This window comes from Deltaproteobacteria bacterium HGW-Deltaproteobacteria-6, from assembly GCA_002840435.1.
Lineage (GTDB): Bacteria > Desulfobacterota > Syntrophia > Syntrophales > Smithellaceae > UBA8904.
Window position 1 is genome coordinate 346030 of the sequence record PHAT01000002.1, and the last position, 115343, is coordinate 461372.

The 115343-nt window shown below is 49.8% G+C and carries 102 protein-coding genes, 1 tRNA gene, 1 other RNA gene, 1 pseudogene and 1 riboswitch (1 of these 106 running past the window's edge); of the genes and pseudogenes, 71 read left to right on the plus strand and 34 right to left on the minus strand.

Annotated features, from left to right (window positions below):
• Positions 1 to 6 precede the first annotated feature (6 nt).
• Both CVU71_05960 and CVU71_05965 read left to right on the plus strand, forming a co-directional pair.
• Positions 7 to 186 (plus strand): hypothetical protein, encoded by a 180-nt coding sequence (locus tag CVU71_05960; GenBank protein PKN19910.1) that lies wholly within the window; start codon positions 7 to 9, stop codon positions 184 to 186.
• A gap of 9 nt (positions 187 to 195) precedes the next feature.
• Complete coding sequence (locus tag CVU71_05965; protein PKN19911.1) at positions 196 to 1017, plus strand: enoyl-CoA hydratase; 822 nt, start codon at positions 196 to 198, stop codon at positions 1015 to 1017.
• A gap of 48 nt (positions 1018 to 1065) precedes the next feature.
• Here CVU71_05965 and CVU71_05970 read toward each other — a convergent pair whose 3' ends face one another.
• Together CVU71_05970 and CVU71_05975 are read right to left on the minus strand one after the other, a co-directional pair.
• Positions 1066 to 5484 (minus strand): hypothetical protein, encoded by a 4419-nt coding sequence (locus tag CVU71_05970; protein PKN19912.1) that lies wholly within the window; start codon positions 5482 to 5484, stop codon positions 1066 to 1068.
• A gap of 11 nt (positions 5485 to 5495) precedes the next feature.
• Positions 5496 to 6326 (minus strand): AAA family ATPase, encoded by an 831-nt coding sequence (locus CVU71_05975; GenBank protein ID PKN19913.1) that lies wholly within the window; start codon positions 6324 to 6326, stop codon positions 5496 to 5498.
• A 630-nt stretch (positions 6327 to 6956) separates the two neighbouring features.
• On the opposite strand from CVU71_05975, the gene CVU71_05980 reads away from it, so the two are divergent.
• The 5 genes from CVU71_05980 to CVU71_06000 all read left to right on the plus strand — a co-directional run bounded on the left by CVU71_05980 (position 6957) and on the right by CVU71_06000 (position 10688).
• On the plus strand, positions 6957 to 7613 hold the full coding sequence (locus tag CVU71_05980) for a nitroreductase (protein PKN20091.1): 657 nt from the start codon (positions 6957 to 6959) through the stop codon (positions 7611 to 7613).
• A gap of 33 nt (positions 7614 to 7646) precedes the next feature.
• Positions 7647 to 8804, plus strand: a complete 1158-nt coding sequence (locus tag CVU71_05985) for an NADH-dependent alcohol dehydrogenase (protein ID PKN19914.1) — start codon at positions 7647 to 7649, stop codon at positions 8802 to 8804.
• Positions 8805 to 8836: 32 nt separating this feature from the next.
• Entirely contained in the window at positions 8837 to 9670 is an 834-nt protein-coding gene (locus CVU71_05990) for a short-chain dehydrogenase (GenBank protein ID PKN19915.1), read from the plus strand.
• A gap of 26 nt (positions 9671 to 9696) precedes the next feature.
• The gene (locus CVU71_05995) at positions 9697 to 10068 is read left to right on the plus strand and encodes a lactoylglutathione lyase (protein ID PKN19916.1); all 372 of its coding nucleotides are present in this window, start codon (positions 9697 to 9699) and stop codon (positions 10066 to 10068) included.
• Between the two features lie 77 nt (positions 10069 to 10145).
• Positions 10146 to 10688 (plus strand): hypothetical protein, encoded by a 543-nt coding sequence (locus CVU71_06000; GenBank protein ID PKN19917.1) that lies wholly within the window; start codon positions 10146 to 10148, stop codon positions 10686 to 10688.
• A gap of 93 nt (positions 10689 to 10781) precedes the next feature.
• Here CVU71_06000 and CVU71_06005 read toward each other — a convergent pair whose 3' ends face one another.
• From CVU71_06005 to CVU71_06035, 7 genes are all read right to left on the minus strand, one after another.
• Positions 10782 to 12083, minus strand: a complete 1302-nt coding sequence (locus CVU71_06005) for a phenylacetate--CoA ligase (GenBank protein ID PKN19918.1) — start codon at positions 12081 to 12083, stop codon at positions 10782 to 10784.
• Between the two features lie 52 nt (positions 12084 to 12135).
• Positions 12136 to 12879 carry a branched-chain amino acid ABC transporter ATP-binding protein gene (gene livF / locus CVU71_06010; GenBank protein ID PKN19919.1) on the minus strand — a complete coding sequence of 248 codons (744 nt, stop codon included), beginning with the start codon at positions 12877 to 12879 and terminating at the stop codon, positions 12136 to 12138.
• 3 nt (positions 12880 to 12882) lie between these two features.
• Positions 12883 to 13635 carry a high-affinity branched-chain amino acid ABC transporter ATP-binding protein LivG gene (livG, locus tag CVU71_06015; GenBank protein PKN19920.1) on the minus strand — a complete coding sequence of 251 codons (753 nt, stop codon included), beginning with the start codon at positions 13633 to 13635 and terminating at the stop codon, positions 12883 to 12885.
• Positions 13622 to 14593, minus strand: a complete 972-nt coding sequence (locus tag CVU71_06020) for a branched-chain amino acid ABC transporter permease (GenBank protein ID PKN19921.1) — start codon at positions 14591 to 14593, stop codon at positions 13622 to 13624. Before CVU71_06020 ends, livG begins: the two co-directional genes overlap by 14 nt.
• A 34-nt stretch (positions 14594 to 14627) precedes the next feature.
• Positions 14628 to 15512, minus strand: coding sequence for a branched-chain amino acid ABC transporter permease (locus CVU71_06025; GenBank protein PKN19922.1), 885 nt, complete (start codon positions 15510 to 15512; stop codon positions 14628 to 14630).
• Between the two features lie 92 nt (positions 15513 to 15604).
• Complete coding sequence (locus CVU71_06030; protein ID PKN20092.1) at positions 15605 to 16714, minus strand: ABC transporter substrate-binding protein; 1110 nt, start codon at positions 16712 to 16714, stop codon at positions 15605 to 15607.
• A 327-nt stretch (positions 16715 to 17041) separates the two neighbouring features.
• Positions 17042 to 17338 (minus strand): hypothetical protein, encoded by a 297-nt coding sequence (locus CVU71_06035; protein ID PKN19923.1) that lies wholly within the window; start codon positions 17336 to 17338, stop codon positions 17042 to 17044.
• A gap of 196 nt (positions 17339 to 17534) precedes the next feature.
• On the opposite strand from CVU71_06035, the gene CVU71_06040 reads away from it, so the two are divergent.
• The 13 genes from CVU71_06040 (at position 17535) to rnpB (ending at position 27611) form a co-directional block, all read left to right on the plus strand.
• Positions 17535 to 17909: a phosphoribosyl-AMP cyclohydrolase gene (locus CVU71_06040; protein PKN19924.1), complete on the plus strand. Its 375-nt coding sequence runs from the start codon at positions 17535 to 17537 to the stop codon at positions 17907 to 17909.
• Positions 17906 to 18778 carry an ATP phosphoribosyltransferase gene (locus CVU71_06045; GenBank protein PKN19925.1) on the plus strand — a complete coding sequence of 291 codons (873 nt, stop codon included), beginning with the start codon at positions 17906 to 17908 and terminating at the stop codon, positions 18776 to 18778. Before CVU71_06040 ends, CVU71_06045 begins: the two co-directional genes overlap by 4 nt.
• A 14-nt stretch (positions 18779 to 18792) precedes the next feature.
• Positions 18793 to 19380, plus strand: a complete 588-nt coding sequence (locus CVU71_06050; GenBank protein ID PKN19926.1) for an imidazoleglycerol-phosphate dehydratase HisB — start codon at positions 18793 to 18795, stop codon at positions 19378 to 19380.
• A 21-nt stretch (positions 19381 to 19401) separates the two neighbouring features.
• Positions 19402 to 20085, plus strand: coding sequence for a hypothetical protein (locus CVU71_06055; GenBank protein PKN19927.1), 684 nt, complete (start codon positions 19402 to 19404; stop codon positions 20083 to 20085).
• Between the two features lie 76 nt (positions 20086 to 20161).
• Positions 20162 to 20893 (plus strand): 1-(5-phosphoribosyl)-5-[(5-phosphoribosylamino)methylideneamino]imidazole-4-carboxamide isomerase, encoded by a 732-nt coding sequence (hisA, locus tag CVU71_06060; protein ID PKN19928.1) that lies wholly within the window; start codon positions 20162 to 20164, stop codon positions 20891 to 20893.
• Positions 20894 to 20911: 18 nt separating this feature from the next.
• Positions 20912 to 21253 (plus strand): histidine triad nucleotide-binding protein, encoded by a 342-nt coding sequence (locus tag CVU71_06065; GenBank protein ID PKN19929.1) that lies wholly within the window; start codon positions 20912 to 20914, stop codon positions 21251 to 21253.
• Between the two features lie 16 nt (positions 21254 to 21269).
• Complete coding sequence (locus CVU71_06070; protein PKN19930.1) at positions 21270 to 21716, plus strand: glutamyl-tRNA amidotransferase; 447 nt, start codon at positions 21270 to 21272, stop codon at positions 21714 to 21716.
• A gap of 55 nt (positions 21717 to 21771) precedes the next feature.
• Positions 21772 to 23535: a DNA primase gene (locus CVU71_06075; protein ID PKN19931.1), complete on the plus strand. Its 1764-nt coding sequence runs from the start codon at positions 21772 to 21774 to the stop codon at positions 23533 to 23535.
• A gap of 35 nt (positions 23536 to 23570) precedes the next feature.
• Positions 23571 to 25319 (plus strand): RNA polymerase sigma factor RpoD, encoded by a 1749-nt coding sequence (locus tag CVU71_06080; protein PKN20093.1) that lies wholly within the window; start codon positions 23571 to 23573, stop codon positions 25317 to 25319.
• A 79-nt stretch (positions 25320 to 25398) separates the two neighbouring features.
• Positions 25399 to 25474 (plus strand) — tRNA-Met (locus tag CVU71_06085).
• A gap of 540 nt (positions 25475 to 26014) precedes the next feature.
• Entirely contained in the window at positions 26015 to 26734 is a 720-nt protein-coding gene (locus CVU71_06090) for a hypothetical protein (protein PKN19932.1), read from the plus strand.
• Positions 26735 to 26740: 6 nt separating this feature from the next.
• The gene (locus CVU71_06095) at positions 26741 to 27151 is read left to right on the plus strand and encodes a ribonuclease H (GenBank protein ID PKN19933.1); all 411 of its coding nucleotides are present in this window, start codon (positions 26741 to 26743) and stop codon (positions 27149 to 27151) included.
• Positions 27152 to 27276: 125 nt separating this feature from the next.
• An RNA gene (gene rnpB / locus CVU71_06100) (RNase P RNA component class A) lies at positions 27277 to 27611 on the plus strand.
• Between the two features lie 17 nt (positions 27612 to 27628).
• Here the strand turns inward: rnpB and CVU71_06105 are convergent.
• The 4 genes from CVU71_06105 to atpE all read right to left on the minus strand — a co-directional run bounded on the left by CVU71_06105 (position 27629) and on the right by atpE (position 30030).
• The gene (locus CVU71_06105) at positions 27629 to 27886 is read right to left on the minus strand and encodes a hypothetical protein (GenBank protein ID PKN19934.1); all 258 of its coding nucleotides are present in this window, start codon (positions 27884 to 27886) and stop codon (positions 27629 to 27631) included.
• Between the two features lie 83 nt (positions 27887 to 27969).
• Positions 27970 to 28173 carry a hypothetical protein gene (locus CVU71_06110; GenBank protein ID PKN19935.1) on the minus strand — a complete coding sequence of 68 codons (204 nt, stop codon included), beginning with the start codon at positions 28171 to 28173 and terminating at the stop codon, positions 27970 to 27972.
• Between the two features lie 121 nt (positions 28174 to 28294).
• On the minus strand, positions 28295 to 29602 hold the full coding sequence (locus tag CVU71_06115) for a hypothetical protein (protein ID PKN19936.1): 1308 nt from the start codon (positions 29600 to 29602) through the stop codon (positions 28295 to 28297).
• A gap of 50 nt (positions 29603 to 29652) precedes the next feature.
• Positions 29653 to 30030, minus strand: coding sequence for an ATP synthase F0 subunit C (atpE, locus tag CVU71_06120; GenBank protein PKN19937.1), 378 nt, complete (start codon positions 30028 to 30030; stop codon positions 29653 to 29655).
• A gap of 505 nt (positions 30031 to 30535) precedes the next feature.
• On the opposite strand from atpE, the gene CVU71_06125 reads away from it, so the two are divergent.
• The 19 genes and pseudogenes from CVU71_06125 (at position 30536) to CVU71_06215 (ending at position 55006) form a co-directional block, all read left to right on the plus strand.
• Positions 30536 to 30715, plus strand: coding sequence for a hypothetical protein (locus CVU71_06125; protein PKN19938.1), 180 nt, complete (start codon positions 30536 to 30538; stop codon positions 30713 to 30715).
• Positions 30716 to 33310, plus strand: a complete 2595-nt coding sequence (locus CVU71_06130; protein ID PKN19939.1) for a hypothetical protein — start codon at positions 30716 to 30718, stop codon at positions 33308 to 33310.
• 56 nt (positions 33311 to 33366) lie between these two features.
• Entirely contained in the window at positions 33367 to 34752 is a 1386-nt protein-coding gene (locus CVU71_06135; GenBank protein PKN19940.1) for a Fis family transcriptional regulator, read from the plus strand.
• Between the two features lie 39 nt (positions 34753 to 34791).
• Entirely contained in the window at positions 34792 to 35391 is a 600-nt protein-coding gene (locus CVU71_06140; protein ID PKN19941.1) for a YihA family ribosome biogenesis GTP-binding protein, read from the plus strand.
• Positions 35392 to 35738: 347 nt separating this feature from the next.
• Positions 35739 to 40133 carry a 4Fe-4S ferredoxin gene (locus tag CVU71_06145; protein ID PKN20094.1) on the plus strand — a complete coding sequence of 1465 codons (4395 nt, stop codon included), beginning with the start codon at positions 35739 to 35741 and terminating at the stop codon, positions 40131 to 40133.
• Positions 40134 to 40178: 45 nt separating this feature from the next.
• Positions 40179 to 40619, plus strand: a pseudogene (locus CVU71_06150) (hydrogenase iron-sulfur subunit).
• 121 nt (positions 40620 to 40740) lie between these two features.
• Positions 40741 to 41547 carry a 4Fe-4S ferredoxin gene (locus CVU71_06155; protein PKN19942.1) on the plus strand — a complete coding sequence of 269 codons (807 nt, stop codon included), beginning with the start codon at positions 40741 to 40743 and terminating at the stop codon, positions 41545 to 41547.
• A gap of 24 nt (positions 41548 to 41571) precedes the next feature.
• Positions 41572 to 42099: a heterodisulfide reductase gene (locus tag CVU71_06160; GenBank protein ID PKN19943.1), complete on the plus strand. Its 528-nt coding sequence runs from the start codon at positions 41572 to 41574 to the stop codon at positions 42097 to 42099.
• A gap of 74 nt (positions 42100 to 42173) precedes the next feature.
• Complete coding sequence (locus tag CVU71_06165; GenBank protein ID PKN19944.1) at positions 42174 to 43022, plus strand: heterodisulfide reductase subunit B; 849 nt, start codon at positions 42174 to 42176, stop codon at positions 43020 to 43022.
• 74 nt (positions 43023 to 43096) lie between these two features.
• Entirely contained in the window at positions 43097 to 44119 is a 1023-nt protein-coding gene (locus tag CVU71_06170; protein ID PKN19945.1) for a 4Fe-4S ferredoxin, read from the plus strand.
• Between the two features lie 14 nt (positions 44120 to 44133).
• Positions 44134 to 44973: a heterodisulfide reductase subunit F gene (locus CVU71_06175; GenBank protein ID PKN19946.1), complete on the plus strand. Its 840-nt coding sequence runs from the start codon at positions 44134 to 44136 to the stop codon at positions 44971 to 44973.
• Between the two features lie 187 nt (positions 44974 to 45160).
• Complete coding sequence (locus CVU71_06180; GenBank protein ID PKN19947.1) at positions 45161 to 46354, plus strand: cyclic nucleotide-binding protein; 1194 nt, start codon at positions 45161 to 45163, stop codon at positions 46352 to 46354.
• Positions 46355 to 46493: 139 nt separating this feature from the next.
• Positions 46494 to 48443, plus strand: a complete 1950-nt coding sequence (locus CVU71_06185; protein PKN19948.1) for a disulfide reductase — start codon at positions 46494 to 46496, stop codon at positions 48441 to 48443.
• Between the two features lie 161 nt (positions 48444 to 48604).
• Entirely contained in the window at positions 48605 to 49021 is a 417-nt protein-coding gene (locus tag CVU71_06190) for a hydrogenase iron-sulfur subunit (protein ID PKN19949.1), read from the plus strand.
• 14 nt (positions 49022 to 49035) lie between these two features.
• The gene (locus CVU71_06195; protein ID PKN19950.1) at positions 49036 to 49902 is read left to right on the plus strand and encodes a hypothetical protein; all 867 of its coding nucleotides are present in this window, start codon (positions 49036 to 49038) and stop codon (positions 49900 to 49902) included.
• A gap of 166 nt (positions 49903 to 50068) precedes the next feature.
• Positions 50069 to 51124 carry a hypothetical protein gene (locus tag CVU71_06200; protein ID PKN19951.1) on the plus strand — a complete coding sequence of 352 codons (1056 nt, stop codon included), beginning with the start codon at positions 50069 to 50071 and terminating at the stop codon, positions 51122 to 51124.
• A gap of 62 nt (positions 51125 to 51186) precedes the next feature.
• Positions 51187 to 52047, plus strand: coding sequence for a heterodisulfide reductase subunit F (locus tag CVU71_06205; GenBank protein ID PKN19952.1), 861 nt, complete (start codon positions 51187 to 51189; stop codon positions 52045 to 52047).
• Between the two features lie 216 nt (positions 52048 to 52263).
• Positions 52264 to 52671, plus strand: a complete 408-nt coding sequence (locus CVU71_06210; GenBank protein PKN19953.1) for a hypothetical protein — start codon at positions 52264 to 52266, stop codon at positions 52669 to 52671.
• A gap of 448 nt (positions 52672 to 53119) precedes the next feature.
• Positions 53120 to 55006, plus strand: coding sequence for a hypothetical protein (locus CVU71_06215; GenBank protein ID PKN19954.1), 1887 nt, complete (start codon positions 53120 to 53122; stop codon positions 55004 to 55006).
• Positions 55007 to 55038: 32 nt separating this feature from the next.
• On the opposite strand, the gene CVU71_06220 is transcribed toward CVU71_06215, so the two are convergent.
• The 3 genes from CVU71_06220 to CVU71_06230 form a co-directional block, all read right to left on the minus strand.
• A complete protein-coding gene (locus CVU71_06220) occupies positions 55039 to 55428 on the minus strand; it encodes a hypothetical protein (protein ID PKN19955.1) in 390 nt (129 codons plus the stop codon).
• Between the two features lie 19 nt (positions 55429 to 55447).
• Positions 55448 to 55798 (minus strand): hypothetical protein, encoded by a 351-nt coding sequence (locus CVU71_06225; GenBank protein PKN19956.1) that lies wholly within the window; start codon positions 55796 to 55798, stop codon positions 55448 to 55450.
• Between the two features lie 351 nt (positions 55799 to 56149).
• A complete protein-coding gene (locus CVU71_06230) occupies positions 56150 to 57808 on the minus strand; it encodes a long-chain fatty acid--CoA ligase (GenBank protein ID PKN19957.1) in 1659 nt (552 codons plus the stop codon).
• A 287-nt stretch (positions 57809 to 58095) separates the two neighbouring features.
• Between CVU71_06230 and CVU71_06235 the strand changes: the two genes are divergently transcribed.
• The 8 genes from CVU71_06235 to CVU71_06270 all read left to right on the plus strand — a co-directional run bounded on the left by CVU71_06235 (position 58096) and on the right by CVU71_06270 (position 70648).
• Positions 58096 to 60120 (plus strand): sigma-54-dependent Fis family transcriptional regulator, encoded by a 2025-nt coding sequence (locus CVU71_06235; GenBank protein PKN19958.1) that lies wholly within the window; start codon positions 58096 to 58098, stop codon positions 60118 to 60120.
• Between the two features lie 157 nt (positions 60121 to 60277).
• Positions 60278 to 62101, plus strand: a complete 1824-nt coding sequence (locus tag CVU71_06240) for a TIGR03768 family metallophosphoesterase (GenBank protein PKN19959.1) — start codon at positions 60278 to 60280, stop codon at positions 62099 to 62101.
• A gap of 210 nt (positions 62102 to 62311) precedes the next feature.
• Entirely contained in the window at positions 62312 to 63679 is a 1368-nt protein-coding gene (locus tag CVU71_06245; GenBank protein PKN19960.1) for a hypothetical protein, read from the plus strand.
• A gap of 150 nt (positions 63680 to 63829) precedes the next feature.
• Positions 63830 to 65656 carry a hypothetical protein gene (locus CVU71_06250; GenBank protein ID PKN19961.1) on the plus strand — a complete coding sequence of 609 codons (1827 nt, stop codon included), beginning with the start codon at positions 63830 to 63832 and terminating at the stop codon, positions 65654 to 65656.
• 145 nt (positions 65657 to 65801) lie between these two features.
• Complete coding sequence (locus CVU71_06255) at positions 65802 to 66473, plus strand: hypothetical protein (protein ID PKN19962.1); 672 nt, start codon at positions 65802 to 65804, stop codon at positions 66471 to 66473.
• 236 nt (positions 66474 to 66709) lie between these two features.
• Positions 66710 to 69244, plus strand: a complete 2535-nt coding sequence (locus CVU71_06260) for a hypothetical protein (GenBank protein PKN19963.1) — start codon at positions 66710 to 66712, stop codon at positions 69242 to 69244.
• Positions 69245 to 69597: 353 nt separating this feature from the next.
• Positions 69598 to 70038, plus strand: coding sequence for a hypothetical protein (locus CVU71_06265; protein ID PKN19964.1), 441 nt, complete (start codon positions 69598 to 69600; stop codon positions 70036 to 70038).
• A 196-nt stretch (positions 70039 to 70234) separates the two neighbouring features.
• The gene (locus CVU71_06270) at positions 70235 to 70648 is read left to right on the plus strand and encodes a hypothetical protein (protein PKN19965.1); all 414 of its coding nucleotides are present in this window, start codon (positions 70235 to 70237) and stop codon (positions 70646 to 70648) included.
• Between the two features lie 13 nt (positions 70649 to 70661).
• On the opposite strand, the gene CVU71_06275 is transcribed toward CVU71_06270, so the two are convergent.
• The 9 genes from CVU71_06275 to CVU71_06315 form a co-directional block, all read right to left on the minus strand.
• A complete protein-coding gene (locus tag CVU71_06275) occupies positions 70662 to 71318 on the minus strand; it encodes a hypothetical protein (protein ID PKN19966.1) in 657 nt (218 codons plus the stop codon).
• Positions 71299 to 71898 carry a hypothetical protein gene (locus CVU71_06280; protein PKN19967.1) on the minus strand — a complete coding sequence of 200 codons (600 nt, stop codon included), beginning with the start codon at positions 71896 to 71898 and terminating at the stop codon, positions 71299 to 71301. The genes CVU71_06275 and CVU71_06280 overlap by 20 nt, the downstream gene beginning before the upstream one ends.
• Before the next feature lie 102 nt (positions 71899 to 72000).
• Positions 72001 to 72573, minus strand: a complete 573-nt coding sequence (locus CVU71_06285) for a flavodoxin family protein (protein PKN19968.1) — start codon at positions 72571 to 72573, stop codon at positions 72001 to 72003.
• Positions 72574 to 72684: 111 nt separating this feature from the next.
• Positions 72685 to 73476 carry a thioesterase family protein gene (locus tag CVU71_06290; protein ID PKN19969.1) on the minus strand — a complete coding sequence of 264 codons (792 nt, stop codon included), beginning with the start codon at positions 73474 to 73476 and terminating at the stop codon, positions 72685 to 72687.
• Between the two features lie 34 nt (positions 73477 to 73510).
• Positions 73511 to 74314, minus strand: coding sequence for an enoyl-CoA hydratase (locus CVU71_06295; protein PKN19970.1), 804 nt, complete (start codon positions 74312 to 74314; stop codon positions 73511 to 73513).
• A gap of 501 nt (positions 74315 to 74815) precedes the next feature.
• Positions 74816 to 77050: a molybdopterin dinucleotide-binding protein gene (locus tag CVU71_06300; GenBank protein PKN19971.1), complete on the minus strand. Its 2235-nt coding sequence runs from the start codon at positions 77048 to 77050 to the stop codon at positions 74816 to 74818.
• A gap of 135 nt (positions 77051 to 77185) precedes the next feature.
• Entirely contained in the window at positions 77186 to 77788 is a 603-nt protein-coding gene (locus CVU71_06305; GenBank protein ID PKN19972.1) for a TetR family transcriptional regulator, read from the minus strand.
• A gap of 15 nt (positions 77789 to 77803) precedes the next feature.
• Complete coding sequence (locus tag CVU71_06310) at positions 77804 to 78886, minus strand: hypothetical protein (GenBank protein PKN19973.1); 1083 nt, start codon at positions 78884 to 78886, stop codon at positions 77804 to 77806.
• 171 nt (positions 78887 to 79057) lie between these two features.
• Complete coding sequence (locus CVU71_06315; GenBank protein PKN19974.1) at positions 79058 to 79987, minus strand: carbohydrate kinase; 930 nt, start codon at positions 79985 to 79987, stop codon at positions 79058 to 79060.
• 132 nt (positions 79988 to 80119) lie between these two features.
• On the opposite strand from CVU71_06315, the gene CVU71_06320 reads away from it, so the two are divergent.
• The 4 genes from CVU71_06320 (at position 80120) to thiE (ending at position 85084) form a co-directional block, all read left to right on the plus strand.
• Positions 80120 to 83029 carry a restriction endonuclease subunit M gene (locus tag CVU71_06320; protein PKN19975.1) on the plus strand — a complete coding sequence of 970 codons (2910 nt, stop codon included), beginning with the start codon at positions 80120 to 80122 and terminating at the stop codon, positions 83027 to 83029.
• A 41-nt stretch (positions 83030 to 83070) separates the two neighbouring features.
• On the plus strand, positions 83071 to 83310 hold the full coding sequence (locus CVU71_06325; GenBank protein ID PKN19976.1) for a hypothetical protein: 240 nt from the start codon (positions 83071 to 83073) through the stop codon (positions 83308 to 83310).
• Between the two features lie 171 nt (positions 83311 to 83481).
• A riboswitch (TPP riboswitch) is annotated at positions 83482 to 83582 on the plus strand.
• A 63-nt stretch (positions 83583 to 83645) separates the two neighbouring features.
• Positions 83646 to 84449, plus strand: a complete 804-nt coding sequence (locus tag CVU71_06330) for a hydroxyethylthiazole kinase (GenBank protein PKN19977.1) — start codon at positions 83646 to 83648, stop codon at positions 84447 to 84449.
• Between the two features lie 2 nt (positions 84450 to 84451).
• The gene (thiE, locus tag CVU71_06335) at positions 84452 to 85084 is read left to right on the plus strand and encodes a thiamine phosphate synthase (protein PKN19978.1); all 633 of its coding nucleotides are present in this window, start codon (positions 84452 to 84454) and stop codon (positions 85082 to 85084) included.
• 165 nt (positions 85085 to 85249) lie between these two features.
• On the opposite strand, the gene CVU71_06340 is transcribed toward thiE, so the two are convergent.
• A complete protein-coding gene (locus tag CVU71_06340) occupies positions 85250 to 85678 on the minus strand; it encodes a hypothetical protein (GenBank protein ID PKN19979.1) in 429 nt (142 codons plus the stop codon).
• A gap of 33 nt (positions 85679 to 85711) precedes the next feature.
• On the opposite strand from CVU71_06340, the gene CVU71_06345 reads away from it, so the two are divergent.
• The 11 genes from CVU71_06345 (at position 85712) to CVU71_06395 (ending at position 100098) form a co-directional block, all read left to right on the plus strand.
• Positions 85712 to 86941, plus strand: coding sequence for a hypothetical protein (locus CVU71_06345; GenBank protein PKN19980.1), 1230 nt, complete (start codon positions 85712 to 85714; stop codon positions 86939 to 86941).
• Entirely contained in the window at positions 86938 to 88182 is a 1245-nt protein-coding gene (locus CVU71_06350; protein ID PKN19981.1) for an efflux RND transporter periplasmic adaptor subunit, read from the plus strand. The genes CVU71_06345 and CVU71_06350 overlap by 4 nt, the downstream gene beginning before the upstream one ends.
• Positions 88182 to 91286: a CusA/CzcA family heavy metal efflux RND transporter gene (locus tag CVU71_06355; GenBank protein PKN19982.1), complete on the plus strand. Its 3105-nt coding sequence runs from the start codon at positions 88182 to 88184 to the stop codon at positions 91284 to 91286. Before CVU71_06350 ends, CVU71_06355 begins: the two co-directional genes overlap by 1 nt.
• 383 nt (positions 91287 to 91669) lie before the next feature.
• Positions 91670 to 92680, plus strand: coding sequence for a 3-deoxy-7-phosphoheptulonate synthase (aroF, locus tag CVU71_06360; GenBank protein PKN19983.1), 1011 nt, complete (start codon positions 91670 to 91672; stop codon positions 92678 to 92680).
• A gap of 15 nt (positions 92681 to 92695) precedes the next feature.
• The gene (gene aroB / locus CVU71_06365; GenBank protein ID PKN19984.1) at positions 92696 to 93790 is read left to right on the plus strand and encodes a 3-dehydroquinate synthase; all 1095 of its coding nucleotides are present in this window, start codon (positions 92696 to 92698) and stop codon (positions 93788 to 93790) included.
• Complete coding sequence (locus CVU71_06370; GenBank protein PKN19985.1) at positions 93787 to 94866, plus strand: prephenate dehydratase; 1080 nt, start codon at positions 93787 to 93789, stop codon at positions 94864 to 94866. The genes aroB and CVU71_06370 overlap by 4 nt, the downstream gene beginning before the upstream one ends.
• Positions 94863 to 96428 carry a hypothetical protein gene (locus tag CVU71_06375; GenBank protein ID PKN19986.1) on the plus strand — a complete coding sequence of 522 codons (1566 nt, stop codon included), beginning with the start codon at positions 94863 to 94865 and terminating at the stop codon, positions 96426 to 96428. The genes CVU71_06370 and CVU71_06375 overlap by 4 nt, the downstream gene beginning before the upstream one ends.
• Positions 96418 to 97674: a 3-phosphoshikimate 1-carboxyvinyltransferase gene (gene aroA, locus CVU71_06380; protein PKN19987.1), complete on the plus strand. Its 1257-nt coding sequence runs from the start codon at positions 96418 to 96420 to the stop codon at positions 97672 to 97674. Before CVU71_06375 ends, aroA begins: the two co-directional genes overlap by 11 nt.
• The gene (locus CVU71_06385; GenBank protein PKN19988.1) at positions 97671 to 98240 is read left to right on the plus strand and encodes a shikimate kinase; all 570 of its coding nucleotides are present in this window, start codon (positions 97671 to 97673) and stop codon (positions 98238 to 98240) included. Before aroA ends, CVU71_06385 begins: the two co-directional genes overlap by 4 nt.
• Positions 98241 to 98251: 11 nt before the next feature.
• Positions 98252 to 99328 carry a chorismate synthase gene (locus CVU71_06390; protein ID PKN19989.1) on the plus strand — a complete coding sequence of 359 codons (1077 nt, stop codon included), beginning with the start codon at positions 98252 to 98254 and terminating at the stop codon, positions 99326 to 99328.
• A complete protein-coding gene (locus CVU71_06395; GenBank protein PKN19990.1) occupies positions 99325 to 100098 on the plus strand; it encodes a prephenate dehydrogenase/arogenate dehydrogenase family protein in 774 nt (257 codons plus the stop codon). Before CVU71_06390 ends, CVU71_06395 begins: the two co-directional genes overlap by 4 nt.
• A 205-nt stretch (positions 100099 to 100303) precedes the next feature.
• Here CVU71_06395 and CVU71_06400 read toward each other — a convergent pair whose 3' ends face one another.
• The 3 genes from CVU71_06400 to CVU71_06410 are packed head-to-tail and all read right to left on the minus strand — an operon-like array spanning position 100304 to position 103427.
• Complete coding sequence (locus CVU71_06400) at positions 100304 to 101218, minus strand: hypothetical protein (protein ID PKN19991.1); 915 nt, start codon at positions 101216 to 101218, stop codon at positions 100304 to 100306.
• Positions 101219 to 101259: 41 nt separating this feature from the next.
• The gene (locus CVU71_06405; protein PKN19992.1) at positions 101260 to 103236 is read right to left on the minus strand and encodes an amino acid transporter; all 1977 of its coding nucleotides are present in this window, start codon (positions 103234 to 103236) and stop codon (positions 101260 to 101262) included.
• A gap of 2 nt (positions 103237 to 103238) precedes the next feature.
• Positions 103239 to 103427 carry a hypothetical protein gene (locus CVU71_06410; protein PKN19993.1) on the minus strand — a complete coding sequence of 63 codons (189 nt, stop codon included), beginning with the start codon at positions 103425 to 103427 and terminating at the stop codon, positions 103239 to 103241.
• A 454-nt stretch (positions 103428 to 103881) separates the two neighbouring features.
• Between CVU71_06410 and CVU71_06415 the strand changes: the two genes are divergently transcribed.
• From CVU71_06415 to CVU71_06430, 4 genes are all read left to right on the plus strand, one after another.
• Positions 103882 to 104646, plus strand: a complete 765-nt coding sequence (locus tag CVU71_06415) for a sigma factor regulator FecR (GenBank protein PKN20095.1) — start codon at positions 103882 to 103884, stop codon at positions 104644 to 104646.
• Positions 104647 to 104786: 140 nt separating this feature from the next.
• The gene (locus tag CVU71_06420) at positions 104787 to 105563 is read left to right on the plus strand and encodes a hypothetical protein (GenBank protein PKN19994.1); all 777 of its coding nucleotides are present in this window, start codon (positions 104787 to 104789) and stop codon (positions 105561 to 105563) included.
• Positions 105560 to 105997: an NUDIX hydrolase gene (locus tag CVU71_06425; GenBank protein PKN19995.1), complete on the plus strand. Its 438-nt coding sequence runs from the start codon at positions 105560 to 105562 to the stop codon at positions 105995 to 105997. The genes CVU71_06420 and CVU71_06425 overlap by 4 nt, the downstream gene beginning before the upstream one ends.
• 117 nt (positions 105998 to 106114) lie before the next feature.
• Positions 106115 to 106858, plus strand: a complete 744-nt coding sequence (locus CVU71_06430) for an acetylpolyamine aminohydrolase (GenBank protein ID PKN19996.1) — start codon at positions 106115 to 106117, stop codon at positions 106856 to 106858.
• 82 nt (positions 106859 to 106940) lie between these two features.
• Here the strand turns inward: CVU71_06430 and CVU71_06435 are convergent, their stop codons facing one another.
• The 4 genes from CVU71_06435 to CVU71_06450 all read right to left on the minus strand — a co-directional run bounded on the left by CVU71_06435 (position 106941) and on the right by CVU71_06450 (position 110602).
• Positions 106941 to 107357, minus strand: coding sequence for a hypothetical protein (locus CVU71_06435; GenBank protein ID PKN19997.1), 417 nt, complete (start codon positions 107355 to 107357; stop codon positions 106941 to 106943).
• A gap of 83 nt (positions 107358 to 107440) precedes the next feature.
• Entirely contained in the window at positions 107441 to 107839 is a 399-nt protein-coding gene (locus tag CVU71_06440) for a competence protein TfoX (protein ID PKN19998.1), read from the minus strand.
• Positions 107840 to 107857: 18 nt separating this feature from the next.
• Positions 107858 to 109057, minus strand: a complete 1200-nt coding sequence (locus CVU71_06445; GenBank protein ID PKN20096.1) for an aminopeptidase — start codon at positions 109055 to 109057, stop codon at positions 107858 to 107860.
• A gap of 78 nt (positions 109058 to 109135) precedes the next feature.
• Positions 109136 to 110602: a CoA-binding protein gene (locus tag CVU71_06450; protein PKN19999.1), complete on the minus strand. Its 1467-nt coding sequence runs from the start codon at positions 110600 to 110602 to the stop codon at positions 109136 to 109138.
• 335 nt (positions 110603 to 110937) lie between these two features.
• On the opposite strand from CVU71_06450, the gene CVU71_06455 reads away from it, so the two are divergent.
• Complete coding sequence (locus CVU71_06455) at positions 110938 to 111618, plus strand: carboxylate--amine ligase (protein ID PKN20000.1); 681 nt, start codon at positions 110938 to 110940, stop codon at positions 111616 to 111618.
• An 80-nt stretch (positions 111619 to 111698) separates the two neighbouring features.
• Complete coding sequence (locus tag CVU71_06460; GenBank protein PKN20001.1) at positions 111699 to 112028, plus strand: hypothetical protein; 330 nt, start codon at positions 111699 to 111701, stop codon at positions 112026 to 112028.
• A gap of 143 nt (positions 112029 to 112171) precedes the next feature.
• On the opposite strand, the gene CVU71_06465 is transcribed toward CVU71_06460, so the two are convergent.
• Positions 112172 to 112963 (minus strand): acid phosphatase, encoded by a 792-nt coding sequence (locus CVU71_06465; GenBank protein ID PKN20097.1) that lies wholly within the window; start codon positions 112961 to 112963, stop codon positions 112172 to 112174.
• A 332-nt stretch (positions 112964 to 113295) separates the two neighbouring features.
• Between CVU71_06465 and CVU71_06470 the strand changes: the two genes are divergently transcribed.
• The 3 genes from CVU71_06470 to CVU71_06480 form a co-directional block, all read left to right on the plus strand.
• On the plus strand, positions 113296 to 114405 hold the full coding sequence (locus tag CVU71_06470; GenBank protein ID PKN20002.1) for a hypothetical protein: 1110 nt from the start codon (positions 113296 to 113298) through the stop codon (positions 114403 to 114405).
• Positions 114406 to 114522: 117 nt separating this feature from the next.
• Positions 114523 to 114885, plus strand: coding sequence for a Rho termination protein (locus CVU71_06475; protein PKN20003.1), 363 nt, complete (start codon positions 114523 to 114525; stop codon positions 114883 to 114885).
• A 275-nt stretch (positions 114886 to 115160) separates the two neighbouring features.
• Positions 115161 to 115343 carry the beginning of a cyclase gene (locus tag CVU71_06480; protein PKN20098.1) on the plus strand. It continues 618 nt past the right edge of the window, so only the first 183 of its 801 coding nucleotides appear in the window; its start codon is at positions 115161 to 115163; its stop codon lies beyond the right edge, outside the window.

The window sequence follows — 115343 nt, forward strand, 5'->3', positions numbered from 1 at the left end:
ATTCCGGTGATTCGGAATCGAAAGCACATCATCCGCAAGGCAGCTTGTTATTCCGTCGTTTGTGAAACCGTCATGACAAAAAAAAGTGGGCTGTTGACGGGTGAAGACCCGGACAAAAAAGGGAAAAAAGTTGCTGGCTTTGAGAAAGTTGATGATGTAGTGAATGGTTGCGGTTATGATCTGTAAAAAGATACTATGAATTTGGAGGTTACAATGGATTACAAGTTGATTGAAGTAAGCACCGAGAATCATGTTGCAACAGTCAGTCTGAACAGGGTGAAGGGCCTCAATGCCTTAAGCTATGAGCTGGCGACGGAGATTACGGAAGTTTTTCAGGAACTTTCCGGAATAGATGATGTTTGGGCGATCATTCTCAAAAGCAATGCCCGGATCTTCTGCGCCGGTCTTGACCTGAAGGATGCCATGTCACGGGGCATCGTCGGAAAAGCGAAGAACATGCTGGATATTCCCAGACATGAAAAAAATATTTTCGAATGCTGCCATGCCATCGAGGACTGCAAAAAGCCGGTCATCGCCGCGGTGCACGGCATGTGCGTGGGCGCGGGGCTCGACATCATTGCCTCCTGCGATCTGCGCCTCTGCACGGAAGATGCGACTTTTTCGCTCAGAGAAGCGCAGATCGGCATCGTAGCCGATATGGGCGTGCTCCAGCGGCTGCCGTTCATCATCGGCCATATGTACACCAAGCAGATGGCCTATACGGGGCGCTTTTTCAGCGCCGCCGAAGCAGGCAGGATGGGATTGGTTATCGATGTTTATCCGGACCAGGAAAGTCTTCTGGCCGCTGCTCTGAAACTTGCGGAAGAAATCAAAGAATGCGCGCCGCTGGCGGTCCAGAATACCAAAGAGGTTATAAACTACGGGCGCTTTGCCTCGGTTCGTGACGGGATCTCTCTGTCCGTACACAAGAACATGCTGCTGCTTTCCTCCGAGGATTGCATGGAAGCCATGGTCGCCTTTATGGAGAAGCGGAAACCCAATTTCAAGGGAGCCTGATTTTATCCGGATGTCAGGCGCCGATCTTGAAGGCGAAACGCATTGGTATCAGGCCGTCAGCATCCGGTAGATCCGCGTAATCTTTTCCGGTAATTTGACCACGTCGTCGATGACTGTCCAGCTGCTGTGGCTGTACATGCGGGGCAGGTATTCGGCGGCGGCCCGGTCCACCGTGATGCAGAAGGTCTTGATTCCGAAATGCTGGGCCTCTTTCAGGGCCATGCGTGTATCTTCAATGGCGTAGGTTCCCGAGTACTCCTTGTCCACAGGCTTGCCGTCGCTCAAAAGAATGATCAGCTTCGTTCGTTCCTGCCGCTTTCTCAGTTTGCTCAACGTGTGGCGGATGGCTGTGCCATCCCGGTTTTCAAAATGGTCCTCGATGGCGGAAATTCTTTTCTTGGTTTTGTCGTCATAGGGATCGTCGAAATCCTTGATGCGGTAGTAATCGACATTGTCGCGGTTGTCCCCGGAAAATCCGTAAATGGCGAAGGCATCGCCCACCTCATACAGGGCCTCCGACATGATGATCAGGGATTCCTTTTCGCGTTCGATCGTCGCGCCCCTGGTGCTGCGGCTCATGTCGATAAGAAAGGCCACGGCAATGTCGCGCCTTCTTTTTTGAATAAGGGTGTAGTTCTTTTCGGAAGGGGAGATCCCCGCTTTGCGATCCACCATAAACTCCACCACGGCGTCCAGGTCAATATCATCGCCGTCATACTGGTGTTTGAGCCTGGTGAAGCCTTCCGGTTTGAGCATCTGGAATTCGCGCCGGATCTTTTTCAGAAGCCCCGCGTACCGGTCTGTTGTTTCCCGATAAAAATCAAGAGACGTTCCCGGGTAGGTCTGCTCGCGGATTCTGGTCCAGTTGCTGCGGTAATCGTGCAGATCCTCCCCCCATTCGTCATAAAGAGATGTCCCCTGTTCACTCTGGAGTTCCGTCTTTTTATCCAGTGACGCCTCGATGCTGCGCAGAAAAAGAAAAACATCATTCGGACTTGACGCCTCCAGGCGCCGTTCTATTTCTTTGGGCGTTATCCCTTTCTCCTGATAAATGGCTCGAAGCAGCCGCTCGATTTTTTCCGGCGCGTCAAATTTCATGGAGGGATCCGTGCTGCCTGCTTCCTCCTTGTGCTGATCGGCGCGTCCCGCTTCCTGTTTGCCGCCGTGAGACTCGCCGCGAAAACTTTGCTGGTCCTGACCGGTCCGGTGGGGTCTTTGTGCCACATGGTCTGTGGCAGGTCTTGTCTGAGTGGGCGTTGTGTCGCTTTCCGGATTGCTTTGCGATTCCACCTGCGAACCGGACTGTCTGCGTTGTGCCGATTGGCGGCCCTGCAGCCGGTCCCGAATTTGCTGTGATGTTTTGCCAAAGCTCCCGATATTCTGGGACACCATATCCTGATCCAGCGGTTTGGACAGGGGTTTCACCGCCCGGTAAGGTTCCCTGAAGGCCCTGTCGATCATGAAATATACGCGGGCGGCCAAACGCGCAGCCATGTGGACGTCCACTTCCGGCTTTTGCAGCGTCAGGGAGAGATCCAGCGCGCTTCGGAGAATCGGAATGGCCGGATCACTGGTATTGTCGAACGCTTTCTGGGCCATCAGGCTCTGGGCGAGCATCTCCACTGTCCGCTGTTTGGGATTGGTGATCTTTTGCGGTGATCGGCGCTTGGCTGTCATATGGCGATTCATGGCTAAAATATCTTTACCCAGGGCCGGATATTCCCGCTTGAGGATGCTTTCAATCCGGAAGTCTTCCAACAGGTTAAATAGATTATGCGCCAGATCCGGTTCCGGAAACAGGTGGGTAAAACGGTCAATGTCGCTTTGCTCTTCATCTTCTTTGCGGGTTCCGTAGCGGGCGGCAATGTCCTCGCTGATGTCGGCCAGCCGGGAGATATTGAATTCAAAACTTCCATATTCCAGATGGGCCTCCTGATGGGTGGCGGAGACCTTGTAAAGTTTGAAGTTGTCTTCCTTGTCCTGAAAATCCTTGATCCGTTTGGGAAGATAGATTTTCCGGCCGTCCGTATAGACCGTTTCCGCCTCGGCGATTTCCACGCGGCGTCCCAGCAGGGCCCGCAGATAGGTGGACAGGAAATGCTTGATGGTTTTGAGCTCCAGTCCCTTGGGGATGCCTTCCATGAAATCGCTGAAAGCGGGAGAATTTCCGGTCAGAAATGACAACGCCTTTTCTTCGTCGTCTTTGGCCGTGCTTTCGGCAAACGACGCAATCATGCCGAAGCCGTCCAATCCCACCCAGTTGATGAATTCGGGGCTTTTTTCGAGAAGCGCTACGGCGAGGGCGGGGCTTGTGCGCGCCACCATGGCGGCAATCCAATAGACGCCCGGAGCGATGGCCTTGTCACCGATATGATCCAGTCTGCTGATGAGTCCGGGGCTCTTCTCGACCACGTCAATTGCGGCCTGCCAGTCTTTTCCCGCGATGCCTGATGCGCATGCCACCAGAATTTCCAATCCTTCAAATCCCATTTTATCAATGACGGCGGGGCTGACGTCAAGCAGGCGTTTCGCGATTTTCCCGCTGTTGCGGACTGTCCTGATCATCAGGGCAAACAATTTCACCAGCTCTTCGGCGCCGATCCGGTCTCGCAGCGCCGGGCTTTCTTCCAGGAGCGTCGTGGCGAGCCGCCAATCGGAGGCGGCCGCATCAGCCGCAAATTCATAGACGCGGAGGGGCAGTGACTTGTCTCCATGGGCCAAAAGACGGTCGATCAGATCGGGACTCTTTTCCAGAAGGCTCACGGCGCCATAGTTGTTCTGGCGGGCGACCAGGCGGGCCACGTGGGCTATCTGAATCAAACCGTCATATCCCAACCGATCGATGATGCGCGGGCTTACTTCCAGCAGGCTGACGGCGGTGGTCCAGCTTTCGACGCCCGTCTGGTGCGCCAAATCTTCCAGTTTTTCCAAGCCGTCCAGTCCGATCAATCGAATAATTTCGGGGCTGCGATCCAGGAAGCTCACGGCCATCCGGGCGTTGTATTGTACAATGCGCGATCCAAGATGACAGACTTTTACAATGAGGGAGGTATCGCCCAGTTTCAAGAGCCCGTCAATGATGGCGGGGCATTTATCCAGGAGTGAGGCGGCGGCAGACCAGCTTTCCCGGGCCAGCGTTGACGCGAAATCACCGATCAGCGCAAGCCCGGCGATGCCGATGCGGTCGATCAGATCGGGGCTTTTTAAAAGCAGTCTGGATGCGGTCTCCCAGCTTCCCCTTGCGATGTCCGTACCCAGGGCGCTGATTTTGGTCAACCCTACCATACCGGTCCTGTCCAGAAGAATCGGGGCAACATCCAGAAAGGAAATGGCTGCAGGACAGCTCACACGAGCCATTGTGCCTGCCATCTCCGCAATCTCCCTCAGGCCGGCCATATCCAGCCTGTCGGCCAGGTCAACGCTTGCAAAAATGAATCTCAGGGCAGCCTGTGAACTGATTGTGGAGAGCTCCCGCCCCAGGTGATAGATATTTCCTGTTTGTTCAATATTAAATCGGGTTTGCAGACGATCAATGATCTCCGGGCTTTTCATTAACAAGACAGTGGCATTTTCAGGATTATCGGCGGCCATGGCGAGAGCGCATTGCCAAACCGGCTCCAATCCGTCTTGCCCCAGGCGGTCAATCAGGTCGGGGGCCGTGTCGAAAAAAGTGTAAGCCATCCTGGCGCCAAAAGGTGTTGTCTTTACCGCGTGGTCGTAAAGTACGGGCGGCAGGTCTTTCCTGCCGCCGGCTGTTATTCGCCTGGTAATGTCCGGAATTTTTTCAACGAGTTCCATGGCGATGTTCCAGTTGTCCTCGGCCATCAGGGTTGCGAAATGATAAACCTTCAGCGCTGAAGATATATCCGCGCCGGCTTTCATCATGCTGTCTACCCGGCCCGGGCTTTCTTCAATGACCCTGATTGAATGAGCCCAGCTATGGCGGGCAATCGCGGCGCCGAAAGCAGCGATTCTGCGCAGGCCTTCAAAGCCGGTCCTGCGGATAATCGCCGGGCTTTCCGTAAGGGCGCACATTGCCGTCCGGATGTCGACTTGGGCGATGCTGCAAGCGAGTGCGGCGGTTTGGGTCAATGTTTCAAAATTGCTTTCAGAAATCAGTGCCGGACTGATTTCGAGAAAGCGTGCCGCGAGGGGAGCGCCGAAGGGGACCACCTGATTTGCCAGGCCAAAGACACTGATGACCATTTCCTCTCCTGCGGGGAGAAGCCGGGAAACAATGTCCGGCGTCCGCTCCAGAACGACAAGGGCTGTCTGGCGATCATTTTCGGCGATTCGGATGATCGGTGACAGGATGGAATCAATGCCTTCCTCGCCGAAGCGTTCGATAAGGGGAGAAAAGGCAGCGTTGAACCGGGCCGTCAGTTCACCAGCCGCATTTTCATCAGTCCCCCCGTCAACGGCGGGGCGGGGCTTTTGGGATCTATCTTTAAATCGGTCTTTAGGCATTCATCTAACCGTTAAAAGCTGAAATAGTTTTTGAGCACTTCTTCGATGCTTTTTTGAAGATCGCTGTCGTAGGTCAAAGGTTCGATCATCGTGGCACGAAGCGATTCCTGTAAAGGCATGCCACTTTTGAGCAGCATGCCGGCGTAAACCAGCTCGCGTGTGGAAACGCCTTCCTCCAGACCCTGATGAATCAGATTGCGTATCCGGTTGGCGGCTTTGACCAACTTTCCCGACATTTGCTCATCTATTCCTGCCTCCCGGCTGACAATGCGTACTTCCAGGTCCTCCGCGGGCCAGCCGAGGTTGATCGAAATGAAACGCTGCCTGGTGCTGGGCTTGAGTTCCTTTAAGACACTCTGGTAATTGGGATTGTAGCTGATGACCATCATGAATCCTTCCGGAGCATGGAAAATCTTGCCTTTCTTTTCCACGGGCAGATAACGCCTGTGATCCGTGAGCGGATGAATAACAACGGTAACGTCCTTGCGCGCCTCGACTACTTCATCCAGATAGGCGATGCCGCCTTCGCGTACGGCCATCAGCAGGGGCCCGTCAATCCATTCCACCTCATCACCTTTGATGATGTAACGGCCGGTCAGGTCGTTGGCGCTGAGGTCATCATGGCAGGCAACGGTATAAAGGGGTCGGTTCAGGCGCCAGGCCATGTGTTCCACGAGCCGCGTTTTGCCGCTTCCGGTGGGCCCGTTTAGAAGGACCGGCAGCTTATTGGCATGGGCCGCTTCAAACAGCTCTATTTCCTTGCCCTGCGGAAGATAAAAGGGTTCTTTGGATACCCGGAAGTCGCCATTTTCAATTTTTTCGGTCTTTTCATGTTTTCCCATCTTAAGCTCCTTTTGTGTCTTCATGTCTGAATTTTAATATAGGCGCGATTGGATAAATATCAAATATTTTTTATCTGTAGTTATAACGGTCTCGTGACTCGCGTACCCTCGCGCCACCTTGTGTGATCTTTAGGTCATTAGGTGGTCAGGGCATCAGGTTACAAAGTTGGTCTTGTGTCCTGCCGAGTATATCCAGTATTTCTCTGTCATATCGACCGCAGGGAGATATCTTTCCTTTCGTCATTTCCACGTAGTCCGAATCCTGGTTTACTCGTCGTCATACCGGTCTTGTGACCTTCAGGTTACTCAGGCCGGTATTCAGAATTAAAAAACTCTATAAGGTGGCAGTTGAACCAGGGTATCCCATTCGCTCAAAATGCCCTGCAACTGTGGCTCACTCGCGGTATATCCCGGTTCAACTGCTTTCCTTCTTTTCCATTGAAACAAAACAATATTTTCAGTATATTGCCACAACCATCTAGTATTTTGAAAACTCCTTGAACTTTGTTGAAAGATTTTGCATGCACATATTTTAAGATAAACCAACTTTAAAAGATTATTCCTGAAGGAGTAAGGCAGCTGAAATGCTCCAAGAGAATGGCGAAAATCTTTAAAACATCAGAGGTAATCATGCTGAAAAAAATGTTTCTAACCCTAGCCGTTTTATTTTGTTTCGCTTCCACATCCCTTGCCGCCGAGTTTGCGGCGATTAAGCTGCCGCCGCCGGATATGAAGGGCGGGAAGCCTTTGATGCAGTGTTTGAAAGATCGCAAGACGGACCGGTCTTTCAGCACGAAGAAACTGCCGGTGGAGGTGTTGTCTAATCTGCTGTGGGCTGCTGCCGGTATCAGCAGGCCGGACGGCAGGCGTACAGCGCCTTCGGCCAAAAACTGGCAGGAAGTTAATGTGTATGTCGCGATGGCGGAAGGCCTCTATCTTTATAATGCCAAAACCCATTCGCTCGATCCCGTCCTGAAGGCCGATCTGCGCAAGGAAACAACCCATTTCCTTCAGCCGTCACGAAGTGATATTGAAGCCGCGCCGCTTCAGCTGATTTATGTGGCGGACTACTCAAAGATGACGATTGCCACAAGCGACGAAAACAAGCTTCTGTATTCCGGCGCGGATTCCGCTTTCATCGCCCAGAATGTTTACCTGTATTGCGCGTCCGAAGGGCTGGCCACGGGGATTCGCGCTCTGCTGGATAAGACCGGGCTGGCTAAAGATATGAAACTGCGCAGCCAGCAAAAAGTCGTTTTCGTGCAGGCGGTTGGCTATCCTGAATAAATCAAAAAATTTAATATAAAAAAAGGAGACCCTATGAACAATTTCACCTTGTATAACCCGACCAAAATTCTTTTTGGCAAGGGAAGGATTAAAGATGTCGCAGGCGAAATCCCGAAGGGCGCAAAAGTTCTCATCACCTATGGCGGGGGGAGTATCAAGCGCAACGGTGTGCTGGATGAAGTTAAAGCCGCATTGCAGGGCTATGAACTGATGGAATTTGGCGGCATCGAGCCCAACCCGACATATGAAACGTTGATGAAGTGTGTGGATGTCGTGCGTCAGAACAAAATTGATTTCCTGCTGGCTGTCGGCGGCGGTTCCGTGATTGACGGCACAAAATTTATTGCCGGTGCCGCCCTGCATGAGGGAGATGCCTGGGACATTGTTAAATCTTACGGCATGAAGATGAAGCGCGCCCTGCCGTTTGGAACGGTTTTAACGCTTCCGGCCAGTGGTTCGGAAATGAACAGCGGAGCCGTCATTACCAATCGCGCATTAAATGCCAAGCTCCCCTTTATGCATCCCGCATTGTTTCCCAAATTTTCCGTGCTTGATCCCGAGAAAACCTATTCACTGCCGAAAGGCCAGATTGCCAACGGCGTTGTGGATACATTTGTCCACGTCATCGAGCAATATCTGACTTACCCCGTAAACGGGAAATTGCAGGACCGGTTTGCCGAAGGATTGCTGCTGACGCTGATTGAGGATGGACCGAAAGCTCTGGCCGAACCGGAAAATTATGATGTGCGCGCCAATCTCATGTGGTGCGCTACGCTGGGCCTCAACGGGCTCATCAGCGCCGGCGTTCCTCAGGACTGGGCCACGCATATGGTCGGCCATGAACTGACGCTGCTTTGTGAGCTGGACCACGGCAAAACGCTGGCGGTCGTATTGCCGGCCATGCTGAAGATTCGTGCGCAGGATAAAAAGGAAAAACTCCTGCAGTATGCCGAACGCGTCTGGGGTATTACGAGCGGGGATGATAACGCGCGCATTGATGCCGCCATCGAAAAAACACGGGAATTTTTTGAAAGCATCCAGGTTCCCACCCGTCTTTGTTCCTACAATCTCGGCGCGGATATCATTCCGACTATTATCGAACAGTTGAAAGCGCACGGCATGGTCAAGCTGGGTGAGAAACGGGATGTGACGCCGGAACTGGTTGAAGCCCTGTTAAAGGAATGTTTGTAAGAGGCCCAAAATCAAACTATGAGGAATGAGTCATGGATAAAAATTCAGTTGTTTTGATTTCCGGTTGTTCGTCAGGGATCGGGCTTGCGCTGGCCCGTGAGTTTGCTTCCCGCGGGTGCAAAGTGTTTGCCACGGCACGCAGGCCGGCGGTTATCGAAGACCTCAAAAAAGAAGGGATGGAAATAGCCGCGCTGGATGTGACGGATCAAAAGTCCATTGATGCCTGTGTGGCGGAAGTGATGGCCAAAGCGGGCAGGATTGACGTGCTGGTCAATAACGCGGGTTATGCGCTGGTCGGGCCGGTGGTTGATTTGTCCATCGATGATCTCCGCCGTCAATTTGAAACAAACGTCATCGGCCTGGTGGCACTCACCCAAGCAGTTGCGCCGCACATGATCAGGCAGCGTTCCGGTTTGATTGTCAACATGGCAAGCGTGTCAGGCATCTGCGCCACGCCGTTTGCCGGAGCTTACTGCGGCACCAAGGCCGCAGTCAACCTGCTTTCGGATTCGCTGCGCATTGAGCTGGCGCCTTTTGGCATTTCCGTGGTCACGGTTCAGCCCGGCGCGATCAAATCCAGATTTGGCGAAGTTGCCGAAGGGAGTATCAGGCTGAACGAAAATTCCGTTTATGCGCCGCTTTCGGGGTATGTCAAAGCGCGGGCGACGGCTTCACAAAAAGATCCGACAACAGCGGAAGAATTTTCACAGAAACTGATTGATAAACTGTTTCTGAAGTCCATTCCCAAAATTATCCGTCTGGGCAAGCAGTCCGCCAGTCTGCCGATTGTGGCGGCCCTGCCGGTAAATCAGTTTGACAACATCATGAGCAAAGCATTTGGATTGGATAAACTGAAAAAGAAATAATCCAATAAGAAGGAGGAATCAAGCTGATGCACTTTACATTTGCTCACAATAACTTCAATGTGCTGAATCTGGAAAAAAGTCTGATCTTTTACAAAGAAGCCCTGCAACTGGATGAAGTGCGCCGCCTGGAAGCCCCGGACGGCAGCTTTATTCTGGTTTTCCTGGGCGACCGGAAAACGCCTCATCAGTTGGAGCTCACCTGGATGAAAGATCGACGGGAGCCTTACAATCTGGGCGATAATGAATTTCATCTGGCTTTCAAGGTGGATGACTTTGCCGCCGCGCATGCGCTGCATGAAAAAATGGGCTGTATCTGTTTTGAAAATAAAGCGATGGGTATTTACTTCATCAACGATCCGGATGATTACTGGATTGAAATAATTCCTCAAAAGAAGTAGATTTGTCATCATCCGGCATGCCTCTTCTGAAATTCCAAATATGCAAAGGAGAGGTTTATGGAGAAAGGAGAAGACGGATGAAAAAATTATTTTTCAAAATGATTTTTCTGATGTTAGTGGTTTTGATACCGGTTTCGGTCATGGCGGAAGTCGATGTTAAAGTCCGTGTAAACATCCCTCTGCCTCCGGCGATTATTTTTCCGGGGCCGCCTCAGGTGGTGGTAATACCACAAACCGATGTCTATGCGGTTCCCGACGTTAATGATGACATATTCTTTTATAGCGGCTGGTGGTGGCGTCCCTGGGAAGGGCGATGGTATCGATCCCGTTACTATGATCGGGGTTGGGTTCATTATAACCGCGTGCCTGCTTTTTACAGAGAAGTTCCTCCGGGGTGGAGAAAGGACTACCGTGACCGCCGCTGGAAAGGATATGAGTGGGATCAACGCCGTATTCCACACCGTGACGCTGAAAAGAACTGGAAGGGTTGGAAAAGAAACAAGCACTGGGAAAGAGAAAATAACTGGGGCGTAAAAGGAATGGATCGGATGCCACCCGGTCAGCAAAAGAAGTTCAGAGGGCAAGGTGACGGACCGGGAAGAGGGCATCGGGGCGATTGAGCTCGATGGCAGCACCGGTTATTGGCATCTGACCTGATACAACAAAAAAGCCCCGTCACATCAGGCGGGGCTTTTTACGTTTCATGATTAATATTAAATCTGTCTTTTATCCAGCACTTTTCTGATTTTCCCGTCCTGCCTCGGGATGCTGTTGGCTTCAACCAGTTTTACGGAAGCATTAATGCCGGCAATCGCGGTGATTCGTTTTTTTACCAATTCCAGAAAAGATCGCTGTTTTTGCAGTTCCAGCGCAAATATTTTATCCGTAATTTCAATGATGACCTCCATGCTGTCCATCGCTTGTGTGCGCTCGACCACGATTTGATAGGGGGCTTCACCCTGCACCGCGCCGAAAACGGCTTCCTCGATTTGTGAGGGATAAATGTTGACGCCTCTGATGATCAGCATGTCGTCGGAACGCCTGTTGATTCTTTTCATCCGCACCAGTGTCCGGCCGCAGGTACAAGGGGTGTAATCCAGGCTGGTCATGTCGCGGGTCCGGTAGCGAATTAACGGGAAAGCTTCCTTATTCAGTGTCGTAAGGACCAGTTCGCCTTCGGCGCCCGCCGGCAAGACCTTGCCTGTATCCGGATCAATGATCTCCGGAAGGAAAGCATCTTCATAGATATGCAGGCCGTTTTTGCAGAAACATTCACCGGCAATGCCGGGGCCGATCACTTCCGACAGTCCGTAGTTGTCCGTTGCGTTAATCGCCAGGCCCTGTTCGATTTCATGACGCATCTTTTCCGACCAGGGTTCGCCGCCAAACAGTCCCACTTTCAGGGAAAGGGATTTGGGATTGATGCCCAACTGCTCCATCCGGCAGGCAAGTTCCAGAGCGTAACTGGGCGTGCTGACCAGCACGGTGGATTTATAATCCTGCATAATCATGATCTGCCTTTCGGTGTTTCCCGTTCCCATGGGAATAACGGATGCACCGATCGTTTCAGCTCCGTAATGCAGCCCGAACGCGCCGGTGAAAAGGCCATAATGAAAAGTCACCTGAACCAGATCGTCACGGGTCACTCCGGCGGCTGTCATAAAACGCGCCACCAGATTGGACCAGATGCGGATATCATTTTTCGTATAACCGGCTACAATCGGCTTGCTTCCCGTCCCGGAGGAGGAATGAATGCGGACAACCTCCCGAAGCGGCACGGCAAACATGCCGTAAGGATAGTTATGATTCAGGTCATCTTTGGAGGTCAGCGGCAGTTTGGACAGGTCGGCAAGTGAAATGATGTCTTCGGGAATGGCGCCCAGTTCGTTGAATTGTTTCCGGTAATGGATGACATTTTTGTGAACTCTGTTGATGGTCGCCTGCAGGCGCTCCAATTGCATCTGTTCGAGTTCGTCCCGTGATATGCATTCATGAGTCGGGTCCCAAATATTCATAAAGCCCTCCTGAGGAAATAGTAAATAATTGTGGCACTAAAACAATTCTGAATTATCGTTCCCATATCTCTTTTTTATCTCTGCCGAGATAGGCCCGCTGCACATCCTTGTTTTCCAAAAGCTCGTCGGCCGTGCCTTCCAGAATCAATCGGCCTGTTTCCAGAACATAACCGCGATGCGCTATTTTCAGGGCGGCGCGGGCGTTTTGTTCAACCAGCAGGATCGTTGTTTTCTTTACCCGTGAAAGACCGGCAATGACCTTCAGGATTTCCTGAACAATCATGGGCGCAAGCCCCATGGAAGGCTCGTCCAGAAGCAGCAAGCGGGGCTTGGCCATCAGCGCCCGGCCGATGGCCAGCATCTGCTGCTCGCCGCCGGAGAGCGTTCCGGCCAGCTGCTTTCGTCTTTGCCGTAAAATGGGGAACAGCTCATACACCGTCTCCATATCCTGTTTTGCCTGGGCCTTGCCGCCCTTGATTCCATAATTCAGATAAGCGCCCAGTTCCAGATTGTCTTCTACGGAAAGAGGTTTGAAAACCTGTCTGCCTTCGGGCACCTGAGATACACCCAGCCGGACGATTTTATGCGGCGCAAGATGATTGATTTCCATTTCCTTAAAGAGAATCTGACCTGTTTTAGGCGGCACGATACCGGACAGAGAATTAAGCAGCGTGGTCTTGCCGGCGCCGTTAGCACCGATCAGTGTTACAATTTCACCTTCCGCCAGATGCAAAGAAACATTTTTGATGGCATGTACCTGACCATAGAAAGTGTTGATATTTTTAATTCTCAGCATCTGTTAATCCTCGCCAAGATAGGCGGCGATCACCGCCTGATTCTCCTGAATTTCACGCGGCGTGCCGTGCGCCAGTTTCTTTCCCAGGTTCAGCACGACAATGGATTCGCATACATCCATGACCAGCTCCATGTCATGCTCGACCAGCACCAGGGTGATGCCCAGGTCCTGAATTTTGTGGATCAGTTCCGCAAGCCCCGCCGTTTCACGGCTGTTTAATCCTGCTGCGGGTTCGTCCATCAGGATAATCTGCGGCTCCACCGCCATGGCCCGGGAAATCTCCAGAAGCCTGCCCTTGCCGAACGGCAAATTACAGGCCGCCACATCGGCCACATCGACAAGGCCCGTAAACTCCAGCCATCGGTACGCCTTTTCCCTGACAATTTTTTCTTCCCGGATCTGAAAGGGGAGCTTGAACGCGCAGGAAAAAATACCGCTTTTGCTTTTGGTATGCAGGCCGACCATTACATTTTCCAGAACCGACATCTGACCGAAAAGCTCCACGTTCTGAAAGGTGCGCACCAGGCCGAGCCCCGCCAGCACTTCCGGCTCAAAAAAGGAGATGTTTTTTTCACCCAGATAAACTTTTCCTTCGGTCTGCGTGTAAAGCCCCGTCACGATATTAAACAAAGTTGTTTTACCGGCGCCATTGGGGCCGATGATACCGGTTATGGAGCGCGGCGCAACGGAGAATGAAACATCCGTAAGGGCCGTTAATCCGCCGAATATCTGGGTGATGCCTTCAACTCTTAGCATTCCGGGCGCCCCCTTTGTCGATGATGATTTTAAACAACGCCTCCAGACCGCCGATCAGGCCCCTGGGCATGAACATGGTGATTAAAATCAGCATCAGGCCGTAGATGACGATATCGAAATCACGAAATACCCGCAGAAATTCAGGCAGCATGGTTAAAATTGCCGCACCCAGAAATGAACCATAGATGCTTCCTAAACCGCCGATAATGATCATGGTCAACACTTCAACGGAGAAGTTGAATCCGAAGGACGTGGGAGAGATAAACGTCATGGTATGCGCGTACAAACTGCCGGCAATGGCGGAAAAAAGCGCCGAGATCGTGAAGATCTGAACTTTCAGGATGCGGGCGTTAACGCCCATGACGCGGGCGGCGACTTCGGAATCGTTGATGGCCCGGAGGGCCCGTCCGATTCGGGATTGGGACAGATTGATCGACAGCAGCATGACCCCGAGTGTGATTACCCACACCAGATAATAATTGTTCCGGTCGTTATCAAAAACCAGGGGGCCCAGCCGGAGATTGGGAATGCCGGACAATCCGGAGGGGCCGCCGGTCCAGTCGACTGTTTCATTGAAAATAATATAGATGATAATGCCAAAGCCCAGTGTTGCCATGGCCAGATAATGGCCTTTGAGTTTTAAGATCGGGAAACCGATAAAAAAGGCCAGCCCGGCGGCGCAGAGTGCGGCTATCACCAATGCCAGCCAGGGATCGACGGGAAATCTGGTTGTCAGGATGCCGGATACATAAGCGCCCAAACCAAAGAAAGCTGCGTGTCCCAGAGAAATCTGGCCGGCGTATCCCAGAAGCAGGTTCAGTGCCACGGCCAGCAATGTATTAATGCCGATGAAGACCAGGACGTTGAGAAAATAACTGCCTTTTAAAAATAAAGGTACCACAAGAACAATGAGGGCAAAAAGGGCAAAAATGAGAATCTGGCGTTTTTCTTTGATCATAATCTTACAGAGTATCCGAGAGATTGAATCGTCACTACACTCTCTGCGTTTCCTTTTGTTTGAATAAACCTTCCGGACGAATAAAAAGAATCAACAACAGAATAATAAAAGCAATGGCGTCTTTATAAGACGCGGAAATGTAGCCCGCGCCCAATGATTCCAGCAAGCCCAGCAGCAGTCCGCCCAGGATTGTTCCCAGGCCGCTGCTCATTCCGCCGATAATGACCGCGCAGAATCCTTTTATCCCCAGCATAATGCCGACATCGTAGGACGTCATGGTGAGCGGGGCGATGATAATGCCGGCCATCGATCCGATGGCGGAGCTTACCACAAACGACAACAGAACCATGATTTTAACATCAATGCCGACCAGGCTTGCGGCATGGGCATTATAAGCGCAGGCGCGCATGGCTTTGCCGAGAATGCTGTAGCTGAAGAACAACTTGTTGGCAATGATGATGAAAAAGGTGATGCCGAAGATCCAAAGATGCTGGGGCATAATCGTCGCTCCATAAACATAAAGCGGATCATTGCCGGAAAAGGCGGGCAGGGCGTGAGTGTCTTTTCCCCAGATCAGCATGGCGGCGCCGCGGATAAAAATACTGGCGCCGATGGTAATGATCACCAGACTTAACGGTTTGACGTTTTTCAGGGGGCGAATAGCCAGACGTTCGAAGAGAATTCCGACCAGCGTGGAAAAAACAATGGCAAGTATTATAGCCGGTACAAGGGGCAGATTTAAAAAAGTCAGAATAAATATGGTGAACATGCCGCCCAGCATGACAAATTCGCCCTGGGCAAAATTAAGAATGCCTGTGGCATTATGAATGATGGCAAAACCGAAACCAATCAAGGCGTAGATTGCGCCGTTGGAAAGCCCGGTTAAGATATACTGAACGAGTTGGCCTGGATTGTCCATTTGCTGCTTTATTTACCCATTCCATTGATTATGAACAGCGGCGCAGGCATTGTTTTCCCGCGCCGCTGTTCATTGAAAAAGACAATAGCCTACTATTTAACTAAATTCCAGTTCTGGTTTTTAACCTCTACCAGGACAAAAGCATCTTTGGTCAATCCGGCATGATCCTGCGCCGAGTAACTGAATGTTCCGCCGATGCCGGCGAATTTTGACGTCTTTTCCAGTTGATCACGAATAGCGGAAGGTTGATCTCCAGCTTTCTCAATAGCGCCTTTCAACAGCATCATTGCATCCCAGGCATGCCCGCCGAAGTGATCGCCTTCGACTTTGTATACTTTCTTATAGCTGTTGACGTAACTTAACAGCGCCTTTTTCTGAGGATCGTTTTTGGGGATCTGGCTTGCCACAATAACGCGGCCGGACGGGAGTATGATTCCCTCTGCGGCATTGCCCGCCAGCTCGATAAATTTCCTGGAGGACACACCATGGCTCATAAACAGAGGGACTTTTATCCCCAGTTGTTTGATGTTTCTTGCGACAATGGCAGGCCCCGGATTGGTTCCCCAGCAGATAACCGCCTGTGCGCCGCTGGCGCGGATTTTCGTCAATTGCGCGGTCATATCCGTATCTTTCGGCCCGTAAGTTTCATTGGAAATGATTGTGATGCCGAAGGCCTTGGCATGGGCTACCAGCTGCTCGCGCCCCGAAGAGCCAAAGCCGTCAGATACCGTCAAAATAGCTATTTTACTGATTTTCTGTTTATTCAGGTGTTCATAAATTTTTGCCACGGCCAGAGCGTCATTCTGAGCTGTTTTAAATACCCATTTTTTAACCGGGTCGGTTATCTTGATTCCCGCGGCGCAGGAAATCAGCGGTATTCCGGCCTTCTCGACAACCGGGATGATCGCCATGGAATCACCTGTAGTGCTGGGTCCGATGATCGCCGCAACTTTATCATCTTTAATCAGTTTATTGACGCCTTGTACCGCTTTGGCCGGATCTCCCTGCGTGTCAATGACAACCAGGTCCAGCTTGCGTCCCTTGATGCCGCCGGCTTTGTTGATCTCATCCACGACCATTTGAGCCGTGTTGCGCTCCGGTTCACCTAAGAATGCCGCCGGGCCGGAAACAGAAAATAATGCGCCGATTTTGATCGGAGGAGCCGCAAAAGCCGGCGTTCCTGCCATCATACCGATCAACATTGTGAAGATAAACGAGAAAACTACTTTTGAAAAAAGTCCCCTTTTCATTTGACTTACTTCCTCCCAAGTTTTAATTGTTTTTCAAAAAAACACAAACGTATTACATGCTGTCTGTGATATTGACTGAATGATTGGTGATGATTTAGGGCAAGCCTGCTTACCAGATTTTGCTAGGCAAGCAGGCACAGATACATATAGGTGTAGTAAGGCGAGGATTTGCTTATGGAAAATTCATGCATATCGGTGTCCATAACGTTATAATGCTGTGGCTAATATGTGATTTGACCGGATGTGTCAAGCGGTATTTAATGATATCAACGCTGATTTTCAGCTTTGCTTTTGCCTGTCCTTTAACTTGTCCAATTCCTCGCGATAGCGTTCGGCTTCCGCTTTGGCTGATTCTATCTCTTCTTTTGCTTTTTCCAGTTCTTCGTCCTGTCTTTGTCTTTCTTCGCGGATTTTATCCTGAATTTCGTCAAAACCGACATAAACAGCCAGGGCGCCTCCCAGGAGCATGAAGATCGGCAGTGCGCCCTGTATAAGGTTTATAAAATGACCCCACCAGTAGATCAAACTGATCAGACCTAAAACTGCGGCAACGGTTCCTCCCGTCAGCAAAGACATAATCCAACCTCCGGATAATAGATTCAAATAATTCTGATCAATTTACGATTGCATTTTTTATCATGAATAAAATGGTTAGGCAAGTCGGAAATAGATGATTATTAAGATAAAATTTTACTTGATTTAATGGGATTCATCATTTAAACATTATAGTTTCTTAAAGCTAGTGGAATAAACCATGTGAATGAAGGGTACTATGATTGAACCAAATTTTAATAAAACCGACGGGCTGGTGCCGGCCATCGTTCAAGATGCTGAAACAAAAGATATATTGATGCTGGCGTATATGAACAAGGAATCCTGGGAGCAGACTCTGCAATCCGGGAAGGCGACTTTCTGGAGTCGATCCAGGCAGAAACTCTGGCTGAAGGGTGAAAGCTCCGGGCATGTTCAAATTGTAAAGGATATTTACATCGATTGCGATGATGACACAATTTTATTGCAGGTGGAACAATTGGGCGGGGCGGCCTGTCACACGGGGCACCGGTCCTGTTTTTACCGGAAACTTGCAGGCAAAGATTTTGTTGTTGAAGGCGAAAAGATTTTTGATCCGAAGGATGTGTATAAATGAATATTTTAAAATTGGGCATCCCCAAAGGGAGCCTGGAAAACAATACGGTTGATTTATTCAAAAAAGCCGGTTGGCGCATTACCTACGACAGCCGCAGCTACTTTCCCGATATCGATGATCCGGAAATCAATTGCACACTGGTGCGGGCGCAGGAAATGTCCCGCTATATCGAAGACGGACACCTGGATCTGGGGCTGACCGGCATCGACTGGATTATGGAGAATAACTCCGATGTGGTGGCGGTGCAGGATCTGGTTTATTCCAAGGTTTCCACGCGGCAGGCGCGCTGGGTGCTGGTGGTGCGGGATGATTCGCCGGTCCGCTCGATTGAGGATATGGAAGGCAAACACATCTCGACGGAGCTTGTTCAGTTTACCAAGCGCTACTTTGCTGAGAAGAATATCAAGGTGAGTGTGGAGTTTTCCTGGGGCGCGACTGAGGCGAAGGTGGTGGATGGTCTGGTGGATGCGGTTGTGGAAGTCACCGAAACAGGTTCGACCATCCGGGCTAATAAATTGCGGATTGTGCATGAACTGATGAGAACCAATACACAGTTGATTGCCAACCGGGCGGCCTGGAATGATCCGTGGAAGCGTAAAAAGATTGAACAGATCCGGACGCTGCTTACCGGGTCGCTTCTGGCAATGGGCAAAGTCGGTTTGAAACTCAATGTCTCCAAGGCAAATCTCGATCGCGTCATGAAGCTTTTGCCGGCGCTCAAAGCTCCGACTATTTCCAGCCTCTATTCCGAAGAATGGTTTGCCATTGAGTCCGTTATCGATACAGGCGTCGTGCGGGATCTGATTCCGCAGTTGCTGGATGCGGGAGCCGAAGGCATTATTGAATATCCTTTGAACAAAGTCATATAATCCGGAGGGCAGGTATGGCCAGAAAAGCAAAGATTGTCCGCAAAACAACGGAAACGGATATTGCGCTGGACATTGATTTGGATAAATCCGCCGGCAGTAAAATCGATACGACCATTCCTTTTTTTAATCATATGCTGGAATTATTTGTCCGTCACGGCCAGTTCAGGCTTATGATTAAGAGCACAGGCGATACTGAAATCGACGATCATCATCTGGTCGAAGATCTGGGCATTTGTCTGGGGCAGGCGGTCAAGGAGGCGCTGGGTAAGAAGACGGGCATCAACCGCTACGGTTCGGCGTCCGTGCCGATGGACGAGTGCTTGTGCCGCGTCGACATTGATATTTCCGGGCGCCCCTATTTGATTTACAAGGTCCGCTATGAGCGCCGGAAGATCGGCGGATTTGACCCGGCTCTGGTGAAAGAATTTTTCAAGGCTTTTACCGATCACAGCGGCATTACACTGCATATTAATCTTGCCTACGGCAGCAACAGTCATCATATTATCGAAGCAGTTTTTAAAGCTTTTGCACGCGCTCTGAGGCAGGCGGTAAATGTCAACCCGGAAATTTCAGGTGTTCTGTCTACGAAAGGGACGCTTTAATAGAAAGGCCAGGTGTTTAAATTGCAAAATATTTTATGGATGAGAAAGATTGGCTGCGCAATATTGCTTTTAGGACTTGTTGTCTTTGCCCCCTATCCGCTTCAGGCGCAGGAAAATACAAAGTCCATCGATAAAACTTTAAAGAAATTAGCGGTCATTCCTTTTCAGGCGGTGCACCTGGAAGACGGATCGTCAACCGTCAGGTGTCCGGTTTGCGGCAGTGTGAATTCCAGCGGTACGATTGTCAAAGGCGCCGAAAAAATTGTTGAGGAAATTTTCACCGGTAAACTGAAAGATTTGAAGGATGTTGAGATCATCTCTTCGGCAAGAGTGGCGGGCGCCTATCAACGAATTTCAACGGATTCTCTGAAGCAGCCCTTATCGAAGATTATTCAAAAAGTCGGAAATGAATTGCACGCGGACGTTCTGGCTGTAGGCTTCGTATATCGCTATCGTGAAAGAGTAGGTTATGACTATTCCGCGGAGCGCCCCGCGTCTGTCGCTTTTGAAATCCATCTGATTTCCGTCAAGGACGGCAGTACGCTGTGGCGTGGTATTTATGATAATACGCAGAAATCATTAATGGAAGACGTTTTGCAGGCTCCTTCTTTTTTTAAAGGCGGCGCCAAGTGGGTCACCGCGCGCGAATTAGCGAGAATTGGCATTGATGATGTATTTAAAACGTTTCCCGGCTTTGAGCGCTGATGGCATGCCGGCATACAGCGGTCAGGGGATGCCCTGAACTGATATTCTGAACCAGTTTCCATAAAGGAGTTTTACTTTGTTCATTATCCCGGCGGTTGATATAAAAAATGGACAATGCGTCCGCCTGGCACAGGGAGATTTTGACCGCGTGACGGTCTACGCCGAAAATCCTGCGGACATGGCCAGGCACTGGGCGCAAAAAGGCGCAAAGCGGATTCATATCGTTGATCTGGACGGTTCGGTTGCCGGATTGCCGAAGAACGCGCCTATTATTCTCGATATCGTAAAATCGGTTTCCGTGCCGATTGAAGTGGGCGGCGGCATCCGCAACATGGAAACGATCAATTATTATCTGGAAAACGGCGTATCGAGCGTGATTCTGGGAACGGCGGCCATCCAGGATGAAGAATTTGTGAAAACGGCTGCGCAAATTCACCCCGGTAAAATCATTCTGGGGATCGACGCGCTGGGCGGCGAGGTGGCTGTCCGGGGCTGGACGCAAAAGACCAGCCAAAACGCGGTTGAGTTGGCGCGGCGCTATGAGAATTGCGGGATTCAGGCTGTCGTCTATACGGACATTCAGCGCGACGGCATGGAAACAGGCGTTAATATCGAGCAGACCAGGGCCCTGGCCCAAGCCGTGTCTATTCCGGTGATTGCATCCGGCGGCGTGGCGACCCTTGCGGACATTGATGCTTTACTTGCTGTCAAAGACTGTTCATTTTATGGCGTGATTGTCGGGCGCGCGCTTTACACAGGCGCGATTGCGCTGGAAGACGCCATAAAAAAGACATTGCAGACCTCATAGAATAGGAGGAAGAAAAATATGGCGGATTGCATTTTTTGCAAAATCATCAAGGGGGACATCCCCTGTACGAAAGTTTACGAAGACGACGCTGTTCTGGCTTTTGATGATATCAATCCCATGGCGCCCGTGCATGTTATTCTCATTCCGAAAAATCATATTGCGACGCTGATGGATGTTGATCCGGGCGCGGATATTACCGGACGTTTAACCGCTGCCGCGCAAAAAGTCGCCCAAATAAAAAATGTAGCCGCGAGCGGGTTCCGGACGGTGTTCAACTGTAATGCCGACGGAGGGCAGGTGGTTTTTCATCTGCATATGCATCTTCTCGGCGGCAGAAAACTTGAAGATCAGTTAGGTTAATTCGAGGTAAAAAAGTATGGATATTAATGCCAAGATCAATGAAGACATGGTGACGGCGGCAAAAGCCAAAGACAAAGTCAGGCTGTCCGCTGTCCGGATGCTGAAAACGGCGCTGCACAACAAGGAAATAGATTTGATGCGTCCGCTCAATGAAACGGAAACCATGCAGATTCTGTCCGCGCTGGTCAAGCAGAGGAAAGATTCCATCGAACAGTTTGCCAAAGGGGGCAGACAGGATCTGGTGGAAAAAGAAGAGGCGGAATTGAAAATCCTGCAGGACTTCATGCCCGCTCAAATGTCGGATGAAGACGTGGAAGAGCTGATCAGGAAAGCGATTGCCGATGTCGGCGCGGTATCCGTCAAGGATATGGGCAAAGTGATGAAAGTGGTGATGCCGCAGATTACCGGGAAGGCGGATGGAAAAGCCGCCGGTGAAAAAGTGAAAGCTCTTTTGTCTCAGTAAGGGTTGATCTGAACCAGTACGAAGCAAAGAATAAAGACGGGCAAGGCAATCATTCGTGCGTTTTGATGACAGCAAGATTGAAGAAATTAAAAGCAGGGTGGACATTGTTGAGCTTGCCTCGGAATATCTGACCTTAAAAAAGGCGGGCAGGAATTACTTAGGGCTTTGTCCTTTTCATCAGGAAAAAACGCCTTCGTTTACCGTCAACCGTGAAAAACAGATTTTTTACTGCTTCGGTTGCGGAGAAGGCGGCAATGCCATCACCCTGCTGATGAAAATTGCCAATAAGAGTTTTCCCGAAGCCATTAAACACCTGGCGGAAAAAACGGGCGTTATCCTGCCTTCTCGAACCTTCGGCAGGGACGGACAGGAAAAAGAATCGCTGCACGATGAGATTATTAATTTAAATCTGCGTGTGGCGCAGCAGTTTTCGCGCAATCTTGCGTCACCTGCGGGCAAAATCGCCCGTGATTATGTGCTCAAAAGAGCTCTGAGCGATGAAACCGTCAAACAGTTCCGTTTGGGGTATGTGCCGGATACCTGGCGAACAACGGCTGACTATATTGAAGGGGCGGGCTTGTCTTTGAAGCTGGCCGAACAGGCGGGGCTGGTCATTGCCGGCAAAGAGGGCGGCTACTATGACCGTTTCCGGGGAAGGCTGATTTTTCCGATTGAAAATGTTTTCGGAGAAATCGTGGCCTTCGGCGGCCGGATTCTGGAGGCGGGGGAACCGAAATATCTCAATTCGCCGGAGACGCCCGTCTATATCAAAGGTAAGAACCTGTATGGCCTGAACAAGGCCAAAGAGGCAATCCGTCAGAGCGGTTTTTGCCTGATTGTAGAAGGGTATTTCGACGCCATATCCCTGTACAACGCGGGCGTCCGCAATGTGGTCGCCACATTGGGCACGGCCCTGACCAGGGATCATCTGGAGCTTTTGCGCCGCTATACACAAAATGCCGTGGCGCTGTTCGATCCCGATACGGCCGGACGAAAGGCGCTGGACCGTTCTCTGGAATTATTTTTAGGGGCGAATATGCACGCCCGGGCTTTAATTCTCCCGGAAGGCTGCGATCCCGATGATTTTATAAAAAAGTACGGCAAGGACAAGCTTGATGAATTGATCGCGGCCGCACCCAGCATCAGTGATTACTACATCGATAATATTCTGGGGGACGGTAAGACCTTTGAAGAAAACCGTGACCTGGTGAAAACCGCGATAGAATTTGTAGGTAAGATCGGCGATGAGATTGAAAAAAACCTTTTTATCAAGCGTATTGCGGAAAGACTGGGCATTGATCAGGCTTTGCTGAAAAGGGAAGCGCATCGAAAAGCCGTTCATGTCCCGGCCGTCGCCGATGGTCAGAAGAAGCCGGTTAAAATAAATGTGAATCCGCTTGAAGTGAATTTGATCAGGCTGATGCTGGAGTATCCGCAAAAGACGCTGCTGGTTGAAAGTGAAAAAACGCTGGATTATTTTATGGAACCGGCGCTGAAAAGTCTGGGCGAAAAAATTGTTCGAGATTACAAACTGCTTGGTTATATTGACATCAATGTTATTCTGGCGTCGGATGAAGATAAATTGCTTCGGGAGAATATTTATAAATTAAGCATTGAAGCGCCTCAGACCGATGAGAATATGGTGGATCGCAATTTCTCCGATAACATTCGGAGAATCAAAGAAAAATGGTATAAAGAACAAACGCGGCAGGTTCAGATTAGAATGAAGCAGGCACAGGAAAGCGATAATAAGGAGTTGATGCGCGAGCTGACTTGCCAGATGCAGAATTTGATGCAGGAAAAGAAAGAGCTGCATTAATACGTTAACAAATAATGAAATTTGGGGGATGCCAAATGGCTAAAGAAATTCAATCCGATGAATTTAAAAAGTTGCTTTCACTGGGGGAAGAAAAAGGATATTTGACCTACGATGATGTCAATGACATGTTGCCGCCGGATCTCAACTCTTCGGATCAAATAGATGATATTATCATGCTGTTTGGAGAAAAGAATATTGATGTCATCGATACCGAACAGGGTGAAAAACTGGTGGTAAAAAAACCGGTGGAAGATATTCTGCCGTCCAAATTTCCGGAAGCTCTCGCGCTGGTTCCCGGCGCAGGCAAGACCGGAGACCCGGTGAAAATGTACTTGCGCGAGATGGGGCTGGTCTCGCTTCTGAGCCGCGAAGGTGAAGTGGAGATTGCTAAAAAGATTGAAGAAGGCGCCCGTGAAACCATGTGGGCGATCTTCAGTTTAACGGTTTCGATAGCTGAAGTGCTCCGCATCGGTGAAAAACTGGAAACAGGTGAAATCCGCGTTAAAAACGTGGTGGATAATATTGAAGACGAAGAAGGGTTCATGGAAGAGGATGAGCATAAGGAGAGAGTGCTCAAACTGATCGCCCGCATTCGGCTTTTCAGAGACCGCAACGATGTTTTGCGCGAAAAACTCAAATCCAAAACCATGAAGCCCAAGCAGCGCGAGTTGCTCACGGCGGAATTGCAAAAAAATACTAAAAATATCATTACGCTTTGCCGGAAGATCCGTTTCAGTAAAAAGCAGATGCATCGCTTTATTGCCCGGCTGAGATACTTTACGGATGAAATTGAACGATCCGAGCGTGTGATCAATCAATTTAAAAAAGAATCAGGCTTGACGATCACGCAGATGGAAAAAGCCTGGTCGAAAATGAGAAAGTCCAAACAGGACGAGAAGCAGGCGGCGAAAGAAGCGAAAGTTTCCATTGAATGGCTGCATCGCAGTCATGACGCGATCACGGAAGCTCAAAAGCGCATCAAGCATATTGCCAAGGAAGTCGGCATTCATACGGCAACGTTGAAAATGGTTGTAGAATCCATAGAAGACGGCGAGGCAAAAGCGGAAATAGCAAAGAGAAAACTGGTGGAGGCTAACCTCAGGCTGGTGGTCAGCATTGCCAAGAAATATACCAACCGCGGCTTGCAGTTTCTGGATCTGATTCAGGAAGGCAATATCGGTTTGATGAAGGCGGTTGATAAATTTGAATATCAGCGCGGCTATAAGTTTTCGACTTACGCGACCTGGTGGATCCGGCAGGCCATTACGCGTGCGATTGCCGATCAGGCTCGTACGATTCGCATTCCTGTTCACATGATCGAGACGATCAACAAACTGATTCGGACATCACGTTACCTGGTGCAGGAGCTGGGGCGCGAACCGACCCCGGAGGAGATCGCCACCAAAATGGAATATCCGCTGGAGAAGGTGCGCAAAGTTTTGAAAATTGCCAAAGAACCGATTTCTCTGGAAACGCCGATCGGCGAGGAAGAGGACAGCCATCTGGGTGATTTCATCGAAGACAAAAAAATCATGTCTCCTTCGGAAGCCACGATCAGCATGGATCTGGCGGATCAGACGCGTAAAATTCTGTCCACGCTTACCCCGCGTGAAGAAAAGGTGCTGCGTATGCGTTTCGGGATCAGCGACCGTCTGGGCGTGGTGGGGCCGGAGAGCGGCGCGCCTGTGGAACTGTTGTCACCGGATGTCGATGAACCGGAGCTGATCGAAGAGGAACCGCCTAAAAAAATAAAGAGTTCTTCTCGAAAACGAGCGGCAAAATAATATTGACAAGCGCCGGAATTGGGTATAACTCAACAAAACTTGATTCCGGCGTAATATATGTGGATGCAGAAAAAAGGGCGGGCCTATAGCTCAATTGGTAGAGCCACCGGCTCATAACCGGTAGGTCCCTGGTTCGATTCCAGGTGGGCCCACCAAATTTCGTAATTATGGACCATTAACGATGACCGAAAAAACACGATTTTTACAAACAAGGAGTTGTTGCGATACGGCTGTTGATTTGACTGCCGTGACAAGACCAATCAAATTGTCATGCCACGGCACACAGAATCAGGCACATGAACAGGCTATCTGAAAATGCACCCCCAACAGGTGCATTTTTTTTTAGTTCGACTCAAATTTCAGAAGCGAAGCGCGCTGAAATTTGTTAGTCGAACTTATCCCGCGGAGCCATGCGAAGCGGGGTTAGCGACACCGCATTCAGAAGCGAAGCGCGCTGAGAAGCGAAGCGCGCTGAAATTTGTTAGTCGAACTTATCCCGCGGAGCCATGCGAAGCGGGGTTAGCGACACCGCATTAAGAAAGCGAAGCGCGCTGAAATTTGTTAGTCGAACTTATCCCGCGGAGCCATACGAAGCGGGGTTTAATGGCGCCTTTTCAGAAATGAAATGCAGTAAAAATTATGCCGGGCGAACGATACCGCACAGCGGTGATTAAAGTACCAAAAGGAGAAAATGGTTGAAAGAAAAAATTTTGTTATTAATCAGTTTACAGGAGTGTGATTCGCAATTGGTCAAACTTTCCGCGAAGAAAATTAAGCTGCCGGAAAAGATTGGCAAGATGGAAGAACAATTTCAACTTTACAGGGAAAGTGTTGAGCAGAATAAAAGAAAGTATGAGGAACTCAAAACCCGGCGCGCCGAATGTGAAGCCAGGATTAAAAAACTCAATGACGGGATGATCAAGACCAAGGAAAAGCTGCTGGAAGTTAAGAACAATAAGGAATACCAGGCCATGCTCAAGGAAATTGAAACAGCCGAGAAAACCCGCGGCGAAGTCGAATCCCAGATTATCTCACTCATGGATGAGATGGATAAACTCTCCGGGCTGGTGAAAAAAGATGAGGAAACATTAAAGCAGGCCGAAGTCAATCATCAGGAGGAAAAGAAAATTATCGAGGATGATCTGAACGCTGTTGATGAAGATACGGCCATCTGGACGGAAAAGCGAGACGGCTTGCAAAAGTCTATTCCCGCAGATCTCCTGAGCAAATATGAAAAAGTCAAAAAGCGCAATAACGGCGTCGGTGTTATTGCCGTGTGGAAGGCCGTTTGCGGTGGTTGCCATATGAATATCCCGCAACAGTTGTACAATGAACTTCAGCGTTCCAATGAATTGCTCAGTTGTCCCAACTGTAACCGGATCATGTATTTTCATGATCAGGAAAAGTCCGCCTAGCCATTTATGGAAAACAAAACAGTCAAGTTATTCAGCGACGGCGCCTGCCGCGGCAATCCGGGTCCGGGAGGCGCCGGTGCCGTGATCACCGATGAAACGGATCATATTCTCTGGGAGGGTAAGGAATACCTGGGCCATTGTACGAACAACATTGCCGAATATAAAGCTCTGATCCTGGGATTAAAAGGTGCGCTGGCGCAGGGATTCAATCAGTTGGACGTTTATCTGGATTCAGAACTGCTGGCCAACCAGATCAATGGTTCTTATAAAGTCAAAAATGAAAATTTGAAGATCTTGATGCAGGAAGTCCGCCGCCTGCTTTCTTCTTTTGGATCCGTCAGGGTCAAGCATGTGTTGCGCTGCCACAATGCGCAGGCGGATAAACTGGCTAATCTGGCCATTGATGAATATAGGTGAACATAAAAGGTTCAGCGGTTCACGGCGCGGGGATACAGGTTAAAAGGTTCAGGCGTAAGATCTACGATTTGTCTTTAAGTTTACTTGAAAGAAAATCCAATCAATTGTAAGATAATAACCAGGCCGGAGAAGATCAGATGATCGCTGGCAGATTTTGTCTGCCGGAGGAAAGTCCGAGCTCCACAGGGCAGGATGGTCGCTAACGGCGACTGGGGGCGACCCCAAGGAAAGTGCCACAGAAAATATACCGCCCGAGGCGTTTAGCCCAGGGTAAGGGTGAAATGGCGAGGTAAGAGCTCACCGCTTTTCCGGTGACGGAAAAGGCATGGTAAACCCCATCCGGAGCAAGACCAAATAGGAGAACGTTCGGCGGGCAACTGCCGTCCCAGATGAATGATCATTGCCGTGTCGAGGGTAACCGAAACGCGGAACAGAACTCGGCTTATGATCTTCTCTTGTGCCTGTTTTAAATAAAGCTTATAAACCAAGTCCCCTCTTTTGCGCTTCTTTATACAGCATCCATATGCAAAGACCGATGGCGAGAAAGAAAGAGCCGAGCATGAATTTCGGTGTTGTTTCCAGAATTTCATCGACAAGATAACCGACCCAAAGGAACAGAAATGAGGACACGACCATGGCGAGCCCCCAGGCTGATAACATTAAAATACCGCTCAGCCTGTTGAAACGATCGCCGTCTTCCTTTGGTTTTTTTCTTCCGATCAGGTAACCCTTCATTGCACTCAATCAACTCTAATATATGAACATGAAAACGTGTTTAATATACTTTTATGTCTGAGCGGCGATTGCGCAGGCAAAGATTAATCTACTTGAATGAGGCTTATTAATTTTTTTATCAAGTCTAATCCCGGCTCCGTAAAGATTGCCACCAGCATGAAGAAGAGAATGAAGACGACGATCAGCTCAACGTTTCGCACTTTCCGGTATTTTCTTTTTACGATGAGGAGAATCACGCTGACGGCAATCAACACAGATAAATGCACGAAGGGAAAAAAAGGTTTCATTCCACTCTCCCGTTCATAAGATAATTTATTTTGATATTAAGAAAATCCGGAATGTTGTCAAGGCAAATAAAAAAAAGGCCGAATCGAAATTCGGCCTTTTGATTAATTGAGCAAAAGTCAATTATTTGTCGTCATCGTCATCATCAATGACTTCGCCTTCAGAGCCTTTTGGAACCTCCGCATTTAACGAACGGGTAATTCCACGAACCAGTATCAGCATAATGAAGAACAGAATAATCATGGAAGCAATAAGAACCAGAATGACGGTTGCCGTCCATGCCTTGGATTCCTTTTCAATATTCTGAGCTACTTTTGTTGCCGCTTCGTTGTATTTTTCAACTTCCAGTCCCAGGCCGATCCAGCCAAAGCCTGCCGGTTCGGGAAGGTTTGACGCATAAAACTTGATCGGCGCATAGGCGACGAATTTGGTGACGCCGCCATATTTGTACGTTAAAATTCCTGTTTTTCCCAGTTCCGCTTCTTTCGTGACCTTTAATATGTTGGGATCAAGAAAACCTAACTGGGACATGTTCAATGCTTCCACACCTTTTTGTGCCAGTTCTTTTGCGTTTTGAGCCGTAACAGTCGGAACAGCCGTTCCATCAGGGTTGAGCCCGGCGACATGAAAATCACTGGGATGAGAAATAACGAGGCCGCGGGGATCGGCCATGAAAGCGTAATTACCGGTAGAAGCGTCTGTTTCAAACACTCTTTCCGCCTGCGTGGGAACCAACTGATCGGTAAACTGGGCCAGATGGCGATAGTCTATCGCCAGTGTGATGATGCCTGCGAAACCGTTTTGATCGAATACCGGCGTGGCAAAACGGACGATCCCTGAAAACCTTTGTCCTTTTTCAAATGCCGCTTTGTTTACATATAAACCGGTAACCGGAGATACGTAAATTTCGCCTTTCTTCAAACTTTTTGTTTTAGCAAAATAATCTTCTGATTTATATGCTGTGTTGGCCGGGATGCTGACATTCAGCAGTTTTCCCGCCGGCACTGCCTGACCGTCAACGATTTTAATTTTTTCGTTGCCGTTTTTGTCCGTCAGAGTCATTTCTTTATACAGCGGAACCAATACCTTCTGCACTTTACCGTCACGTTTGACCCAGAGCGGTTTTTTGTTTTCAGAAACAAACTGTTTGTATACAGCTTCTGATGAGGGAATGATTGTTGCGACCTGTACATCTTTTTTGCATTCCATGAGGAAACTGGCAACTTCATTTGCTGTATTGACGGCTCTCGCCTTGATATCTTCCTGAGATTTAACATCGAGAACGTTAACGGCCCTCTCTTTTATAGTAACCCCCAATTTAAACATGCCGTTAGCGATTAAAAACGCCATTAGTGATAAGGGAATTACAATAAGCAGGAAGAATACACTTCCAATAGGTAAACCTTGCTTATCTTTTTTAGTTTCTGACATTATGAGTTCTCCCTAACCTTTCTTGATTTTAAAGTTAATTTATTTAAGCATTAACCCAAAAAGAAAGCCTTGAAAGGGTTGGCGTATAATAAGATCAGAGCAATAACCAGAGCGTAAATGGCGATCGATTCAGCCATGGCCATACCAACAAGCATAACCATCATGATCTTGCCTTGAACGCCGGGGTTTCTTCCGACTGCCTGACAAGCGCCGTTTGCTGCATTACCAATGCCTGCGCCCGCGCCGATTGCGCCAAGACCAATGGCCAGACCTGCGCCGATCATTGCGCCTACGGCAAAAATAACTTTAATGTAAGATTCTCCGCCCACCGGGATAGCCTCCGCGGCAAAAGCGAACTGACTGGTCAGCAGCACTGCTGCCGCCGATGCTAAAACTGTTAAAAATGTTTTTCCGAATTTCTGTGACATTATTTGTCTCCTTTCATGACATGTTATTTATTTTTATCCCTGATTCGCATAGCATATTTCTAATACCAGGCAAAGAGGAATTAATACGCATGTCGTTCCGCTCAACGTTATTGCACGAGGTGTGCCATGGCTTCAATCAACAAAATGTATTAAAGAAAAACGGATTGATGAAATCCTGAAGATGAAAAAAATGTTCTCTAATTAATTGAGATTCCTTAAATTCGCTTCACAGCGACGGCGCGAAAAAAAATAAAAAGGTAAAATGAATGTTGAGCCGGTAGAAAGATTATTTTAAAAAAGTAAAACTGCAATTTAATGTTTTGTTCAATCGCCTGCCATAAAACATTCAACAAACCATTCAGGGCAGCAATACTTTTCGTCCTTTCGACCGGAGGGAATCCTTCTTATATTTCTATTGAAATTTTGCGACAATGTCGTTACGATTAAAAATAACTGGCGCAAATTGATAAAAAATAAAGAAGTCACATCTTAATAAGGATTATTTATGCAGGAAATTTTAACCGCCATCACCTATCCGATCGTCTGGCTTATTTGTGCTTATCTTTTGAAAATCGAAAGTGGGTTGGCAAAACTGTTGATTTCACTAACCGCAGCAATCCTGGTTTATGTTTTAATCGGAATCAAGCTGTCTCAAAAAGAAAATCATAAGGATAATGAAGAATAAGTGACTTTGCTTAAGAAAGCATACAAGCTTCTGCATCAAGCATTGAGTGTACGTATCTGGCTGGCCAGCATTGTTGTCATCCTTCTGATCCTCCTGCTGGCTCTGACGGTGAACAATGCCCGTGAAAAGGAGATGGTTGATTTATTCAGCCGTCAGCAATTAGCATCCGCTCAAAACGCGGCGGTTCGATTAACGGAGATTTTTTCACAGGTCGAAAAAAATATCGTCCTGTTTTCCTTCTTTGATTCCAACGGGAAAAAACTGGCACAGGAAGATTACTGGAAAATGGAAGTGCTTTATCCCGTATGGGAAAATGCCATCAATGCGGTGATGGTATTTGACGCGAACGAAAAAATTAGATGTATTCTGCCGCAGGGCGCTCTTCCGGCAGTCGATTTGGCGAGCCATTTCAGAGCCACGAAATTCCGGCAGACACAATATCTGAAATTAGCTTTGTCGGATAAGCTGCCCAAAGATGCTTTACCCCAGAAGCAGGACTGGTATTTAATCTGGGGCTATCCCATCCAGCGGCACAATAATAATGTTTTTGCCGGCGCGTGGATGGTGTCTTTTTCATTGTCCGAACTGGTCGATACCTGTGAAAAGCAGATCAGAGACAATCAACTGGGAGACCTGTGGCTGGTCAATCAGCAGGGGCAGGTGCTGCTGCATCCTCATTCGCCGTTTATCGGGAAAAATGTCGCCGATCTGGTTAAAAATAATCAAGGGGGAAAAATCATCTTTCCTTCCGACAGCGGCAGGCATCTGGATGCGAGTATCCTCCAGAGTAATAATAAAATGCGCCGATGTGTTATCGCTTACTCCCCGCTTCATATTGCCGGTCATACATGGTATGTCATGGTCACGGCGCCACACAGCCGCGTCATTGCTCCTGTTCGCACCACATTTATATACACCATGTTCAGCGCTGTCGTGCTGATTTTGGTTCTGGTTATCGTCGGTATTTATTTTGCTTTCCGGGAAGGCAGAAGAATACGGATACGGGAAGAGCATCAAAGACTCAAAGAACGCGAAGCCTGGCAGGAAAAGCTGCTCAGAGAAAAGAAAACGATTGACGGTATCATCGAGGGGTCTCCTATTCCCACGCTGGTTATCAACAGGGAACACCAGGTCATCCTGTGGAACCGGGCCTGTATGGAACTTACCGGTTATTCAGCGGATGATATGGTCGGCACCAACCGGCATTATATTCCTTTTTATTCCGTTACCCGCCCCATGATTGCCGATTTAATCGTGGATAATGACATCGAGGGTTTGAATCAGTTCTATGGCAGTAAAAATGTCAAAAAATCCGACAAGGTGATCGGCGCCTATGAGGCGACGGATTATTACGAGAACCTTGGCGGACAAAGCCGTTATCTGTATTTTCTGGCAGCGCCCATTTATGATGAAGAAGGCAATATCATTGCGGCGATTGAAACACTTCAGGATGTTTCCCGTGAGCAGGAACTCACGCACAGTTTGCGGGAATACGCTGAGACGCTGCAAAATGAACTGGCTGAAAACATTGAGTTGCGGCGCGAAATAGAGGGCGTTTATAACTATCTGCAATCGATTGTGAAAAGTCTGCCCGATAAGATCTATGAAGTCGATAAGGACGGCATTATCAATTTTATAAGCTGGGGCATTAAGAAACCGGAAAGCCCGTTCAAAGGAAAGCATTTTCTGACGTTTGTCGCACCCGAAGATGAAAGTTTTGTAACATCCAGGTGGGAAGAAGCTAAAAGAGGCATCTATACGCCTTACGAGCTTGAAACCACGGCGAAGGATGGTCGAAAGATCAATTGGATGGTAACAACGTCGCCGGTCATCGGGACGGATCATTATATATTGGTGCAAAGGGACATTACTGAATTTAAGAATCTGGAAAAGAAGCTCTATAACAGCCAGAAACTCGCGGCACTGGGGCAGCTTTCAGCCGGTATTGCTCATGAAGTGCGCAATCCACTGTCCTCCATTAAGATGAGCCTGCAGATTCTGGAAAAACGCATGACGCCGGAAGGAAATGACCTCAAAAGATTTAAAATCGCGCAAAAAGAAGTTGAACACCTCGAAGAACTGGTTAATAATGTTCTGGTCTTTGCCAAACCGGTCGATCCCAAAATCGTTTCCGCCGATCTTGGTAAAGTATTGGAGCAGGCCATTGCTCTTGCGGAAAAAGTCATTCACGATAAACAGGTGGCCATCAAACTGGAAGCGCAGGAGATCCCTCAGGTCAACGTGGATGTGGCCATGATCACGGATGCATTCTTAAATATTATCCGTAACGCAGCCGAAGCTGTTGAGGATAATGGTACTATTCGGATCTATGCCCGCAGTATCGGCAGCCAACCGCCTGCTGTGCTGGTTGTTGTAGAGGACAATGGCTGCGGCATTGATGAGGCGGACATGCCTCATCTGTTTAATCCTTTTTTTACCAAGAAAAAATATGGAACGGGCCTCGGGCTTTCACAGGTATCGAAAATTGTAGAACTGCATCAGGGGAAAATAGAAATTATCAGTGAAAAAGATAAAGGAACTAAAGTTTGCGTTACGCTGCCCTGCAGCGAAAGGCGCCGCGTTCCAAGAGATTAATAGAAATAAAAGCGGATCATGAATCAAGAATCCATTGAATGGCGAAGGTTACGATTATGGCGAGTATTCTGGTTATAGATGATGACGAATCGATTGTGGAAACGCTGGACCTGTATTTAACGGAAGAGGGCTACGCCGTCCGGACGGCCCTGACCGGTACCGACGGGTTGAATAAGTACGTTCAGGAACCCTCGGATGTGGTCATTCTGGATATCCGACTGCCGGATGTGGACGGATTCTCCGTGCTGGAGGATCTCAAGGAAGAAAATGAAAATGTTAAGGTGATTATGATTACCGCTTTCCATGACATGGAAACCACCATCAATGCCATGAAGGGCGGGGCGTTCGATTACATCCATAAACCGGTCAATGTCGATGAACTGGATCTGGCGATCAAGAAAGCACTGAAGTCGCTGGAAATGGAGAAAAAGATTGACGGCCTTTTGATGGAGCCTTCCCGCACCTTCCGGGTTGGTGATATCATCGGCACCGGCAACGAAATGCGGGATATTTTCAAGACGATCGGCACGGTCTCCAAAAGCCGGACAACCGTGCTCATCCAGGGTGAGAGTGGAACAGGCAAGGAGTTGATCGCCAAGGTTATTCATAACAATACGTCGCCGGATGAACCGTTTATTGCGGTGAACTGTTCAGCCATCGTCGAAACGCTCCTGGAATCGGAATTGTTCGGCCATGAGAAGGGCTCCTTTACCGGTGCCGTTGCCCGAAAACTGGGCAAATTTGAACTGGCGCGCTTCGGCACGGTGTTTCTGGATGAAATCAGTGAAATGTCCGTCAACCTGCAGGCCAAACTTCTGCGTGTTTTACAGGAGATGGAATTCGAACGCGTGGGAGGCAAAGACCGGGTTAAGGTTCATGCCCGCATTATGGCCGCGACCAACAAGGATTTGCGGACCATGGTCAAGGAAGGCAAATTCCGGGACGACTTGTATTACCGGCTGAATATTGTTGCCATTAACCTGCCTCCGCTCAGAACGCGCCGCCAGGACATTGCGCCGTTGATTGATTACCTGCTTTCCAAAATCAATCTCGATCTGCATAAAAAAATCGTCGGTGTGTCAGGCGAGATGATGGAAAAATTTCTGAATTATTCCTGGCCGGGCAATATCCGCGAACTGGAAAACCTGCTGGTGAGAGCCTGTGTTGTCGCCAAAGGCCAGGTACTGGGTGTCGGTGATTTTCCGGAATTGGGCAAGGACAATCCGTCAATTGAAGCGCCAAAAGATCAAACCGCGGATGTCTTTACACCGGAAGAACCGGGTAAATTTTTAACCCTCGATCAGGTTGAAGAACGTTACATTCGTAAAATCATCAGGGAAACGGATAAAAACAAAGGGGAAATCTGCGAAACACTGGGCATTTCCCGCCCCACCTTTGAACGCAAGCTGGAGAAGTATGGTATCTCCTTTGAGAAAGAATAACCTTGTGCCTTCCTTTGATATATGCGCTAAAGTAAATTTATGAAAATTATCAGTGCAGAATTTATAAAAAGTGCCGTTTGGCCGGCTCAGTACCCTCCGGCGATCATGCCGGAAATTGCTTTTGTGGGACGTTCCAACGTCGGGAAATCATCGCTGATGAATACGCTGGTCAACCGGAAAAAGCTGGCGAAAACCAGCAACACCCCGGGGCGCACCCAGTTGATTAACTTTTTTGACATCAACGGGGCTATCTCATTTGTCGATCTGCCGGGGTATGGTTTTGCCAAAGTGGCCCAGTCCATAAAAAAAGACTGGGGAAACATGATCGAAACTTATTTGCGCGAACGGCAGAATCTGGCCATGGTCATTTTTATTCTGGATATCCGCCGTGATCCAAGTCATGATGATCTTGCGTTGCGCGATTGGCTGGAAGAGTACCATATCCCTTATGTATTCATTTTAACCAAGGTTGATAAACTATCGAATAATCAGACGTCAGGACAAAAGAAGCTTATCGAAAAAGCGTTAGGTTCAGATGCTTCAAAGAAAACCATCCTTTTCTCCGCGAAAACACAAAAGGGAAAGGAAGAACTCTGGCAATTTCTCGAAAATCATTTAGCCACCCTGGAAAATCGTTAGCCTGAAAAGCATTGAAAAACAGGGGCTTTCTTTCAGGCGCGCCTTCAAGCAACTTAAGGTCTTAAAATTAAGGATAAAATGATGTGATGCATGCAGAATGAAAGAAAAATTTCAGGAATCAAGGCGTTCATTATATGAACGTTGGTCAAATATTTATACTTGTTATATCAGGTACTTAATTGCAGAAATCTAAATAAATCAATCTTCTGCGCTTGACATGATAAATAAAGTATGTTAGCCGACGAACGCTGGTCAGACGATGTGTCAGGCAGGTTTTCACAAGGCTTTTTATATAAATTACGAGGTGTAATCACGTGGTAAAAGATAACGAAAAAGTTGGTGCAGTAATGGTGGTTGGCGCTGGTATCGCCGGCATTCAGGCCTCCCTTGATTTAGCCAATTCCGGAATGAAAGTATATCTCGTCGAAAACGGGATCAGCATCGGTGGCGTCATGGCCCAGCTGGATAAAACATTTCCCACAAATGACTGTTCCGCCTGTATTTTGTCGCCAAAACTGGTTGAAGTCGGCCGTCATCCGAATGTTACGATCAAAACCAGACGCACCGTGGAATCCGTGGAAGGCGAACCGGGGAAATTCAAGGTCAAACTGACTTCAGCTCCCCGATACGTGAATCTTGACAAATGCACCGGTTGCGGTGACTGCGCCAATGTCTGCCCGATCACGGTCAAAGCCGCATTCAACGGCGATTTAAGCGAAAGAAAAGCGATTTACCGGCACTTTCCCCAGGCTATTCCCAGCGGTTTCGCGATTGACAAACTGGGAACATCTCCCTGTAAAGCCAACTGTCCGACACACATCAGTGTTCAGGGTTATGTGGCGCTGATCGCCGACGGAAAATATAAAGAAGCCCTCAAACTCATCAAACAGGACAACCCGTTCCCCATCGTCTGCGGCCGCGTCTGTAACCATCCCTGCGAAACAGCCTGTATGCGCGGCAAGGTGGAAGATCCTATTGATATCATGCATCTGAAGCAGTTTGTTGCGGATCTCGATATGAATAGCGAAACGCGCTATATGCCGGAGAAAAAACCGAGCAAGGGCAAGAAAGTCGCCGTGGTTGGCGCCGGTCCTTCCGGACTCACCTGCGCCTACTATCTGGCCATTGAAGGCTATGATGTGGAAGTTTTCGAAGCCCTGCCGGTGGCGGGCGGCTGGATGGCTGTTGGTATTCCCGAATACCGCCTTCCCAAGAAAGTTCTGAACGCAGAAATCAAGGTCATCGAAGATCTGGGCGTAAAAATTCATCTCAATACCAAAATCGGGAAAGATATTTCCTTTGATAAACTGAAAAGCGATTTTGCCGCAACATTCATCGGTTGCGGCACCATGAAGAGCAGCAAACTCAATATTCCCGATGAAGATATGCAGGGCGTCATCCATGGCGTGGATTATCTGATGCAGATCAATCTGGGTAAAAAAGTCTCCCTGGGCGACAAAGTTGCTGTGATCGGCGGCGGTAACGTAGCCATGGACGCTGTCCGGACAGCCGTCCGCACCGGTTCCAAGAATGTTTTCATCCTCTACCGCCGGACCCGGGCGGAAATGCCTGCGGCTCCTGAAGAAATTGAAGAGGCTATTGAAGAAGGCGTGGAAATGAAATTCCTCGTTGCCCCGAAGCGCGTAGTGGGCAAAGACGGAAAAGTCACGGGTATTGAATGCACACGCATGGAGCTGGGCGAACCGGACAAAAGCGGTCGCCGCCGACCCATTGAAATCAAGGGGTCTGAATTCATCGTCGAATGCGACTCCATCGTTCCTGCGATCGGTCAGGAAGCGGATTTGTCCTTCATCACGAAGGAAAGCGGTGTTTCGATCAATAAGTGGAACAATGTTGATTACGATGAAATCACCTATGCAACCAATGTTGCCGGTGTCTTCTCCGGCGGTGATGTGGTCACCGGACCGCAGACCGTTGTTAAGGCCGTTTTTGCCGGCAAGGAAGCGGCAAAATCCATCGACCTTTATCTGCAGGGTCTGGACATGAAAGCCGGCCGTGAAAAAGACTGGACCAAGGATCTGGCGGATAAAGCGGATGTCTCCAATGTGCCCAAAGTTCCCCGGGAAAAATATCCCCTCATGAAACCGGCAGACCGTAAAACAAACTTCCAGGAAGTGGGCATTGGTTTTAACGAAGCCCAGGCGATTGCGGAAGCCAATCGCTGTCTGGCCTGCGGTATCTGTTCCGAGTGTTATCAGTGCGTGGATGCCTGTGTTGCCAAGGCCATCGACCATGAAATGAAAATAGAAGAAGAAACCATTGAAGTCGGCGCCGTCATCGCGTCACCCGGCTTTGAAATATTTGACGCCAGCAAGCGTGGTGAATATGGCTACGGCATTTATAAAAACGTTGTGACCGCGCTGCAGTTTGAACGCATTCTGTCCGCATCCGGTCCTTTCTTCGGTCATGTTCAGAGAATTTCCGACGGGAAGGAACCCAAGAAGGTTGCCTTTATTCAGTGCGTTGGTTCACGCGACGTCTCCTGCGAAAACAGCTGGTGTTCGTCGGTTTGCTGCATGTATGCGACCAAAGAGGCCATTATCGGCAAGGAACACGCGAAGGGGCTGGAGCCCACCATTTTCTACATGGACATCCGCGCCCACGGCAAGGATTTTGACCGGTTTGTCAACCGCGCCAAGGACGAATACGGAATCCGTTACATTCGCTCCATGCCGTCCTCCATTAAAGAAATGCAGCAGACGAATAATCTGCTGATCAAATATGTCAATCAGGACGGCAGTTTCACAGAAGAAGAATTTGACATGGTCGTTTTATCCGTCGGGTTGATGCCGCCTAAGGAAGCCAAGAAACTTTCCGCGAGCCTCGGCATTGAGCTCGAAGGGCACGGCTTCTGCAAAACCAGTCTGGAAAATCCTGTTCAGACCTCTCGCCCCGGCGTGTTCGTTTGCGGCGCCTTCGGCGGACCGAAAGATATTCCGGAAACCGTTATGGAAGCCTCGGCTGCCGCCGCCTGCGCGGAAGGCATGTTGGCTGGCAAACGCGGCACCATGATTACCCCGGTGGAAAACCCCGAAGAAAAAGATATGCGTGGACAGGGCGTACGCACCGGCGTATTCGTCTGCCACTGCGGCATCAATATCGGCGGCGTGGTCAATGTTCCTGAAGTTCGGGACTTTGCCGCAACACTGCCGACCGTTGTTTACACGGCCGATAACCTCTTTACCTGTTCTCAGGATACGGCGGTGAAGATGGCGGAAGTCATCAAGGAAAAGAATCTGACCCGCGTGGTTGTCGCGTCCTGCTCGCCCCGCACGCATGAAGGATTGTTCCAGGAAAACTGCGAGAAGGCCGGCCTCAACCGGTATCTGTTCGAGATGGCCAATATTCGCGACCAGAATTCCTGGGTGCATATGCACGAACCGGAGAAAGCCACCGAGAAAGCAAAAGATCTGCTGAGAATGGCTGTGGCCAAGGCTCAGTATCTGAAACCTTTAAAACCCGGACAGCTGTCCGTCAACCATCAGGCGTTGATTATCGGAGGCGGTTTGGCAGGCATTGCTGCGGCTTTGTCGCTCGCCGATCAGGGATTTGCCTCTACGATCATTGAAAAAGAAGATAAACTGGGCGGCAATTATAACCACCTGTATAAGACGCTCGAAGGGCTGGACGCGCGCGCTCACTTGAAAGGTCTGCTGGAAAAAGTTTACAAGAATCCTTTGATCACGGTTGTTACCTCGGCCCATATTGAAAAAATTGAAGGGTTTATCGGAAACTACAAAACCACCGTGAAGGCTAAAGACGGCGAGAAAGTCTTCGAACATGGCGTGGTTCTGGTGGCGACCGGCGCTTATGAAAACAAACCGAAAGAGTACCTCTATGGTGAAAACGCCAAGGTGAAATCGCAGCGCGAGCTGGAAACGCTGATTTATGAAAAGGATCCGAAACTGGCTTCCGTGAAAAATATCGTCATGATTCAGTGTGCAGGCAGCCGCGACAAGGAAAGACCTTATTGCAGCCGCTACTGCTGCTCCGAAGCGATCAAGAATGCCCTGGAGCTGAAAGCCGCTGATCCATCCCGTGACATCACGATCCTTTACCGCGATATCCGGACCTTCGCGTTCAAGGAAGACTATTACAAGAAAGCCAGGGAAGCGAATATCAAATTCATTTCTTATGAAGAAAACCGCAAACCGGAAGTAGTTGCAGCGGGCGATAAGGTGGAAGTGAAAGTCCTGGATCCGATCCTTAATGAGAACGTAACGCTGCCCGCTGATGTCGTGGCCCTGAGCATCGGTGTTGTGCCGAATCCGGAAAACGCAGCCATCGGTCAGATGCTGAAAGTACCCACCAACCAGGACGGCTTCTTCCTGGAAGCGCATGTCAAACTGCGCCCGGTCGATTTCCAGACGGATGGTGTGTTCATGTGCGGCATGTCGCATTCGCCCAAGTTCAGCGATGAGACGATTACCCAGGCTAACGCCGCCGTTTCGCGCGCCTGTCTGGTCTTAAGTCTTGATTTCATCGAGGCGGAAGGGAAAACCGCTTATGTGAATAAAGAAAGATGTTCGGCCTGCGGACTTTGCGAGATCAACTGTCCCTACAGCGCGATTCGCGTGAACGTTGCCGAAGGTTGCGCAGAAGTCAATGCCGTTCTTTGCAAAGGCTGCGGTGTCTGTACAGCGTCCTGCCGCATGAACGCGGTGGATTTAAACGGATTCAACAACGAAGAAGTGCTGGCACAGATATTTAATTTAAACTAAAGGTAGGCGGCTGATAAAACCGCATTGCTGATGGAAGGAGAATATATGGCTGAAAGTTTAGCAAACAAGGAATGGGAACCGAAATTCGTTGCCATTGTCTGCAACTGGTGTACTTACGCGGGAGCCGATCTGGCGGGTATCAGCAGAATTCAGTATCCGACAAATGTCCGCATCATCCGCGTTCCCTGCACGGGAAGAATAAATCCTTTTTATATCGTGAAGGCCCTGCAGACCGGAGCCGACGGCGTTCTGGTTTCGGGTTGACACCCGGGTGAATGCCACTATATCTCAGGAAATCTGGTGGCGCGGCGCAAGTTTGCGACGTTAAAAAGTTTCCTGAACTACATCGGTGTGGAAGGCGACAGAACCATATTTACATGGGTTTCCGCATCCGAAGGCGACAGATGGGCACAGGTTATCAAAGGGGCTACGGAAAAAATAAAGGCACTGGGACCGGCCAAAAAGATGATTAAGACAATTGGTTAGTCTGATTAAAGATAATAATAAATAAACGGGGAAATCATCACTGTGGAAAACATCGAAACAAAATTGCGGGAAGAAGCAAAAAGGCTGCTTTTGGAAAAGAAGGCCGGTACACGATCTGATCATGGCTCATAAGAATTCACAGAAGCGCGTAAAACCCGAAGACCGGAAGAAAAAGGTCGTAGGCGTTGTCGCCCGCGGCTGCACGACCCGATCGCTCATCATTCATCTTCAGGAAAGACAGTATGAACGGGAAGACGTTTGCATTATCGGCGTTCCCTGCGACGGCTATGTGGACGGCAAAGGACTGAAAGTCAAGATTGGCGGGGCGGACATTGCGGACGGATCGATCGACGGCGGCCAGATCAACATGAAGACATCTGACGGTGACAAAACCGTCGCCCTCAAGGATGTGCTGGCGGAGTGCTGTGTGACCTGCCGTTTCAATAACCCGATTATTTCCGATGTCATGATCGGATCGCCCGCTCCCGCGATGAATCCGGATGCGGAATACAATGACGTCAAAGAATTCGAAGCCAAAGATATGGAAGAACGCTGGGCTTATTTCACCAAGGAAATGGAAAAATGCATGCGCTGCAACGCCTGCCGTCAGGCCTGTCCGTCCTGTTATTGCCCGGTTTGCTTTGTTGAACAGAGTCAGCCGCAGTGGGTGGGCATCGGTGAAGACAAGAGCGATACGCAGGTGTTTCAGTTTATGCGCCTGTATCATATGGTCGGCCGCTGCGTCGATTGCGGGTCCTGTGTTTCCGTCTGCCCGATGGGCGTTGATCTGCGCAAGTTCCTCAAGAAGATCGACAAAGATGGCTGGGAAATGTTCGGCAACCGCGCGGGTTCCAGCATGGAAGATATGCCGCCTTTGGGCAAATATGACGAACATCACGATAAACAAGATTTTATCTACAACCCATAATTCGTTTGAGATGATGGAGTTTACATGGAAACTTTTCTGGAAGAAGTAAACAAAAAGATTCACGGTGTGCCGTTGCAGGCCTGTTATCACTGCCGGAAGTGCACGGCCGGTTGTCCCACTGCGTCGCACATGGAATATAACCCCAACAAGGTTATTAAAATGATTCAGAACGGCCAGAAGGACAAGGTCCTGAACAGTTCGACGATCTGGCTTTGCCTGTCTTGCGAAACCTGCATCACGCGCTGCCCCAATAAGGTTGATATTGCCCGTATGATGGATGTCCTCAGACAGATGGCCATCGAATCGGGTGTTGGCGCTCACGAGAAGAATATTTTGAAGTTCCATCAGGCATTTCTTGCCGGAATCAAACGCGGCGGGCGCATCAATGAACCCATGATGATGGCTCAGTACAAACTCTCGTCGGGAGATTTCTTCTCGGATGTTACATTGGCTCCGGGTATGTTCCTGAAAGGCAAATTGTCGCTTTTATCTCCGCGGACAAAGGATATGAAATCGGTTAAAAGTATTTTTGAGAAAACGAATAGCATATAAATGATGAATGTTTCGCATCAAGCCTTAAAGGGCCTGATGCAAAGAAGTAACAAGTATAGAAGGAGGCTACTCTCTTGAAAGTTTCATATTATCCGGGCTGCTCGCTGCATGCGACGGGAAAAGAATATGATCAGTCCATGAAGGCCATCAGTCGCGCTTTAGGCATTGAACTTACAGAAGTTGATGATTGGTCCTGCTGCGGAGCATCATCCGCTCACAGCACCAATTTTGATTTGTCCATTGCCCTCTCGGCGCGCAATCTCATCTCTGCCGAGAAAAACGCAATGGATGTCATGGTGCCCTGTGCCGCCTGTTTCAATCGTTTCAAAATGGCCGAGCATCACTTAAAAGCCGACAAGGACCTCAAAGCGAAGATTGAAGATGTCGTGGGCGCCAGGTATCAGGGCGGCATTGCCATTCGCAATCCCATTGATATCATCTTCAACGAAATCGGCATTGACACGCTGGCCGCGAAGGTCGTAAAGCCCTTGACCGGACTCAAGCCTGTTTCTTATTATGGTTGCCTCCTGCTTCGTCCGCCCGAGGTCTGTGAGTTTGAAAACTACGAAAACCCTTTCATGCTGGATAAGATGATGGGATCGCTCGGCGCTGATGTGAAGAACTGGTCTTACAAGACGGATTGCTGCGGCGGTTCGCTGTCGATCAGCAAAACAGCCATCGTTGTTGATATGTGCGACAAGCTGATGGGCGCCGCCCGCGAGGCCGGAGCCAACTGTGTCGTGACAGCCTGTCCGCTTTGCATGGCCAACTTGGATATGCGGCCTTCAAGTGGTTTAAAGCTGCCGGTATTTTATTTTTCAGAATTGATTTCACTGGCTATGGGCCTTCCCGGATCGGCGGAAACTTTCAAGTCGCACATGTTTGATCCTCAGCCGCTTTTGAGCCAGTTACAGTTGATTTAATAAATCGATCAGTTGACTATACCTGACGTTTTTGAAGTGTAAATGTTGGAGAAAATTCTAAATTAGGGACAATTATGGAAAAACGTTTGATCAAAAAAGATGCACTAGCGGGCATTGCCAAGAAAATGGCCGGAGATTTCCTGGTTTGGGCGCCGGTAAAAAAAGAAGACAACGTTCTTTTTGAACCCCTCCAGAAGGACGGCGAACCATATTTTGCGTATTTGAATTCAAAGAACGCGCCGAAAAATGTTTTTTTCCCGCACACGGAAGCCATGATGAAATTTACCCGCACGGAAAAAGGCATGGTATTTTCGTCAGAGGAGAACAAGGCCGATCAGTCGGTTTTGTTCGGTGTGCGCCCCTGTGATGCACACAGCTTTGCACTGCTGGATAAGCTTTTCGACCAGGAAAAATATCAGGATGCTTATTACGTTGCCAAACGGCAGAACACAACGGTCATATCGATTGCCTGTGTGAAACCGCCTTACGCAACTTGTTTCTGCACATCGGTCGACGGAGCGCCCGTGTCATCCGATGGCGCTGATGTTTTGCTGACGGACATCGGCAGCGACTATCTGGTGGAGCTGGTTACCTCCAAGGGGGAAAAACTGGCCAAGTACTTCGGCGACACCAAAGCCGACGCCGCCGCCGAGACCAGGAAAGATGAAATCGCGGCCAAGGCTGCCGACGCGATAAAATCCAAGATTCCCGCTCACGAAGTCAAGCCGATCCTGGATGTCAATTTCGATAATCCTTTCTGGAACACGATTCATGGCAAGTGCCTGGCTTGCGGAACCTGCACCTATATGTGCCCCACCTGCCATTGCTTTGATATCAGCGATGAAGTCAAAGGTGCGGATGGCATTCGCCTTCGTTCCTGGGATTCCTGCATGTTTCCGCTTTTCACGAAGGAAACATCGGGTCACAATCCCCGTCCTTCCCAGAAGGAAAGATGGCGCCAGCGCACGATGCACAAGTTTAAATATTATGTGGACAACTTCAACGCCATTGCCTGCGTCGGTTGCGGCCGTTGCGTAATGTCTTGTCCCGTGAATATAGACATTCGTAAAGTTGTTGAAGATATTTCAAAATTATAATCAGGGAGTTCGTAATGCAAAACCCGTATATTCCTTATCCTGTCATTGTGGATAAAATCATTACTGAGGTCGATACCAAAGACATCAAAACGTTTCGTTTTAAGTTCGTCAACCCGGAAGATGAACAGAAATATGCTTACATTCCCGGTCAGTTTGGTGAACTCTCCATTTACGGTAAAGGCGAGTCGCCCATCGGTATCGCTTCTTCTCCGACGCAAAAAGGTTATGTTGAATTCACCGTGCAGAAAGCCGGCGTGGTCACCCAGGCACTCCATGAAATGGAAGAAGGCGAAGTGATGGGGCTCCGCGGTCCGCTGGGCAATTCCTGGCCGCTGGAATTTCTGGAGGGAAAGAACATCGTGATTGTTGGCGGTGGTTTCGCTTTCACCACGCTGCGGTCTCTGATCAATTACATGATTTTCGGCGACAACCGGAAGCGTTTCGGTAACATTACCGTGATTTACGGTGCAAGAAATCCCGGTCTGCTGCTTTATAAAGATGAATTGATTGAATGGCAGAAAAGGGATGATCTGAATATCAATGTCACCGTTGATAAAGGCGACGCCACTTGGAAGGGTAAGGAAGGTTTTGTCCCCGCCGTATGTAAGGAAGTTGCCCCCAGCAAGGAAAATGCGGTGGCTGTGATCTGCGGTCCTCCGGTGATGATTCGTTTTACGCTGCCGGTATTCTTTGAACTGGGATTCACCAAGGAGAACATCATCAGTTCTCTGGAAATGCGCATGAAGTGCGGTATCGGCAAGTGCGGCCGATGCAACGTCGGGAGCAAGTATGTCTGCAAGGACGGGCCGGTCTTCTCTCTGGCGGAACTGGATAAGCTGACTCCGGAATATTAGAAAGCCCCCAATTCTTTTGATAAGTTGTCTAAGGGAACCTGCGGGTTCCCTTTTTTTTGAGGTTGTTGAGAAATATCCGCTAAAAGAGCATCGTGAAATATATTTGCTGTTTGCTTCTTTATATGTTAGCGAAAACACAAAAAACAATAGGACCGATTAACGATTCATCAATGACGGGAGATATTTAATGTCACAAACAGTTACACCGTATCTGGAAATGTCCCAGGCGATTATGGACGCGGGTGGCGAAGCGCTGAAAAAATGTTATCAGTGCGGCACCTGTTCCGGCACTTGCCCCTGGACGCCCATCACGCATTTTAACATCCGCAAGCTTGTGCGCTTCGGCCAGCTGGGCCTGGATGGTATTGAGGAGTTCATGTGGGGCTGCTCCACCTGCAAATTCTGCGTCGAGCGCTGCCCCCGCGGCGTGGAAATCATCGACGTTGTTACGGCCATTCGCAATGTTTACAGCGGCGGCGGCATGCTGCCGCAGAGTTTGCGGGCCTTTGTCGGATCGCTTTCGGCGCGCGGCAATCCCTGGTCCGGCGATCAATCCAAGCGCAACGACTGGGCCAAGGAAAAATACCCTCTTTACACACCGGATAAAGACTATCTGTTCTGGAGCTGCTGCACGGTTTGTTACGATCCCCGCAACAACCGTCTGGCCAAAGCCGCGGCGGAAGTACTAAACCTGTCGGGCTTGAGTTGGGGGCTGCCTTCGCTTGATGTTAACTGCTGCGGCGAGAGCTTAAAAAAAGTTGGTGATCTGGATCTTTTTGAAAGACTCAAAAACAATAATCTGAACTATTTCAAGTCACAGGGTATTTCTAAAATTATTACCGTGTCTCCACACTGCCTGGCGTCCTTCAATAAGGATTACGGCGAGGATTATGACGTGCTCCATCTGAGCGAACTGATGGCGAAGTTTGTGGAAGAAGGTAAATTAAAGCCCAAAAAAGATATTGGCGGCGTCAAGGTTACTTACCACGATCCCTGCTACCTTGGCCGGCACAGCAAAGTTTATGACGCACCGCGTACTGTGCTCAAGTCCATCCCGGGGCTTGAATTTGTCGAGATGGAACGCAACAGCGAAGAGAGCATGTGCTGCGGCGGCGGCGGCGGCGGATTGTGGATGGAGAAACTGAAAGGCGAGCGTTTAAGCGATCTGAGAATTGAAGAAGCGTTGTCAACCGGAGCGAAAGTTCTGGCCACGGCCTGTCCGTATTGCATCACCATGTTTGAAGACAGCATCCGGACGCTGAATGCCGATGATCAGATCAAGGTAAAGGATGTGACGGAGCTTCTTCTGGAGAGTCTGGATATCAGCATCGACGAGCCGGTTGTGGATACGTGCGCCCTCGTGCCACCTTCAGGTGATTAGTGCACATGCGGTATCGCGTCACCTCGCGTCACCTTTAGGTGATCAGGTCACGAGGGGCTGAAGGTTAGAAACGGTATCTGGTCTTTATGAAAAATTACATCATCAGGATGATGTGGAAGTAAAAAAGGTAGGAGAGTGTATGAGCAGAATTGGTGTTTTTGTTTGCCACTGCGGTTTAAATATAGCCAAGACGGTTCGGGTAAGTGAGCTGGCCCAGTTCGCGGCCACACTGCCGGATGTTGTTGTCGCGAAGGATTACAAGTTCATGTGTTCCACGCCCGGTCAGGAAATGATCGCCAATGATATCAAAGAACATAAACTGGATCGCGTCATTGTGACAGCCTGTTCGCCTTTGATGCATGAACAGACGTTTCGCAAGGTTCTGGCGGCTTCCGGCCTCAATCAGTATTTGTTGACCATCGTGAATATCCGCGAACAGGTCTCCTGGGTCACGCATGACATTGAAGAAGGCACGGCCAAGGCCAAGGCGGTCTTAAACGGTGCAGTGTATCGGGCCAGACTCCTCGCTCCGCTGACGTCGCGCGTGATTGACGTCAATCCCGATGTGATGGTCGTAGGCGCCGGCATCGCCGGCATTCAGGCGGCACTGGAACTGGCCAATACCGGCAAGAAGGTCTATCTCGTCGAAAAGAATTCCACTATCGGCGGCCATATGGCGCAGTTTGACAAGACCTTTCCCACGCTGGACTGCTCCGCCTGTATTCTGACGCCCAAGATGGATTCCGTTCTCCAGCATAAAAACATTACCATGATGACCTCCTGTGAAGTCAGCGAGGTCAAGGGATTTGTCGGTAACTTTGATATCACCGTCCGGCAGAAAGCGCGTTATGTTGATCACAGCAAATGTAATGCCTGTCTTGCGTGTACGGAGAAATGCCCCGGTAAAGGCGTGTCGGAATGGGATGAAGGCCTGGTGAAAAGAAAGGCCATTTACATACCTTTCCCGCAGGCCGTGCCTCAAAAGCCGGTCATTGACCGGGAATCCTGTACCTTCTTTAAAAAAGGCAAATGCCGGCTGTGCGAGAAAGTATGCGAACAGAAGGCGATTGATTTTGATGAGCAGGACACCTTCAGCACGGTGAAAGTGGGAGCCGTCATTGTCGCCACGGGTTATGATCTGATGGATACCCGGGAACTCATTCAATATGGCTACGGTAAATATCCCGGTGTGTATAATGCTCTGGAAGTGGAAAGGCTCTTTAATTCCGCAGGCCCCACCGGCGGCAAAGTGACGCTCCGGGACGGCAAGGAGCCTCAGGCCATCGCCATCCTGCACTGTATCGGCAGCCGCGATAAAAATAATTGCGAACATTGCAGCCGCGTCTGCTGCATGTATTCGCTGAAATTTGCGCATCTGTTCAAGGAAAAAACGTCAGCCGACGTTTATCAGTTCTACATTGATATGCGGGCCGCCGGCAAAGGGTATGAAGAATTTTACAATCGTATAATCGAAGAAGACGTGAAGTTCATTCGCGGCAAGGGCGCCCGCGTGGCCGGGAGCGCCGATGAACCCGGCCGTTTGATTGTAGAAGCGGAAGATACCATTACCGGAAAATTTATCAGGCTGCCGGTGGATATGGTGGTGTTGTCCCCGGCCATCGTGCCGCGGGCGGATTCCAAGGATTTGGCCAGGCTTTTCAATTTAAGCACCGACAAGCAGGGTTTCTTCATGGAACGGCATCCGAAGCTGGCGCCTCTGTCCACGATGTCCGAAGGCATCTTTATTGCGGGCGTCTGTCAGAGCCCGAAGGATATTCCCGATACCGTGGCTCAGGCCAACGGCGCGGCGGCGGAAGCTTTGACGATTGTGGTCAAGGATAAGATGGAACTGGAAGCGACGACAGCCATGGTGAATCCCGCGTCGTGTTGCGGTTGTCAGAATTGCGTGCGTGTCTGCCCCTATGGCGCGCCTTCCTATAACGCCGAGAAGCGGGTTTCGGAAATCAATGAAGCGTTATGTAAAGGCTGCGGACTTTGCGCGTCCGTTTGTCCGAGTTCGGCGATTATCGCGAGACACTTTACGAATGACCAGGTCTTGGCCGAGATGGAAGGCCTCATGGAGTTCTAGTTATGGCATCATAAAACGCCCCCGGCATGCGCCGGGCTGCGCATCTGCGGAGTGAATCCGGCGTATGCCGGATGCGCCTCATTCAGTTTGCGCGCCTTGCCTCTGGACATTTTATGACGTCATAATAAAGGAAGCAATGTTTTTAGAAAGGAAATTTATTCATGTCATTTGAACCGAAAATACTGGGTATCGCCTGTAACTGGTGCACTTATACCGGAGCGGATCTGGCCGGAACGACCAGATTGCAGTATCCGCAGAATCTCCGGGTGGTCCGGGTGATGTGCTCGAGCCGAATCAACCCTTCCTTTATATTCCGGGCGTTTCAGCTCGGTGCGGACGGCGTGCTGGTCGGCGGCTGCCACCCCGGTGATTGCCATTACAATACGGGCAATCTTTACGCGAGAAGACGGCTGGCCGTGACCAAGCGGATTCTGGAATTTTCCGGAATGGAACCGGGGCGGTTCCGGGTGGAGTGGATTTCCGCGTCCGAAGGCAATAAATTCGCCGAGGTTGTTACTGAATTTACGGAACAGATCAAAAATCTGGGCCCCCAGACCAAGTTCAAGATTTCACAATAGCGTTGGGAGAGGATATGGCAATCAGCTTTAAGCAAATTGAAGAAAAATTAAAAACCGAAGCCAAGAGGCTTCTGGAAACAGGTGCGGTGAGCGTGGTTCTGGCCTATGGTAAAGGCTACGATGAAAACCATCCCATGCCCTATGCCGCCAAGCATCCATCCGATGTGGAAGATCTTGTCTTTAACGAATTCTGCACCCACAACATGGCCAGGTATCTGGGCCGGTATCCGCGGGGAACAAAAATTGCCATTGCCGTTAAAGCGGCGGACAGCCGCGCGGTCATTCAACTCATTCAGGAAGAAAAAGTCTGTCGTGAGGATCTGGTGGTGCTTGGTATCCCCGTTTACGGCATGAAGAATCCCCGAACCGGGGAAGTCATCGACAGCAAAACCACCTGTGGTCTTTACAACCCGGTATTGTATAACATCCTGCTTGATGAAGAGGTGCACGGCCAACCCATTGTTTCCCCCTATGACGTGCTTGTCGAATACGAAGCCATGGACAAAGACGCGCGTTTTGCGTTCTGGAAAAAGGAATTTGATAGATGCATTCGTTGTTATGCCTGCCGCAAGGCCTGTCCGATGTGCTACTGCGATCCCTGCTTTATTGACCAGAACAAACCGAAGTGGGGCGATAAATCGCCCGAGTCTTCCGGCAATCTGATGTATCACCTGACCCGATTTCATCATCTGGCCGGCCGGTGCATTGACTGCGGAGAATGTTCGCGCGCCTGTCCTGTGAATATTCCTTTGTATCTGTTCCACAAGAAAGTGGCCAAGGAATGTGAAGAAATGTTTGGTCAGCAGGCGGGTATGAGCATCAATGATAAGCCTGTCCTGGTGAATTTCCGGGTGGATGATTCCGATAAAATTCTGGAGTAATGGCTATGATATTCAAGGGAGGCTCTTGACAAAGTAAAACAGCCCGGTCCGATGCACCGCAATAAACCGGGACCCGCCGGCAGAAAACTTGCGGGATAAATTCGACTAAGAATTTTGCTTCGCGCAAGCTCGCAAAAATCAAGTCTCATTAATAAGGAGTTCTGTAGTGTTAAAGAAAACAACAATCGATAAATTATCTGAGTTGACAGCTCATCTGATGGAAAAGGGAACGCTTGTGGCCCCGGTCAAGGAAGATGGCGGCTTTAACTTTCGGACCATCACCGATGCAAAACAAGTGGATTTAATTTTTCATAATACCATTATCAGCCCGAAATCCGCTTTCTTTCCCCAGATGGAAGATTTTGTCCGCTATCAGACAGGAAAATCTATTCTGGATGCGGCTACAGTCGAGCTGAATTTGAAGCCGACGTTTCTCTTCGGCGTCCGTCCCTGCGACGTGAAGAGCTTTCAGATTATGGATATTCATTTTTCCCAAACAGGTATGGTGGATCCTTACTGGCAGAAAAGAAGAGAAGCCACGACTATTTTTGGCTTCGCTTTTGACATGAGTGAATCGGCCAATCCGGCGGAATTCTATCATACGCTGGGCATTGGCGCCGCTGATCCCGAAGGCAGCGATATTTTCATGGTGAGAAGAGACCATGTTCTGTTGCTCAAGGGCATTACTCCCAAGGGCGAAAAACTGCTGGCTGAATTGAGTTCTCTTGAGGAGGCCTCGACGGATGACGCAGGATTTTTTGATGACTATATCGCCCGTGGAAACGATTACAAAACGCGTTATACCTGCGTGGATGCTGAAGTGATTGCGAAGGAATTTGAAGCGATTTTCCACAATACGGATTTCTGGACGAAGGTTTCCAATGCCTGCCTGAGCTGCGGCGTCTGCACCTTTGTCTGTCCTACCTGTTACTGCTTTGATATTTGCGATGACACGCTGTTCAGCCAGGGCACCCGCCGCCGGGTCTGGGACGCCTGCATGTTTACCGACTTCACGCTGGAGGCCAGCGGTCACAATCCCCGGACCAACGTCTATCAGCGCTTGCGGCAAAAAATATCTCATAAATATTCCTTCCATATCCGCAAGTACGGCGTTATCTCCTGTGTCGGCTGCGGCCGCTGCACGCGCTACTGTCCGGTCAATATCGATATCTTTTCCATCGTGGAGCAGGCGGTGAAAGCGAAATGGTACAAACACTTGTAGCAATGTTCAAATCAGAAAAGGACGTTTTAATTATTATTAACAAAAAAAGGATTTGAAGATACATGACAAACAATAACCCTTACATTCCCATGCCCGTAGAGATATCCAAAATCATCGACGAAGTGGATACGCACGATATTAAAACCTTCCGTTTTACGTTTCTGAATAAGGAAGATGAAAAAAAATTCGTCTATCTGCCCGGCCAATTCGCTGAATTATCCATTTACGGAAAAGGGGAATCGCCGATCGGCATCGCCTCGTCGCCAACCGATCCGGGCTACGTGGAGTTTACGGTGCAAAGAGCCGGAGCCGTTGTGCCCGGCCTGGTGACGGCCGCCCTGCATGATATGGAGGAAGGCGGTAAAATCGGTTTGCGGGGGCCCCTGGGGCATCCCTGGCCGATTGAATTTCTGGAGAATAAAAACATTGTTGTGGTCGGCGGCGGCTTTGCTTTCACCACACTGAGATCGCTGATCAACTACATGCTGCATGAGGACAACCGTTCGCGTTTCGGTGAAATCACCGTCATCTATGGCGCGAGAAACCCCGGCCTGCTTCTGTATAAGGATGAGCTGGCCCGGTGGGAAAAAAGAAACGACATTAAAACAGTCATAACCGTTGATAAAGGCGACGCAACCTGGAAGGGCAGGGAAGGCTTTGTTCCTGCTGTTTGCAAGGAAGTTGCTCCGTCGCCTGCAAAAACTGTTGCCGTGATCTGTGGTCCGCCCATCATGATCAAGTTTACGCTCCCGGTGTTTTTTGAACTGGGCTTTTCCAAGGAAAACATCCTGACGTCGCTGGAAATGCGCATGAAATGCGGCATCGGGAAATGCGGCCGCTGCAACGTCGGCTACAAATACGTTTGTTCAGACGGACCGGTGTTTTCGCTGGCCGAGTTGGAAGAACTGCCGCGCGACTTTTGATGACGCCTTAAAATGTCCATAAGCTGGGTCCCACCTTCAGGTGGCGTTGCACTTCAGCTTTCGTCACTGCGGCCAATAACCTGAAGGTCGCTCGCGCGAGAGCAGGCCTCATTCCTCAATCTTCGCGCGCTTTGCCTCTGGCATCTTAAAGCGTCATCTGGAAAGCAGCCTGTTTGGACATGAGAAGCAGTATGAATAGCGAGGGGAAAGAAGTTAATGATGAAGAAAATACTTGCAGTGATAGTGATCATGCTTTTTGCCGTTTCATTGGCTTTTGCCGCGGGAGAGGATTTGCCGGGTCTCGATAAAAACAAAGACGGTAAAATCAACAAGAAGGAATATATGGATTCCATGACGGCGGTTTTTGACAGGCTTGATAAAAACCATGACGGCATTCTTGCACGCGATGAGCTTTCCCATATGGATAAGAAGGACCTGAACAGATTCATCAAGGAAACCGATACGGACAAAGACGGCAAAATTATTAAAAGAGAGTATGAACAGGCCGCTGAGAAACGGTTCAAACAACTGGATAAAAACAGGGACGGTTTTATTGATAAACTGGAATGGGGTTCCGTCGGCCGTTCTGAACTTTATTCCCCGTTTACCCGCTTCACCTTTTAACCCGCTCAAGCGGGATGAGCGTTAATAAGCCTTCGCTTGCTGCGATATAAAAGCGTTCACTTCATCCCTCGACGGCCTGCTGCGAGGCGTTTGATTCCGCCACTTTCAGGAACACAGAAAGCATAGATATCCTATCGGTCTGTGAAATATCCCTCATTCCACTGCTGAATATCATGATCAGCTCATGACCCGGAGGCGCGCGAGGTTGCGTACGGATTACTGCCATTCCGGTGCAACAAGCAGAAAGTAAACGCCTTTAAAATGTTGCTATGACTTTTGAGACAAACAAATCCAGCATGATGCTCAACTGTCCGGGCGTATTGCTGATCCTGATTTACACAATAATACCGGGCGAATGGTTTGCTTCTTAAATAAACTGATACGATAATTGACTTAGTCATTGCGCTGGTATAAAATGCGCTTCAATATTCTGAAGAGGTGTTAAATTTTGCATTTCATTACATTACAAAACAACAAGAAGCGTTATCTGGCCTATAACAATTTCCGTAAAAAAATATTTTCCGCCAATTCACCGAAGGACAGCCAGATTATTCTTTATATGCTGCCCTGGTTAATGAGCGTCAACAAACTTGCCGTCCCCGGCTACATCAAGGATTTGAAGAAACCATTTCATGTATCGGGCTTGGGAATCGACCGGGAATTTATCCGGCAGGAATTAGCCTTCAAAAAGCTGTTTAATATTAAAGAAGAGAAATCATTGCTGAGCTTTCAAAACCGTGGTCCGGAAATACAGGGTATCTACACGATCGGTTCGGCGGGTACGGTCAGTCAGACGTCCCGTTCGGATTGCGACACCTGGATTTGTATTGACAGGAATGATTATGATGACTACGCCCTGCAGCATTTGAGCGAAAAAATAAATCTGATCAAGGATTGGCTGGATGCGAGACTGAAAATCCCCGTTTATTTTTTTATAACAGATGTGGAGGACATCCAAAACTGTAATTTCGGCAAACTGGATTATGAAAGCAGTGGTTCGGCGCAAAAGAATGTATTGAAAGAGGAATTTTACCGGACATCCATTCTTATTTCCGGCAAAATTCCTTTCTGGTGGGTCTGTTATGACGGCGATGCGGAACTCGATTATGATCAGGAATTTGCCCAGAATTCCCGTAATGAATACGGAGAACCTGATTTCATTGATATGGGCAACCTGCAGGCTGTTAATCAGGATGAATATTTCGGTGCTTCCGTGTGGCAGTATAACAAATCTCTGACGCATCCTTTGAAATCCATCATAAAGATGTTGCAGCTCAAAATGTTTCTGGAATCTCCGAAGGAAGAACTTTTATGTCATAAACTGCGCCGGGTGGTTTTGGGGGGAAAAGACAAAGATGATTTTCCCGACCCCAGTGTTTTTGCCATGAATGCCGTATTGGATTATTATAATGAAAATACCGGTAAGGAAAATTTTGAGTATATTAAGAAGTTTTTTTATCTGCGTTTTGATTTAAGGCTGCTTTCCAAGACCCAGACTTTCAAAGAAGAAATGGTTGGCGACCTTTTTAAAAAATATAAAATTGAACGGAGTGAAATTTACAAACTTAATGAATTCGAATCCTGGAAGTTGCAGGATCATATCAATCTGGGAAAGTTAATGTTCAGATTCCTGATTGAGATTTACAATGATATTGTCCGGATTCAGAAGGGCAAGGCCAGAGAAATTGCCCCGCAGGATTTAACCATTCTCGGCCGTAAACTGTCCTCGTCTCTGGTCAATAAAACATACAAAATTCCGGTTTTTCAGATTCCCGTAGAAAACATTAAACTGCCGGTGCTTACTTTCTCTACTGACAGGAAAACATGGAAAGTTACTTCATCCGACGCCCCCGCTTCGCCGTTCATTGACCATGAAAATATTATTTTCTGTATTGCGTATCTTGTCTGGAACGGGATTTATGATCCAACGCAGACCAGAATGCTGCCTAATCAGACACAGGTGACCATTCAGGAAATTATTAATCTCGGCAGAAAGATAAGAGACGTGTTCGGCAGCTACGATATTACCAGCGTTCATTTCGGCAATTTCCTGCAGGAGGAAAAAATCACAAAAATTCTTTTTGTTTTCAGTTTTGAAAATGTGAGAATGAACATGGACGTCAGCGATTTCTGCGTTATCTATAAAAATAACTGGGAAGAAATGTTTGTGCGCAGATTTTCATCGGTGGAAAAGATGAAGAGTTTTTTTGCAAAAGTCAGCAAAACATCCCGTAACATGGAAAAATACTTCTACGTTCAACGAAATAATATTTACTATGAAAAATTAATTGAACGCACGAAGAATATGGTAACGCAAGTGCTGGCCGGTATTTAGCATCGACAAAAGCAGCGCCTGCGCTGCGGATTTTATTTTATCTTTTGCAGCATGTCGCCCATCATTTTGTGGACCATATTGACGGCTTTTAAAGGGCGGAGCATGACTTTGAAGTCGGTGATTCTCCCGTCTTCGCCCCAGGTGATCATGTCCACGCCGTTGATGGAGATGCCGTCAATGACCGTCTGAAATTCCAGGACGGCGTTGTTGCCGGAGATGACTTCCCTCAGATATTTAAACGTATCGTTGTTAAGAACATGCAGCGCCGCCGTCAGATATAATGTGGTGATTGGCTTTCCCGCCTGCGGCGTATGAACCACGGGTGAATGAAAGACGACGTTCTCAGCGAGAATGTCGTCCAAAGCGGCCGCGTCCTTTGTGTCAACCAGTTTGTGCCATGCGGTGATCGTGTTTTCAATCATTAATCAAACCTCTTAATGTTTATTGGCCGGGCAAAACGATCCGGGATGATTCCTGCCGCTCCATTTCCTTGGCCTCGGCAATCATGGCCTGAACCGATTTTTCAATGGCATCGGGCAATTTGGCTGCCGCTTCGCTGAGCGTCTTGGCGTCTTCAATCACACACTGAACCGGAATCGGTCCATTGGGGGACATGAGCTGGGCCATTCCGGTGAAAAGGGGCTGCCGGCTCTCATCAGGCGTTCCGTCGATCTTGACGGGTGTAAGACGCCGGATGGTGGCGTAAGTCAGATCCGTGAAGGATTCTTCTCGATAAAGGTTATCGGGATTAATTCTGATGTTCGTTATTTTGGGTTCGTTCGAGTTGCTCATGGATTGTCTCCTTCTTTGCATGGGGTTGATGGTTCATTTGCCCCGAAAAATAATGGAAACTGTCAACGAAACGGCCTCCTTTTTTCGGATCACTGACTGTTTTCCTACACTGAAAATACCGAAGGGTCAAATAATATTAGAAAGCGGAAAGAAACAAAGACAGGAAATTAGAAACAAGGTGGAAGTGCGCAGATGGTTATTCCACCGCATCCGGGGCATTTCATGCTGGAAGGTGAGGGAGAGGATATAGGGAAGGCATGTTGGAACATACCTTTTGTCCCTAAAACCCTCTCCCTCGGTGGCAGGAAAAAAAGGGGATCTGTGGCGGCTCTCTAGCGGGAGCCGCATATATTATTTTTTAACTTTCGCTATTTCCTCATCCCGCAGAATTTTGCGTAAAATTTTGCCCACTGCTGATTTCGGAATGCTCTCCCGGAATTCCACCAGTTTGGGAACTTTATAAGCGGCAAGCTTGGTTCGGCAGAATTCGGAAATCTCTTTTTCCGTGGCTGTCTGACCGGGTTTGAGCACTACAAAGACTTTTACGGTTTCACCCCGGTAAGTATCCGGCACGCCCACTGTCACCGCTTCGGCAATTTTGGGATGCTGATAGAGGACCTCGTCCACTTCGCGGGGATAAATATTGAATCCGCCGGCAATGATCATGTCCTTCTTGCGATCCACGATATAAATATATCCGTCTTCATCGGCCTGTCCGATGTCACCGGTGTGCAGCCAGCCGTCAGTGAGCTGGATTTTGGTTTCTCCCGGGTTGTTCCAGTAGCCCTGCATAACCGAGGGGCCTTTGATGAGGATTTCACCCGGTTCGCCTTGTTTGACGTCATCAACGCCATTTTCTATATCAACCAGACGAACGTCGTTTTCCATCAGAGGAACGCCGATCGATCCGGTCCGGCAGGCAAGAATCGGATTCGAGATGCCCAGCGACGCGGTTTCGCTCATGCCCCAACCCTCACCAAAGAAAATACCTAAGTCCTTCACTTTCTGAATGAGTTCCAGGGGCATGGGCGCGCCCCCGGAATTAAAGAAACGAAACCGCTGGTCGAGGTTCATTTCTACTGCTTTGGGATGATTGATAATAGCCGTAATCATGGTGGGAACCGTCGGAAAATAAGTGATCTGATCGACGCGTTTGATGGTTCCCAATACCTCATCAAGATCAAAACGGGGCACCAGCACCTGCGTGGCTGCGTTGAGCATGCCCCAGTTCATGCAGCAGGTATTGCCGTAGATGTGAAAGTAGGGAATGATGCCGAGGACGTTGCGCTTTTCAGGAGGCGAACAAAGCGTGATGTGATTGCCCCACATGGAACTCTGCAAGGTCGCCGCGACAACGTTGGCATGGGTGAGCAGCGCGCCCTTGGGCAGACCGGTCGTGCCGCCGGTGAACTGAATGAGGGCGGCATCGGATGGAATAAAGTCAATGCGGGGGAGCTGCGTATTGGCGCAGCCTTCGATGAGTTCTGAAAAATGATGCCAACCCTCTTCAAGCTCCAGTACTTTAGCTGTGCTGACGCCCAAGCCGGTGATGTAGTCCGTTACCCGTGTTACGATCAGCGCGATGTCCAGTTCTTTAGCCAGCGGCCGCATGGTGGGTAAAGCACCGTCGAAGGTGACCAGTATTTTAACAGCCGTGTTTTCCATCATGAACTTGAGTTCGTCATGCGTATACATGGGATTCATATTCACGACAATTCCGCCCGCTGATAAAATGGCGTAGTAGGCGATGATATACTGAGGGCAATTGGGCAGTGCCAGGCCGATGCGATCACCTTTTTTAACGCCCATTTGCACGAGTGCATTGGCCAGGCGCAGCATCTGTGTGCGCAATTGCGTAAAGGTCATTTCCGAACCGTAAAAATCAGTAGCTGCTTTAAAAGGGTACTGAGAGGCCGCAAAGTGCAGGAAATTCTGTGCGGGAAATTTCGGGAAGCGAATGGTAGTGGGGACGGGATAATCGTAATTTTTCTGCCAGGGTCTCGTCTGCAAAATGAATTTTCTCCTTCTAAAAAACACCTTAAAAGCCCGATACGCTTATGGTTTCCTGTAATTTCAGCTGTTTGTACGGAATGATCTTCAAAATGGGAAACCGTAATCGATGAAAACTATAGCATTCATCATGCCAACTAACTGATATTTATATGATGCTGATATTATTAAAGTTTATATTTATTGCTGGATTATTGTTTCAAAATATGATTCGCTAATGTCTCAATGAGACAATATTGAGGCACTTGTGAGACGTTCAATGTGATTATGGTGTGCAGGGAGGAAATATGACAGAAGACTCAAGATCGGAAAAGCGTCGTCTGCTCAGAGAAATCAATTTAATGGGAGTCGATTATTATGAGCGATATCACCAGCGGACTTACCTGGAGTGGAAAAAATTTACTTCGGGTGATCGTGACATCGACATGTCCGTTATTCCGCAGGAAGTTCTTGATTGCTGGAGCCTCTGCGCAGAACTGGGCGTTGATCCGTTTGGCCAGCCGTGTAATGAGGTGTTGACCGGGGAAGCGCTTGAGGATCTGCTCAATAAAAATAAGGAATTCATCGACGTCAGCCGTCCCTTCATGATTAATCTTTACCGGTTTCTGGAAGGATCGGGATTTATGGTCAGTCTATTTGAACACAGGTGTTTTGTGCTGGAAGTTCTCGGCGACCCGGAAGAAAATAAACTGATCCGCACGTCCAGAGGATTTGTCGGAGCCTGCTGGGATATAAAAAATTCCGGCAACAACGCCGCCAGCACCGTTATTCTCTATCGGAAGCCGATGCAGGTCTTTGGTTCGCAGCAGTATATCCGGCTTTATCATGGAGCCACCGGGGCCAGTGCGCCGATTTTCAACCCCGACGGCGACCTGCTGGGAGGCATTGTGATTTTCGGACGCTACTACCGTGCCAATCCGCATACGCTGGGCATGGCGGTGGCGGCGGCAGGCGCGATAGAAAATGAACTGAAAATCCGCAGGGCTTTATCGGAAAGCCAGGTCGCCTCCAGCTATCAGCAAACGGTTATCTCTTCGATTCAGGAGGCGCTCATTGCAGTGGATTCTACCGGACGCGTGACGCTGATCAACGATAACGCGCGCACAAAATTCGGTCTGATCAATACGAAAGTCGAAGGGCGGAGCATCCGCGATGTCTTCAGCCATGAGAACGCGCAGCTTTTCACGCTGATTGAAAATAATGAAACCATTACCGACACGGAAGTCAGGATCGCCTCCAACAAATTTTCCGGTGACTACACGTTGACCTGCAATCCGATTTTTTCTCCTGATCAAAACGTGATCGGCAAAATCATCATTCTGAATGAAATCCAGCGGGCCAAGTCCATGGTCACTAAAATGATGGGCGCCAGCGCCAATTTCCGCTTCGAAGATATTTACGGTCAGAATTCCCGGTTTCTGATGACTGTGGATCAGGCCAGAATGGTATCGCAAAGCACTTCCAATGTTCTGCTCTTGGGCAAGAGCGGGACGGGTAAGGACATCTTTGCCCAGGCCATTCATAATGCAAGCGACCGCAAAAACGGACCCTATGTGGCCATTAACTGCGGCGCCATCCCCCGGGATCTGATCGCGAGTGAACTGTTCGGCCACGAGGAAGGGGCGTTTACCGGTTCGCGCCGGGGCGGCAATCAGGGCAAATTTGAACTGGCCGACGGAGGAACGCTTTTTCTGGATGAAATCGCTGAAACGCCGCTGGAGTTGCAGACGGCTCTTTTAAGGGTGATCGAGGATAAATCCGTTTTGCGCATCGGCGGCACCCGTGTCCGGCCGGTGGATGTGCGCATTATCGCCGCCACCAACAAGGATTTGCGGGAAGAAGTCCGCAAGGGCAACTTCCGGGAAGATCTCTATTACCGCGCCAATGTCTTTGCCATCGAAATGGTTCCGCTCAAGGAGAGGATTGATGATATTCCTCTTCTGGCGGACTACTTCATCAAACGCTACGCCAGTGCCATGAAAAAAAGAATTGTCCGCGTGGATAAAAAGGTGATTGAAACTTTTATGAACTACCCGTGGCCCGGCAATGTAAGGGAACTGCAAAATGCGATCGAACGGATGATCAATTATCTCAAAACATCGGAACTGACGGTGGACCTGATCCCCGACCATATCCGGCATCCCGGCCATACAACCGAAATCCGGGAAGATTCCATCATGCCCGGGGAGACCGAGCGGCTGATGATTTCCAGAATGCTGAATCAGAAAATGCGTAAAAACCGCATTGCCGAAAAAATGAATATCTCCCGTGCAACGCTTTACCGGAAGATGAAGCAGTTTGATCTGGGATGAGGACCGGAATTTTCTTAATGCTTCAGAAAGACAGGTCATAATCCCTTTTGTAAAGACGACTTTTTTAAGAGCGGCAGTGGAGAGCATCTTCCTGAAGCCTTACCGATGTATGCAGGATTACAATAAACATCATTAAAAAACTGCACTCTCATTTGACATGTGGTATAGGCATTCCAATGGATCGAAACCGGAGGAGAGTTTTTTTATGAAGATTGCTGGTAAATACAAAAAGTTCTGTTTGGTTATTTTTACAGGCATGTTGATTTTCTCTTTATCGGGATGTTCAAAATGCGCCGTCAAAAATCAAAGTCAGCCCTCGGGCTATCCGATTGCCGCCAATGTTCAAACAACGGTTCAAAGGACGATCGTGCCGGGCCCAACCCCTTCGACGGCGATTAATCTCTGGGAGATTGCCAAATACGACCAGTACGGCTACGGCAACTGGACATACGGCCCGGGGCTTCCCTATGACCAGCGGCTGGATATCATGCCGGTCGCCTATAGCGGTTCCGCCGTCACGAAAAAAACAAAACTTTTAAATTTCTTTACGATATCGGACATCCATATCACCGACAAAGAATCCCCTAATCAGTTGATCTATATTCAACGCCTTCATCCCACCATGCCGGTTGGGGCCGCTATCTATTCAGGGAGCATGCTTTACACAACGCATGTTCTGGATGCCGTCGTCCAGACGGTCAATGCTCTGCACCAACGAAATCCCATCGATTTCGGCCTCTCGCTGGGCGACACCAGCAACACCACGCAGTACAACGAAACGCGCTGGTATATCGATGTTCTGGATGGGAAAGTCATTAAGCCCAGCTCCGGCGCTCATCTGGGGGCCGACACCATCGATTACCAGAAACCTTACAAGGCGGCAGGGCTGGATCAGTCGATTCCCTGGTATCAGACTCTCGGCAATCACGATCATTTCTGGATGGGTTCCATTCCCGTGGACCATAGTTCACGCAAGGATCTCAGGCAATCGTATGTCACAGGCGAGGTCTTCGCAACGGGAGATGTCCTTGGTGATCCCAGAAAAATTAACAGCCGGGATTACTATACGGGTGTCATCGACGGCTCGACGCCTTATGGCGACATCAAATACGCAGGACCCGTCGGCAACTTCGCAAGCCCGCCTCGGGTTGCCGCCGACCCGGATCGGCGTTCGCTTTTAAGAACCGAGTGGATGCAGGAATTTTTTAAAACGTCTTCCCGTCCCGTGGGTCACGGTTTCAATATGACCGACGTCAAAAACGGCTTTGCCTGTTACAGCTTTGTGCCGAAATCGAAGATTCCGTTCAAGGTGATTGTCCTCGATAATACCCAGAAGGAAGACGACGGCTCTATCGATATTCATGGGCATGGCTTTCTGGATCAGGCACGCTGGGTCTGGCTTAAAAAGGAACTGGCCGATGGCGATGCGGCAGGTCAGCTCATGATTATTGCCGCGCACATACCGATCGGCGTCGAAGTCACTGCGCCGAAATCCCAAATGGGTTGGTGGACAAATCCGCAAAACGTTGTAACCCTGCCCGATCTGATTGCGGAACTGCAAAGCCATCCGAATCTGCTCATGTGGGTTGCGGGGCATCGTCATTTGAATACCGTGAAAGCTTTTATCTCACCTGATCCGGCGGGCGCTCCGGAGAAAGGCTTCTGGCATGTGGAAACGCCGTCACTCCGGGATTTTCCGCAGCAGTTCCGGACTTTTGAAATTTACCTGAACAGCGACTATACCATTTCCATCCTGACAACTGATGTCGATCCGGCAGTCCAGGACGGAACACCTGCGGCAACATCGCGTAAATACGCCATCGCGGCAGCGCAGATTGTTAATACCTGGGATTCAACGACCAAGTGGAATCCAACCAATGATCCGACGGTCAGGCCGATGCCGACCAGTTCGTACAATGCAGAGCTGGTCAAGCAGTTGAGCCCGGCAATGAAGGTGAAGATCAAGGCACTGTATCCGTGATGGTATGCCCGTAATGGCGGATCGCAGGTAAGTTGCCATCGTGCGAATGGTCTTCAGTGCAAAGGAAATATCAAGGGTGGCTTTTTCCGGGATGTTCTTTCCGAAAGGAGGAATTGATTGTCCCACCCATTCTTCTTGACACATAAGGTTATTCTTTTTATGATGTCATCAAATAACAGGTCTGATCAAAGCGGTTGAATTATTAATTGCATGGAGTTGCTTATGAAGCAATTTGCCTGTGTTTTATCATGGCTGCTGTTCATGAATATTTTTGGCTGCGCCGGGATTCAATACACCGATAAAATTCAATCTGTCGAGATAGCCCAATTTGATAAACAGGCAGCGACGACAAGGGTTCTGGCGCAGGCGGAGGAATGGAGAAATTCCGGAGTCATTGTTGAAAAAGGTAAAAAGTATGCAATAAAAGCCAGGGGGAAATGGACTCATTCACCATTGTGTTCTATGACAGGACCTGATGGAATTACCAGTTGCCCCAGTATCGGAATCATCGTGAAAGGTTGGAGCGGAGCCACCCTGATCGGCAAAATTAATGAGGATGGAACCCCCTTTGCTGTCGGCAATGAACTTGTTATCTCTCCCCAGGACAGGGGAACCCTTTATTTCAGAATAAATGACGTGCCGGGATTATGCGGCGACAATGACGGCTATGTTGACGTGGGCATTGCTCTTGTGGATACAGGCAGAGAGCATTCCGTGAAATTCGCGGCAAGGCCGTCCGCTTCTGAAACGGATCAAAAATATGCGTCTCACCAGGAAGAACGGAAGCAATACGTTCAATCTCAAAAGTGGGCGGTCGTCATCGGTATTTCCAGATACAAGGATTCACGCATTGCCGGATTAAGATATGCTGCGGCAGATGCCCGTTCATTCTATGAGTGGCTTATCTCACAGCAGGGAGGCGGATACGCGCCGTCACGGGTTGCCTTACTGCTGGATTCCGAAGCAACGGCTCAGAACATCAAAAATGCCTTGTTCAACTGGCTGAAACAACCGCTGGCGGAAGATATGGCCACGATCTACTTTGCGGGGCATGGATCGCCGGAATCACCTGATTCACCGCATAATCTTTTTCTCCTTCCGTATGATGCTGTCTATGACAATGTTGCCGCGACGGGATTTCCCATGTGGGACATCGAGACAGCGCTTAAACGTTTTATCAAGGCGAAGAAAGTAGTGGTCATTGCGGATGCCTGCCATTCCGGAGGCGTCGGACAGGCTTTTGATGTTGCAAGGAGAGACAACCGAAGCGTCCAGGTCAACCCGATCAATTCCGGTCTGCAGAATCTATCTCAAGTTGGCGACGGTATTGCCGTGATCAGCGCCTCTGACGATAAACAGTTTTCGCAGGAAGGACAACAATGGGGCAATGGTCACGGAGTTTTCACTTACTATCTTCTGAAGGGCGTCCATGGCGACGCGGACTACAACAGAGATGGCCATGTGACCCTGGGAGAACTCATTCCTTATTTATCGGAAAAGGTTCGCCGTGAAACGAGGAATGCCCAAAGTCCCACTGTTTCCGGAAAATTTGACCCGGCGCTGAGCATCGGTCAATGACGTGTTGATTTCATTTATTCCGGCAAATGACCGCTTTTTCACAGGCGTGTGAGCCACGTTCATGGAGCAATCTGCAAGGAAAAGCCTTCTGTTTTATCATTGTTTCCTGTATGGATATCAATGATACTGCCATATTGAAAGGTTTTGGGAATGGCCTTGAAACAGACTCTGGAAACAACTGCCTGCAAAATATTGGCTTATCTCAGGAATTTCATTCCGCGACCGGACGTCTATACCCTGGCAGGCAAGGATCCGTCATCTGAAAAAAACGGCTGTAAAGAATCCGGAGAGAACACCCGGGGAATTGTCCTGTCGAATCGCGAGGCCTTCAAGGACCTGGATATCGGAGGGGTTCTGGATAAAGTATTTGCTTCAGTTCCCCGGCAATATGAGAGTGGCAGGGCGCGTGACAGGGAGTACACGGACGATATCTTCCATAACCCTGTCCATGATCCTCATGAGATAGCGGAAAGACAGGCGGCCATATCGGAGCTGCAAACCGACGAAGCCCTGTGGAATCAGGTTCTCGCCGTCAAATCCGGTTTGGACATGTGCCTGTATGATGGACGATTCAGAAGCGCCGTTAATGGTCTCAAAGCTCTTCAGGATGCGTCCAATATCGTCGAGTTCATCTTCAGCATCCGGCAGATGCGGCAGCCGGTTTCAAAACGCCTGAAGCGCGTGAAAGACCTGGGAGACCAATTCGATGCTGATGAGAGATTCCGTGAAGTCGAAAAATTTGTAAAGGAAATTTATCTTCCCTATGGATTGGGCGACGCGATAGACGATAATATGGATTATCTGCAATCCATCAGCGGCGTAGGATCAAGAAGGGCATTCTATGGAGGCAACCGGATCATTCTTGAGGCCGCGGAGCGGATGCTCACGGAAGCGCCTTTCAAAAGTTTCCTCAATGATGAGGCAAGAGCGGTCAATCTGCTCAAAACCATGAAGTCCAAGCTCGATATCTGGCACAAGGAGATGTTCAGTTTTAACCTCAGCGGGATCAACCTGGAAGCATGGGGGAAAAAGGAGCGAAAGCGGTACGGGGATTTAATGGAATACTGGCTTTTGCTCGTGAATGAAGCCGTTTATTCCAGGATTCCGAAGCTCGATGTCGGTGATTTGTCCTGCGAACTGGGTTTCTATCTGGGTGCCGCGGCTTTGCAAAGGAAATGGACGGCAGCCGGTCTGAAAGTAGCAAACCCGAAAATTCTGGAGAAGCGGGAGATCAGGGCCGCAATATTCGGTTCCGCCAATACATCACTTATTGAAAGACTCCCTGCCGGTCACATTACCCGAAATGATATTATTTCGGACAGAGATCATAATCTTTTTGTCATTACAGGGCCCAACAACGGAGGAAAAACAACCTATATCAGGCAGGCAGGGCAGATGTACTGGCTTGCTCATGTGGGCATGGGGATTCCGGCGGAGAGCGCCGAGCTGAGCGCCATTGATGCAATCTTCACATCTTTTAATACGGAAGACAATACGATGGAAGGCACGGGACTATATCTGACCGAATTAAAGAGAATTTCACAATTTTCCCGATCCGCTGCGGGACAACCCCTCATGACCCCTTATTCAATCGTTTTTTTCGATGAATTTGCCAATGGCACCGATCATGAAGAATCGGTTAAGAGAACGAAGATTGTCCTGGAATACTTAAGCCAGAAGGGTGTTACGGCTTATTTTACGACTCATAAGCATGAGATTGCAGATATGGTCGATGCGGACGGCCTGCCGGGAGCGGTTAATCTCGGGGCTGAGGTGAGGCAGGATGGCGACGGTATCGAAACGACTTACCGGATCTTGAGGAATGCGAAGGAAAAAAGCTATGGTCATATTCAAGCTGAAGCGATGGGCATTACTCCTGAAGCGCTGCAGGCGTCTCTGCTGAAAGAAATCGCCCGGAAATCATACCCCGTTGAAGATACAAGAGTAAAGATAGAGAACACAAATATAAACCTTTAGCATTCAAAACTCTGCGTTACCTACACCGGCAGACAAAGCAGCGCGAACGGACGTTTCTTTTCCTTCTCTTGCAATTGCTTTCCATCCTTAATATAATGAAAGCCGTATTTTAAGTTTACCGGCAGGCAAATGGAGGAACTGTGAAATGAGAAAAGTACTCCTGTTGATCGTGTTGATTATTGTGTTCAGCGGATGCGCCGTAAACATCCGGACAACCGGTTTTCTGGACCGGTCGGGAGGAGAACCCGCACCGCCGAAAGGAGCGCCATTTGCAGTCTTGGAAAACGGACAGGCGCCGAATCCCATCTTAGACAGAGAAATCAGATACAAGATTGAAAAACTGCTCTTGAGACACGGCTACCCGATAGCCGCTCAAAATCAGGCCCGGTATATTCTCACGTTTGCTTACAACATCAGTCCGGGATTACGACTGGGCACAACTACGTTATACAGCCCGCCGCAGTCGCAAATTATTCCGGTGCCGGATGGCAAAGGCGGCACGACGTTCACTACGGTTATGACGCCGGGCGCCACGTCATATGTTCCTTCCGTTACGGGAATCTTTACGAAGCATCTGACACTTAAGGTAACTGACGCCCAGAGCCTCCGGACGGGCCGGAAAGAAAAGGTCGTCTGGATGGGAGATACATTAAGCACCGATGAATCCTCTGATCTGAGGTACGACATCGATTACCTGCTGGCCGGTACTTTCGGATATTTCGGCAGGGATACGGGACAGCAAATCAGTGTTAACATTGGCAAAGATAACCCCGACGTTAAGGCGTTGAGAACGGAAACGGCAGTCCCGGCCGAATGAACAATGACTGAGGCGGGCCATGCAAAACGCTCTGTGGAATGACCAGTCCATGGAAAATTTCAGCTGAAAATAATTGGAATCCTGCGGAATTCTCATCTGACATATGTTAAAACAGCAAACACAGGTCGATCGACGGGTTTTCTTATCTCAGTTTTTTGAAACAGAAAATTATTCGGGCACAGATTCGCGAAAGCATTTTTCTTAACAGGTATATCTTTATTAAGAAGGAGGCTGCTATGTTTGCTAAGTTTAAATACTTGATGGCATTGTCTGTCATTTCCCTGACCTCTTGCATGTGGGGCGCCACAACCGTTCCCGAGATCTATCTGCGGCAGAGCGATATGACAATGGAGCTAAAAAAGGAGGCCTATGGCATAGAGGCGCTGGCTGTTTCCAGTGACGGGAAATACCTCCTGACCGGTGACAATGGAGGATGGTCCATGGCAACCGGCGGATTCGGTACAGGCAAATCCGCGCTTAGAGTCTGGGATCTCACACAGGGAAAACAAATTTCCAAATTCGATGTCCGGCACACCATCATCTCTGTCGCCCTGTCACCCGACATTAAATCAGCCCTGAGCGGTGGTTTTGTCCAGGATCGCGGTCCGCTGCGCAAAACACCTTTCCCCCCTTTGCAGATATGGGATATCGAAGCAGGCCGATTGCAGAAAACCATCCAGCCCTTTGAAGGTTTTCTGGGCAATGAATTTAACAGTGTAGTCTATTCTGCGGACGGCAGGTATTTTCTGGCCACCGACTGGACGAGTGTTTATATCTTTGACGCCCGGACATGGTCGCTCATCAGAACTTTAACGCCGGCCGGCTATCGTCCACCCGTTATTATTCCCTATAAAAGCTTTGTCGCAACGTTCTCCCGTGACGGGAAATATGTACTTTCCGGAGGTCCAGATGCCATTGTCCGTTTATGGGATATTAACAGCGGACGGGAGATAAAAACTTTTAAAGGACACAAGTCCGGAAACCTGCATGGGGGAATATGTTCCGTCGAATTCTCTCCCGACGGGAAATACGCCATTACCAATGCTTATAACGACGGCAATGTCATTCTCTGGGATATTGAAAAAGGAACCGAAGTCAAACGTTTTTCCGATTTTCCAAGTGTGCTTGGCATGTCTTTCATGGATAAAGGCCTCTCTTTTTCTCCCGACGGCAAAAACGTTCTGGTTGTCGGCGACACCATTTGGGATGTGCATGCCGGTAAAGTAGTGACCGACCTGCGCCATGCATGGAAGGGAATTAAAATTGGCGGTAGAAATCCTGTGTCGGGACAGTACCATCCCAACGGCAGATACGTCCTTATGACCATGGATGACGCCGCGGTGAGGATTTATGATGCCAAAACGGGTGATGAAGCGGCCGTGCTGATAGGCTTCGAAGACGGCGAGTGGCTTACGATAACGCCGGAAGGTTATTACAACTCGTCAGAAAAAGGCGCCCAGTATCTGAGTGTCAAGGTGGGAGAAACATCTTACAGCGTGGAAAGATTCTATGATGTGTTTTACCGCCCGGACATCGTAACCGCAAAGCTGAAGGGAGAAGATATCAGGGATTTAATCACCATAACGATGCAGGATGCCATAAAGACTCCGCCTCCTGTTGTAAAAATAAACGCCATTACGGCGGCTCCAGGCTCTCCAAGGGCGAAAGTCTGCTATAACATCCAAAGCGCGGGCGGCGGCATCGGCGAGATCAGAGTATTTCATAATGGTAAACTCATTGAGTCGGATGGCTTTTATAAAGAGGCATCAAAAACAACAATAGAAAAAACGCAACTGGCGGGACTGGACAGCAAAGCAATCTATGAAGAAATGAGAAGCGTCAAAATACAGGAGAAAGCGGCAATAAGCCCCGTAACGGCCAAAGCAAAAGGAAATGAGTTCAATGACTGTAAAGAAATGGATGTCGTATCAGGAGAAAATGAAATAAGCGTAACGGCTTTTAATCAAAATAATACGGTTCAAAGTTACCTGCAGACGGCAAAATTTTCATCAGCCGTTAAATCGGAAGAACCGCGTCTTTACATTCTTTCCATTGGCATAGACCAGTACCGGGATAATAAAATAAATCTGAAATACGCGGTAAAAGACTCAAAGGATATCAAAGAGAAGCTTCTTTCGCAGGCGGCGACTATTTATCAGCCCCGGAATATCCACTCTGTGATCCTCACGGACAGGGAAGCCACGAAAGCCGGCATTACCGGCAAGATCAACGAACTCTCCCGCGTGATCAAACCTCAGGACAGCTTTATCCTTTTTGTGGCAGGTCACGGCGTGCTGCTGCAAAATCAATATTACATGCTGACGAGCGACTATGACGGCAGGGTAACCGATGCCGGCATCATCAGTTCCAACGAGATTGTCGATATATCCAAAAAAATAAATTCTCTTTCGCAGCTCTTCATCTTTGACACCTGTCATGCCGGAGGGGTCGATTTCCTGGTCAGCGGATTATATGATGCCAGGATGTCCGTGCTGGCTAAAAAAATGGGACTGCACATTTATGCTTCGGCTTCAGGCAAACAGGCGGCTATGGACGGTTACAGGAACAACGGACTTTTTACTTATAGTTTGCTGGATGGATTAAACAACAACAGACAGGCTGATAAATATCATGACGGCAAGGTCAGTATTGTGGGGTTGGGTGAATATTCCAGAAAGATGACAACGGGAATCTCCCGACAGATCGGCCACGAACAGACGCCGCTGATCATCAATTTCGGGAAGGACAGCCCGTTATATAAATTGCAGTAAAGGTTTCAACCTGACACCTGATAATCACAACTCATCCTCGATAATGAAAGATCCGCCTCATGACCCCCTCAGCCCGCCCCGAAAGGCAGACTGAGGGGGTGAGGTGAAAGCTTAAGTTAAAATCTGGTTTTTTCTGCATGGAGAGGCTTCGCGGCAAGGCCGGATTGCATTCTGCGGTTTTTCAGCCTTCAGAGTGGCTTCAAAATTATTCTGTTTCAGCTCTTCTTCGGAAATCAAAATTTTAACTTTTTTCCGGATCAGCATCCGGAACATCAAGAACGCTGGATTCTCCCGGAACTATTGTGATATAAGCGTGCCGAAGATCGGCAATAGCAAAAGGAGGAACAAGAGCAATGAAAACGAACATTCGGCTGAGGAAGCAATGGCGTCTGCTGATGGGAATCATCTTTATTTCGGTATTGCTGTCATTGACGATATCATCCAAAAGTGCAAGCGCATATTGCGACGGATGGCAGCGGGATATCTGTAATCATTCAACAAAGGCTGTCACAGTAAAAGTTTATCAAGTCCGGAATGGTGGTGCGTGGATAAATGGTGGGTCAAGTTATACAATTAATCCGGGTTCGTGCGGATATTATACCCTTCACACGGGTGGATCCGGTATTGGACCCATCCATTTCGATGACGCATGGGCTGAAGCAGATTTGCTGATCGGTACGTGTACGATTAAAGCCTATGCGAATTGCGGTGACGGCAACCCGACACTTATGTATCCTTGTCTCCCCGAAGTCCGTCTGAATGATGGTAATTGGGGGGTAATCGGCTTATATTGATTGATACCTGTTCGTCCGCAACCTTTGCCAGGGAATAATAGGGAATTTCCCGATATTTAAAAAAGCCATGGAGACGAGCATACCATACCAACACGTATTTCCGGCATCATTTTACCGTTGCCGGGAAGGTGATATAAAAATCAAGACCGGATAAACCAGGCGCTCCGTAACCTTCGTCGTTAGAAGTAATGATGACATGAAACTTGTGACTGCTTTAATACGATTAATATTTGATAACCCAAATTCGAGTGAACTCAAAAAACTGTATTTGGCCGGCTTCCCAAGGTCATTCGAGTCGTTTATAAAAATAATTCATCCGAAAAAATTTGATCAATTATATGACGGATTCATTTATATCAATCTTGCAGACAAGCTTGCCGATGAATATCCTGATGTGGTCGGTGGAATATATCTGAAGCTCGCCAGTGAGGCATGCCTGGATGCAGATGCACCGAATTATTTGAGGCAAAACCTAATAGATTTTGAGCGCAAGCATGCGCGCCTGTATAAGCAATATTACGAAACCCTTACCCCAGAAAAACAAAGCAATGTTGAAAATTTTAAACGAGCTTCATTGCATGATGGCGGCAAAGGCATGTGTAACTTCTGACAATGCCAAACCGTCAGGGCATGAGCGGTCGATCGAAGCTCCGGTCCAGTACACCGTTTTTTTCCATCTGGGTGTCCCATAAGGCCTGGTTGATGAAAGGGATGACCTGGGCCAGGTTCTCGGCACTCAAGTGTTCAGGCCGGGCCAGTTTGGCAAGCAGGGTTTCATCGATAACTCCCGTCTTCCCGAAATGCTGTCCGAGCATGGAGAATAACGCAAAGTATTTATCGGTGAGGAAAGGCGGCTGAATTGCCAGGCCTTCGCAGCCGCCCTTCAAAATGCATCCCAGGGTGCGGCACCCGAGTCTGCGGGAAACCTTTTCGCAGTATCTGGCCGCAAAGCGGTTGTGGACTGTTTCGGGAAAGCCGCACTGAATGACGAAGCCCAGGGTGGGAAGGTCCTTCTGGCCCGCGAGGGGCGCCAGCGCTTCCAGAAAGGCCTTGACGCTTCCCGGCACCGCGTCGACATAGAGCGGGAATCCGATGATGACGTTTTGAGCCTGACTGAATTTTTCCGTCAGGGGGGTCAGGTTCTTCCGGTGTTTGACCAGATATTCCACCTCGCAGGTGTTGCCTGCCGTTTCCAGAAATCCGCGGATGAAATAATCCATCAGCAGACCGGTATTGCTTTTTGTTCCCCGCGGGGAACCATTAATGAACAGTAATTGCATGGGTGACCTCCTCAACGGGTGATTCGGTGAAATGGACAAAACCGAGGGATGCTCTGACGTTCACGGCCTGTCTCCGGAAAATATCCATCGCAATGGCAATGTCTTCATCATCCGTGCAGGCCTCTTTCTCCAGAAGATACGAAATGACCGGGTAACGATCATAACGCTTCTTGTGATGAACCTCTCCGTTCACTTCCTCAAGGTGGGGATGGATGATGGGAATGTTCCTGTCCATGGTGTTTTTCAAAAGAGAGCTCGGAAACCCGATTATGAGCGGCGAGGCAAGAATGACGTGGTCCGCCGCAATATACTGTCTGGAAACATCCCCTGCATCGTCATGAATGCTGCATGTGCCGGGGGTTTTGACCCAGCAGTTGAAGCAGCCGTTGCAGGGAGCGATTTTCAAATTCCGAAGAACAATGACTTGGGCTTCGTGTCCTGCGGATTTTATCTGTTCCATCAGGCGCTCGATATAAGAGTCCATGTTGCCTTTGCCGCCCGCCGGATTTCCGTTCAAAATTAAAACTTTCATGATCACCTCATTTTTAGAGAGCTTTGGAGCATTCCATTTTCGTGTCATTGCAAAGCGAGAAATCCGTGTCCCGGGTATTGAGAGGGATCTTAAGATTCCTCATCCCGACGCAGCGGGATTCGGAATGACAATTGTTACCGTTGCGATTTTTTACTTTGCTAACCCGGACCCAGCCGCATAAGCCTTGCTCATCACGTCCGTATTGCTCTGTGCCGAATCCGGGCTTCCCATTCCGCCGGCGGCTATGCGCCCCTCAACCTTGAAGCCCAGGAATCCAAGAACGCCTTCATTCAGATCGAAGGAGGAAGCAAACAGGCCGGTATCCGGCTGTGCCTGCGAATAAACGGTGATGGCCTTCTTCCCTTTTATTTTGTTACGAAACGCGCCCGGCTGGCCGTCTTTGAGATACAACAGGGCAAAAAGCCGGTCGATGAAAATCTTGGTCTGACCGGTTATCTGGAACATGAAGACCGGCGTTCCGATTACCACGGCGTCGGCGCTGAAGATTTCATCATAGAGCGGGGCCATGCCGTCTTTCTGAACGCATTTGCCTTCCGGCGTCTGGCACTTGTAGCAGGCCTGACATCCCCGGATCGCAAGCTCATTGAGATCGAAGATTTTTGTTTCCGCACCGGCATCAGACGCGCCGCGCAGAATCTCATTAACGATGGTGGTTGTATTGCCTTTCTTTCTGGGGCTTCCGACAAATCCGACAACTTTCATGATGTTTTCTCCTTTTTCTGAATAAATTATTTTGTTACACCGTTTCCACCCGGCGCGGAACACAGTGGTGAACAGGACGGACCGGTTGGGGTGCGCGTGTTTAATCCATCCCTATTTCTTTTTGAACTGGGCGATCTGGCGCGAGATTGCCGCCAGATTGCCTTCTTCATCCCATACTTCGCCGTCGGCTTCCAAAAGCCCGCAGGTGATGAAGCGGGTGCGCAGGCTGCATTTGAGCCGTTTGCTTGCGGGAAGGTTTCTGATGTTGACGGATAGCTCGATGGTCGGAACCCATGCCGTTACACCCTGTGTGGCCATGACGGCGGGCGGCATGGCATCGATGATCAGAAACAGCGAGAGGAGATCCACGGGGCGTCCGTCATGAAAGCTGAAGTAACCCTTGCTCTGCGATATATCGGCCAACTTTCCCCCCGTCATCCAGCCGGCACAGGCCGGGTCAAGCCGGAGGTCGAGATTTTGAAAAAGTGTATAGTTCGGCATGAGAGGCACCGGAACACAATTTTCAACAGGGGCAAGCTCGGGCGCGCCTGCCTCATATCGCTGCACGGTGCAGTCGTCATTTTGCGCAGCGAAGGTGCCCAGCGCTCGGACCTTTTCCTCTCCGTCCTGGAAGAGACGCCCCTCAAAACGGGTGAACTGCCGGGAACGGGCCATTTCCGAAATGTGAATTTCCGCGTTTCCCGGGATGCAACGGGATAGATAATTGGCGGTTAGTATGGGGCTCTCTTGTTTGTCGCTCATCCGCGTCATCGCGTTTGCGATCATCGCCATGAGATACCCCCCGTTGGGATTGCCGTTCACCGACCAGTTATCGGAGATGACTCCGCTGAAACGTGAGTTTCCCAGATCGTCGATGCGTATGTCCTTGTCGAAAAGATTCATGTCTTTTTCCCGTCCTCCGCTAGCAGCGCCACTGCTAAACGGGGTCTTTGAAATTGGGCGGACGCTTGGTAAACTGTGCGGTGACCGCCTCCAGCTGGTTGGGGCTGCCCATCAGCGTCATCATCAGTTCCGATTCCATCATGAGCCCGCGGGCGGAGTCGCCATGCCAGACGTCGTTGATGAGTTTTTTCGCCGCGCGGATGGCGTCGGGATTCTTGGAGGCGATTTCTTTAGCCAGAACCATGGCGTCTTCATAAGGTTTTTCCGCCAGATGCGTCACCAGCTTCAAACGGAGCGCCTCTTCACCCAGAATGAATTTGTTCGTAAAGATCAGTTCCTTGGCCACGTCAATTGCGACGATATCGCGGATGGTCTGCGTGACGCTCATATCCGGGATCAGTCCCCAGCGCATTTCCATGATGGAGAATTTAGTGTCTGGTGTGCAGAAGCGAATATCGGCGCCCATGGCAATCTGAAAGCCGCCGCCCAAAGCTACCCCGTGAATGGCCGCGATGACCGGTACGGGCAGCTCTTTCCAGCCGTATCCGATATACTGATAGATGTTGGATATTTTGTCCCGGTATCTTTCCGTCAGATTGGGAAACTTGTTTTCTCCGGATTGCAGCGCCGCGAAATTTTCGATATCCAGTCCGGCGCAGAAGCTCTTGCCTTCACCGGAGATGACGACCACGCGGACACCGGGTTCTTTGGCCAGACGGTCGATGGCGGCGGCCATGGCATCGATCAGATCAAAGCTCAATGCGTTGAATTTATCGGGCCGGTTGAAACGGACATCCGCGATGTGGTTTTCGATGGTAATTTTTACAAGGTCACTCATGCTTTCTCCTTTATCCGGTATTATTATTATATCAGTAATTATTCACGATCAAGAATGCCATGCCTGACTCGACGGTGACCTCACACCATTTCGAGACTGCGTCGTCATTCATTTTTATGTCATTGGAATCATCGCCCTGCGAGCTCAGATTCTCGGTGCGGAAATGATATCTTGCTAATGTGCTCCCCTTTCTGGATGCACTTCCGATCGAAGCGAAGCGAGAAATCCGTGTCCCGGGTATTGAGAGGGATCTTAAGATTCCTCATCCCGACGCATCGGGATTCGGAATGACAATTGTTACAATTAAAACACAGTTTCTCTGCAGGAATGACCCTTTTCAAATATCCTGTTGCCTGAGTCGTAACATCACGAGGCATCAGACCGCCTCTACTCTACATGGCACATACCACCTGATGACCTGATGACCTGGAGGTCACACGAGGTCACGCGAGGTGGCGAGAGTGCACGAATCACATGTGATTCGGCGTTGATTTTTCATTCCTACACCGCCTCCACTCGACAGGGCACATACCGGTGAATCGGTGTGCCGAACTGGTCGCGGTGCGTGTTTTTGGTCAGGCGGTTCACATTGGCGCCATACTTGACGCCGTTGTAAACCAGGCCAAAGCCATGCGGGATGACGACATGGCCCTTGCGCGCGGTGTCGGTGATTTCCAGTTCGATTTCTTCATTGCCCGCCTCCGTCGTTATCCGCACCTGCTGACTATCCTTGAAATTCAAAGCGGCCGCATCATCGGGATGCATCGCCAGTGTACAGGTGCGTTTGCCTTCGTTCCAGGCGGGATCGCGCATCAGCGTGTTGGCGTTGGTGGAGATATGACGCCCCGCCATGAGAATGAGCGGATATTCGGCAGGCAGCTTGAGCGCCGCCTCTTCTTTTGCCGCTTCGATCGTTTTCAGTTCATCGAGCAGTTCGGGAATGAGCAGATTGATTTTGCCGTCTGCGGTTTTTATTTCCGCAAAATTATTTTCCGGATCGATCCGGCCCACCCAGATGCCTTCGGGATGATCGAGGATCTGCTGGAAAAGCTCTTCACCCAGGGCGGGTCCGGATGTAAAGCCGGCCCGGACAGCGTTTTTATAAAGGGATTTGGGAGCCGCCTGCAGCATGCCCCAGAGAGCCGCCAGATGCACGGAACCCAGTGCTTTACCCAGGGTTTTCCCCAGAATAAACGGCATAGCCTTGAGCGCTTTGGGCTCCGTCATGGCATACTCCATTAAAGCCTTGGCAAAGGCCGGGCGGCCATCATTGGCTGCCTGATAGAGGCTCTCCGGAATCGGCGGAATCAGCCCCAGCGAATCTGCCAGGAGCAGATCGATTTCACCCTGTTCTTTCGGTTCTCCCTCCGGTTCGACAATCGGCCGGCGCATCTGGAAATAGACGCCGGGATAGGTCATGGGGAAGAAGGTGCCGTCCCACGATTCGTAGCCGGTGCGCGACGGCAGCACGTAATGGGATAAAGCGGCCGTCTCCGTCATGGCAATTTCCGCCGTGACCAGCAAATCCAGCTTCTGGAATGCTTTTTCATAGGCTGTCGTGTCCGCGTAAGAGCGCAGGGGGTTCAATCCGGTCACGAAAACCGCCCGCAGGCGATCGGGATGATCCGAGAGAATTTCTTCCGGCATGACATTGGGCGGGAACACACCGCAAACCGGGAAGGAATTTGTTGCCACCGTGCGCCATGTTTTCGGGTCTCTTTCATCCGTGCTGGGGCCGATGGGCATCATATGGCCGTTGATGACATTGCCGCCGGGAACACAAAGCCTGCCGCAGATCGCCATCAGAATCACGATGAGGTAAGAATTCAACCCGCTGTGCCGCCCCATGAAAAGGCCAAGATCATAGCGGAAGGATGATTTGCGCGTGGCGAAAAGTCTGGCGACTTCGCGGACCTGGTCGAAATCCAGTTCACAGGTTTTAATGGCGGCGCGGGCGTCGAAATTTTCAAAAAAGGATTGGACCTGATCAAAGCCCGATGTGTGGGAAGCCAGGTAATCCTTTTTCTCCCAGCCTTCAGCAAGGATGATGGAAATCATCGCTTTGAGCAGCAGCGCGTCCGTGCCGGGACGGATGCGCAAATGAATGTCGGCAATCTTTGCCGTTTCGGAAAGCCGCGGATCGACGACGATCAGCATTTTATCTTTGTCTTTGGACAGACGCTGAAGCTGGCGGGGGGCCTGAGGGATCTGATGGCTCTGCATGCCGTTCCAGCCGAATACCAGAAGAAGGTCGGTGTTGTTCACGTCCGGCTGGTCGTGAAGATACTGCTTGCCGTGCGTGCGTCCGATCACCCAGAAGGCGCCGGAAAATTCCTGGGCCAGAGCGCTGTATTGATACTGAGAGCCTAAGCCCCGCATCAGGCGAACGCCAAAGGGAACCTCGAAGTGGCAGCCCTGTCCGCCGCCGCCCATATAGGCGAACGAGCGCGGGCCGTGTTCATCGATAATGCTTTTCAGCTTGGCCGCGATCTCACCTATGGCCTGATCCCAGGAAATGCGTTCAAATTTATCTCCCACTTTTTTCAGCGGATATTTCAGGCGGTCGGCATTGTGCTGGTGGTAGGCTATGTTCATGCCCTTGCGGCAGAAATAGCCTTCGCTTTTGCCATTGGCTTTGTCCGGTTTTACTTTGACAATACGGTTATTTTCCACCTCAACTTCCAGACCACAGTTTTGCGCGCACAGGACACAGCCGGTTTTATGAATGGTTCCCATCACAGCTCCTTTTCTCCGGCAGTCTTGCCGGGTGTTTAATATGCGTCATCAATCACGCGGGGCGGAAAGACGCGGGGGGTGAATAATGCCGTGCAAATCACGTTTGTTCTTCGGTCAACACCTGTAGAAACCCGGTCATATCTTTTCTTCCGGTTTTAAATTTTTTAAATATCCGAGTAAATAGTTTCGGAATCCCTGAAAAGGTTCGATGTTTTTTACAACCTTCATATGCATGACAGCCCCTTCAAAACCCTGGAATATGAAACGTGCGGTATCCGCCGCATTCAGATCAGCCGGGACTGATTTGTCGCGTTTGGCTTCCGCAAGGCATGATTCCAGTTGCGCGATGAGCGTTTCGATGACGCCCGCCAGATGTACGCGCAGCCGTTCATTGGTGTCGGCAAGCTCGAGCGACAGGTTTCCGATCGGGCAGCCCAGGGCATTGCCGCTTTTTTGAAAGGAGGCTTCGAAGAAGCCGAATAATTTTTCCAGCCGTTTCAGGGGTGGTATTTTCCCGTCGCTCAAATAGTGGGTGAAGATTTCGCTGATGATCGCGTTGAAATAATCAATAATCGCCAGACCGAAATCTTCTTTGCTTTTGAAATAAAAATAAAATGAGCCCTTGGGAATGCCCGCCGCCTGAAGAATCTGCTGAAGGCCGGTGGCATTGAAGCCCTGCGCGTGAATCAGCTCAGCCCCCTTGCGGACAATTTCTTCGCGGGTATTGGTTCGTGCCATAACTAACTCTCCTTGTCAACTTTGCATGACCTTCATAAAAGCTTCCAGCCTTCCTTTTTCCAGAAGGACTTGAGCCCCCATTTCCTTGATCGTCGCAGGAATGGGAGGCAGTTGTTTTCTTTCCAGCAATTCAATCGCATCAACCGGGCATCCCGTCACGCACAGGCCGCAGCCGATACATTCTTCCGGATGAACCAGGGCAACATCATCCTTCATTTCGATCGCCTTCATCGGACAGCGCTCATCGGCACAAATCGAGCAGCCGATGCAATTTTCACTTTTAACGTGCGCTTCAAAACGGCTGGGTTCAAAGGCGTGAGCATGCTTTAACTGTGTTCTTCCCCGCAGAACCGTACAGCAGCAGGGGCAGCAGTTGCAGATCAGGTTGGCGTGGTCGGCGCTGTTGTTGCTGGTATGAACCAGCCCCGCTTCCTCTGCTGTATTTAGAACCTTCATTCCTTCTTCCTTGCTGATCTGACGGGCAAACCCTCTCTCCACAAGAAATTCGCCCATTTCACCGAAAATGAGACACATTTCTTTGGGCTTGTCACATTTGCCCACACTGACCCGGCACGCGCAGTTGGTTACCGCGATATAGTTTGCATCATTAATGAAATTTTTGACTTCTTCGTAGGGATGGACACGGTCTTGCGCCGGGATCGACTTCTCAACGGCGACGACCCGCATCAGCGGCGTAGGATTGCCGGCAAAGGAGCTTCCCAGCGCCTCGTGGTGATATTCCTCCCAGAGCTCACCCAGGCGTTTGTGCATCGGTGTTCCGCCGCCTTTCATAAAGGGAAATTCAAATACACCGGGGATCGTCGGAACTAAAGCATAGAATGTCTCTCCCGCTTTATTCCGGGACTGAATAATGCCTTTGTCGGCCATGGATTCCAGATGTTGTTTTGCTTCGCTTTCCGAAAGACCGGCCGCTTTTGCTATGGTGGACAAGCTTTTGGGTTTAAAGCTCATCTTGACGGCAAGAGCCGCTTCTTCCGGGGTGAAAAGGATGCGCAGTATTTCATCTATTGATTTGGCTTTGGGCGCGGTTGAAGGATTTGAATCCAGAATTTCTCTTAATCGTTCGTAAATATCCATGATTCTTCTCCTTTGCTTTTTGACTTGGCGAGCATCATAATAGACCAGTCGTCTACAAGTCAAGGAATTTTTATAACGGAACAGGTTGCTGACTGAAAATCCGCACAGGAAGCATAGTTATAAATTAAATAATTTCAAAAGTTTAGTCTCAGGACAAGCGCCTGCCATTGATCATGGATATTTTGCATGCAGCGTGTGCTGATGGGGAATGCCGCTTTGTCCACCTGTTTGCGCGCTGACCAGGCTTGCCGCCCACGCGCCCAGATCCAATGATTTTTCGGCGCTCCACCCCTGTATGATGCCGTAGGTGAGGCCCGCGTGAAAGACATCGCCGCAGCCGGTGGTGTCAACCGCCGTTACTGGATATGCCTCTTTGCGGATGAAACACCCGTCAACCAGGGCGATGTATCCTTTCGCGCCCAGCGTGACACCCGTAAAGCCGATGCCCAGGGCCGCAAGCTTCCGGCAGGTTTCTTCCGGCGTTTCAGAAAAGGCATTGGAAAATGTTTCCGATGTGACAAAGCAGTCGCTTTGTCTGGCAATATCCAGCATCCCGTCGCGCAGCGTTCCCGCATCGATAATCACGGGAATACCCGCCTTCTTTGCCTTTGCGCAGGCGAAAAGGGAAGCTTCGGGAAACAATCCGTCGATGTGCAAAGCGCTGCTTTTTAAAAGAAGGTTGATGTCCAGTTCTCCCGGTTCAAGAGGAGGTCCGGTGGGCCTCTGCCAGAAAATCGTCCGGCGTGCGGTGGACGGTTCGCTGGCGATAAACGCGAATTGGGAGGAGTGATTTTTGCGAATACGCAGGCCGTTCGTGTCGATGCCTTCCCTGGCGAGCGATGCCGTGATTTGTGCGCCGAAGTTGTCGTCGCCTGCAACACCGGCCATGTGGCAATCCATACCCCAGCGCCTGAGCGCGACAAGCGCCGTGGCGACAGGTCCCCCGCATTGTTCAACCAGATTGGAAAATTCGCACTTCACATCCGGCGGCGGATAGGCGGGTATCTGACCGATATAATCGAGTGAACACTGGCCGATGCCAAAGACGTGGGGTGATTGATGCACGGCGTTATCCTTTCTTTTGCAGAGTTTAAATACCATGTAAGAGAGGAAATGTGAAAATAAAGATAAAAAGATGGGTAAAAAAATATTGATAAGTATTTCAATTAGCTATATTAATGACCTCGCAAAAAGTTCTCAAAATCATTCTGCTGAAAAATAAGGATAATACCGATGCCCGCTCCGCAAATTATTCTTGATCTGATTGAACGCTTCGAGCGAAATCAGGACGTTTACAAATCCAGCGCCTACAACGAAACGCAGGTGCGCCGGGAATTTATTGACCCCTTTTTTGAAGCTTTGGGCTGGGATGTCAACAATACTTCCGGCCATGCCGAAGCGTACAAAGATGTTATTCACGAAGATGTGGTGAAAGTCAGCGGCGTCACCAAAGCGCCTGATTATTCCTTCCGCATCGGCGGACAGCGCAAGTTTTTTGTCGAGGCCAAGCAGCCCTCCATCAACATTAAAGATACTCCGGCGCCAGCTTTTCAGGTCAGACGCTATGCCTGGTCGGGCAAGCTGCCGCTTTCCATCGTTACGGACTTTGATGAATTTGCCGTTTACGACTGCCGGATCAAACCGGATCAGGCCGACAAATCCGACAAAGCTCGCATCAAATACTATACGTATCAGCAATATGCTGAAAAATGGGATGAAATAGCGGCTGTCTTTTCCAAGGATGCCATCCTGAAAGGATCGTTCGACAAATACGCCGAATCCAGCAAAGTCAAACGCGGCACCGCCGAAGTGGACAGTGCCTTTCTGGCGGAGATAGAAAGCTGGCGTGAGGCACTCGCCCGAAATATTGCCCTTCGCAACAGCCTTTCCGTTCGCGAACTTAACGATTCTGTCCAGCGCGTCATTGACCGGATTATCTTTTTGCGCATTGCCGAAGACCGGGGCATTGAAGACTATGGGGCGCTCAGAGGCATCTGCAACGGCAGCAATATCTATGGCCGCTTGCAGGAACTTTTTGAAAAAGCCGACGACCGATACAACTCCGGCCTCTTCCATTTCCGCCAGGAAAAGGATCAGACGGAACTGCCTGATAAACTGACGCCTAATCTCATCATCGACGACAAGCCGCTCAAGGACATTCTCAAGACGCTTTATTATCCCGATTCACCCTACGAGTTTGCCGTCCTGCCCGCCGATATTCTGGGGCAGGTCTATGAGCAGTTCCTGGGGAAGGTCATCCGTCTGACGAGCGATCACCGAGCCGTAGTGGAAGACAAGCCCGAAGTCAAAAAAGCGGGCGGCGTCTTTTACACGCCCACTTACATTGTCGAGTATATCGTTCAAAACACCGTCGGAAAACTCCTCGATGGGAAGACCCCGAAGAAGGCGGAGAGTCTGCGGATTCTTGATCCGGCCTGCGGTTCGGGGTCGTTTTTGCTGGGGGCTTACCAGCATCTGCTCGACTGGCATTTGAAGTGGTATGTGGCGGACGGCCCGGAAAAACACACAAAGGCAAAAAGACCGGCCCTGTATTCCGGACAGGGCGGCGCGTGGCATCTGACCACCGCCGAGCGCAAACGGATTCTGCTCAACAACATTTACGGCGTGGATATCGACAGCCAAGCCGTCGAAGTCACCAAGCTCTCTCTTCTGCTCAAAGTGCTCGAAGACGAAACCGGCGAGACGCTCAATTCACAGCGCAAGCTTTTTCACGAGCGGGCGCTGCCCAATCTGGGCGGCAACATCAAGTGCGGCAATTCGCTGATCGGCCCGGATTTTTATGACGGCAAACAGATGAACCTGTTGGACCCGGAAGAAGCCCAGCGCATCAACGTGTTCGACTGGCAGGCAGAGTTTCCCGAGATTTTCAAAGTAGGCGGGTTTGACGCAGTAATCGGGAATCCGCCTTATGTTATCACGGGTAATGATAACTCTAACAATTCTCTGATAGATTATTTTAAACGTTATAATGTCTCACAATATAAGATTGATCTTTTTCATTTGTTTATTCAGCGTGGAATAGATCTAATCAGAAAAGATGGTAAATTAGGGTTTATCGTGCCTAACACATGGCTGACTTTGCAATATACGGATAGGTTGAGGAAATATATACTTGATCACACATCAATATTTGAAATTATAATATTCGACTATTTGGTTTTTAAGTCTGCGGATGTTCATACCGCCCTGATCTTTTTAGAAAAATATGACGCCGAAAAAGATCATAAAGTTCAGATAAAAATAATTTCAAAATTAGCGACAGCTGAAGAATTAAAAAGTGCTGAGACTTTGCTTTCATCGCAATTATCATGGAAAAATTGCAACGGTTATATTTTTGAAACCAGAATAGTTGGGAAAGCAGGTGTTTTGATAAATAAGCTACTGAATAGTCATCCTCGACTTGATCAAGTTGCACGTGCTTCATTAGGTTGCCAAGCCTACAATAGTTCAAAGCATACACAAGAACAGATAAAAAATCGTGTTTTTCATGCGTCTAAAAAACTAAGCGAAGAATATTTGCCTGAATTAGCAGGAAAAGATGTTTCTAGATACATAATAATCAGGGAAAGGGGCGAATGGATAAAGTATGGTTCATGGCTGCATGATTATAGAACAATGGACTGGCTCACAGGTCCACGAATTCTGATACGCGAAATATCTGGACAAGATAAGCACAAAATACAAGCTTGTTACGCGGAAGAAACGTATTGTAATTATAAGACAATACTAAACGTTAACCCGTCTTCAAATACACAATTTTCAATGATGTATCTACTTGGCATTCTTAACTCAAGGCTGATATCCTTTCTATATCCTTACGTTTCCAATAAGATGGTTGCAAAGAGTTTCCCGCGTCTATCTGTTGGGGATTTAAAAAAATTACCAATCCGTGAGATTGATATCGGAGATACCACTGATAAGAAAATGCATGACCGCATGGTTGAACTCGTCGAGCAGATGCTTACGTCGAATAAGCAATTAGCAGAAGCCAGAATCGGCCAAGAGCAAACCCTGATCCAGCGCCAGATCGACGCGACCGATAAGCAGATCGACAAACTGGTTTATGAACTCTATGAACTGACAGAAGACGAAATCAAAATCGTTGAGGGGCAATCAACATAGAACAAGGAATTGCAACCACCACTGAAGGGTGGCAAGTCCCCTTGTTCAGCAATTTCTCTCAACATGCCATGGATGAACTGATCCCGGAAGCCCCGCTTACCTTCGCTTCTGGGACAATTCCCAATCCCGATATGCCGGAATTATCTCTTGTAAAATCAGAAACCATCGCAGTTGAGCCGGGGCATACCCTGCGCGAATATGCCCGAAATGTTGTGGCTCTTGGCGAAGCGAAGCGTCAAGCAGCCGAACTGTTTGAGCCGAAGGCGAGTTTTCGGCTGTAGTGCAGCGAGCATAGAGCCACAGTTGCAGGGCATTCTGAGCGATGGGTATGCCCCGGCTCAACTGCCTCCGTTCACCCCTGATGGACAATGACATTCTCATTCTCAGAATCGGAGATCGGAATGATGTTGGTTTCTTGAACTGATTGACAAATATGAGGGAGACTGGTAAGCAAAAAACATTCGGGGTGTCAGGGCATCGGCCTTGTCTGAGATCATACCCGTTGAACCTGATCTGGGTAATGCCGGCGTAGGGAGAATAGAGATTTCATTTTAACCCCTTTCTCTCTTATGGCGAAGGGGTTTTTATTTTGAAATCAAAAACAGGAGAAGCAGGAATGAAGATAACGGCGGCGGAAATATTTCAATCAGTTGAAGACATCCGGGCGAAGAGCCCCCTGATCCACAACATTACCAATTATGTGGTGATGAACAATACGGCCAACGCGCTTCTGGCTATCGGCGCGTCGCCGGTGATGATTCATGCCGAAGAAGAAGTGGAGGACATGGCGGCAATCGCTTCCGCGCTGGTCATCAATATCGGCACCATCAGCGCCCCCTGGGTAAGGGGAATGTTCAAGGCCATGGCTTCCGCCCGTTCCAAAGGCGTGCCTGTGGTTATCGATCCGGTCGGCGCCGGGGCAACCCCTTATCGGACCCGGACCATCCGCGAACTGATCAGCGCCAATCAGCCGACGATTATCCGGGGCAATGCCTCTGAAGTTATGGCGCTTATGGATGACCATCTGAAAACCAAGGGTGTGGACAGCACGGCCGCCTCTGATGAGGCGCTCCATGCCGCGCAACAGATCAGTGAAGAACGCCAATGTGTTGTTTGCATCAGCGGCGCCGTGGATTATATCGTTTCCGGAAACCGGACGGTGAAAGTTGCCAACGGCCATCCGATGATGACCAAAGTGACCGGCCTGGGCTGCACGGCTACCGCCATTTGCGGCGCTTTTGCCGCCGTGGAAAAAGATCCGCTCACGGCAGCGGCTAAAGCCATGGCGGTTATGGGCATTGCCGGAGAAATGGCCGCAGCAAAATCAGCTGGTCCCGGATCGCTGCAAATGCATTTTCTGGATATTCTATATGCCCTGTCGGAAAACGACATCAGCCGGCATTTAAAAATGGAGGAATAGTCGTGCGAGGTGTTTATCTGGTGACCGACCGCGGCCTGTGCCGCAACAGACCCCTGCAGGATATTGTCTTGCAGGCCATACAGGGCGGCGCAGCTTATGTTCAGCTGCGCGAAAAGGAAATGTCAACCCGCGATTTTGTCGAAGAAGCCCTCGCCGTAAAAAAATTGCTTGCCCCCCGTCAGGTGCCGCTGATCATCAACGACCGTATTGACGTGGCGCTGGCGGTAGGTGCGGAAGGCATTCATATCGGTCAGGAAGACATGCCCTATGCCATGGCGCGCCGGTTGCTGGGGGAAAAGGCGATCATCGGCTTGTCGGTGGAAACGTGGGCGGATGTTGAAGCCGCGGAATCGCTGGCCGTCGCTTATATCGGTGTAAGCCCCGTGTTTGACACGCCGACCAAAACGGATACGAAAGAGCCCTGGGGCCTGGAGGGGTTGAAGAAAATCAAGTCCTTCAGCCGTCATCCTCTGGTGGCTATCGGCGGCATTAATGAAACCAATGCCCGGGATGTTGTCGCGGCAGGCGCCGATTGCCTGGCTGTCGTGTCGGCCATCTGTTCGGCTTCTGATCCGGTTGCGGCAACGATCAATCTCAAAAACAGAATTGATTCTGCTTTAAAAGAGAGAAAATAGCCGAATCCGGCAATGGCGATTCAGGCGGGGAACCTATTAAAACCGTTTCCCGCGGATGCTGCCACCCGTCCCGCGTAGTCATCCCGTGCACAAAAATGATTGTTGCAAATTATGGAGACTTGACGGTGGGGGGTGATAGTGATAGAAAAAACCATGTGTTTCAGATCACTCAAAAATTACCTGACCTATGCCATTCTTCTCTTTTACCTTTGCACACCTATGCTCGACAGTATGGTATACACCGATTGTGCAGGTAATGCCCCTTTTCGCGGTGAAACAACTATCTCTCACATGAAAGCCTCTCACACGGATGTTCGCTATTCCGGAAAAGGCGAGACGCAATCCAATACTGCCGGTGAGCAGGGTCATCAATCCATCTGTTCGATCTGTGCCAATGTGCTCATGGGCACAGAAGTTTCTTCCGTCAATCCACCTGTCATCACAGCGCAATATTATAACCCCTGCATAACGCCGGTGATATCCGAACTCCATTATTCCATCGATAAACCGCCTCAGAACCTCTTCGTATAAACCATTTCTCTGTAGAGCCGTTTCAGCCGGAATACTGCCGTAATCCCGCTGAAATACCTGCATCTGATACCAGATTTCTTAATATGAGGTGAATCAATGCGACGTTTTATGATGACGATGTCTTTCATAATTATTTTTGCCGCCCCGGCTTATTCGATGACGGTCGAAGAGGCGGTCCGGCATGCCCTTGCTCATCATCCCGATCTCCAGGCCCTGAGGCTCGAAGAAGGTTCCGCCAATGGCCGGCTGGCAAAAGCGCGGCTGCTTTTAAACAATAACCCGACCCTCGGGGGCAGTATCTCGAAAAAAGACAGACCGGAGGGGGAAAACGGCAGTGCCTACACCAATTATGGCTTCAAACTCTCTCAGGAATTTGAAATCGCGGGGCAAAGGGGCACACGGATTCATATGACGGAAACGGAGCTGGCCCGCGTCAAAGCCGGAATCAAAGATAAAGAGCGGGTTTTGATTTCGGAAGTAAAGGATTCCTTTGCCAGAGTGCTGGCGTTAAAAAAGAAAAACGGGCTGGCCCGGGAGATTGTTCAACTGAAAGAAGAATTGCTGGGGTACACCAGGATCAAGTTTCAGGCGGGCGATGTCTCCGGCCTTGATGTGAATCTGGCGGAGGTTGAATTGAGCAGGGCCAGGAGAGAACTTCTTTTAAACGGGAGAGAATACCGGGAAGCACTTTTGGCCTTACAGGGATTGCTCGGCATATCGCCGGACGGGTCATTTTCCATCCAGGGCGATTTGCCTTCGGATGTGCCGGCGTTGCCTGATCGGGCAGTCCTGAAAGAGAGAGCCCGTGCCTTGCGGCCCGACGCCAGGGCAGGCATCTTTGAAGTGGAGAAAGCCAGGGCAGCGCTTAAACTGGCGGAAAAGGACGTTATCCCGAATGTAACGCTCTCCGGATTTTACGACCGCGACGAGCTGAGAAATGCCGTCGGGCTGGAGATATCCATTCCGTTTCCCCTCTTCGACAGGAAGCAGGCGGAGAAAAAAGAGGCCTATGCCAAAGCGGAAGGAGCGAAGATAAAGGTCGATGGACAAAAAAGAACAATAGAACGCGAAGTCGAGCAGGCATACAGCGATCTTGCCGCGGCTGTTGAGGAGCTGACGCTTTTCAAAAAGGAGATTATTGTGAAAGCGGCCGAGAACCTGAACCTCCTGAATCTGGCGTTTAAGGAAGGGAAGGTTGGCTTCTTTGAAGTGCGGCTGGCGCAAAAGGATACCATTGAGGCGCAGTTCGCCTATATTGAAGCGCAGACCCGGACACAGCTGGCGGTGAACGCAATTGAAAAGACCACAGGAGGAGCGCTGAAATGATAAAACCATTTGGAGATATAGTGAAGCAGGGTTTGCTGATTGCCGCCTTCCTTCTTCCGGGAATGGCCATGATGACCGCGGGATGCGGAAAAAATGACGCGCAGGAAAAAGCAAAAACGGCAGTGGTCAGGGAAGCGAAGGAATCCGGCCATAATGAAAGCGCTGAAAAAGAAGCGCACGGCATGGTTACGCTGTCTCAGGAAATGCAGATGTCTTCAGGAATAGAAGTCATGCAGGTATCCCTGGAAGAAGCGGCAGTTCCTCTCTCGGCGACGGCTGTGATCGAAATGAACATGGACAGAGCCGCCAGAATCAGTCCGCGGGTAACGGGAAAGGCTGTTAAAATAATTGTCTCACAAGGTGACAGGGTGAAAGCCGGACAGGCGCTTGCTTATCTCGACAGCGTGGAACTCGATCAGATTTGGGCCGACTATCGGAAAGCGCAGGGCAAAGTGGAGCTGGCGCGGAGGAACCTCCAGAGGGAGGAAACTCTGTTTCAAAAAAAGATATCCCCGGAGAAAGACGTATTGAAGGCAAGACAGGAACTCAATGAGACGGAGGCGGATGTCAATTATGCCAAGGAGCGTTTCCGTCTGGTTGGCGTTGATGTGACTCAGTTTGCCTCAAGTAAAGCTAACAGCAGCCATCCCCTTGTGCCGGTTGCATCACCGGTCGGCGGGATCGTGATAGAAAAAGCAGTAACTCAGGGCGAGGTGGTTAATCCCGACAAGACGCTCTTTCTGGTGGCGGATCTCACGACGCTCTGGGTGGTGATCGATGTCTATGAAAAGGATGCATCCAGGCTCAGGGTCGGCACAGGCGTGAAGGTATCGGTCACAGCATTTCCGGATAAGGTATTCAAAGGAAAAATATCCTACGTTGCCGACGTTGTGGATGAAAAGACCAGAACCGAAAAGGCGAGGGTCACGATCGACAATGCAAGCGGGCTGCTTAAGCCCGGCATGTTTGCGTCCGTCCTGATTGAAACAAAAAACGTCAAGGGTGAGCGGTTAATCGCCGTCCCGGAAGAGGCCGTGCAGATTGAAGGCGCGGCGCGCTACGTTTTCGTCCGGGTCGCCCCCGACAAGTTTGCCAGAAGAGATATCGAGGTCGGCAGGACACTCGGAAAAAATCTGGAGGTGACGGCAGGACTTAAGGAAGGCGAGTTCTTCGCGGTCAGGGGCGCCTTTATTCTGAAATCGGAGCTCAAAAAAGGTGAACTCGAGGGGGATGCGCACTGATGCTGGGAAAAATTATCGCCTATACGTTGAAGCAAAAAGGGATGGTTATCTTCCTTTCGTTTTTGATCATTGCGGCAGGCCTGTATTCCTATTTCAAATTGCCGATTGACGCGTTTCCGGATGTCACCAACATTCAGGTGGACGTTGTCAGCCACGCCGACGGACTATCGGCCATAGAGATTGAGAGAAATGTCACATACCCGATTGAGATGGCCATGCGTGGTTTGCCGGGCATTGAACAAATGCGGTCGGTCACAAAATTCGGGCTGTCCATTGTAACCATTGTCTTCAAGGATAATGTTGATATTTATTTTGCGCGGCAGCTGGTCTTCGAGCGATTGGCGGAGGCGAGAGAGAAGGTTCCTAAAGGCGTGGAGGTGGCCATGGGGCCCATCGGCACGGCCATGGGTGAAATCTATCAATACACCCTCGAAGGGATAATGCCGAAAGATCCAGTGCAAAAAATATCTTATCTGACCAATTTGAGAACACTTCAGGAGTGGGTGATTACCCCGCAGCTGAAAAGTGTCGCCGGCGTCAATGAAATTAATTCCTACGGTGGTTACTTCAAGCAGTATCAGGTTATTGTATCGCCGGAGAAACTGGTGAATTATGGAATAACGGTTGACGATGTTTATTCCGCCATCGGCAGCAATAATCAAAATGTGGGCGGCAATATTCTTGAACGAAACACGGATCAGTATATCGTTCGCGGCGTCGGATTGATCCGGAATGTCAGCGATATTGAAAATATTGTGCTGAAATTACATAAAGGAACACCGACTTTCGTCAGAGATGTCGCTCGGGTAAAAATCGGCGAAGCCGTTCGGATGGGTGCGGCGATGAAGAACGGTAAAGATGAAGCCGTCGGCGGCATCGTCATGATGCTCAGAGGCGAGAACAGCCGCGACGTGGTCCTCCGGGTGGCGGAGAAGGTAAGGGAAATAAATGAGAACAACATGCTCCCGGACGGCATCAGGATTGTCCCCTATTACGACAGAAGTGATATTGTGAATGCCAGCATCGGAACGGTTAACAAGGCACTCATCGAAGGCGCCATTCTTGTTCTGATTGTGCTGTATTTCCTGCTAAACAGTTTCCGGGGAAGTTTCGTCGTTCTGGTCACCTTGCCGTTATCGCTGCTCGTTACATTTATTGTAATGAAGCTTGCCGGCCTCAGCGCCAATTTGATGTCTCTGGGCGGGCTCGCTATTTCCATCGGCATGATCATTGATACGACGATCATCCAGGTCGAAAACGTCCAGCGTCATTTAAGTGATGCCGGGGACAGGCATCCCAAAGCATTGACGGTGCTCCAGGCGGTGATGGAAGTGAGAAAACCCAGTATTTTTGGAGAATTGATCATAGCGCTCACTTTCATTCCGATTCTTTCGTTGGGGGGAATTGAAGGAAAGATGTTCGGGCCGCTGGCTGTTACCGTTGCCATAGCGCTCTTTGCATCACTGCTGCTATCTATTGTCATTGTTCCGGTTCTCTGTTTCCTGTTTCTGAAACCGCAGTTGCATCAAGAAAGCATCATCATGAGGTATGCCAGGAAAGCTTATTTGCCGCTTCTGGAATATGCCATGAACAAGAAAAAAGTTGTCTTAAGCCTTGCCGGGATTTTCCTTGTGATTTCTTTGTTTCTGTTTACCCGACTGGGAACGGAATTTATTCCGACGATGGATGAAGGTTCATTTGACATGGATGTCGCCACGCTGCCCGGCGTTTCACTGGCCACAGCCATGGAACTCAATCAGCGCGCCGCTCAAAAGCTGATGCAGTTTGACGAACTGGATGTGGTGGTATCGCGAACGGGTCAAACCGGTGTGGCTCTGGATACACGGGGCACGGATAAAACCGGGTATGTTGGTGTATTCAAGCCTAAAAGCGACTGGAAACGAAACATTTCAAAAGAAGAATTGACCAATGAAATGCGAAGATCATTGGATTCCATAGCGGGGATCAGTTTTGGCTTCAGCCAGCCGATCCAGTGCCGGATTGATGAGCTGATGGCCGGAACGCGCGCGCAGCTGATCGTTAAACTGTTTGGCGAAGATATTGACGTGCTGAACAATAAATCGGCTGAAATTGCGCGTGTCCTTTCCACCGTCAAAGGAGGGACTGATCTGGTTACGGAAAAAATATCGGGTCAGCCCTATCTGACGGTCAGCATCGACCGGGCAAAAACGGCGCGGTACGGGCTCAGCATCAGCGATGTCCAGAATGTCATTGAAATAGCCGTTGCCGGAAAATCTGCCTCCAAATATTATGAGGAGAACCGCAGCTTTGATATAACGGTTCGTCTGCCGGAAGAAAAAAGAAATTCGCCCGAAGCAATCAAAAACATATTAGTGACCACCAAGTCGGGAATGAACATTCCACTCGAACAGCTGGCCGATGTAAAAACGATTGAAGGTCCGGTTCAGATCAGCCGCCAGGACGGGATCAGAAGAATCGGCATCGAGATGAATGTCAGCGACCGGGATATCGGCAGTTTTGTTGCAGAGGCAAAACGAAAGATAAAAGAAAAAGTCAAGTTGCCTGCCGGTTATTATCTGACCTGGGGCGGGCAATTTGAAAACCAGCAAAGAGCCATGAATAAACTGATGATCATCGGGCCTGTTGCCATTGGATTGATTCTGCTTCTCTTGTATGTCACGTTCAGATCGATCCGCTTGTCGCTTCTGGTTATTTCCAATCTGCCCTTTGCCCTGATCGGCGGCGTCTTTGCTCTCTTTATATCCGGACAATATTTGTCCGTCCCGGCGTCAGTGGGGTTTATCGTCTTGTTCGGCGTTGCCGTTTTAAACGGTCTTGTGCTGGTTTCGCGCATTGCGCAACTGCGCGATGAGGGGCTCGGTTTGCCGGAAGCCATCCGGAAGGGCAGTCTGGATCGGCTGCGGCCGGTGTTGATGACGGCATCGATAGCCATTTTCAGTCTGGTGCCGATGCTGCTGGCCTCCGGCATGGGGTCTGAAATTCAAAGACCGCTGGCCACCGTTGTTGTCGGGGGATTGATAACCTCAACGCTGCTTACATTACTAATTATTCCATCTGTTTATGGTTGGTTCGAAAAAAGAAAAGTTGAAGAAGAAATGTGAATCGTGCGGTGAATATTTTACATGCCGGTCATCCATGAGGCGCATGAGAGCAAAGAGGGAACGATGAGATTCAGCCGCATCGGCTTGCGGGCAATAAAATAAAAAATTCTTGACAAGCCGGAATATCTCATTTATATAGCCCGGTAATCAACAAGGACAAGGTTTTTTTCAATGAACAGACAGATTAACGCAAACAATAATATTTTTGGCTTCTGGTTTTATTACTATTATGCGTCGGTCTGCCTGTCGCTGAGGAGGACTTGGTAAAGTAACATCAACCAAAACAGCCATGGGTAGATCGAAAGCGGATTCCCCATGGCTTTTCTTTTTTTAAGGCCATGGCGGGCAAAAGCCATGGCCTTTTTTCATTCAAGGAGAGATTTATGATTATTGTTATGAAAAGTCAGGCAACGGAAAAACAGATTGACGACGTGATTCATTGGATTGAATCGGTCGGCTACAAGGCGCATCCGTCCAGCGGTGTGGAACGCACCATCATCGGAGCGGTTGGTGACAATCGCGACAAAGCCGTGCTGAAGTATGCGGAATCGCTGCCGGGTGTGGAAAAAACCATGCCGATCCTGAAGCCCTACAAACTGGCCAGCCGCGAATCGCATGAAGGCGACACCGTGATTAACGTGGGTTCCATCCAGATCGGCGGACCGGAATTCATCGTGATGGCCGGCCCCTGCGCCATTGAAAGCGAAGAGCAGTTGCTGGAGAGCGCCTATATTGTTAAAAAAGGCGGGGGACATATTTTAAGAGGCGGCGCCTTCAAACCGCGTACGTCACCCTACAGCTTCCAGGGCATGGAAGAGGACGGTCTGAAAGTCCTGGATTCCGTCAGCAAAAAAACCGGCCTGCCCACGGTTACCGAAGTGGTTAATCCGGCGGATGTGGATCTGGTGGAAACCTATGCTGACATGCTGCAAATCGGCGCGCGCAACGTCCAGAATTTTGCCCTGCTGAAAAAAGTCGGCCAGGCCCGCAAGCCGGTGCTGCTCAAACGCGGCATGATGACCACCATCGAAGAATTGCTCATGTCGGCGGAATACATTTTATCGTCCGGCAATCCGAATGTCATCCTGTGTGAACGCGGCATCCGCACCTTTGAAACGGCCACCCGCAATACACTGGATATCAGCGCCGTGCCGGTGCTCAAAAGCCTGACGCATCTGCCGGTGGTGATTGATCCCAGTCATGCGGCCGGCAACTGGAAGTATGTCAGTCCGCTTTCCCGTGCGGCGGTTGCCGTGGGAGCGGACGGCATTATTGTGGAAGTGCACCCCGAACCGGAGAAGGCGGTTTCCGACGGGGCGCAGTCGCTTAAACCGGAAAAATTCTATCAAATGATGGATGACGTGCGGAAGCTTGCCAAAGCGATGCGCAGCTGAGGCCATGGAGCTGATATGAGATCATTGAAAGTTAATCTTGATAAAAAAATAGCGTCGTCTCATGAAATCCGGATTGGCCAGAATATTCTTGACCGGATGATTCTGTTGATTGCGAAAAACCACAAAGCCTCGCGCTACGTGATTGTCACCGACAGCAATGTCAACAGGCTCTATGGAGCAGCCATGCTTTCCGCCATGGTCCAGGCGGGAATGAATGCGTCCCTGATGGAAATTCCCGCGGGGGAGTCTTCCAAAAACATCGCAACGGTGATGGATGTCACCGGCAGGCTTCTGGCAGCAGGCGCGGACCGGGGGACGCTGCTGATCGCGCTGGGCGGCGGAGTGGTGGGCGACCTGACCGGCTTTATCGCGTCGGTTTACATGCGGTCGGTTCCTTATATTCAGATTCCGACCACGCTCATCGCTCAGGTCGACAGCGCAATCGGCGGGAAAACCGCCGTGGATCTGCCTCAGGGAAAAAACCTGCTGGGCACTTTTTACCAGCCGCGGGCGGTGTTTGCGGATTTAAATTTTCTTTCCACACTGCCGGATAAGGAATTTAATAACGGGCTGGCCGAAATTATTAAATATGGCATTATTGAAGATGATAAAATGTTCCAACTGCTCGAAGAAAACATGGCGGCGGTCAAAAGCAAAGATCCGGCCTGTCTTCTGAAAATTATAGAAACTTGTTGCCGGATTAAAAAATCGATTGTAGAGATAGATGAACGGGAACAGGGACTTCGCAGAATATTGAATTTCGGCCATACGCTGGGGCATGCTCTGGAGGCTGCTTCGGATTATGCCCTGTCGCATGGAGAAGGTGTGGCGCTGGGCATGATTGCCGCGGCGCGTCTTTCGGCGAAGATGCATTATCTCCCGGAAGATGAATCAGCGCGCATAGAGCGCCTTATCGTTCAGGCGGGGCTGCCGTCAAAGATTCCTTTTTCCTTTGCCCCGGACGCGGTGATTGCCCGGTTGAAAATGGATAAAAAGAAAAAGGATGACACGATCCATTTTGTCCTGATTAAAAAAATCGGCATGCCCTTTGTCAGCGGCAGTGTCAGCGAGCAGCTGATCAATGAGGTTCTGGAGGAAATGAAAACATGAAGCCATCTTTGGATGAACTGAGGGACGCTATGAGAAAGAAAGACCGGGACATTATCCGGCTGCTCAATGAGCGTTCGCAGATATCCGTTCAGATCGGGAAGGTGAAGGGGCAGACCGGCCTGGAAGTTTATAATCCGGCGCAGGAAGCCCGTGTCATGAATTATTTACAGGATCTCAACTGCGGACCGTTATCGGACCGTCAGGTGACATCGATTTTCCGGGAGATCATTTCCGCATCGCGTGATCTGCAGAAGCCGATGAATATTGCTTTTCTGGGGCCTACGGCTTCTTTCAGCCATCTGGCGGCGCGTCTGCATTTTGGCATGTCCAGCCGTTTTTGGCCGCAGCCGGGTATTTCCCGCGTGTTTGACGAAGTGGAAAAAGGCGCTGTGGAATGGGGGGTCGTTCCGGTGGAAAATTCGCTGGAAGGGTCGGTCAATGTGACGCTGGACCGGTTGATTCTGACGCCCCTGAAAATTCAGGCCGAGATGTATCTGCGCATCAGCCAGTGCCTGATTTCTTCCGCTAAAAGTCTGAAAGGCATCAAAAATGTCTACTCGCATCCGCAGGGGCTGGCGCAATGCCAGGCGTGGCTTCGCGCCAACCTGCCCAACGCCGTGTCAGGCGAGATGGAAAGCACGGCGGCGGCCGCGCAGATGGTGCGCGGAAAAAAGACGGCCGCGGCGATCGGGAGCGCGCTTGCGGCGTCAACCTACGGGCTGAACATGCTGGCGGAAGGCATTGAAGACAATCCCTCCAATACCACAAGGTTTCTGGTGATCGGCCATGGGGAAGGGACGCCCACGGGAGATGATAAGACATCGATTATTTTTGCCACACCGGATTTTCCGGGATCGCTGCACAGCGCGCTGGCTTCTTTTGCCAAACGAAAAATCAATCTGGCCAAGATTGAATCGCATCCCGTGAAAGAAAGGTTGTGGGAGTATCTTTTCTTTGTGGATATGATCGGACACATACGGGACAAAGAGGTTAAAGCCTGTCTGAAAGAACTGAAAGATAAAACGATATATTTGAAAATACTGGGATCGTATCCCCGGGCAAAGGACGGCTTATGATTTGCATACCCATCACGGATGCGACGGGTCGGGAAGCGCTTCGAACCGTTGAAAGATGCGCACTGGCTGCCGACGCCATCGAACTGCGCATGGATTTGATTGCTGACGGCGATCTGGCGCAATTGATGGCCGTCGCCCGCGGCCTGTCCGCCCGCATCAAAATCATTGTCACCTGCCGCAGGAAGGAAGAATCCCTCCTGCCGCCGTCGACGGATCAAGCCGTTCACAAAGAGCTGACCAAAACGGCCAAAATGCAACTGCTCAAGCAGGCCATCTTGCTTGGTGCGGATTTTATTGATATTGAACTGGCCTCCGGGGAAAAGGCGATCAAACAACTGCAAGCTATTTGCCGCAGACAAAAAAGCCTGACAAGGGTGATTGTTTCCTGGCATGATATTTCCAAAACCCCGCCGCTTAAAAAATTAAAGGAAATATTTCAGGCGTGCGCCGGAACCGGCGCCGACATTGTGAAGATCGTTCCTTACGCCCGGAAGATGTCGGACAACCTGAAAGTGCTGAGCCTGATTGCTCATGCCAAGGCACAGCATCGCAATATCATTGCCATGTGCATGGGCGATGAGGGAAAAATCAGCCGCGTCATGGCGCCGCTCTGGGGAAGTTATCTGGGTTTTGCCGTTTTGCCGGGCAGCAAAAAATCGGCGCCCGGCCAGTTGACGCTGAGCGTGATGAGGGAATTCCAGAGTTTGCAGAAACAAAATAAACACCTGGCCCAGCCGTGGTTTTTACCGCCCGGCGCGCCAAACTTTGTTCTTCTGGGCAATCCCGTCGGGCACAGCCTGTCGCCGCTCATGCATAACAAGGCTTTGGAGGCGATGCAGATCGACGGGCATTACAGCGCGTTTTGCGTGAGTGATCTGGCTGCGGCGATGGCCGGAATCCGGGGGATGAATATTCGCGGCGCGTCCGTCACGATTCCGTTTAAGACGGCGGTGATGGAATATCTCGACGAGATCGATCCGGATGCCGTGGCTCTGGGCGCCGTCAATACAATTGTGAATGAACGGGGGCGGCTTGCCGGTTACAACACGGATTGGCTGGGGTTGATGCAGGCGCTGAAAAACAAAATCAGCATAGCGGGGAAAACCTTTGTGATCATCGGCGCGGGCGGCACGGCGCGGGCGGCGGTTTATGGCGTGATTAAAGAAGGCGGTCGGCCGGTTATTGTTAATCGCAGCCTGGACAAAGGGAAGGCCCTTGCCGGCCGGTTTGATTGTCCGTTTTATCCGCTTTCAGATATTGGCCGGATCAAAGCCTCCGTGCTGATCAATACCACCTCCGTGGGGATGTATCCGCAGATCCACCAGTCACCGGTCGCTGCGGCGATCCTGGCCAATTACCGGGTTGTGGCCGATGTGATCTACAATCCCCTGAAAACAAAATTGCTTCGCGATGCCGAGGCGCAGGGTTGCAGGATTATTCCCGGCCTGGAGATGTTTATCAATCAGGGCGCGGAACAATTAAAATTATGGACGCGAAGAGAAGCCCCTCTGGCTCTGATGAAAAAACTCGTCCGGGAAAGGTTGGAGAAGCTTGAAGTCTGAGATAGTCATCAAGGAGCCGGCGGGGACGGTTGAAGTGCCCGGTTCCAAAAGTTTAACGCAAAGAGCCTTGATTGTGGCCGCGCTGGCCGAAGGAGAATCCCTGCTTTGCCGTCCGCTGATTGCGGAAGATACCCGGCATTTGATGGCGGGTTTAACGCAGTTAGGCGCGCAAATTGAACCCGTTGCCTATGGCCTCAAGGTTATCGGCACGGGCGGAGCGATCTCCAATCCATGCCGTGAAATATTTCTGGGATATAACGGTACGGCGCTGCGCTTTCTGACCGCGCTGGTCTGTCTGGGACGGGGGTCTTATGTGCTGACCGGCGAAGAGCGGTTGCGCCAGCGGCCGGTCGGACCCCTGGTGTCGGCGCTGCAAAGCATGGGGGTTGCGATTTCCTGTCAGGATAATTGTCCGCCGGTGAAGGTGGCGGCCAACGGCCTCAAAGGCGGAAGGATTACGCTTGCCGATATTGAAAGCTCCCAATATGTTTCCGCGCTGCTTTTGTGCGGACCCTATACCGCCAAGGGGATTGAACTTTCGCTTACGGGGAACGTCGTTTCCGCTCCATACATTGATTTGACAATCGCTGTGATGAATGATTTTGGCGCAAAAATTATCCGGACGGATAATCGCCACTACATGGTCGGCACACAACACATTTATACGGGTCGATCCTATGATGTGGAAGGGGATGCCTCCAGCGCCTCTTATTTTTTCCTGGCTGCCGCGCTTTTGAAGAAGACCATTCGCGTTTCCGGCGTTAAAAGGAAAAGCGCCCAGGGGGATATCCGGCTGCTCGATATTCTGGAAAAACTCGGCTGCCGGATTGGAAGCGGCGAAACCTGGGTCGAAGTGTCCGCGCCAGATGAACTGGCCGCGGGCGATATGACTTTTGATATGGGCGACATGCCGGATATGGTGCCGACCTTAGGCATTCTTGCGGCTTTCCGCAAGGGCCGGACAATGATTGTGAACGTTGCGCATTTAAGAATCAAGGAAAGCAATCGTCTGGCGGCGATGGCGGCCGAACTGAATCGGATCGGCATTGTCGCTTCAGAACTGCCGGATGGTTTGATGATTGAGGGCGGAAAGGCTCGGCCTGCCGCGATCGAAACCTATAATGACCACCGGATTGCCATGAGTTTTGCCGTGGCCGGACTGTGCACCCCGGGCATTGAAATTACCGATAAGAAGTGCGTGGATAAATCCTTCCCCGGTTTCTGGAAGGAGCTTGCAAAGATATGAAGGTCATCCTCATCGGATATCGGGCAACCGGCAAGTCAACCGCAGGGGCGCTTTTGTCCAAAAAACTCAGAATTCCGTTTGTGGACACCGACCGGTTGATTGAAGATGCGGCGGGCATGCCGATCAAAGACATCGTTGCGCAGGAAGGCTGGGAAAAATTCCGCGAAAGAGAAACAGCAGCCGTGGCGTCTCTCGGCGCGCAGAAGGTTTGTGTTGTAGCCACAGGCGGCGGTGTTGTTACGGCCTCGCAGAACAGGGACTTATTAAAAAAAATGGGAGTTCTGGTGTGGTTGAAAGCGCCCCTTGCCGACATTGTTGAACGCCTGGAACGCGATGCGGGAAATGAACAGCTGCGGCCACAGCTTACCTCCGAAAACCTTGTTGCGGAGACGCTCGCCGTGCTGAAAGAACGCCTGCCCGTCTATGAATCGATTGCCGATATTACGGTGGACACGCAAGGGCAAAGTGTTGTACGGGTGGCGGACAGCATTTATCAGCACCTGCTGGAAGCAGGTCATGTATTCGAAATCAACAAATTAAAAAATAAACAGAAGAAGAAATCTTAACAGGAGAGCATATGGCGGGAAATACTTCAGGCTGCGTGTTTCGCGTGACGACATGGGGAGAGTCGCACGGTGCGGCGCTTGGCGCGGTGATCGATGGATGTCCGGCCGGAATGGACCTGGCTGAGGACGATATTCAACAGGCGCTGGATCGGCGCAGACCTTCATCCGGTGCGGCTTCAACATCGCGCAGCGAACAAGACAAGGTGGAAATCCTGTCCGGCGTCTTTGAAGGAAAAACAACCGGCACGCCGATTGCGCTTCTGATCCGCAATACCGATGCCCGCTCATCGAATTACCATGACCTGAAAGATGTTTTCCGCCCGGGACACGGCGATTTTACCTACTTTAAAAAATACGGCATCCGCGACTGGCGTGGAGGGGGCCGCGCATCGGGCCGGGAAACCGCCGCCCGCGTTGCTGCGGGAGCCGTCGCCCGAAAATTGATTGCCGCCGCCGGTATGGAAGTGATCGCGTTCACCAGAAGCATCGGCGGGATTGAGATTGATCCCGCGGCCGTTGCGCAGAACCGGGATTTAAAGGCAAAAGTACTGCAAAGCGCCCTGTATTGTCCTGATCCTCTGGCGGCAGCGTCTATGGAAGAGAAACTGGCAGCCGTCCGCAAGGAAGGCGACACGCTGGGCGGTGTGGTGGAGATTATTGTCCGGGGGTGTCCCGCGGGGCTGGGTGAACCGGTGTTCGATAAGATGGATGCGGATCTGGCGGCAGCCCTGATGAGCATTGGGACGGTGAAGGCCGTGGAAATAGGCGAGGGTTGCGCGGCGGCTTTCAAAAAAGGCTCCGAAATCAACGATCCGATGGATGCCGAAGGTTTTGCCAAAAATTCCGCCGGCGGCATCCTGGCCGGCATTACAACCGGTCAGGACATTGTTGTCCGGGTTTACTGCAAGCCGATTCCGTCAATTGCCCTGCCGCAGCAGACACGCGACATGGAAGGCCGGGAGCGGTCCATTGAAATACAGGGGCGTCACGATATCTGCGTCGTTCCGCGGATTGTGCCGGTGTGCGAAGCCATGGTCAGCCTTGTGCTTGCCGACCACTGGCTGCGGCAGAAAGCGCAAACCCGATGAAAAAAATTACCGTAGGCATTATCGGCGGAACAAACGGCATGGGGCGCTGGCTTGCCGATCTGCTGGCCGGGGAAGGCTGCACTGTTCACGTAACCGGAAGAAAAACGGTCATGACGGCCAAGGATGCGGCAAACGTTTGCGATGTCGTGGTGGTATCCGTGCCGATCGCGGCGACGGCCGGCGTGATTGCGGAGGTCGGTCCGCTGTTGAAAAAGAGCCAGTTATTGATGGATTTAACGTCGCTGAAAAAAGAGCCGGTGGCGTTGATGCTCGCGCATTCCGACGCCTGCGTGGTCGGCTGCCACCCGCTGTTCGGTCCGTCCATTTCGTCGGCTGCGGGGCATAACATTGTTTTGTCCCGGGGGCGGGGTGATGCCTGGTACGACTGGATTAAAAATATCTTTACAAAAACCGGCTATACGATTCTGGAAAGAACGCCTGCCGAGCATGACCGGATGATGTCTGTTGTACAGGCGCTCAATCATCTCAATACCATTGCCCTGGGGCTGGCGATCGCCGAAACAGGAATTCCAATGGCCGAGATCAGTCAATTTGCAACGCCCGTTTTTAAGGCCAAAATGGATATTGTCAAAAAAGTATTCACGGAAAGCCCTGAACTTTACGCCGATATTATTGCCCGGAATCCTGACCGGGATAACGTGCTGAAAACCTGCGAACAGGTTGTTCGGGATATCCGCTCAACGCTTAAGGCGGGGGACGGCGCGGAATTGAAGATCGCCATGGAAGCCGCCGCGAAAAAATTGTTCTGATCCTGTCTTCAAATTCTCTCGCTGACATCCGGCATGACCATGTCGAGGATAACCGGATCGATTGAGGTTTTGAGGTTCCTCCAGTTGATGTGATTATCTCTTGTTACACCTACAACTGTTTCCTGGAATCCAGTTTTCGGAATTGATGATTACCATTTGAAATGATGTCGTTTAAAGGGAATTTCTAAACAACATAATGAAGAACCTATCGGTCTCCCTTGGATTTCATGCTCATCCACGTCGTGGCAACTATTGTTACCAAATTGGAGATGGTTTCCAAAAGGCGTTGCTGTTCAGGGAAAAGATCTTTAGAATTATATAAGATTCCGATAACTCCAACAGTCCCCTCAAGATATTTCATGGGGATAAAATAGAATTTATTATCTGAGTAGGTATGTGTTCCTGCACCGGAAACCTCCCCATTGGCGAATGTCCAGTTCGCAGCAGCATTATCTTGTTCGGTAAGTTCGAGATCTACACTGCTTTTGGCACAAACCTTCAGAGTGCCGTCATCTTCCCGAAAAAAAACAAGAGACGGGACATCCAAAATCATTTTTGCGTATCTTAAAGTAAGCTGTCCCAATTGGTTGAATACAGCTGTTCGCAGAGAAAACGTGATGTTTTGGACTGTATACGTTTGTTCGATAGGGATAAGTGCCAGTAAATCTCTGCTCATGTCTTCGATCAGGTATACGCGATTCAGTCTGTCTTTCAGGAATATATTCTGACGGGTAACAATATTTATGAGATATGAAATAAGAATAGCGCAGGTGAAATAGACGATGACATTATAGACATCCTGTGGATTTGAAATATGAAGAGTATAGTATGGTTTGACAAAAACAAAGTCGAATATAAGGAAACCGGCAGTAAAAGATAATACCGAGGCCCAGGTTCCAAAATAAATTGCTCCTGCAATCGCGGGGACAAGATAAACAAAAATCAGAGAAGACGGCTGAATGAATTGTTCCAGGAATATATTCAGAATGGTAGTGAGAGTCAACATTACCAGAACGACTAGAAATCGCCTTGTTTTTTTAATTGTTTCTTTGTTAAAGCCTTTACCTCTGCTGAAAAAAGGCTCTAAATTAAAACCTTCATCTATTTTGTTCATGAGCATTTACCTCCTTTCAATCAACTGTCTTATTTATTTTATAAAGATTAAACCCTGATCGGCATAATGACCGATTCAATTCCATCCCATTGTAAGCGTCTTTGAATAGCGTAAGCTGTCTCATTATGCAGTGCCCTTTGATAAAAATGTTCCTGATGGAAAATTAATTTTCCTGTGAAAACCATGGATTTTGGAAATTCTTTCGCTAACGACTGGCACACCTGAGTGGCTGTTTCGACCACATCCGTTCCGGCATCCATCCTGTATTCTGCCGGCATGCCGAAGGAGCGGACAAGTTCTACATATTTTTTTAAGCCGTTTTCAACCGCAATTCTGAGTTGTTCCATTTCTGCAGATCCTTTGAATGCGGCCTGATCTACTTCTGCGATCGAAACAAAAATAAAGTTTTTATAGAAATGCGGAAATTTACGGTTAATTGAAAAAAATGTATGCAGGCCGAATCCGTTGAACCCGCTCACAAGAATGATTGCCGTGGGTTCTTTTGGATTCAGTGGTTCGTTGTTGTATTTTTTGCCGGGATGGATTTTCTGCAAAATATTTTCCAGCTTTCGCGCTTCGCCACGAACGTTAAGATAATGCTTATTAATCAAATAGCATGAAGTGATTAAAATAGATGTTATAACTAATGTTATCCAACCGCCTTCACCAAATTTCTCGTAGAGAATGACACAGAGTATTATCATACAAAGAATAAACCCGATTACATGAATAATTATGTGTCTCTTCCAATTTCTATCTTTTTCTCTGTCGCGAAGGAAAAAACGTATCATCCCAAACTCGGATAAGGAAAATGTCAAGAACACGTTAATGGAATACATGACTATAAGAGCAGATATAGAACCGTTTGTATAGAAGAGCAGAATGACGGATGCGATGCCCATTAATACAATGCCGTTTTGCATGGTGAGCCGTTCGGAAAGCATGGCGAAGCGATGAGGAAGCCAGAAATCGGTCGCCATGTTGGCCATAACTCTCGGCCCGTCAACAAATCCGGCTTGGGCGGCAACCAGGAGCAAGGCGCCTTCGGAGAAAATTGTTACAAGAACTATCCATGATGATAAAGGCCAGTTGCGGAATACTTCGTCCGCCAGAATTGCATTTAAAGTTCTACCTTCAACTGGTTTTACTTGAAGAAGAGCATAACAAATCAGCAAGCCGGTTGCGGTAAAAGCAAGCGATACCGCCATGTAAAGCATAGTTCGCCTGCCCGTTTGCACACGCGGTTCCCTCATGATCTGTATGCCATTGGAGACGGCTTCTATTCCGGTATACGTTCCGCCACCCAATGAGAAAGCCCGCAAAAAAATAGCCAGTATGCCGATAAAACCGATTGTTCCGATGTCCTGTTTGAAACTGCTGTTAAATTGACTCAATACCAACCCAAATTGATCAGCGTGATGTGCTATGCCAAAGACAATGAGAAGAATATGAGTTAAGATAAAAACAATAAAAATAGGAGCGAGGGCTATAACGGACTCCTTCACACCCCGCAGATTCATAATGACAAGCATCAGAATGAGAAATACAACAAAGATGAGTTTGTATTTTTGATAAGCTATCGGCAAAAAACTGAAGATGGCATCGCCGCAGGCAACTAGAGAAACGGTAATTGTCAGCATGTAGTCTATGATCAAAGCACTGCCTGATACTACGCCGGCGCTTTTGCTGATAGTTTTTGTGGATACTATGTATCCTCCTCCACCTTGTGGGAAATGTTCGATGATGCGCGAATACGCATAAGCAATGATAAAAACAGTAAATGCCATGGCTATACCAAGGAGAAGCGCTATGTAAGTATGACTACCCAGCGTCCTAAATGCTTCTTCCGGTCCGTATGCTGAAGATGATAAACCATCGGCGCCTAAGCCAATCCACGCAAGTATGGGAATGAGGGATAATTTGTGAAAAAGAGATGGTTCATTTACATTACGCGGTTCTCCAACAAGTTTATGCCACAACCTGTGCTTCAAGCTTTTTTCATGCACTGAATCGAATGTATCCACGATTAATGGACCTCCTCGATTATATAAATAAAGGATATAGGTCGGTATTCGTAGTCGGTTTTTTTGTGAGAATTATAGGGCTTGATAAATGTAAATTGGGAGCGGGCAATGGGTGAATTGAATTCTTCACCAGTTGCAAACGCAGAGAATCGTCGCAATAGCAATACATCCGTTGAAAGAAGAATAAACATCTTCTTTGTCCCTTCCATATGCCGACGAGGTTAGCTGACGGGCTCGGACTTGGAAGTATCCTATTCCTTGGAAATTCGCCCCAAAATTCTGGTTCCCCCGTATCTATCCTACTGGTAGATTTAGGCATCAATACATGTGTTTAAGCTTAGTCTCTTTATAATAACTGTCAAGGGGAATTTATGATACATTTTTGTCCGTTTTTACGATAATATCTTTGTCAAGCTAAATGTCGATGTTTGTTCTTATATTGAATTGTGTTTATGCAAATTGAAATTTTAGCATTTAAGCCGAGGAAAAAAAATAAGGGCTTCAGGAGCGACATCAACCGGATGAATGGCTATTAAAGAATAGGAGGCGGCTGTACAGTAGAAAATTTCCTTTTTGATTTTTGAAGGAGTTGGTGTATTTAAATTAACCAGCAGGGCGACAGCCAAAAAGGAGAACATGGACCTGATGGAGAAAAAAATAATTCAAGTTGCCGATATGATCGCGAAGGCAAAGCGTGTCGTTGTTTTTACCGGCGCGGGCATCAGTACGGAATCCGGCATTCCGGATTTCCGCGGTCCCGGCGGACTCTGGACAAAATATGATCCCGATGACTTCACGATTGATAAATTTCTGGGGTCCCACGCGACGCGAAAAAAAATGTGGCAGCGTCTGCGTGAAGGCGGCTTGATGGAAGACGCCAATCCCAATGCGGCGCATTACGCCATTGTTGAACTGGAAAAGACGGGCAAGCTGAGCGCGCTGGTTACGCAGAATGTCGACAATCTGCATCAAAAGGCGGGAAGCTCCCCCGCGCTCATCCGCGAACTTCACGGCAACATGCAGAGGCTGGTTTGCCTGAACTGCGGTGAGCTTTATCCCATCACCCTTGTCAAGGAGCGGTATGCCGATTCCGATAATGTTCCGACCTGCGAATACTGCCGGGGTATTCTCAAACCCGACGTTATTTTCTTTGGAGAGGCTCTGCCGCAGCGGACGCTGGCGCAGGCCATGCAGGAAGCCTCGGAATGCGATGTGATGCTGGTGATCGGTTCCTCGCTGGTTGTTTATCCGGCGGCTTACATTCCGGTTCAGGCCAAACAGGCGGGCGCAAAACTGGTGATCATCAACAAAGGCCCGACTGAACAGGATCATCATGCCGATGTGCGCATCGACGCGGCAGCCGGTGCGACGATGACGAAGATATTAAATAGGCTGAAGACCGAAGGCTGAAGGCTGGAGGTCAATTTGAAAGGTGCGAAACGCACCATCATGCCTTAGAAGGGCGGCATCCAGAAAAGAATAAAAAGGCCGAAGGCTCACAAAATGGATCTTCAGCCTTCAGTCTTCAGCCTGTATCCTAGAGGTTTTTTATGTGCCTGATCCTTTTTGCCTATAATGTTCATCCCTCATACCGCTTGATTCTGGCGGCCAACCGTGACGAATTTTATGATCGGCCGTCAACCCCCGCTGATTTCTGGACGAAAAATCCTCAGGTGCTGGCGGGAATTGATCTGAAAGAAAAAGGCACGTGGCTGGGCGTCACCCGTGAGGGGAAATTTGCGGCCATTACCAATTACCGCGATCCGGCCTCTTGGAAAGATCAGGCGCCTTCCCGCGGCAAACTGGTCAGCCGCTACCTGACAGGATCATCCGCTGCGGACAAGTATTTACAGAAAATAGCCCCGCAGGCGCAGAACTATAACGGCTTTAATATGCTGCTGGGAGATGCAAACGAACTGTTTGTCTATTCCAACCGGGGAGAGCTCCAAAAACTTTCCGCCGGCATCTACGGGTTGAGCAACCGCCTGCTCGATACACCCTGGCCGAAAGTAAGGCGGGGCACAAAACTGCTGAAAGCGGCGCTTCCGCAAAAAGGAGCAAGGCTGGAAGAAGCGTTATTCGCCGTGCTTACGGATTGTCATGTTCCGCAGGACGCTCACCTGCCGGACACGGGTGTGGATCTGGAATGGGAAAGGATATTGTCTCCGATCTTCATCGCCAGCCCCGTTTACGGTACGCGCTCTTCGACCATTCTGCTGATCGGGAAAAACAGAAGGATAAAGTTTGTGGAAAAAGTATATAACGGCAAACCGGAGCCCTGGGTGACCAGCCGGTTTACATTTTTGCAGGAGCAGCAAAAGAAATGACTTTGGAGAGCGCCAGAATTTATCCTGATGTGCCGCGCACCGGCGTCGGGGCGATGGTCTTCAAGGATAATAAAATCCTTCTGGTGAAGCGGGGCGTTGAGCCTAACAGAGGCCGGTGGGCTATTCCCGGAGGAATGTTAAAACTTGGGGAGACCATGCGCGAATGCGCGGCCCGGGAAATTCTGGAAGAGACGGGCGTAACGGTGGCAGTAGGCGATTGTATTTATGTGACGGATCTGATCGAGCGCGATGAAGCTGGAAAAATCAAGTTTCATTTTGTCGTGGTGGATTTTACCGCGCTGTATGTGGCAGGCGAGCCGAAAGGCGCGGACGATGCCCAGGAGGCAGGCTGGTTCGCGCCCGTTGACCTCGACGGTCTTCAGGTTTCGCCGATTACCCTGAAGGCCCTGCATTCGATTGGATTTCTGATATAATCCCGCTGTTGCGGGACGAGCGTTAATTCGCCGCAGCTTGCTGCGATATAAACACGTTCATTTCACACTTCGACAGCTTGCTGCGAGGTGGTTAATAGAATTCATCAGGAGGATGATATGAAGGTTGTTTATTCCGAGGAGTATAAGCAGGTTTATTCGTATGATCCCGCCTCCAATCCCGGGAGAATTGAATCCATAGAATTCGCACTGGCGGGACGCGTGGATTATATTGAACCGCAGCCGGCAACGGAAGAGGATATCGCGGCGGTGCATACCCCGAGGCATATTGCGGAAATCCGGCATGAAGGCGTTTATGAGATTGCCGCGCTGGCCGCGGGCGGTGCCATTAAAGCCGCCGAGATCGGCCTTTCCGAGCCCTGCTTCGCCGTGATCCGGCCGCCCGGCCATCATGCCTCCGCCGATACCGCCTGGGGTTTTTGTTACTTCAACAATATGGCCATTGCTTTGACCAGACTTAAAAAGCGGGATAAAATCAAAAAAGCGTTTATCCTGGATTTTGATCTGCACGTGGGTGACGGCAATATCAACATCCTGGGCACGACGGGGTTTGTAACGATTCTGAATCCCGGAAGCTCCGACCGCAATGAATATTTGAAAACCGTGACCAATGCTCTTGCCAAAACGGACGCGGATATGATTGCCGTTTCGGCAGGTTTTGACAATCATGAGGCGGACTGGGGGGGGCTGCTCCTGACGGAGGATTACACCTATATGGGAAAGCTTGTCCGGGACACCGCCCTCGCCAACAAAGGCGGCTGTTTCGGCATCCTGGAGGGCGGCTACAATCACGCCGTTCTGGGCAAAAACGTCCTGGCGTTTATTGAAGGATTGAGCGGCTGACATCACCGGGTAAATGATGATATCCGTGCATGCTGTTTGTCACGTCGACCCCCGCATGAGCAGGGTGATGCTCCGGGAGACCTTACAGCGGCGTTTTTTTTGTTTTCAGCCTGGCGATTTCCGAAAGCAGCCCGGAGCGGTCAAAATAGACTTCATTGCGGCGAATCTTGCCTTCACCGTTTAATTGGACGAAGCAAACCCCGACCACATCCAGTGTTAAAGGTCCCACCGGAATTTTTGCCAGCCATTTGTTTAAAAAACCGTCTTCCATCGGAATGCCTTCAATCTGTGTCCAGATCCAATTGGGATTTACGGCCAGCAGTTTGCGAAAGTATGCCAGCAATTCCGCTTTTCCTTTTACCCCTCCGGGAATGCCCGGATCAAGGTAAATGGCATCATCGGAATAAAAACTTGCCAGCAGTTCGGGATTATTGCCCGACCAGGCCGGCAGCCATTTTTCGGCAAACTGTCCGGCTTCCAGAGCAGTGAGGTATTTCATAAAGCACACGCCACCTTTCTTTAAACTTTAAATTTTAAACTTTGCACCTTGCCCATGTGTTTTCGTTTATTGTCAGTCAATCCTCAGGCTTCATGACGCGATTGACGGTTTTTCGTCTTTACCGTTTTTGATGGATGCTTTCGGAGTTTGATTTCTTTATTTTTAATTCCCTTGGGTATGGGCATGGGAAGCTGCTGCGCCGTGATCCGGATTAAGCTGCTGATCCATTCCGGATCTTCGTAAGCATCTTCGATCAGAAAATACATTCTGGCCCCGGGATACGGCGGCGCTTCACGGACATCGCCGATGTAGGCTCTTCCCTTTTCAGTCGGTTTTACATAAAGTTGATCATTGCAAATCAGCGCCACGACTTTGCCGTCACAGTAGACGGCATATTCCCCGAACATTTTCCGGTAGGAAATGCTGCCTGCCGCCCCCATTTGATCTGTGACAAATTCAACAAAACTCTGATCAGAAGACACTTTACCTGCCCCCTTATCTTAAATTTTGAATATGCCCCGGTCGTATACGATTAGCTTTTTTCCGTCGGCCAAGTGCGCCGTTACCGTTTTGGGTTCGGTATTAACCAGATCCCAGTGAAGCGCGGAATCATTGAACCCGAGTTTTTTCTTTAGCGCGGGCGTCAGTTTTGCCGGGTTGCCGCTGTAGGTGTCGCTGTACGATGAACCAAGCGCCACATGGCAATTGCCTTCTTTCCCGCCGAAGTTTTCATCAAAGAGCGTTTCCGCCATGAAACGGTCGATCCGTGAAAACCGTTTGTCGGTGAGCGAGAACTCGCCCAGCTGGCGCGCGCCCGCGTCCATGGCGAGTTGCTTTTTGATGAACGCGTCACCTTGCTTGGCTTCAATCTTGACGGCTTTGCCTTTGGCAAAAGTGATGCGGACATCCTCAACATAATTGCCGCTGCGGAAGGAGGGAAGGTTGGCGAAATAAACGCCTTCCGTCCCGCGCCAGTCGGGTGAGATAAAAATTTCGAAGCTGGGCACGTTATGGCCGGAAACGCCCGCCCATTTACGCTGTTCGCCCGGTGTAATCCGCAAATCCATGTTTGCCGATTCCAGATGAAAATATTTGACCAGGAGGGAACTGAGCCGCTTTTTGATGATTGTGACGTTTTTATGAATCTTTTGCCATTCGGCGATAGGATCATCACAGTCAAGGTAACAGCCTTTGACGACCTGCGCCGTATATTGTTTCAACGACATTTTTGCCTGGCGCGCCAGTTCATCCGTGGGAACCATACAGAGCGTCCAGCTGTATTGGCGCAGTTCTTCGCGTTTATTGAGAATATCCTTGAGAGGTTTGCGGGCGACCATGGCCCTGCCGATCCTGGCGGGGTCGATATCTTTGAGGTGGGTCAGCGACTGGGGCGCCATGAGAACAATGCGGCCGTTGATGTTTTTGAAGAGTTCCTTATCGCCGGGGGCAATGAAAGTCAGCTGCCGCGGATCGGCTTTCCGGTAAAAATTATTTTCCATGCCAAACGTGGCGATCAGCCGCTGCACGGGATGAACGCCCATATCCAGAAGACGACCATAGAGAATTTCGGCAAGCCGAAGCGCCGGCAGTTCATACTGGATGAGAACGATTTCATTTTTCTTTAAAGAAACTTTTTTTGCCGTGGCGAGTCCCCACAAAAGCACGTCGGCATATTTTTCAAGATTTCTTTCAGTGAGCATTTTTTTGTTTCCCTTTCGTTTGTTAAAATTGTTCATGCCGGTAATTTTACAGGACACGAGCGCAGGAATCAAGCGTCCTCAACTGTTCGTTCCCGCCATTCCATCGCGCATCTTATAGTATTCCAGAACTGCCGCGATGGCCCGCGCGGCGCGCTCAGGGTCCTGATAAATGGGGACACCGCGGTCGAGCAGGCTCCGGACCATTGTTTCCTGAAGGCTCCGGTAGGTGAAGCCGACAATCAGTTTGTCGGGGTGGCGGCAAGTCAGACTGAAAAAAGCATCCGCGTGCTGCATAATCATTATATCCCTCTCAACCGGGATGGACTCTGCGGGAATCCCCATTTCTTTCATGATCCGTTCGATGAACATACCGGGGGAGAGGAAGTAAGCCAGCAGGATATCCGCGTTTTTTTCCTGAAGAAGAACATCGGGAATGTCGAAGAAGTTCTGCTCTGAATTCAGGCTGTAAGTTAAATCAAGCGGGTTGGCCGTGCTGGCTGTTTTGGGGATCATCGGTTGAAGCCGTTTTACTGTTTCAGGCGATAGCGGCGGCAGGGTAAGGCCCGCCCGGCCGCAGGCATCGGCAGCCGTTGCGCCGGGTCCGCCGGAGTGCGTCTGGATGATCACCCGGTTTCCTTTCGGCCTGGGCAGCGTTCCCAGGGCAAGGGCGTAATCAAAAAGTTCGGCAATTGACTGCGCCCGGATGATGCCGCATTGCCTGAACACGCCGTCATAGATTTCGTTAGGTCCTGACAGAGAACCCGTATGCGAGCGGCCCGCGCGCCCGCCCGCCTCGGACCCGCCCGCGTAAAGGGCTACGATCGGCTTATGCGGTGTGATGGCCCGGGCCGTTTCGATGAACTCTCTGCCCCTGCTGATTCCTTCGATGTAAAGCGTAATGACCCTGGTGTGCGGGCATACGCCCAGGTATTCCAGGCAATCGACAATGTCGACGTTGGCTTCATTCCCCACGCTTACCGCCGCGCTGAAACCCAACCCGTGGCGATGCAGGTAATCAAACATCTGAGTGATAAAACTTCCGCTCTGGGACGCCAGGCCCACAAAACCGGGAGGACCTTCCGCCGTAATTGTTGTAGGATTGAGCTTGAGGCAAGGGTTGGCAATACCCAGGCAGTTCGGTCCGAGAAAACGGATGCCGTATTCCAGGGCAATGGCTTCCAGCTTCTTTTGCGCAGCGACGCCCTCAGGGCCCGCTTCGCGAAAGCCTCCGGACACGATGATGGCGTGCTTGACGCCTTTTTGGCCGCATGCTTCCAGGGTTTGGCAGACAATGTCCGTCGGCAGGACGATAATCGCCAGGTCCGGAATTTCCGGCAGATCCATAATACTGACATAGGCCGTAAGCCCGCGCACTTCTTTTTCCTGCAGATGAATGGGGTACAGCCTGCCTTCGTAACCCAGGGCCTGAACGGATGAGAGCATCATGGAGCCCATGCGCATGAAATTATTGGAAGCGCCGAAAAAGGCGATGCTCTTCGGATTGATAATGGGATAAAGAGGACTTTCGTAAATGGAATCGATCATGATTTGCTTTTCCTAAAATGGTTTGATGATCAGATAATGATTACTAACTCCGGCAAAAAAAATACAATGTTCCTCCCGTGTGATAATCAGGATGAACACCGTTACGGGTCATCGTTAACAGATAATTGCCGATTAATCAACCATCGCGCAGCAAGCTGTCGAGATATGAAATGAACGTATTTACATCGCGGCAAGCTGCGGCGATTAACGCTCGTCCCGCAACCGCGGGATTTAAGAAGCCATCCGCCGGTATTTTCAATATTAAGGGTTGACAGATCATGGTTTCTTAAAATATGAATCAGCAATAAAATGATTTTCAAACAGAGGAGCTGACCATGACTGATCCCCAATCTTTAATTCAAAACGCGAAAGCCTGCGGCCGGAAAGCCTTGAATGAATCCGAATCCAAACAATTTCTTGCCGCTTTCGGCGTGCCCGTCTGCCGGGAGGTTCTGGCATCTTCTCCTGAGGCCGCGGCCGCGGAGGCCGCCCGGATGGGGGTTCCCGTTGTGCTCAAAGCGTCGGGTGAGAAAATGATGCATAAAACGGAAGCGGGCGGCGTTGTGCTGAATGTGAAGAATGAACAGGAAATTCTATCCGAAGGCCGGCGGCTTCTGGCGATTCCGGGATGCGAGTCTTTGTCCGTGCAGGAAATGGTGGTGGGCGCCCGGGAACTGGTCTGCGGCCTCACCCGCGACCCTTCCTTCGGCCCGGCGGTGATGTTCGGCCTCGGCGGCATTCTGACCGAAACGCTGAAAGACACGGTTTTCCGGATTGCTCCTCTTACGATGTATGATGCAAAGGATATGATGTCGGGGATTCGGGCCAATACCATCTTACAGCCCTTCAGGGGAGAAGCGGCAGTCGATACGGAGCTTCTGGCAAAGATCCTGATCACGGTAGGGGAAATCGGCCTGCAATACGAATCAATCACCGAAATTGATATCAATCCTCTGAAGATTCGCCGCGACGGAAAACCCATAGCCGTGGACGCGCTGATTGTACTTGCGGCCTGATTCTATCATCGTTTGGCAGTGAGGATTTCCGACAGACAGATTACAACCCGTGCGGGGAAAAAAAGAGCAGGAGAAAAATGATGCGAACGAAAAAATGGATAAGCGCGGCAATGTTTACGGTAGTGATCAGTTTTATGGGTCTGGGCATGGCGATATCCGCCTATGCCAATTGTCCGGATAAAGTCGTATGCGAATATCCCGTTGCCACCTTTACGCAAGAGGCCGGGGTGCTCCGTGATGTGCCCACCTGCTACAAGTTTAATCACGGGTGCCGGCCCTGGCATTGCGACGGCAGGTACAAGGATACTAACCGGGATTACTGGACCGCAGAGTGTAGAAAAGCATTCCCGACGACTTGTACAGAGAGTAATAAGTGTGAAGCCACCTTTCCCGGCGCGGTAAAGGAATAGCGTCCGGACATTCAGTTGCAGGGCATTCTGAGCGAGCGGGATGCCCCGGCGCAACCGCTGCTTTATAGGGCTTTTATCCTGGATTCCCGATCTGCGGGAATGACAAAATTAGTTCAGATAATTTTTTTCGGTATTGGTTAATTTCAGAAGGCCAATGCTGCGGCTTCGGCCTTGCAGTCCATTGCCGGCTTCTGCCCTTGTGCCCGCGCTGTGGCTAGTTCTTTTTTTGTGGCGTCCATTTGCGCCCGGAAAGCCGGGTCGGAGTGGAGTTTGGCGACAACGGCCGCCCCGATAATCCGGCCCGCCGTCACATCGCTAGGCCAGTGAACGCCGCAAACCACCCGGCTCTGTCCAAACGCATAACCGCGGGATAAAACTGCGTCTGCCCGGTCAGGATCAATTTCCGCCAGAATCAATGCCCATGTCCAGCCGATAGACGTATGACCGGATGGATAAGAACCGTCTTTGCTCATTTTTTCATCCCAGTCCGGTGTGCAGCTGGCCTGCTTGTTGACAACAAAGGGACGAATACGCTTATAGTGATTTTTGGCGGCCAGGGTGGCCACGATCGCGTCGGTCCATGAGCGATGCATCAGCATGTAAAGGTTCGGCATGGCATCCCTGGTGATCGGTGCATTAAGCGCGCAGGAAAAAGCCTGCGGGGCTTCGGGAAAATTCAGATGGGCATCCTTGATAGCCTGCGTCCAGCGCGGCGTATTGATCAGGGAGCGCGTCGTTGCAAAAGCATCCTGATCGGCGGCAAATGCGGCGGAACCCTCAGCCGGAGGGGCCGGAAGCAGCATCAGGCTGTTGGGCGCTTTGTCCGTCGGCAGATAACCCTGAAGAATGCCCGGACGAATTTCTTCAACTGTTGCCGGGATGGGGGAAGAGGTAAGACAGGCACAGCCGGCCATCACGATCAGATAGACCGCCATTAAAGCTATTAAAAATGTTTTCCCTGTTTTCATTCTGCTCCACGCATCTTTATATTACGAATCCGATATTGAATATGTCCCTGACAGCGCTTTGGTGTTGGCAAAAACCATAAGCCGAAAGTACAGGCAATGTCAATGATGATTCATTGATTCAGGGTAGACAGGCGCAAAACAGAGACGATGAGCAGGGGGCGATGGTAACCGCCGTAAAAAAACCTGGCCCGATACCGCTGAAGAGACTGATTTGAAATGCCGTCCGGACACGATGGCTCTTGTGCAACATATGGGTAACATGCTAGAAGTAAACAAAAAGATTGGGCAGGTGAAAAGAGATGGCTACTGTCATCATCCGTCATGCCGATTATCAATACGATCAGGTCAAAAAGATTATTTTTGAGATGATTGAAATGCTGGCCGGAAACAGGATCAAACCCGGCAGCCTGGTGCTTATCAAACCCAATGTGCTTTCCGCCGCGCGTCCGGAAGACGCGGTCCTGACCCATCCGCAGGTGATCCGGGCTGCCGTGGAGTACGTCCTGCAAAAGGGCGCCCGTCCTCAGGTATCCGACTCTCCGGCGATCGGTTCTTTTGAAAAGATTCTCCGGCAAAACGGCACAACGGAAGCACTCAAAGGGTTGCCGGTCCTCTGCGCGCCCTTCCAGGACGTGGTTGCCGTGGATATCGGGAAACCATACGGGCGCATTGAAATCGCCCGCGACGCCGTGGAGGCGGATGTCATCATCAACCTTCCCAAGCTTAAAACGCACAGCCAGATGCTTTTAACGCTGGCCGTGAAAAATATGTTCGGCTGCATTGTCGGATTCAAGAAGTCCCAGTGGCACATGCGGGCAGGCGTAGATACAATGGCCTTTGCGAGGCTGCTGGTGGCCATTCATCAGGCGGTTAAACCCGCAGTATCCATTCTGGACGGCATTCTGGCGCTGGAAGGCGAGGGGCCGGGTAAAGGCGGCACGCCAAGGCCCGTCGGTGTGTTGATCGGCGCCGACGATTCTTTCGCTTTGGATATGGTCGTGTGCGAAATGCTCGGCGTGTATTATGAAAATGTTCCGATGCTGAAAATCGCTTACGGCGACGGGCTGATTCCTTCCTTTGATATTGACGGCGCTCTGCCAAAGGTCTCCAACTTCAAATTGCCGGGCGGCGGGCCCCTGATTTTCGGTCCGCCGGTTTTGCGGAATTTCCTGCGTCGCCACACGCTGGCCTGGCCCATCTGCGATGCATCCCTGTGCAAGATGTGCAGCCAGTGCTGGACGATTTGTCCGGCGGGGGCCATCCGGGAACAAACAGACAGCATCGAATTTGATTATCAGAAGTGCATCCGCTGCTATTGCTGTGTGGAGGTTTGCCCCTATGGCGCGCTCAAAACAAAAGAAACGCTGGGTGGCAGAATTACGCGAAAACTGGTGGACAGATTTTCCTGACGGCGTCGGATCGTCTCGGTTGCACTGAAGCCGGGGTTGTGGTATATAAAAGTTACTCATTTATTTTTTTGCATTGCAAGTTGATTCCCCAAATATAACAAAGGAGGTCTATGCGCGATGTCGGAAGAAACTCACCATAAAAAAAATCACGACGAAAAACACCTGGACAAACTGACCGTTAAAGAACTGCGGGAGCTGGCCGCCGAGTTTCCCCATGAGCGGGCGGTCCACGACATGAAGAAAGAAGAGTTGGTCGCCTTCATTAAGGAAGCCAAGGGCATCAAGGATGAAGGGCACGTGCACAAGCACAAACCCAAAGGAAAGATCAAAATGACCAAACCCGAAGTCAAAGCAAAAATCCGCGAATTGAAAGTCCTGCACTGGCAGGCAATGGAGGATAGCGAAACTGCAAAAGCCGTCCTGCTGCGCCACCAGATCAGCCGGTTGAAAAAAATCTCCCGCCGGGTGGCGGAAGCGTAAGGGCAGAGGCTGAAGACTATAGACTGAAGGTTGAGAGGAAAGGGCAAGATGATTGCACGCAACATCTTGCCCTTATTTTTTATTTCCCGACAATAATGAGTTTTTGTGAGAGTTAATAATTAAAATTTGTTTGATTTAAATGAGTCTTTATGTAGAAAGAAAACCATTCCTAAATTCGATTTTGTATAAAGAACCAGTTCCAATAAGGAAGAAAGAAACGAGATGGTAGCAGGTCTTTCATGAAACGTAACAGAATAGATACACTATTTATTTTGATGACTTGGATGTTTTTAGGTTTGGTTTCCTGCTGTCCGGTTGCCGAAAGGATTAGCCTTGCAGATGCGGGACAAGTAATCAGGGCCAAGAGGTTTGTCGATCTCACCCATGCTTTCGCGCCCGGAATCCCGCATTGGCCCGGCTTTCCTGATGAGAAGAGAGAAATTCTTTACGGGTATGAG

Excerpts from the sequence above, each read along its gene's own strand:
- CVU71_05965 (PKN19911.1), top strand. The coding sequence starts at position 196 with ATGAATTTGGAGGTTACAATGGATTACAAGTTGATTGAAGTAAGCACC.
- CVU71_05970 (PKN19912.1), bottom strand. The coding sequence starts at position 5,484 with ATGCCTAAAGACCGATTTAAAGATAGATCCCAAAAGCCCCGCCCCGCC.
- CVU71_05975 (PKN19913.1), bottom strand. The coding sequence starts at position 6,326 with ATGGGAAAACATGAAAAGACCGAAAAAATTGAAAATGGCGACTTCCGG.
- CVU71_05980 (PKN20091.1), top strand. The coding sequence starts at position 6,957 with ATGCTGAAAAAAATGTTTCTAACCCTAGCCGTTTTATTTTGTTTCGCT.
- CVU71_05985 (PKN19914.1), top strand. The coding sequence starts at position 7,647 with ATGAACAATTTCACCTTGTATAACCCGACCAAAATTCTTTTTGGCAAG.
- CVU71_05990 (PKN19915.1), top strand. The coding sequence starts at position 8,837 with ATGGATAAAAATTCAGTTGTTTTGATTTCCGGTTGTTCGTCAGGGATC.
- CVU71_05995 (PKN19916.1), top strand. The coding sequence starts at position 9,697 with ATGCACTTTACATTTGCTCACAATAACTTCAATGTGCTGAATCTGGAA.
- CVU71_06000 (PKN19917.1), top strand. The coding sequence starts at position 10,146 with ATGAAAAAATTATTTTTCAAAATGATTTTTCTGATGTTAGTGGTTTTG.
- CVU71_06005 (PKN19918.1), bottom strand. The coding sequence starts at position 12,083 with ATGAATATTTGGGACCCGACTCATGAATGCATATCACGGGACGAACTC.
- livF (PKN19919.1), bottom strand. The coding sequence starts at position 12,879 with ATGCTGAGAATTAAAAATATCAACACTTTCTATGGTCAGGTACATGCC.
- livG (PKN19920.1), bottom strand. The coding sequence starts at position 13,635 with ATGCTAAGAGTTGAAGGCATCACCCAGATATTCGGCGGATTAACGGCC.
- CVU71_06020 (PKN19921.1), bottom strand. The coding sequence starts at position 14,593 with ATGATCAAAGAAAAACGCCAGATTCTCATTTTTGCCCTTTTTGCCCTC.
- CVU71_06025 (PKN19922.1), bottom strand. The coding sequence starts at position 15,512 with ATGGACAATCCAGGCCAACTCGTTCAGTATATCTTAACCGGGCTTTCC.
- CVU71_06030 (PKN20092.1), bottom strand. The coding sequence starts at position 16,714 with ATGTTGATCGGTATGATGGCAGGAACGCCGGCTTTTGCGGCTCCTCCG.
- CVU71_06035 (PKN19923.1), bottom strand. The coding sequence starts at position 17,338 with ATGTCTTTGCTGACGGGAGGAACCGTTGCCGCAGTTTTAGGTCTGATC.
- CVU71_06040 (PKN19924.1), top strand. The coding sequence starts at position 17,535 with ATGATTGAACCAAATTTTAATAAAACCGACGGGCTGGTGCCGGCCATC.
- CVU71_06045 (PKN19925.1), top strand. The coding sequence starts at position 17,906 with ATGAATATTTTAAAATTGGGCATCCCCAAAGGGAGCCTGGAAAACAAT.
- CVU71_06050 (PKN19926.1), top strand. The coding sequence starts at position 18,793 with ATGGCCAGAAAAGCAAAGATTGTCCGCAAAACAACGGAAACGGATATT.
- CVU71_06065 (PKN19929.1), top strand. The coding sequence starts at position 20,912 with ATGGCGGATTGCATTTTTTGCAAAATCATCAAGGGGGACATCCCCTGT.
- CVU71_06070 (PKN19930.1), top strand. The coding sequence starts at position 21,270 with ATGGATATTAATGCCAAGATCAATGAAGACATGGTGACGGCGGCAAAA.
- CVU71_06080 (PKN20093.1), top strand. The coding sequence starts at position 23,571 with ATGGCTAAAGAAATTCAATCCGATGAATTTAAAAAGTTGCTTTCACTG.
- CVU71_06095 (PKN19933.1), top strand. The coding sequence starts at position 26,741 with ATGGAAAACAAAACAGTCAAGTTATTCAGCGACGGCGCCTGCCGCGGC.
- CVU71_06105 (PKN19934.1), bottom strand. The coding sequence starts at position 27,886 with ATGAAGGGTTACCTGATCGGAAGAAAAAAACCAAAGGAAGACGGCGAT.
- CVU71_06110 (PKN19935.1), bottom strand. The coding sequence starts at position 28,173 with ATGAAACCTTTTTTTCCCTTCGTGCATTTATCTGTGTTGATTGCCGTC.
- CVU71_06115 (PKN19936.1), bottom strand. The coding sequence starts at position 29,602 with ATGTCAGAAACTAAAAAAGATAAGCAAGGTTTACCTATTGGAAGTGTA.
- atpE (PKN19937.1), bottom strand. The coding sequence starts at position 30,030 with ATGTCACAGAAATTCGGAAAAACATTTTTAACAGTTTTAGCATCGGCG.
- CVU71_06125 (PKN19938.1), top strand. The coding sequence starts at position 30,536 with ATGCAGGAAATTTTAACCGCCATCACCTATCCGATCGTCTGGCTTATT.
- CVU71_06135 (PKN19940.1), top strand. The coding sequence starts at position 33,367 with ATGGCGAGTATTCTGGTTATAGATGATGACGAATCGATTGTGGAAACG.
- CVU71_06140 (PKN19941.1), top strand. The coding sequence starts at position 34,792 with ATGAAAATTATCAGTGCAGAATTTATAAAAAGTGCCGTTTGGCCGGCT.
- CVU71_06145 (PKN20094.1), top strand. The coding sequence starts at position 35,739 with ATGGTGGTTGGCGCTGGTATCGCCGGCATTCAGGCCTCCCTTGATTTA.
- CVU71_06155 (PKN19942.1), top strand. The coding sequence starts at position 40,741 with ATGGCTCATAAGAATTCACAGAAGCGCGTAAAACCCGAAGACCGGAAG.
- CVU71_06160 (PKN19943.1), top strand. The coding sequence starts at position 41,572 with ATGGAAACTTTTCTGGAAGAAGTAAACAAAAAGATTCACGGTGTGCCG.
- CVU71_06170 (PKN19945.1), top strand. The coding sequence starts at position 43,097 with ATGGAAAAACGTTTGATCAAAAAAGATGCACTAGCGGGCATTGCCAAG.
- CVU71_06175 (PKN19946.1), top strand. The coding sequence starts at position 44,134 with ATGCAAAACCCGTATATTCCTTATCCTGTCATTGTGGATAAAATCATT.
- CVU71_06180 (PKN19947.1), top strand. The coding sequence starts at position 45,161 with ATGTCACAAACAGTTACACCGTATCTGGAAATGTCCCAGGCGATTATG.
- CVU71_06185 (PKN19948.1), top strand. The coding sequence starts at position 46,494 with ATGAGCAGAATTGGTGTTTTTGTTTGCCACTGCGGTTTAAATATAGCC.
- CVU71_06190 (PKN19949.1), top strand. The coding sequence starts at position 48,605 with ATGTCATTTGAACCGAAAATACTGGGTATCGCCTGTAACTGGTGCACT.
- CVU71_06195 (PKN19950.1), top strand. The coding sequence starts at position 49,036 with ATGGCAATCAGCTTTAAGCAAATTGAAGAAAAATTAAAAACCGAAGCC.
- CVU71_06205 (PKN19952.1), top strand. The coding sequence starts at position 51,187 with ATGACAAACAATAACCCTTACATTCCCATGCCCGTAGAGATATCCAAA.
- CVU71_06210 (PKN19953.1), top strand. The coding sequence starts at position 52,264 with ATGATGAAGAAAATACTTGCAGTGATAGTGATCATGCTTTTTGCCGTT.
- CVU71_06220 (PKN19955.1), bottom strand. The coding sequence starts at position 55,428 with ATGATTGAAAACACGATCACCGCATGGCACAAACTGGTTGACACAAAG.
- CVU71_06225 (PKN19956.1), bottom strand. The coding sequence starts at position 55,798 with ATGAGCAACTCGAACGAACCCAAAATAACGAACATCAGAATTAATCCC.
- CVU71_06235 (PKN19958.1), top strand. The coding sequence starts at position 58,096 with ATGACAGAAGACTCAAGATCGGAAAAGCGTCGTCTGCTCAGAGAAATC.
- CVU71_06240 (PKN19959.1), top strand. The coding sequence starts at position 60,278 with ATGTGGTATAGGCATTCCAATGGATCGAAACCGGAGGAGAGTTTTTTT.
- CVU71_06245 (PKN19960.1), top strand. The coding sequence starts at position 62,312 with ATGGAGTTGCTTATGAAGCAATTTGCCTGTGTTTTATCATGGCTGCTG.
- CVU71_06250 (PKN19961.1), top strand. The coding sequence starts at position 63,830 with ATGGCCTTGAAACAGACTCTGGAAACAACTGCCTGCAAAATATTGGCT.
- CVU71_06255 (PKN19962.1), top strand. The coding sequence starts at position 65,802 with ATGAGAAAAGTACTCCTGTTGATCGTGTTGATTATTGTGTTCAGCGGA.
- CVU71_06260 (PKN19963.1), top strand. The coding sequence starts at position 66,710 with ATGTTTGCTAAGTTTAAATACTTGATGGCATTGTCTGTCATTTCCCTG.
- CVU71_06265 (PKN19964.1), top strand. The coding sequence starts at position 69,598 with ATGAAAACGAACATTCGGCTGAGGAAGCAATGGCGTCTGCTGATGGGA.
- CVU71_06270 (PKN19965.1), top strand. The coding sequence starts at position 70,235 with ATGAAACTTGTGACTGCTTTAATACGATTAATATTTGATAACCCAAAT.
- CVU71_06275 (PKN19966.1), bottom strand. The coding sequence starts at position 71,318 with ATGCAATTACTGTTCATTAATGGTTCCCCGCGGGGAACAAAAAGCAAT.
- CVU71_06280 (PKN19967.1), bottom strand. The coding sequence starts at position 71,898 with ATGACACGAAAATGGAATGCTCCAAAGCTCTCTAAAAATGAGGTGATC.
- CVU71_06285 (PKN19968.1), bottom strand. The coding sequence starts at position 72,573 with ATGAAAGTTGTCGGATTTGTCGGAAGCCCCAGAAAGAAAGGCAATACA.
- CVU71_06290 (PKN19969.1), bottom strand. The coding sequence starts at position 73,476 with ATGAATCTTTTCGACAAGGACATACGCATCGACGATCTGGGAAACTCA.
- CVU71_06295 (PKN19970.1), bottom strand. The coding sequence starts at position 74,314 with ATGAGTGACCTTGTAAAAATTACCATCGAAAACCACATCGCGGATGTC.
- CVU71_06300 (PKN19971.1), bottom strand. The coding sequence starts at position 77,050 with ATGGGAACCATTCATAAAACCGGCTGTGTCCTGTGCGCGCAAAACTGT.
- CVU71_06305 (PKN19972.1), bottom strand. The coding sequence starts at position 77,788 with ATGGCACGAACCAATACCCGCGAAGAAATTGTCCGCAAGGGGGCTGAG.
- CVU71_06310 (PKN19973.1), bottom strand. The coding sequence starts at position 78,886 with ATGGATATTTACGAACGATTAAGAGAAATTCTGGATTCAAATCCTTCA.
- CVU71_06315 (PKN19974.1), bottom strand. The coding sequence starts at position 79,987 with ATGGTATTTAAACTCTGCAAAAGAAAGGATAACGCCGTGCATCAATCA.
- CVU71_06320 (PKN19975.1), top strand. The coding sequence starts at position 80,120 with ATGCCCGCTCCGCAAATTATTCTTGATCTGATTGAACGCTTCGAGCGA.
- CVU71_06330 (PKN19977.1), top strand. The coding sequence starts at position 83,646 with ATGAAGATAACGGCGGCGGAAATATTTCAATCAGTTGAAGACATCCGG.
- CVU71_06340 (PKN19979.1), bottom strand. The coding sequence starts at position 85,678 with ATGCAGGTATTTCAGCGGGATTACGGCAGTATTCCGGCTGAAACGGCT.
- CVU71_06345 (PKN19980.1), top strand. The coding sequence starts at position 85,712 with ATGCGACGTTTTATGATGACGATGTCTTTCATAATTATTTTTGCCGCC.
- CVU71_06350 (PKN19981.1), top strand. The coding sequence starts at position 86,938 with ATGATAAAACCATTTGGAGATATAGTGAAGCAGGGTTTGCTGATTGCC.
- CVU71_06355 (PKN19982.1), top strand. The coding sequence starts at position 88,182 with ATGCTGGGAAAAATTATCGCCTATACGTTGAAGCAAAAAGGGATGGTT.
- aroF (PKN19983.1), top strand. The coding sequence starts at position 91,670 with ATGATTATTGTTATGAAAAGTCAGGCAACGGAAAAACAGATTGACGAC.
- aroB (PKN19984.1), top strand. The coding sequence starts at position 92,696 with ATGAGATCATTGAAAGTTAATCTTGATAAAAAAATAGCGTCGTCTCAT.
- CVU71_06370 (PKN19985.1), top strand. The coding sequence starts at position 93,787 with ATGAAGCCATCTTTGGATGAACTGAGGGACGCTATGAGAAAGAAAGAC.
- CVU71_06375 (PKN19986.1), top strand. The coding sequence starts at position 94,863 with ATGATTTGCATACCCATCACGGATGCGACGGGTCGGGAAGCGCTTCGA.
- CVU71_06385 (PKN19988.1), top strand. The coding sequence starts at position 97,671 with ATGAAGGTCATCCTCATCGGATATCGGGCAACCGGCAAGTCAACCGCA.
- CVU71_06390 (PKN19989.1), top strand. The coding sequence starts at position 98,252 with ATGGCGGGAAATACTTCAGGCTGCGTGTTTCGCGTGACGACATGGGGA.
- CVU71_06395 (PKN19990.1), top strand. The coding sequence starts at position 99,325 with ATGAAAAAAATTACCGTAGGCATTATCGGCGGAACAAACGGCATGGGG.
- CVU71_06400 (PKN19991.1), bottom strand. The coding sequence starts at position 101,218 with ATGCTCATGAACAAAATAGATGAAGGTTTTAATTTAGAGCCTTTTTTC.
- CVU71_06410 (PKN19993.1), bottom strand. The coding sequence starts at position 103,427 with ATGTTTATTCTTCTTTCAACGGATGTATTGCTATTGCGACGATTCTCT.
- CVU71_06415 (PKN20095.1), top strand. The coding sequence starts at position 103,882 with ATGGAGAAAAAAATAATTCAAGTTGCCGATATGATCGCGAAGGCAAAG.
- CVU71_06420 (PKN19994.1), top strand. The coding sequence starts at position 104,787 with ATGTGCCTGATCCTTTTTGCCTATAATGTTCATCCCTCATACCGCTTG.
- CVU71_06425 (PKN19995.1), top strand. The coding sequence starts at position 105,560 with ATGACTTTGGAGAGCGCCAGAATTTATCCTGATGTGCCGCGCACCGGC.
- CVU71_06430 (PKN19996.1), top strand. The coding sequence starts at position 106,115 with ATGAAGGTTGTTTATTCCGAGGAGTATAAGCAGGTTTATTCGTATGAT.
- CVU71_06435 (PKN19997.1), bottom strand. The coding sequence starts at position 107,357 with ATGAAATACCTCACTGCTCTGGAAGCCGGACAGTTTGCCGAAAAATGG.
- CVU71_06445 (PKN20096.1), bottom strand. The coding sequence starts at position 109,057 with ATGCTCACTGAAAGAAATCTTGAAAAATATGCCGACGTGCTTTTGTGG.
- CVU71_06450 (PKN19999.1), bottom strand. The coding sequence starts at position 110,602 with ATGATCGATTCCATTTACGAAAGTCCTCTTTATCCCATTATCAATCCG.
- CVU71_06455 (PKN20000.1), top strand. The coding sequence starts at position 110,938 with ATGACTGATCCCCAATCTTTAATTCAAAACGCGAAAGCCTGCGGCCGG.
- CVU71_06460 (PKN20001.1), top strand. The coding sequence starts at position 111,699 with ATGCGAACGAAAAAATGGATAAGCGCGGCAATGTTTACGGTAGTGATC.
- CVU71_06465 (PKN20097.1), bottom strand. The coding sequence starts at position 112,963 with ATGGCGGTCTATCTGATCGTGATGGCCGGCTGTGCCTGTCTTACCTCT.
- CVU71_06470 (PKN20002.1), top strand. The coding sequence starts at position 113,296 with ATGGCTACTGTCATCATCCGTCATGCCGATTATCAATACGATCAGGTC.
- CVU71_06475 (PKN20003.1), top strand. The coding sequence starts at position 114,523 with ATGTCGGAAGAAACTCACCATAAAAAAAATCACGACGAAAAACACCTG.